Origin of the sequence: Stenotrophomonas sp. PE591 (genome assembly GCF_018320795.1) — a bacterium.
In the GTDB taxonomy this organism is placed as follows: Bacteria; Pseudomonadota; Gammaproteobacteria; order Xanthomonadales; family Xanthomonadaceae; genus Stenotrophomonas; species Stenotrophomonas maltophilia.
Genome location: NZ_JAAOKO010000003.1, coordinates 284,396 through 394,308, shown reverse-complemented (window position 1 = coordinate 394,308; position 109,913 = coordinate 284,396). Strand labels below are relative to the sequence as shown.

Annotated in this window: 108 protein-coding genes and 1 riboswitch (1 of these 109 cut by a window edge); of the genes, 63 read left to right on the top strand and 45 right to left on the bottom strand. The window is 66.7% G+C overall.

What is annotated here, in order from left to right:
• Both dgt and JLDANKMP_RS11555 read left to right on the top strand, forming a co-directional pair.
• Positions 1-1,129, top strand: partial view of a dGTP triphosphohydrolase gene (dgt, locus tag JLDANKMP_RS11560; protein WP_212561150.1) — the 3' portion only. Its footprint begins 416 nt before the window's first position; only the last 1,129 of its 1,545 coding nucleotides appear in the window; the start codon falls outside the window, past its left edge; it ends in the stop codon at positions 1,127-1,129.
• Positions 1,130-1,204: 75 nt separating this feature from the next.
• Positions 1,205-1,846: a hypothetical protein gene (locus tag JLDANKMP_RS11555; RefSeq protein ID WP_212561149.1), complete on the top strand. Its 642-nt coding sequence runs from the start codon at positions 1,205-1,207 to the stop codon at positions 1,844-1,846.
• Positions 1,847-2,134: 288 nt separating this feature from the next.
• Here the strand turns inward: JLDANKMP_RS11555 and JLDANKMP_RS11550 are convergent, their stop codons facing one another.
• The 3 genes from JLDANKMP_RS11550 to JLDANKMP_RS11540 all read right to left on the bottom strand — a co-directional run bounded on the left by JLDANKMP_RS11550 (position 2,135) and on the right by JLDANKMP_RS11540 (position 4,736).
• Entirely contained in the window at positions 2,135-3,043 is a 909-nt protein-coding gene (locus JLDANKMP_RS11550) for an HNH endonuclease signature motif containing protein (RefSeq protein WP_212561148.1), read from the bottom strand.
• Positions 3,044-3,667: 624 nt separating this feature from the next.
• Positions 3,668-4,036 carry a hypothetical protein gene (locus tag JLDANKMP_RS11545; RefSeq protein ID WP_212561147.1) on the bottom strand — a complete coding sequence of 123 codons (369 nt, stop codon included), beginning with the start codon at positions 4,034-4,036 and terminating at the stop codon, positions 3,668-3,670.
• 484 nt (positions 4,037-4,520) lie between these two features.
• Positions 4,521-4,736, bottom strand: a complete 216-nt coding sequence (locus tag JLDANKMP_RS11540) for a hypothetical protein (protein ID WP_212561146.1) — start codon at positions 4,734-4,736, stop codon at positions 4,521-4,523.
• A gap of 171 nt (positions 4,737-4,907) precedes the next feature.
• On the opposite strand from JLDANKMP_RS11540, the gene JLDANKMP_RS11535 reads away from it, so the two are divergent.
• The 4 genes from JLDANKMP_RS11535 to JLDANKMP_RS11520 all read left to right on the top strand — a co-directional run bounded on the left by JLDANKMP_RS11535 (position 4,908) and on the right by JLDANKMP_RS11520 (position 10,753).
• Positions 4,908-5,552 carry a DUF1629 domain-containing protein gene (locus JLDANKMP_RS11535; RefSeq protein WP_099524522.1) on the top strand — a complete coding sequence of 215 codons (645 nt, stop codon included), beginning with the start codon at positions 4,908-4,910 and terminating at the stop codon, positions 5,550-5,552.
• Positions 5,553-6,049: 497 nt separating this feature from the next.
• Positions 6,050-6,691, top strand: coding sequence for a DUF1629 domain-containing protein (locus JLDANKMP_RS11530; protein WP_099479140.1), 642 nt, complete (start codon positions 6,050-6,052; stop codon positions 6,689-6,691).
• 31 nt (positions 6,692-6,722) lie between these two features.
• Positions 6,723-10,070 (top strand): XVIPCD domain-containing protein, encoded by a 3,348-nt coding sequence (locus JLDANKMP_RS11525; RefSeq protein WP_212561145.1) that lies wholly within the window; start codon positions 6,723-6,725, stop codon positions 10,068-10,070.
• Positions 10,071-10,114: 44 nt separating this feature from the next.
• Positions 10,115-10,753, top strand: coding sequence for a hypothetical protein (locus tag JLDANKMP_RS11520; RefSeq protein WP_123958175.1), 639 nt, complete (start codon positions 10,115-10,117; stop codon positions 10,751-10,753).
• 78 nt (positions 10,754-10,831) lie between these two features.
• Here JLDANKMP_RS11520 and JLDANKMP_RS11515 read toward each other — a convergent pair whose 3' ends face one another.
• The 3 genes from JLDANKMP_RS11515 to JLDANKMP_RS22265 all read right to left on the bottom strand — a co-directional run bounded on the left by JLDANKMP_RS11515 (position 10,832) and on the right by JLDANKMP_RS22265 (position 12,285).
• Positions 10,832-11,551, bottom strand: coding sequence for a hypothetical protein (locus JLDANKMP_RS11515; RefSeq protein ID WP_212561144.1), 720 nt, complete (start codon positions 11,549-11,551; stop codon positions 10,832-10,834).
• 67 nt (positions 11,552-11,618) lie between these two features.
• Positions 11,619-11,756, bottom strand: coding sequence for a hypothetical protein (locus JLDANKMP_RS22270; protein ID WP_249336876.1), 138 nt, complete (start codon positions 11,754-11,756; stop codon positions 11,619-11,621).
• A 55-nt stretch (positions 11,757-11,811) separates the two neighbouring features.
• A complete protein-coding gene (locus JLDANKMP_RS22265) occupies positions 11,812-12,285 on the bottom strand; it encodes a hypothetical protein (protein ID WP_249336875.1) in 474 nt (157 codons plus the stop codon).
• A 417-nt stretch (positions 12,286-12,702) separates the two neighbouring features.
• On the opposite strand from JLDANKMP_RS22265, the gene JLDANKMP_RS11505 reads away from it, so the two are divergent.
• The 6 genes from JLDANKMP_RS11505 (at position 12,703) to JLDANKMP_RS11480 (ending at position 18,435) form a co-directional block, all read left to right on the top strand.
• Positions 12,703-13,629 carry an XVIPCD domain-containing protein gene (locus JLDANKMP_RS11505; RefSeq protein WP_212561143.1) on the top strand — a complete coding sequence of 309 codons (927 nt, stop codon included), beginning with the start codon at positions 12,703-12,705 and terminating at the stop codon, positions 13,627-13,629.
• Positions 13,626-14,261 (top strand): hypothetical protein, encoded by a 636-nt coding sequence (locus tag JLDANKMP_RS11500; RefSeq protein ID WP_164147435.1) that lies wholly within the window; start codon positions 13,626-13,628, stop codon positions 14,259-14,261. Before JLDANKMP_RS11505 ends, JLDANKMP_RS11500 begins: the two co-directional genes overlap by 4 nt.
• 2 nt (positions 14,262-14,263) lie before the next feature.
• Positions 14,264-15,277, top strand: a complete 1,014-nt coding sequence (locus JLDANKMP_RS11495; protein WP_212561142.1) for an XVIPCD domain-containing protein — start codon at positions 14,264-14,266, stop codon at positions 15,275-15,277.
• Between the two features lie 185 nt (positions 15,278-15,462).
• The gene (locus JLDANKMP_RS11490; RefSeq protein WP_212561141.1) at positions 15,463-16,608 is read left to right on the top strand and encodes a YncE family protein; all 1,146 of its coding nucleotides are present in this window, start codon (positions 15,463-15,465) and stop codon (positions 16,606-16,608) included.
• Between the two features lie 143 nt (positions 16,609-16,751).
• The gene (locus tag JLDANKMP_RS11485; RefSeq protein WP_099479150.1) at positions 16,752-17,327 is read left to right on the top strand and encodes a hypothetical protein; all 576 of its coding nucleotides are present in this window, start codon (positions 16,752-16,754) and stop codon (positions 17,325-17,327) included.
• Between the two features lie 37 nt (positions 17,328-17,364).
• On the top strand, positions 17,365-18,435 hold the full coding sequence (locus JLDANKMP_RS11480; RefSeq protein WP_197579100.1) for an XVIPCD domain-containing protein: 1,071 nt from the start codon (positions 17,365-17,367) through the stop codon (positions 18,433-18,435).
• Between the two features lie 62 nt (positions 18,436-18,497).
• Here JLDANKMP_RS11480 and JLDANKMP_RS11475 read toward each other — a convergent pair whose 3' ends face one another.
• Complete coding sequence (locus JLDANKMP_RS11475; protein ID WP_212561140.1) at positions 18,498-18,914, bottom strand: XVIPCD domain-containing protein; 417 nt, start codon at positions 18,912-18,914, stop codon at positions 18,498-18,500.
• Positions 18,915-18,990: 76 nt separating this feature from the next.
• Positions 18,991-19,470, bottom strand: coding sequence for a nuclear transport factor 2 family protein (locus tag JLDANKMP_RS11470; protein WP_005407862.1), 480 nt, complete (start codon positions 19,468-19,470; stop codon positions 18,991-18,993).
• Between the two features lie 227 nt (positions 19,471-19,697).
• Between JLDANKMP_RS11470 and JLDANKMP_RS11465 the strand changes: the two genes are divergently transcribed.
• Positions 19,698-20,510, top strand: a complete 813-nt coding sequence (locus JLDANKMP_RS11465; protein WP_212561139.1) for an alpha/beta hydrolase — start codon at positions 19,698-19,700, stop codon at positions 20,508-20,510.
• A 9-nt stretch (positions 20,511-20,519) separates the two neighbouring features.
• Entirely contained in the window at positions 20,520-20,693 is a 174-nt protein-coding gene (locus tag JLDANKMP_RS11460; protein WP_005412082.1) for a hypothetical protein, read from the top strand.
• 92 nt (positions 20,694-20,785) lie between these two features.
• On the opposite strand, the gene JLDANKMP_RS11455 is transcribed toward JLDANKMP_RS11460, so the two are convergent.
• On the bottom strand, positions 20,786-21,466 hold the full coding sequence (locus JLDANKMP_RS11455; protein ID WP_212561138.1) for a hypothetical protein: 681 nt from the start codon (positions 21,464-21,466) through the stop codon (positions 20,786-20,788).
• Positions 21,467-21,599: 133 nt separating this feature from the next.
• Here JLDANKMP_RS11455 and JLDANKMP_RS11450 point away from each other — a divergent pair, with 133 nt between their 5' ends.
• Both JLDANKMP_RS11450 and JLDANKMP_RS11445 read left to right on the top strand, forming a co-directional pair.
• Positions 21,600-22,259, top strand: a complete 660-nt coding sequence (locus tag JLDANKMP_RS11450) for a hypothetical protein (RefSeq protein WP_212561137.1) — start codon at positions 21,600-21,602, stop codon at positions 22,257-22,259.
• 69 nt (positions 22,260-22,328) lie between these two features.
• Complete coding sequence (locus JLDANKMP_RS11445) at positions 22,329-23,297, top strand: polysaccharide deacetylase family protein (RefSeq protein WP_212561136.1); 969 nt, start codon at positions 22,329-22,331, stop codon at positions 23,295-23,297.
• Between the two features lie 2 nt (positions 23,298-23,299).
• Here the strand turns inward: JLDANKMP_RS11445 and JLDANKMP_RS11440 are convergent, their stop codons facing one another.
• The 3 genes from JLDANKMP_RS11440 to JLDANKMP_RS11430 all read right to left on the bottom strand — a co-directional run bounded on the left by JLDANKMP_RS11440 (position 23,300) and on the right by JLDANKMP_RS11430 (position 25,079).
• Positions 23,300-24,142 (bottom strand): MnmC family methyltransferase, encoded by an 843-nt coding sequence (locus JLDANKMP_RS11440; RefSeq protein WP_212561135.1) that lies wholly within the window; start codon positions 24,140-24,142, stop codon positions 23,300-23,302.
• Positions 24,143-24,269: 127 nt separating this feature from the next.
• Positions 24,270-24,593: a hypothetical protein gene (locus tag JLDANKMP_RS11435; RefSeq protein WP_212561134.1), complete on the bottom strand. Its 324-nt coding sequence runs from the start codon at positions 24,591-24,593 to the stop codon at positions 24,270-24,272.
• Between the two features lie 69 nt (positions 24,594-24,662).
• A complete protein-coding gene (locus JLDANKMP_RS11430) occupies positions 24,663-25,079 on the bottom strand; it encodes a hypothetical protein (RefSeq protein ID WP_212561133.1) in 417 nt (138 codons plus the stop codon).
• A gap of 90 nt (positions 25,080-25,169) precedes the next feature.
• Here JLDANKMP_RS11430 and JLDANKMP_RS11425 point away from each other — a divergent pair, with 90 nt between their 5' ends.
• The gene (locus JLDANKMP_RS11425; RefSeq protein ID WP_012478993.1) at positions 25,170-25,454 is read left to right on the top strand and encodes a hypothetical protein; all 285 of its coding nucleotides are present in this window, start codon (positions 25,170-25,172) and stop codon (positions 25,452-25,454) included.
• Between the two features lie 88 nt (positions 25,455-25,542).
• Here JLDANKMP_RS11425 and dmeF read toward each other — a convergent pair whose 3' ends face one another.
• Positions 25,543-26,517 carry a CDF family Co(II)/Ni(II) efflux transporter DmeF gene (gene dmeF, locus JLDANKMP_RS11420; RefSeq protein WP_212561132.1) on the bottom strand — a complete coding sequence of 325 codons (975 nt, stop codon included), beginning with the start codon at positions 26,515-26,517 and terminating at the stop codon, positions 25,543-25,545.
• A gap of 50 nt (positions 26,518-26,567) precedes the next feature.
• Between dmeF and JLDANKMP_RS11415 the strand changes: the two genes are divergently transcribed.
• The gene (locus JLDANKMP_RS11415) at positions 26,568-26,852 is read left to right on the top strand and encodes a metal/formaldehyde-sensitive transcriptional repressor (protein ID WP_044569455.1); all 285 of its coding nucleotides are present in this window, start codon (positions 26,568-26,570) and stop codon (positions 26,850-26,852) included.
• A gap of 95 nt (positions 26,853-26,947) precedes the next feature.
• On the opposite strand, the gene JLDANKMP_RS11410 is transcribed toward JLDANKMP_RS11415, so the two are convergent.
• Complete coding sequence (locus JLDANKMP_RS11410; RefSeq protein ID WP_049448807.1) at positions 26,948-27,322, bottom strand: MerC domain-containing protein; 375 nt, start codon at positions 27,320-27,322, stop codon at positions 26,948-26,950.
• 69 nt (positions 27,323-27,391) lie between these two features.
• Between JLDANKMP_RS11410 and JLDANKMP_RS11405 the strand changes: the two genes are divergently transcribed.
• Complete coding sequence (locus tag JLDANKMP_RS11405) at positions 27,392-28,717, top strand: GTP-binding protein (protein ID WP_212561131.1); 1,326 nt, start codon at positions 27,392-27,394, stop codon at positions 28,715-28,717.
• A 105-nt stretch (positions 28,718-28,822) separates the two neighbouring features.
• On the opposite strand, the gene JLDANKMP_RS11400 is transcribed toward JLDANKMP_RS11405, so the two are convergent.
• Positions 28,823-30,430: an ATP-binding cassette domain-containing protein gene (locus tag JLDANKMP_RS11400; protein WP_212561130.1), complete on the bottom strand. Its 1,608-nt coding sequence runs from the start codon at positions 30,428-30,430 to the stop codon at positions 28,823-28,825.
• A 225-nt stretch (positions 30,431-30,655) separates the two neighbouring features.
• Complete coding sequence (locus JLDANKMP_RS11395) at positions 30,656-31,555, bottom strand: LysR family transcriptional regulator (protein ID WP_212561129.1); 900 nt, start codon at positions 31,553-31,555, stop codon at positions 30,656-30,658.
• Positions 31,556-31,784: 229 nt separating this feature from the next.
• Between JLDANKMP_RS11395 and JLDANKMP_RS11390 the strand changes: the two genes are divergently transcribed.
• Positions 31,785-32,963: a serine hydrolase domain-containing protein gene (locus tag JLDANKMP_RS11390; RefSeq protein ID WP_212561128.1), complete on the top strand. Its 1,179-nt coding sequence runs from the start codon at positions 31,785-31,787 to the stop codon at positions 32,961-32,963.
• Complete coding sequence (locus tag JLDANKMP_RS11385) at positions 32,960-34,144, top strand: MFS transporter (protein ID WP_212561127.1); 1,185 nt, start codon at positions 32,960-32,962, stop codon at positions 34,142-34,144. Before JLDANKMP_RS11390 ends, JLDANKMP_RS11385 begins: the two co-directional genes overlap by 4 nt.
• A gap of 321 nt (positions 34,145-34,465) precedes the next feature.
• Here JLDANKMP_RS11385 and JLDANKMP_RS11380 read toward each other — a convergent pair whose 3' ends face one another.
• The gene (locus JLDANKMP_RS11380; protein ID WP_005412097.1) at positions 34,466-36,082 is read right to left on the bottom strand and encodes an EAL domain-containing protein; all 1,617 of its coding nucleotides are present in this window, start codon (positions 36,080-36,082) and stop codon (positions 34,466-34,468) included.
• Positions 36,083-36,312: 230 nt separating this feature from the next.
• Here JLDANKMP_RS11380 and cycA point away from each other — a divergent pair, with 230 nt between their 5' ends.
• A complete protein-coding gene (gene cycA / locus JLDANKMP_RS11375; protein WP_249336873.1) occupies positions 36,313-37,686 on the top strand; it encodes a D-serine/D-alanine/glycine transporter in 1,374 nt (457 codons plus the stop codon).
• A gap of 231 nt (positions 37,687-37,917) precedes the next feature.
• Positions 37,918-38,694, top strand: a complete 777-nt coding sequence (locus JLDANKMP_RS11370) for a lytic transglycosylase domain-containing protein (protein ID WP_212561126.1) — start codon at positions 37,918-37,920, stop codon at positions 38,692-38,694.
• A 48-nt stretch (positions 38,695-38,742) separates the two neighbouring features.
• On the opposite strand, the gene JLDANKMP_RS11365 is transcribed toward JLDANKMP_RS11370, so the two are convergent.
• Positions 38,743-40,263: a hypothetical protein gene (locus tag JLDANKMP_RS11365; RefSeq protein WP_212561125.1), complete on the bottom strand. Its 1,521-nt coding sequence runs from the start codon at positions 40,261-40,263 to the stop codon at positions 38,743-38,745.
• A 165-nt stretch (positions 40,264-40,428) separates the two neighbouring features.
• On the opposite strand from JLDANKMP_RS11365, the gene JLDANKMP_RS11360 reads away from it, so the two are divergent.
• A complete protein-coding gene (locus JLDANKMP_RS11360; protein ID WP_212561124.1) occupies positions 40,429-42,510 on the top strand; it encodes an NHL repeat-containing protein in 2,082 nt (693 codons plus the stop codon).
• Here the strand turns inward: JLDANKMP_RS11360 and JLDANKMP_RS11355 are convergent.
• Complete coding sequence (locus JLDANKMP_RS11355; protein WP_111189825.1) at positions 42,488-42,895, bottom strand: YciI family protein; 408 nt, start codon at positions 42,893-42,895, stop codon at positions 42,488-42,490. The genes JLDANKMP_RS11360 and JLDANKMP_RS11355 overlap by 23 nt on opposite strands.
• Before the next feature lie 728 nt (positions 42,896-43,623).
• Here JLDANKMP_RS11355 and JLDANKMP_RS11350 point away from each other — a divergent pair.
• The 13 genes from JLDANKMP_RS11350 (at position 43,624) to JLDANKMP_RS11290 (ending at position 56,097) form a co-directional block, all read left to right on the top strand.
• Positions 43,624-44,037, top strand: coding sequence for a YciI family protein (locus JLDANKMP_RS11350; protein WP_065184048.1), 414 nt, complete (start codon positions 43,624-43,626; stop codon positions 44,035-44,037).
• A gap of 67 nt (positions 44,038-44,104) precedes the next feature.
• Positions 44,105-44,527 carry a VOC family protein gene (locus JLDANKMP_RS11345; protein ID WP_005407887.1) on the top strand — a complete coding sequence of 141 codons (423 nt, stop codon included), beginning with the start codon at positions 44,105-44,107 and terminating at the stop codon, positions 44,525-44,527.
• Positions 44,528-44,561: 34 nt separating this feature from the next.
• A complete protein-coding gene (locus JLDANKMP_RS11340; RefSeq protein WP_212561123.1) occupies positions 44,562-44,972 on the top strand; it encodes a VOC family protein in 411 nt (136 codons plus the stop codon).
• Between the two features lie 24 nt (positions 44,973-44,996).
• The gene (locus tag JLDANKMP_RS11335) at positions 44,997-45,353 is read left to right on the top strand and encodes a DUF1428 domain-containing protein (protein WP_049460675.1); all 357 of its coding nucleotides are present in this window, start codon (positions 44,997-44,999) and stop codon (positions 45,351-45,353) included.
• Positions 45,354-45,398: 45 nt separating this feature from the next.
• Complete coding sequence (locus tag JLDANKMP_RS11330) at positions 45,399-46,661, top strand: sigma-70 family RNA polymerase sigma factor (protein WP_212561122.1); 1,263 nt, start codon at positions 45,399-45,401, stop codon at positions 46,659-46,661.
• Between the two features lie 107 nt (positions 46,662-46,768).
• The gene (locus JLDANKMP_RS11325) at positions 46,769-47,965 is read left to right on the top strand and encodes a hypothetical protein (RefSeq protein WP_212561121.1); all 1,197 of its coding nucleotides are present in this window, start codon (positions 46,769-46,771) and stop codon (positions 47,963-47,965) included.
• Positions 47,956-49,056 carry a hypothetical protein gene (locus JLDANKMP_RS11320; protein WP_005407892.1) on the top strand — a complete coding sequence of 367 codons (1,101 nt, stop codon included), beginning with the start codon at positions 47,956-47,958 and terminating at the stop codon, positions 49,054-49,056. Before JLDANKMP_RS11325 ends, JLDANKMP_RS11320 begins: the two co-directional genes overlap by 10 nt.
• Before the next feature lie 97 nt (positions 49,057-49,153).
• Positions 49,154-49,831: a hypothetical protein gene (locus tag JLDANKMP_RS11315; protein WP_099523796.1), complete on the top strand. Its 678-nt coding sequence runs from the start codon at positions 49,154-49,156 to the stop codon at positions 49,829-49,831.
• A gap of 16 nt (positions 49,832-49,847) precedes the next feature.
• Positions 49,848-51,494 (top strand): CsgG/HfaB family protein, encoded by a 1,647-nt coding sequence (locus JLDANKMP_RS11310; protein WP_212561120.1) that lies wholly within the window; start codon positions 49,848-49,850, stop codon positions 51,492-51,494.
• Between the two features lie 342 nt (positions 51,495-51,836).
• Positions 51,837-53,486: a M28 family metallopeptidase gene (locus tag JLDANKMP_RS11305; protein ID WP_212561119.1), complete on the top strand. Its 1,650-nt coding sequence runs from the start codon at positions 51,837-51,839 to the stop codon at positions 53,484-53,486.
• Between the two features lie 212 nt (positions 53,487-53,698).
• On the top strand, positions 53,699-54,958 hold the full coding sequence (locus JLDANKMP_RS11300; protein WP_005407896.1) for a histidine kinase: 1,260 nt from the start codon (positions 53,699-53,701) through the stop codon (positions 54,956-54,958).
• On the top strand, positions 54,948-55,718 hold the full coding sequence (locus JLDANKMP_RS11295; RefSeq protein ID WP_154329218.1) for a LytTR family DNA-binding domain-containing protein: 771 nt from the start codon (positions 54,948-54,950) through the stop codon (positions 55,716-55,718). Before JLDANKMP_RS11300 ends, JLDANKMP_RS11295 begins: the two co-directional genes overlap by 11 nt.
• Before the next feature lie 34 nt (positions 55,719-55,752).
• Complete coding sequence (locus JLDANKMP_RS11290) at positions 55,753-56,097, top strand: hypothetical protein (RefSeq protein WP_212561118.1); 345 nt, start codon at positions 55,753-55,755, stop codon at positions 56,095-56,097.
• 39 nt (positions 56,098-56,136) lie between these two features.
• Here the strand turns inward: JLDANKMP_RS11290 and JLDANKMP_RS11285 are convergent, their stop codons facing one another.
• Entirely contained in the window at positions 56,137-56,751 is a 615-nt protein-coding gene (locus tag JLDANKMP_RS11285) for a hypothetical protein (RefSeq protein ID WP_005407899.1), read from the bottom strand.
• A gap of 309 nt (positions 56,752-57,060) precedes the next feature.
• Here JLDANKMP_RS11285 and JLDANKMP_RS11280 point away from each other — a divergent pair, with 309 nt between their 5' ends.
• The gene (locus JLDANKMP_RS11280) at positions 57,061-57,990 is read left to right on the top strand and encodes an oxygenase MpaB family protein (protein ID WP_212561117.1); all 930 of its coding nucleotides are present in this window, start codon (positions 57,061-57,063) and stop codon (positions 57,988-57,990) included.
• A gap of 176 nt (positions 57,991-58,166) precedes the next feature.
• Here the strand turns inward: JLDANKMP_RS11280 and JLDANKMP_RS11275 are convergent, their stop codons facing one another.
• The gene (locus JLDANKMP_RS11275; protein ID WP_212561116.1) at positions 58,167-58,754 is read right to left on the bottom strand and encodes a TetR family transcriptional regulator; all 588 of its coding nucleotides are present in this window, start codon (positions 58,752-58,754) and stop codon (positions 58,167-58,169) included.
• A gap of 133 nt (positions 58,755-58,887) precedes the next feature.
• Between JLDANKMP_RS11275 and JLDANKMP_RS11270 the strand changes: the two genes are divergently transcribed.
• Together JLDANKMP_RS11270 and JLDANKMP_RS11265 are read left to right on the top strand one after the other, a co-directional pair.
• The gene (locus JLDANKMP_RS11270; RefSeq protein WP_212561115.1) at positions 58,888-60,099 is read left to right on the top strand and encodes an MFS transporter; all 1,212 of its coding nucleotides are present in this window, start codon (positions 58,888-58,890) and stop codon (positions 60,097-60,099) included.
• A complete protein-coding gene (locus tag JLDANKMP_RS11265) occupies positions 60,096-61,268 on the top strand; it encodes an MFS transporter (protein ID WP_212561114.1) in 1,173 nt (390 codons plus the stop codon). Before JLDANKMP_RS11270 ends, JLDANKMP_RS11265 begins: the two co-directional genes overlap by 4 nt.
• 150 nt (positions 61,269-61,418) lie before the next feature.
• Here the strand turns inward: JLDANKMP_RS11265 and JLDANKMP_RS11260 are convergent, their stop codons facing one another.
• Positions 61,419-63,530, bottom strand: coding sequence for a M13 family metallopeptidase (locus JLDANKMP_RS11260; RefSeq protein WP_212561113.1), 2,112 nt, complete (start codon positions 63,528-63,530; stop codon positions 61,419-61,421).
• 176 nt (positions 63,531-63,706) lie between these two features.
• Between JLDANKMP_RS11260 and JLDANKMP_RS11255 the strand changes: the two genes are divergently transcribed.
• Positions 63,707-66,769: an EAL domain-containing protein gene (locus JLDANKMP_RS11255; protein WP_111151251.1), complete on the top strand. Its 3,063-nt coding sequence runs from the start codon at positions 63,707-63,709 to the stop codon at positions 66,767-66,769.
• Between the two features lie 94 nt (positions 66,770-66,863).
• On the opposite strand, the gene JLDANKMP_RS11250 is transcribed toward JLDANKMP_RS11255, so the two are convergent.
• Positions 66,864-67,745 (bottom strand): LysR family transcriptional regulator, encoded by an 882-nt coding sequence (locus JLDANKMP_RS11250; protein WP_058980710.1) that lies wholly within the window; start codon positions 67,743-67,745, stop codon positions 66,864-66,866.
• A gap of 97 nt (positions 67,746-67,842) precedes the next feature.
• On the opposite strand from JLDANKMP_RS11250, the gene JLDANKMP_RS11245 reads away from it, so the two are divergent.
• The 3 genes from JLDANKMP_RS11245 to JLDANKMP_RS11235 all read left to right on the top strand — a co-directional run bounded on the left by JLDANKMP_RS11245 (position 67,843) and on the right by JLDANKMP_RS11235 (position 70,840).
• Entirely contained in the window at positions 67,843-68,253 is a 411-nt protein-coding gene (locus JLDANKMP_RS11245) for a DoxX family protein (RefSeq protein WP_005407907.1), read from the top strand.
• 31 nt (positions 68,254-68,284) lie between these two features.
• Positions 68,285-69,073 (top strand): class III extradiol ring-cleavage dioxygenase, encoded by a 789-nt coding sequence (locus tag JLDANKMP_RS11240; RefSeq protein WP_005407908.1) that lies wholly within the window; start codon positions 68,285-68,287, stop codon positions 69,071-69,073.
• Between the two features lie 117 nt (positions 69,074-69,190).
• Positions 69,191-70,840 (top strand): Na+/H+ antiporter, encoded by a 1,650-nt coding sequence (locus JLDANKMP_RS11235; protein WP_005407909.1) that lies wholly within the window; start codon positions 69,191-69,193, stop codon positions 70,838-70,840.
• Positions 70,841-70,939: 99 nt separating this feature from the next.
• Here JLDANKMP_RS11235 and JLDANKMP_RS11230 read toward each other — a convergent pair whose 3' ends face one another.
• Entirely contained in the window at positions 70,940-71,188 is a 249-nt protein-coding gene (locus JLDANKMP_RS11230) for a DUF3297 family protein (protein ID WP_005415112.1), read from the bottom strand.
• A 90-nt stretch (positions 71,189-71,278) separates the two neighbouring features.
• On the opposite strand from JLDANKMP_RS11230, the gene JLDANKMP_RS11225 reads away from it, so the two are divergent.
• Positions 71,279-71,821: a hypothetical protein gene (locus JLDANKMP_RS11225; protein WP_005407911.1), complete on the top strand. Its 543-nt coding sequence runs from the start codon at positions 71,279-71,281 to the stop codon at positions 71,819-71,821.
• 218 nt (positions 71,822-72,039) lie between these two features.
• Here the strand turns inward: JLDANKMP_RS11225 and JLDANKMP_RS11220 are convergent, their stop codons facing one another.
• The 5 genes from JLDANKMP_RS11220 to msrB (JLDANKMP_RS11200) form a co-directional block, all read right to left on the bottom strand.
• Positions 72,040-72,315, bottom strand: coding sequence for a DUF4031 domain-containing protein (locus JLDANKMP_RS11220; protein WP_033833707.1), 276 nt, complete (start codon positions 72,313-72,315; stop codon positions 72,040-72,042).
• Between the two features lie 13 nt (positions 72,316-72,328).
• Positions 72,329-72,817 carry a hypothetical protein gene (locus JLDANKMP_RS11215; RefSeq protein ID WP_049449770.1) on the bottom strand — a complete coding sequence of 163 codons (489 nt, stop codon included), beginning with the start codon at positions 72,815-72,817 and terminating at the stop codon, positions 72,329-72,331.
• Between the two features lie 127 nt (positions 72,818-72,944).
• Entirely contained in the window at positions 72,945-73,883 is a 939-nt protein-coding gene (gene motB, locus JLDANKMP_RS11210) for a flagellar motor protein MotB (protein ID WP_012479024.1), read from the bottom strand.
• A 3-nt stretch (positions 73,884-73,886) separates the two neighbouring features.
• Positions 73,887-74,741: a flagellar motor stator protein MotA gene (motA, locus tag JLDANKMP_RS11205; RefSeq protein WP_005407915.1), complete on the bottom strand. Its 855-nt coding sequence runs from the start codon at positions 74,739-74,741 to the stop codon at positions 73,887-73,889.
• 90 nt (positions 74,742-74,831) lie between these two features.
• Positions 74,832-75,299, bottom strand: a complete 468-nt coding sequence (gene msrB / locus JLDANKMP_RS11200) for a peptide-methionine (R)-S-oxide reductase MsrB (protein WP_005407916.1) — start codon at positions 75,297-75,299, stop codon at positions 74,832-74,834.
• 140 nt (positions 75,300-75,439) lie between these two features.
• On the opposite strand from msrB (JLDANKMP_RS11200), the gene JLDANKMP_RS11195 reads away from it, so the two are divergent.
• Together JLDANKMP_RS11195 and JLDANKMP_RS11190 are read left to right on the top strand one after the other, a co-directional pair.
• Positions 75,440-75,817, top strand: a complete 378-nt coding sequence (locus tag JLDANKMP_RS11195) for a hypothetical protein (RefSeq protein ID WP_044569474.1) — start codon at positions 75,440-75,442, stop codon at positions 75,815-75,817.
• A 144-nt stretch (positions 75,818-75,961) separates the two neighbouring features.
• On the top strand, positions 75,962-76,138 hold the full coding sequence (locus JLDANKMP_RS11190) for a hypothetical protein (RefSeq protein WP_033833709.1): 177 nt from the start codon (positions 75,962-75,964) through the stop codon (positions 76,136-76,138).
• Between the two features lie 109 nt (positions 76,139-76,247).
• Here JLDANKMP_RS11190 and JLDANKMP_RS11185 read toward each other — a convergent pair whose 3' ends face one another.
• Positions 76,248-76,727 carry a winged helix-turn-helix transcriptional regulator gene (locus tag JLDANKMP_RS11185; RefSeq protein WP_005407919.1) on the bottom strand — a complete coding sequence of 160 codons (480 nt, stop codon included), beginning with the start codon at positions 76,725-76,727 and terminating at the stop codon, positions 76,248-76,250.
• Positions 76,728-76,876: 149 nt separating this feature from the next.
• Here JLDANKMP_RS11185 and JLDANKMP_RS11180 point away from each other — a divergent pair, with 149 nt between their 5' ends.
• Both JLDANKMP_RS11180 and alr read left to right on the top strand, forming a co-directional pair.
• Entirely contained in the window at positions 76,877-78,181 is a 1,305-nt protein-coding gene (locus JLDANKMP_RS11180; protein WP_212561112.1) for a D-amino acid dehydrogenase, read from the top strand.
• Positions 78,160-79,227 carry an alanine racemase gene (gene alr / locus JLDANKMP_RS11175; protein WP_005412128.1) on the top strand — a complete coding sequence of 356 codons (1,068 nt, stop codon included), beginning with the start codon at positions 78,160-78,162 and terminating at the stop codon, positions 79,225-79,227. The genes JLDANKMP_RS11180 and alr overlap by 22 nt, the downstream gene beginning before the upstream one ends.
• Positions 79,228-79,412: 185 nt before the next feature.
• On the opposite strand, the gene JLDANKMP_RS11170 is transcribed toward alr, so the two are convergent.
• Positions 79,413-79,976 carry a DUF3016 domain-containing protein gene (locus tag JLDANKMP_RS11170; RefSeq protein ID WP_043033923.1) on the bottom strand — a complete coding sequence of 188 codons (564 nt, stop codon included), beginning with the start codon at positions 79,974-79,976 and terminating at the stop codon, positions 79,413-79,415.
• A 244-nt stretch (positions 79,977-80,220) separates the two neighbouring features.
• On the opposite strand from JLDANKMP_RS11170, the gene JLDANKMP_RS11165 reads away from it, so the two are divergent.
• Together JLDANKMP_RS11165 and JLDANKMP_RS11160 are read left to right on the top strand one after the other, a co-directional pair.
• Positions 80,221-82,209, top strand: coding sequence for an ATP-binding protein (locus JLDANKMP_RS11165; RefSeq protein WP_005407923.1), 1,989 nt, complete (start codon positions 80,221-80,223; stop codon positions 82,207-82,209).
• Positions 82,210-82,252: 43 nt separating this feature from the next.
• The gene (locus tag JLDANKMP_RS11160; RefSeq protein ID WP_024957100.1) at positions 82,253-82,543 is read left to right on the top strand and encodes a DUF3247 family protein; all 291 of its coding nucleotides are present in this window, start codon (positions 82,253-82,255) and stop codon (positions 82,541-82,543) included.
• An 82-nt stretch (positions 82,544-82,625) separates the two neighbouring features.
• Here the strand turns inward: JLDANKMP_RS11160 and JLDANKMP_RS11155 are convergent, their stop codons facing one another.
• Complete coding sequence (locus JLDANKMP_RS11155) at positions 82,626-82,889, bottom strand: hypothetical protein (RefSeq protein WP_005407925.1); 264 nt, start codon at positions 82,887-82,889, stop codon at positions 82,626-82,628.
• Between the two features lie 156 nt (positions 82,890-83,045).
• Between JLDANKMP_RS11155 and JLDANKMP_RS11150 the strand changes: the two genes are divergently transcribed.
• Genes JLDANKMP_RS11150 through JLDANKMP_RS11140 form a run of 3 tightly spaced genes read left to right on the top strand, consistent with a single transcriptional unit; the run spans position 83,046 to position 85,488 of the window.
• The gene (locus JLDANKMP_RS11150) at positions 83,046-84,110 is read left to right on the top strand and encodes a class I SAM-dependent methyltransferase (protein WP_212561111.1); all 1,065 of its coding nucleotides are present in this window, start codon (positions 83,046-83,048) and stop codon (positions 84,108-84,110) included.
• The gene (locus tag JLDANKMP_RS11145) at positions 84,107-84,808 is read left to right on the top strand and encodes a pseudouridine synthase (protein WP_005407927.1); all 702 of its coding nucleotides are present in this window, start codon (positions 84,107-84,109) and stop codon (positions 84,806-84,808) included. Before JLDANKMP_RS11150 ends, JLDANKMP_RS11145 begins: the two co-directional genes overlap by 4 nt.
• Positions 84,805-85,488, top strand: coding sequence for an HAD family phosphatase (locus tag JLDANKMP_RS11140; RefSeq protein WP_043033919.1), 684 nt, complete (start codon positions 84,805-84,807; stop codon positions 85,486-85,488). Before JLDANKMP_RS11145 ends, JLDANKMP_RS11140 begins: the two co-directional genes overlap by 4 nt.
• A 114-nt stretch (positions 85,489-85,602) precedes the next feature.
• Here JLDANKMP_RS11140 and fabB read toward each other — a convergent pair whose 3' ends face one another.
• Together fabB and fabA are read right to left on the bottom strand one after the other, a co-directional pair.
• Positions 85,603-86,811: a beta-ketoacyl-ACP synthase I gene (gene fabB, locus JLDANKMP_RS11135; RefSeq protein WP_012479031.1), complete on the bottom strand. Its 1,209-nt coding sequence runs from the start codon at positions 86,809-86,811 to the stop codon at positions 85,603-85,605.
• The gene (gene fabA / locus JLDANKMP_RS11130) at positions 86,811-87,326 is read right to left on the bottom strand and encodes a 3-hydroxyacyl-[acyl-carrier-protein] dehydratase FabA (RefSeq protein ID WP_005412134.1); all 516 of its coding nucleotides are present in this window, start codon (positions 87,324-87,326) and stop codon (positions 86,811-86,813) included. Before fabA ends, fabB begins: the two co-directional genes overlap by 1 nt.
• Positions 87,327-87,516: 190 nt before the next feature.
• On the opposite strand from fabA, the gene dinB reads away from it, so the two are divergent.
• The gene (gene dinB / locus JLDANKMP_RS11125; protein WP_212561110.1) at positions 87,517-88,611 is read left to right on the top strand and encodes a DNA polymerase IV; all 1,095 of its coding nucleotides are present in this window, start codon (positions 87,517-87,519) and stop codon (positions 88,609-88,611) included.
• 271 nt (positions 88,612-88,882) lie between these two features.
• Here dinB and JLDANKMP_RS11120 read toward each other — a convergent pair whose 3' ends face one another.
• Together JLDANKMP_RS11120 and JLDANKMP_RS11115 are read right to left on the bottom strand one after the other, a co-directional pair.
• Positions 88,883-89,794 carry an MBL fold metallo-hydrolase gene (locus JLDANKMP_RS11120; protein ID WP_212561109.1) on the bottom strand — a complete coding sequence of 304 codons (912 nt, stop codon included), beginning with the start codon at positions 89,792-89,794 and terminating at the stop codon, positions 88,883-88,885.
• Between the two features lie 160 nt (positions 89,795-89,954).
• On the bottom strand, positions 89,955-90,593 hold the full coding sequence (locus JLDANKMP_RS11115) for an NAD(P)H-binding protein (RefSeq protein ID WP_099527683.1): 639 nt from the start codon (positions 90,591-90,593) through the stop codon (positions 89,955-89,957).
• A gap of 108 nt (positions 90,594-90,701) precedes the next feature.
• On the opposite strand from JLDANKMP_RS11115, the gene JLDANKMP_RS11110 reads away from it, so the two are divergent.
• The 3 genes from JLDANKMP_RS11110 (at position 90,702) to gph (ending at position 93,141) form a co-directional block, all read left to right on the top strand.
• Positions 90,702-91,631 (top strand): LysR family transcriptional regulator, encoded by a 930-nt coding sequence (locus JLDANKMP_RS11110; RefSeq protein WP_212561108.1) that lies wholly within the window; start codon positions 90,702-90,704, stop codon positions 91,629-91,631.
• A complete protein-coding gene (locus JLDANKMP_RS11105) occupies positions 91,628-92,419 on the top strand; it encodes a class I SAM-dependent methyltransferase (RefSeq protein WP_212561107.1) in 792 nt (263 codons plus the stop codon). Before JLDANKMP_RS11110 ends, JLDANKMP_RS11105 begins: the two co-directional genes overlap by 4 nt.
• Before the next feature lie 65 nt (positions 92,420-92,484).
• On the top strand, positions 92,485-93,141 hold the full coding sequence (gene gph / locus JLDANKMP_RS11100; RefSeq protein WP_212561106.1) for a phosphoglycolate phosphatase: 657 nt from the start codon (positions 92,485-92,487) through the stop codon (positions 93,139-93,141).
• 99 nt (positions 93,142-93,240) lie between these two features.
• Here gph and btuB read toward each other — a convergent pair whose 3' ends face one another.
• Positions 93,241-95,082, bottom strand: a complete 1,842-nt coding sequence (gene btuB, locus JLDANKMP_RS11095; RefSeq protein ID WP_138970088.1) for a TonB-dependent vitamin B12 receptor — start codon at positions 95,080-95,082, stop codon at positions 93,241-93,243.
• A gap of 114 nt (positions 95,083-95,196) precedes the next feature.
• A riboswitch (cobalamin riboswitch) is annotated at positions 95,197-95,420 on the bottom strand.
• Between the two features lie 143 nt (positions 95,421-95,563).
• Between btuB and JLDANKMP_RS11090 the strand changes: the two genes are divergently transcribed.
• Positions 95,564-96,142 (top strand): histidine phosphatase family protein, encoded by a 579-nt coding sequence (locus JLDANKMP_RS11090; RefSeq protein ID WP_005407938.1) that lies wholly within the window; start codon positions 95,564-95,566, stop codon positions 96,140-96,142.
• A gap of 91 nt (positions 96,143-96,233) precedes the next feature.
• Here the strand turns inward: JLDANKMP_RS11090 and JLDANKMP_RS11085 are convergent, their stop codons facing one another.
• Together JLDANKMP_RS11085 and JLDANKMP_RS11080 are read right to left on the bottom strand one after the other, a co-directional pair.
• Positions 96,234-96,596 carry a TfoX/Sxy family protein gene (locus JLDANKMP_RS11085; protein WP_005407939.1) on the bottom strand — a complete coding sequence of 121 codons (363 nt, stop codon included), beginning with the start codon at positions 96,594-96,596 and terminating at the stop codon, positions 96,234-96,236.
• On the bottom strand, positions 96,593-97,075 hold the full coding sequence (locus tag JLDANKMP_RS11080; protein WP_005407940.1) for a GAF domain-containing protein: 483 nt from the start codon (positions 97,073-97,075) through the stop codon (positions 96,593-96,595). The genes JLDANKMP_RS11085 and JLDANKMP_RS11080 overlap by 4 nt, the downstream gene beginning before the upstream one ends.
• 68 nt (positions 97,076-97,143) lie before the next feature.
• Here JLDANKMP_RS11080 and bioD point away from each other — a divergent pair, with 68 nt between their 5' ends.
• Entirely contained in the window at positions 97,144-97,827 is a 684-nt protein-coding gene (gene bioD, locus JLDANKMP_RS11075) for a dethiobiotin synthase (RefSeq protein WP_212561105.1), read from the top strand.
• A 74-nt stretch (positions 97,828-97,901) separates the two neighbouring features.
• Here the strand turns inward: bioD and JLDANKMP_RS11070 are convergent, their stop codons facing one another.
• The 4 genes from JLDANKMP_RS11070 to msrB (JLDANKMP_RS11055) all read right to left on the bottom strand — a co-directional run bounded on the left by JLDANKMP_RS11070 (position 97,902) and on the right by msrB (JLDANKMP_RS11055) (position 102,709).
• Positions 97,902-99,350 (bottom strand): PLP-dependent aminotransferase family protein, encoded by a 1,449-nt coding sequence (locus tag JLDANKMP_RS11070; protein WP_059036174.1) that lies wholly within the window; start codon positions 99,348-99,350, stop codon positions 97,902-97,904.
• A 259-nt stretch (positions 99,351-99,609) separates the two neighbouring features.
• Positions 99,610-100,347: a peptide-methionine (S)-S-oxide reductase MsrA gene (gene msrA, locus JLDANKMP_RS11065; protein WP_212561104.1), complete on the bottom strand. Its 738-nt coding sequence runs from the start codon at positions 100,345-100,347 to the stop codon at positions 99,610-99,612.
• Between the two features lie 14 nt (positions 100,348-100,361).
• Positions 100,362-102,131, bottom strand: a complete 1,770-nt coding sequence (locus JLDANKMP_RS11060) for a cytochrome c biogenesis protein CcdA (RefSeq protein ID WP_212561103.1) — start codon at positions 102,129-102,131, stop codon at positions 100,362-100,364.
• 2 nt (positions 102,132-102,133) lie between these two features.
• Positions 102,134-102,709, bottom strand: coding sequence for a peptide-methionine (R)-S-oxide reductase MsrB (gene msrB, locus JLDANKMP_RS11055; RefSeq protein WP_005407946.1), 576 nt, complete (start codon positions 102,707-102,709; stop codon positions 102,134-102,136).
• 144 nt (positions 102,710-102,853) lie between these two features.
• On the opposite strand from msrB (JLDANKMP_RS11055), the gene JLDANKMP_RS11050 reads away from it, so the two are divergent.
• Entirely contained in the window at positions 102,854-103,573 is a 720-nt protein-coding gene (locus tag JLDANKMP_RS11050; protein ID WP_212561102.1) for a response regulator transcription factor, read from the top strand.
• Positions 103,570-105,039: a HAMP domain-containing sensor histidine kinase gene (locus JLDANKMP_RS11045; protein WP_059036178.1), complete on the top strand. Its 1,470-nt coding sequence runs from the start codon at positions 103,570-103,572 to the stop codon at positions 105,037-105,039. Before JLDANKMP_RS11050 ends, JLDANKMP_RS11045 begins: the two co-directional genes overlap by 4 nt.
• Here JLDANKMP_RS11045 and JLDANKMP_RS11040 read toward each other — a convergent pair.
• Positions 105,036-106,382, bottom strand: coding sequence for an ATP-binding protein (locus JLDANKMP_RS11040; RefSeq protein ID WP_044571165.1), 1,347 nt, complete (start codon positions 106,380-106,382; stop codon positions 105,036-105,038). The genes JLDANKMP_RS11045 and JLDANKMP_RS11040 overlap by 4 nt on opposite strands.
• The gene (locus JLDANKMP_RS11035; RefSeq protein WP_005407950.1) at positions 106,379-107,068 is read right to left on the bottom strand and encodes a winged helix-turn-helix domain-containing protein; all 690 of its coding nucleotides are present in this window, start codon (positions 107,066-107,068) and stop codon (positions 106,379-106,381) included. Before JLDANKMP_RS11035 ends, JLDANKMP_RS11040 begins: the two co-directional genes overlap by 4 nt.
• A gap of 350 nt (positions 107,069-107,418) precedes the next feature.
• Here JLDANKMP_RS11035 and asnB point away from each other — a divergent pair, with 350 nt between their 5' ends.
• Complete coding sequence (gene asnB / locus JLDANKMP_RS11030) at positions 107,419-109,320, top strand: asparagine synthase (glutamine-hydrolyzing) (protein ID WP_212561101.1); 1,902 nt, start codon at positions 107,419-107,421, stop codon at positions 109,318-109,320.
• The last annotated feature ends 593 nt before the right edge of the window (positions 109,321-109,913 follow it).

Here is a 109,913-nt window from a genome sequence, read left to right as displayed (position 1 = left end):
TGCAGCCATTGGACTTGTGCACGATCTAGGCAATCCGCCTTTCGGTCACCAGGGTGAGGCCGCTATCCAGCACTGGTTTGCTAGTAATCCCAGATTGATTTCTACGCTGACAGAAGCACAGCGGCGCGACTTCTCATCTTTTGAAGGCAATGCGCAGGGATTTCGACTGGTCACTAAGCTACAGCTCCTTAATGACAACTATGGTTTGGATCTGACGTACGCTTCACTCGCTGCCATGATGAAGTATCCCGTTCAGTCATGCGACGTGAGCGACAAAAAATGCGCATCTAAGAAGCATGGATTCTTCCAGTCCGAAAAGCCAATTGCTGAAGAGGTCATGAAAGCTGTTGGCCTTGATCTCGGAAGACGTCATCCACTCGCATATGCGATGGAGGCCTGTGATGACATCGCTTACTGCGTATTTGATGCTGAAGATTGCATTAAGAAGGGATTGGCATCAATTTCTGATCTTCATGAATGGCTAAAGCATGAGTGCAGAGTTGATGGGAAAGATGACGAGTTGGTTTTTGCGCTCGTTAAGTTCAGTGAGAAAAAGACTGGCGAGTACAGGGCGCGTGGTGAATTTTCACCCAGTGAGCTTAATGATATTTCAATGCAACGCTTTCGCGCTGAGGCAATTGGCCTATTTATGGACTCGGCTGTCAGTGCGTTTGTGAAAGGGCAAGAGAAGTTTGCAGATGGTACGGAGAGCAGATCCTTGCTTGATCTGTCTGCGGCAAAGGCATTGCGAAAGTGTTTAAAGAGCTTCTCGCTGAAACACGGCTATACGCATAGATCTGTCTTGAAGGTTGAGCTTACTGGTTTCAATGTAATTAATCGGTTGATGGATATGTTCTGGGCGGCCATTACCGATCGAGAGTCGTTCGATGATCCGAAATCAAAGCGTAAGCATCCCTTTACAAGGCTTGCTTATGAGCGGATTTCTGAAAATTATCGTCGGGCGTTTGAGAATCCCCAAGGTGCCTCGGCGGATCTTCCAATGCGCTATCGGGAGGCTCAGCTTCTTACAGATATGATAGCTGGCATGACGGATTCATTTGCAATGGACCTTTGCGAAGAGCTAGAGGGTGTCATTGGCGATTTCAGTCTACAGTGCTACAAAGAATAGATGTTGAATAATCGGCTAAGAAAAATTCTAGATAATTTCTTGTTTCCGCCCTCGGATATCGAAAGGAGAAGGGGGGTGGCCGGTTTTATGGCTGAGGTCTCTGTAATTCTGCCTGACACGGTTATTTTTGGTGGAGTTGTTAGAGAGTTTTCTTTGGGGCATGCCAAGGATTTTTGCTCGGATCTTGATTTGGTCACGCGCCACTCGAGGGGTAATATCGAGAGATTCCTTCAGGGTAGAGATTGGGTAAGAAATAAATTTGGAGGTTATCGTGTTCTCCAGGATAAGTGGATGTATGACCTTTGGTCACTGGAGGATACCTGGGCCGCGCGGGCAGGATACATCGCATGTTCGGATTTTGATGACCTGCTTAGAACCACATTTTTTGATATTGACTCGGCAGCGTTCCATATATCTTCGCGCCGTCTAATTATGAGCGCGGCCCACGTAGAGGCTGTGAGGTCGAAGAGATTGGGGATCAATCTTGCTGAAAATCCATCTCCCTCCGCAATGGCTAGGCGCGCGGTCCGGATGGCGATGAGGAATGAACTTTCGCTTTCGAGGGAGCTTGCTGATTACGTGGTTTCTAATTATTGTTCAGCCCAACCCAACTCACTCGAAAGTGGGTATGTGCATTCTTTGAAGCGGTTGCTTGATGCAGGAGAGTGTGAGCTTGTTCACCCGGAAATTCAGCCGGACTTTTTTCGTGTGTATTAACTAAAAAATGGATTGATTCCTAAGTTGCGGGTCCCTGGCGCTGGCCCCCCTCGAGCCTGTTGACCAAGGTGGTACTCCTTCTCGACTCAGTTCTGGAGGGATGGAAAGTGGACAAGGGACGTCCACCGTTTTTGTCTCCGGATTTGAATGATCTCGAGAACCAACGCCAAGTTGCGTCGGGCGATCCAGCGCTTGATCTCTTCTCCCATCATTGAGCTCATCGGTGTCTCCTTCTAGAAAAGTAACACCTGAGTAGGAGTTTAGTGGGTCATGCAGGAAGTTTAAGGGTCAATACTCCGAGAGATTTGCTGCGGGATCGCGCTTATCAAAAATAACGTCTCGGTGAAATTCCAAGAAGCTGAGCTGCTTCTGGGAGAACGTTCCATATCTAAGAGATAAATCCAATTCTAAGCCGAGCCGACCTTGCACGTCGGAGGGTAGATTGTTCGAGACCAGTAATCGACCGCTCGACGAAAAGCTAATCCACCCCCGATCAAACAGAAGATCCGCGTGCGGAGCCAGCAGAAGACCGTTCTCGCCATCAACCCGCTCGCTATGAGTGCTATCCGCCCATGGCTTGATGTGGCTCGCGCGAAGGAATCTCAGGTCCTCAATGCCGGTCAACCGGCAACCCTTCTCAACGCCAATTAGTCGCTCGCGGAACAGACGCTGCTTCGTCCGCACTTCGGTTTCGCGTTTTGTGCTGGTCGCGCCGACGTCATCGATCGCGGCATCGATTTCAGCCTGGTCCGTCTCACTTGCCGCGAGGCCCAGCGAGGCTTCAAGTGATGTCAAGCGGAACACGATCGCAGATCTAGGCTGCCCTTTTCGATCTGGTGTGCCAGGTTGAACGTAAGAAGACCGGCACATGAACCTACCAAGGTACCGGTAGGGCCGCCCCTTGCCCATCATCTGAAACACTACGAGCGTCTTGCCATCCCTGATGTGCTCACCAATCGCTCGGTTCCCCGCCACATACTTCATGTCTCCGACCTGACCCTCGCCGAAGTAATGAAAGACTTCGGCGTCGTCCCAGAAGTCATGGTAGCCATGAGACACGCCGGCCTCGCCAGTAAACGCGATGACTAGCGGATGCTCCTTGGGTGTCGAAATGCCGCCTTGCTGTTGCCCGCCAAATACGGCATGGATCTGCTTTTGACGGTTGTAAAGCGCGCCCACCTCGAATGGGAGTTCCATCCTAGATCCCTGTCCCAGAAGCTAAGTGTCCAGGATTCTAGCCAGAACCAGGTTTCTTGTGTCATTGGTTGACGCGTTTGGCTGACTCGACAGGGTTCAGATGGGGGGCTACTGGGACGCAGACCTAGGGCAGGAGTTCTCAGGTGCGCTCAAGTTCCTCCTGCGTCTCTCTGGTGAGCCCCATCCATTTTTCCAGCGCTGTAGCTCCATTGCATCGCTTGCGACCGGAGACATGGTGACTATTAGAAGACTCGGCCCAGAGTTGTCCACGAACAGAATGGCATCGCCAAGCACGCTCATATCAAAGAAGCGTCTACTGGAATCCTGTTTTCCGATGGTGACGCCTTGGCAAGCCAACGCTTCGGCGAAGCTCTCGGCGTCGGCCCGAAACAGGGCAAACTCCGAGTCGGTGAGTCTTGGGTAGTTCTCAAGACTCATTGCGGTGGCCGGCGCGTACGTCCCGCCAATGATCAATCCCAATAGCGCTGCCGTCGTCAGGGCAAGCAAAGTCCGGCTCGGCATAGTGAGGCCAGTGTTAGAGGCTAAAGGCTCAGACAGCGGCGAATGCTTCGGACCGTGCATACGATCCGTGCATTGCATTCGATGTGCGCAGCGAGGCGCGCTCTACTCCCGCACCTGCAACTGCTCAGTCACCTGCGCAGTCAACGCCAGACACGCCATCTTCAACCCTTCCATCACCCGATCCCCGAGGTACTCCTCGGGCGCACCGTTCTGTCGAGTGCGCTCCGCAGCCAGCATCAGCTCGGCCACCACGCGCAACCCGGCCAACGCGCAATCCGCATCCGCCAGTTGAAGACACCGCCCAGGCAGTTGATGCCGCTCGGGCCAAGGCTGGCCGTCCGCAGCAGCACCGGTTCCGATGCGATGCAGCGTGGCGACGAAGGCGTTGGGATCGACGGACGATTCGCGCTCGGGTTCGGCGTTGTCCGGATCGTACTGCGCGTGCAGGGAACGAAAGTCCGATGTGTTCATGGCAATGCTCCGTACAGGACAGATAGCAGCGCCACCAATAAAGGCGGCGGACGGTGCGGGCTCGAAAACCGGTATGTACCAGACCGGCGGATCCGAAGATCCCCACGCACCGCCCGCCATGGAACGCGAACGGATTGCCAGCCGGCGCCACACAAAAGGTGACGCCGGCCGGCAAGCGCATACATCTGGTACATAGACGGGTTTTCGAGTCCCGCGCCACCCTTTTCCGGTGGCATGCCAAGGTGTACTCGCATGGTTGCGAGATGCCAAGAAACCGTAGGCCGCAGAGGCCGTAAATGCTGACGCTTGCGGCATTGTTGCATGGCGCGCGCGCGGCAGAACCCTTGCGGTGCAGTGGTTTCGGTCGGTGTTAAGTTACCGCCCGAATGCGCATTGAAAAGCACGGTTTGCAGCTGTTCGGGATCCCAAAAGCGACACGTAGCCCACAGGGCCCAGTCGCGCAGCGTGTCGATTGCGACACAACTTAACTTTGCAGCGCCACGCCCGGCCGAGGCCACAGCGCATCGTCGCGCTCCAGGTCGTAGTCGCTGCCGAACGCCAGTGCTGCTTCGCGAGGCAGAAGGTCTGCGTAGCAGCCCAGCAGGTACTCATCCATCCAAGCATCGCGGTGGTCGATGGCAAACAGGTGGAGGAGCTCCTTGTCGAAGGCTTCCAGCCATGCGGGGTCGATCTTGGTCATGTCATCCTCCAGAGGGGAAAGGGAGGATGGCTGGAGCGCGTCTCAAGACGTGGGACGCATGCTTGACCAGGTTCGGAATCTCGCAGTGATCTGATTGCACCAGGCGCAAGGTCGGGGTAGAACGGGGGCAGACTCGCTACGGCGCATCATAGCTAAAGGAGGCGAAAGAGCATGGAAGCATCGAAGTCGAACCAGCCTGTTCCCGGCAATTACTTCCTCCTGATGCCGGATACCACGCGTGGGGGAAAGGGGCACGGCGTTGTGTTCGAGAACGCGAAGCGGCTGCGCATCCCGCCGCGCCTGATCCTGCGACCCGAAGAGGGCGGCTTTCCGTCCATGGCGGAGAAGCCGTTGCTCGTCTACTCGGCAAAGAAGGGGAGCCTCCCGGAGGATCTGGAGGGGGGCCTGAGCGGCTACTGGATGGTCTCCGAACGATTACGCGGTGCTCTTGTGTCTGTGGATCCGGCCGGCTTCGAGTTTGTTGAGTGTGACTACCGCCTTGCCGATGGATCCAAGGGGCCGCGGTACTTCCTGTGTGATGTAACCCGTGAGCTCGATGCGGTGGACGAAGAAGCTTCGAAACTTCGGATCATCACTGACGCAGGCTATCGAGGTGGGAGGTTCTACGACCTTAGGGGCGGAGCCAGTCTGGCGTTCCGCAAGCAGGTCATCGGTCAAGCCAGAATATTCCGGACGCCTTACTCGGGAAACCTCGTCTTCTGCGACAGAGAGCTCCGCGACGCTGTGTGGAACGCTGGAATCGGTGGGCCGCGCGTATCGCGGGGCCTCTCGTTCACCGACGCGGCCAGGATCTGAGTCAGAGCTCTGAGGATCGGACCCTTGGGCGCCTTCTGGATTCGCTTCAACTGCTTACGAGCGACTTCGATTCACATTCACAGCGTGAGATGACAAAGCATGGGATCAACTTCCCCCATCAGCCGCGCAAGGGCGAGTTCTTCAAGCTACGACCGGATGCTACCCGTAGAGGAAAGAGTCACGAGGTGGTCTTTGAAAACGAGGACGCGTTGCTTGCGACTACGTGGCGGAGCAGGCTTGGCATTCAAGAGGGATGTAATCGGGGCAGTCATGTATTCTGGAGCCCGTACTCCGGCGATCTTGTGTACTGCACTCGCATGTTCCGGGATGCCATACGGGATGTGGGAATCGGAAGTGAGTGTGAAACGCGTGGCCTGAGGTTCAAGAACGTATTAAGAGTATGAACGAGTTTCACACAGACTCGCTGTCAGGTCCAAGTGTGATCGATGTAAGCTCTCTCACAGATCGCATTGCAAGAAGCCCAAAGGAAAACGACGATGGAACCTATGGCAATCAATGGACCTGAATCGGGAAGATTCTTCCTGTTTGCGCCGGACTTGGAAAGCAATCGTCCTTTCAGAGGAGCGATCTTCGAGAACGTTCAGGCGCTGCTGTCGCCACCGCGGATAATCCTCAGGCCAGAGAACGGTGGATTTCCCGAGCTCCGGGAGAAGCCCCGAATTGTGTTCGATGCTTCTCAGGGGCCTGCGCCGCGGGATCTGGAGGGTGGCTTCAGCGGGTACTGGCTGGTCTCGGAGCGACTCCAGCGCGTAATGAACGCATTGGATCCAGGCGCCTTCGCATTCGCCGAATGTGATGTTCGCTTTGCAGATGGCGCGCAGGGGCCACGCCACTTTTTGTGCGACGTAGTGAGAGAGCTGGATGCGGTGGACGAGGATCGTTCACGGCTAGACATTGAGATTGACGATGACTTCGTCAATGGCAAGTTCTACTCGATTGCAGGCGGTGCCAGCTTGGCCTTCAAGAACGATGTACTGGCAGGAGCGCATGTCTTCCTCACGCCATTCAGTACGTTCGTAATTGCTGATCGTCAGTTCGTGGATGCTGTGCATGCGGCGGGAGTGCCGGATGATCCGGAGTCGAGTGGAATATCTTTCATTGATGCATCAGATATCTGATTAAGTGCGGCTGCACGGAAGGAGCCTCCAGATGCCTCGAGTCGTTCCCAGCTTTCAGCAACATCACGCCATTGAGCAACAGACGCTTGGCAATAGTCGCTTGCTCAAAGCTCTGGCTGATGCGGGTCGCTTCAACATCGATGCCGATCAGAACCTGATCAATATGCCCCACGACAAGGCGCTCGCGCAGGCCTTGGGAGTGTCACCTCACAGCGGCGGACCGATTCGTGAGTATCGAATCGGATTGGAAGCCAATCTCGCCCGTCTCGAGCAAAGCTGGGATGGCCGAGCAGCGCTGGCCGGCGACCCGGAGGCAATGGATCGTATCGCTGCCAAAGTTCATCGGTTGAGCGACATCTCACAGGTCGGCCTGGTCAACGGAGATCTGCGGACGAACACTGCTTTAGGACAGAGCACCGAACAGGCGCGTGCCCAGACGAGGGAGTTCTACAGGAGGCCCGAGGAATACGCCCTGCAGCACTCTGGACAGCTGGAGCACCACCATCAGTCTTCCGTTCTTTCCAGGCAATGGAGCGTCGTCACACCCAACGAGAGTCGCGTTGTATACACGCTCCAGCACTTCCAAGGATCCGGGCAGCCGCTGATACGTGGCGGCAACATCGAGCTGCAGCGAAATGGATTGTCGAATGCCATCGCTGATGCCCATCAAGCCGGGCGTCTCCAGATGTCTCCGGGTGGCGTTCTTGTAGTTGAGTCTGTTCTTGGTGAAGAGGCCGCGTCACGCCTTCGTGCTCCGGTCGGGCAACGCGGCGGAGTTACCCTGGACCTCCTCCTCGGCGAAGCCTCCACCAGCCAACTGATCCGCTCCGGCGGCCTGCTCGCCTCTGGCGCCGACGCTGTGATCACCGCCCGCCGAACCTCGCAGCTGCTGGAAGAAGGCAACGGCACCGCCGCCCAGTCCGAACTCAACCATGCCTTGGCACGCAACGGCGGTGGCTGGATCGGTGGCATGGCCACGGCATCGGTGATTGGCACCTCCAGTTTCGTCCCAGCCGCCATCGTCGCGGGCGATGCGCTGCTGATGAGCAAGGCGTTCGACAAGGGTGCCGATGTGCTCGACAACCGCGCCGTCTACCGGCAGACCGACAAGGCCGATGTCACATGGCAGTTCGATGGCCGCAACTGGCAGCGCCAGGCGGTTATGGACAGCACAGGCGACGGCCTGGGCAATCCGGCTGAGCGCAGTGTGGGCGCCAGTTACGAGAAGGCCCGCGAGCTGGGCGCATATGCCCATGTAAAAGCGGTAGAGCTGGCGCTGGGCAAGGCACCGCCGTCGCAGGATCCTTTCAGTATTCCGGCGAAGGACGGCGAGGGCCGTCTGGACAATCCCAACTGGCACCGCGATGCGCAGACCGAACAGTGGACGCGGCAGGTCAAGATTGGCGTGTCCGGTGCCAACGACCGGGGTGTGTATGAGACGCAGACCGCCAGCCCCGAACGCGCCAACGAGTTGAATCGTGAGGCGGTGCAGCGCATCGAGAACAACATCGCCAACGGTAAGGCCGCCATTGCCGCCAGCTATCTGGAGACCTACGCCGCTACCCGCGCCAGCGACTTCGTGCCACTGGTGCCGGAAGCGGTGGAGCAGGCGCGTGCCAGGCCCGACGCCATCCAGGGCTCCGACAGCCATCTTTACCAGCGCGACGAAGCAGGGCAGTGGAGCCATGCTGGCCAGATCGCGCAGGGCAACATGGCACTGGAGCTGGAACTGACCCGCACCATCCAACAGCCGTCGCTCGATCAGTTCAACCAGACCATTGCCGCGTTGGAGGCGCGGCCGTTGCCGTCTGCGGCCGAAGTGAACCAGAACGAGCTGCGCCACAGCTACTACGCTGCGGGCGTTGCGCTGTCACCGGCATGGGAGCAAGCGATTGCCCTGGCCACTGCGCGCACGCGCGAGCAGCACGGCATTACGGGTCCCACGCTGCAGGAACTGGGGCCTGTAGCCGAGGGCAACGCGGGCGCCTCCCGGCCCATCACCCATTACCAGGTAGGCCAGGATGGCGTGGCGCGCGCCGTCGCGACCACCAGTACGCAGGAGCTGCAGGCCGCATGGAATGAGGTGCGGGCGCGTGCCAATGAGCAGGCGCCGTTGCCCGACTCGCCCGAGCTACGCATTGCAGCGCTGTCGGCGGGTGAGCAGGAGGTGTACCGGCAGGCACTGCAGGAGGCAAATCGGCTGGGTGCTGCGCAGGTGGATGCAGGACAGGCTGCCCGAGCGGCCGCGCAGGTGGCACATGGCGACAAGCCATCCGAGCAGGATGGGAACGCGGAAGTGCGGCCTGAAGAGCCGGCGACTGCGCAACCCATCGCGCCTGCGGCGGTTGCGGCAGCGCCGCCCGCGATAGCGGTCCCGCCACCACCTACGCCCGCGGCACAGGACAAGCCCGCGCCTCAACGGCACGCCGAGCAGCGCGATCCGCCGCGGCGTGAGGCGGAGCCCCAACCTCAGCCCCATCCAAACAGCGAGGCGCCCACCGAAAACCGTATCGCCTCACAGACGCCAGAGCCCGCTGGGCCGATGCAGGCGCACCCGGCCGCACCTGAGCGCGCGACGCCACATGTCGCCGCGCCCTTGGATGCGGCAACGCAGATGATGCCCGCGCAGCGCACAGAGCAGGCATCGGAGCCGGAGCGGATCGCCCCGGTGCCTGCGGTTGCTCCCACTCCAAAGCAGGACATGGCAGTGCAGGAGGTGGAACCGGTGCCCTTCAAGGAGCCGCTGCCTGCTGAGCCTTCGCGCGATCCATGGCCTTTGGAGCAGGAAACGGCACAACACGTGCCAGAGCCCGAATCGGCTCCGTTGGACGACCTCCAGCCAACCGCTGCGGCTGTCCCTGTTCCTGCCGAGCCTACGACAGCTCCACGCCCTGAGCCGGCCGCACTCGCACCGAATGAGGCATCAGCCCCGAACCGGGCGCTAGAAGACCCCACGCAGCCTGGCCATCCCGATCACGCGCTGTATCAGCAGATCCGCGAGGGCGTGGAAGCGCTGGACGCCAAGCACGGCCGCAGCTTCGATGAAGTCAGCGAACGCATGACCGTCAGCCTTCTGGTGCTGGCCAAGGACAACGACCTGGAACGGGTGGACCATGTGCTGGTGAGCAACGCTACGCGCGAACACCCGGCCGGGCACACGCTGTTCGTGGTGCAGGGCGAGCCCAGCAATCCGGCACACCAGCGCGCTGCGATGCCGACCGAGCTGGCGGCGCAGACATCGGTGGAAGAATCACTGCAACAGTTCGACTCTGTCAGCCGTGAAGCGCATCAGCGTGCACTTGCGAATCAGATGGATCAGCAGCTGGAAGACCAGCGGGTGCAGCACGACATCCAGATTCGTGCGGCCAGCGGGGGATGATCAACGTGTGAGCTGCACTGGGCGAGCTGCGATAAGGACCGAAGATGAAGCCACAAGGAAAGCGCCGGATATGCATGCTCGCGGGACTACTCGTTCTTCTGGCTACCGCCTGCCGGCCCGATGCGGCTCGCGACGAAGGCTCGATAGCAGAGGCCCATCGTCCGGATCTGGTGCCGCTTGTGCGAGCCATGCCCACCTCGTCAATGGGTGCACCATTGACGGTCGAGTTCGATGTGGCTGCTCCCAGCAAAAATTCCTCTCCAACGCTCATGATCGGCATTCGCGTTGACCGCACGGATAACACCGCGGCGTTTGGGGCACTGGCCGATGTTCGGGCGTCCGGGTTCCAGGCGAAGGTTTCCATGCAGCGCCTGGAATCGAGTGGATGGAAGGACGTGCCCTTGCACCGGCTGGAATGGGTCATTGGGGAACCTGCCAGAACAATTCCCATCCCCGCCGATGGTCGAGTGACAAATGCGTGGCTGGACGATGTTGACGTGCTGGCGCTGCAGAATGCTGGGCTGGAACGACCCGATGATAACTATGCACAGCTGGCCTTCGCATGGGCACGCAATCCGTCGCCGGGCCGATACCGGGTTGAAGTGCAACTGCACTCCCCTCTGCCACAGCTTGAGCCGTACCAGCCGGAACTGCTGGTTGCTTACTTGCGCAGGCCTAAATAAGGCAGCCTCGCCACCGCCGGTACGCTGAGTGTCACGGGTAAGTCAGCTCGCCATTCTGCCGATAGCGGGGGATCGTATTCATCTGTCTCCCCCTCCGAACTGGACCGCGTAGACGCAGGTTCTCGCTGTATCACCTTCATCGGAACGATAGGTCAACAGGCTGGTATCCATACCCTGGTTACCACCGGTGATGGGGCGCCGGTACTGCCTGATGCCCCCTCTCTGAAATGGCACTTCTGCTCCGGTCCTGTATCCGAGGGCTTCGAGTGCTCGTCCGGCACTTTCGGCTTCCCAGTAGCACACGCCATTCGGAGCATCTGTCACTGGCTGCTTACCCAGCTGATAGAAGATCACCTCTTGGTTGGGGAACTCATGTGCCGACTCAACCGACAGATAAGACGCCCCATAGTTGTAGCCGTTCGTCGTTGCCAGGTCCTTCGCGATGTGCCTGATGCTGACCTTTTCGTCTGGCACGAGTGACACACCGATCGCCGTGCCAAACTTGTCCGGACTGATGTCCGCTCTTGACCTGAGCGAATCCGCGTAGGCGAGAATGCGTTTTTGCAGCTCGGCCATGGAGATGCGGGCAGGCTGCGTATCTGCGGCAGCGGCACGTTCATTGACGGCAGACGTATCCGTCGATCGGGCACATGCAGATGTTAGCGTGAGCAAGGCCGACAGTCCGGAAATTGCCCCAATGCGAGCTGCGCGCGGCATAGCTCGAGGTAGCTGCGGCCGAAGCAATCTGGTCATGATGGCGTAGAGCAAAGCCGAAGCCTCCTTCGTTGTGATGCCCATCGGTGAGTCCCTGACGGTGTTGAAGGTACTGTTCGACCCTAATGAAGAGCGCCCGGACCTCCATCGTTCACGGCTGAACGCGATATCGTTCCAGAAGATCACGAACGCTGGTTTCCAGTCGCTGCCAGTCGCTCAGCATGACGCGTGCATAGTTCATCTCGATCGCGATGCTGTCGCCCACGTCCACGATGGAATGGCGGCACATTGCGATCTGGCCTTCGCCAGCGCGTTCAAGTGTCTTTCCCTGAACTACAAGTCCGTCAGGAATCCGATCTGCCGGGTCGCAGCTGATGAACGTTGTCAGTTGGCCCTCCGCCGAGCGGGCCACATACCAGTCTGGTTCCATTCCTGGGTTGTGCACGTAAGGCCTGCCCAGCGCAGCCTCCGTCCTTTGCATAGGCTGCCATCAACGATGGGTCGATCGCATACGGCGTCAGACCCCAGCGTTCGGGTTGTGCAACGCGCAGCGCGAGGTTCTCTACCGGGTCCCTTCGCTCCAGTGATCCCGGCGCGCTGGTGGCTTCACTACTGGACCGACGTGCCAGATAGTTCTGGATGGGAACGCGATCGATGTACCTAAGCTCGACCAGCACCTGCCGCCGGCTGTCCTGCGAGCTGCGCACCGGGCGATCACCGAGAGGCGCTGCATCGAAATCCGGCCAGAACACCGTGAGCATGACGCCCCCGTCGGTCAGGGGGGCCGTCTGGTTGTAGTAGAGGTTGGCCGGGAACATGAAGCGGCGCCGGCCCACTCGTGCCTCTACGGGCTCCGTTGTATAGGTATGTCCACCCACCGTACGGGGGCTGGTTGCGGCTTCGGACATGGGGGGTTCCGTTCGGGTCCTCTTCCGTGGATGGGCCCTTCGCGCAGGCGGTGGTGCTCAGCACGGCCACCAGAGCGAAGGAGGCAAGCCGGCAAGCCGGCGCTCTGCTCATGGGCGATTCCCTTGCATGATCGAAACGACTATAGAACGGTGGAATGGCAAGCTCCAGTCGCTGCCGGGACCTTGCTTGCGCCCGGGTCCATTACTGCACGCTGGCTCACATATTCAGCAAGTCGCGATCGGCGTCCTCTCTTCTTCCACCTGCCCCCCATCCCACCTATGCCATCATCCGCCCAGGACCGCAGTACCCATCAAGGCTGAACAGGCATGGAGCAGGCAACACGCTACACCGCAACATTGTACCTGGCCGCCCCCGGCACCCCGCTGAAGAGTGGGGGCACCTCGCCGCGCGGCCATATGTACCTGCAGGTGGCAGCAGGCGACGAGGCTCACAGCTATGGTTTCGCGCCGCCGCGCCAGGCGCCGGGCGAAACCCGCACCGGCGTGCAGTACGCGCAGGTGCGCCACGACGATGCCGACCAGCATCTGGACCCGTACTACAGCCGCACCCTGGAAATCACCGAAGAGCACTACGGCTGCCTGCGTGATTTCGCCGAGGAACCGGCCGAGTTCGAATTCGACGTGGATCGCCCGGCCACCATCAACCGCTGCAGCGATTTCGTATGGGCGGCGCTGCACTACGCGGGCCTGCATCCGCTGCCGGCGCCGCTGGATGGCGGCAGCAACCTGGGCGAGTTCGCGGTGCTGTTCAACCTGCCGGAAATCCAGTGCATTGCCGCGCCGTTCCCGGGCAGCGACCTGAATGCCGAAACCCATCACGCGATGCCCGAGCGCGAGGCTGAACATCATCGCCAGGGCGACCGCGCCAGCGATGAGCCGCCACCGACGCCGATTGAAGTGGCCGGCACGCTGCTGGACCCTTCGCATCCAGACCATCGCCTGTTCTCGCAGTTGATCCAGAAAGTGGCTGAACTGGATGCCGCGCATGGCCGCCCGTTCGATGCGGCCAGCCAGCGCATCAGCGCCAGCCTGCTGGTGCTGGCCAAGCAGAACAATCTCTCGCGGGTGGACCACGTGCTGCTCAGCCGGCCGACCCAAAGCAGCCATGCGGCAGAGAGCATCTTCATCGTGCAGGGCGACCGCAACGACCCCGGGCACCGCCGCGCCAGCATCGCCACCGAAGTGGCGGCCAAGACGGATGTGGCCGATTCGCTGCGGTTGAAGGAGCAATGACGCGGCCACTGCGGCGGGGGGCGGTGGTACTGGCGGTGCTGGGCGCGCTGGCGGCATGCCGTGCGTCACCAGCGCCTGAGGTTGCGCCGCCCCTGCTGACGCGCGCACAGGCCGAGTCCCGCACGGTTGTGCCGTTCACGCGGGCCGTGCAGTTGCAGAAGGCCGGTCGGATTGCCGAGGTCACGTTTGATCTGCCGGCACCCCAGAAGCCGGCCATTCCGATTCTGAACATCGGGTTGCGGCTGCAGGATACCGACGCGCGACGGCTGCTGGATGCTTCGGAGAAGATCACTCTCGGACGTTTGCCAGCGCGGCTACGCCTGGAGCGGATTGATGGCAGCTCGGCTCGTCATGTACAGCTCTGGCAGCGTACCCGCGATGGACGCGACTCGCAGAAGATCGCCGATGATGGCGTGGTCACAGACCTGACGACGGGGAGTGTGGACATCAATAGCTTGGCCGAGGCCGGGTTGTACTCTGAAGACGTGCTCTATCGCACGCTGCAGCTGGCGCAGGTCGGAGGCATTGCACCCGGGCGCTACGTTCTGCTGGTCGACCTTGTGGAGGATCGACCCCAGCTGGATGGCCTGAAAGCAGAATTGATCGTTGGCTACCAATCACTAGGAAAGTAGACATGCACAAGGACGATGCCGAACGCTACAGCGTAACCATCCATCTGGCGGCCCCCGGTACGCCGCGCTACGGCCGTGATGCCGAGGGAAACAGGTTCCTGCTGGAGCCTTCGTTCGCGGGGCACATGTTCCTGTCGCTGCGCCGTTCGGGTGAACCCTTGCCGGAGAGCATTGGTTTCACCCACGCAGGCACCAAGGACGAGCCGAACAGGGGCAAAGTCGATGACATGGACGTGTCGGTCTACGACAAGCCCCGCTTCGAGCGCACGATCGAGATCAGCAAGGAGCAGTACGACCGCATCCTCGAGTTCTCGGCGGACCCGAAGAAGCACGGATTCGACATGAACTACGACTTCTTCTCCAACGCCTGCACTGATTTCGCATGGGGTGCCCTGAACCACGCAGGCCTGCGCCCGGTCGGGCTGGCCGGGGAGATCACCAACTACGAGGGCGCCACCAAGGTCCTGGACAACATCCGCGCCGTCAATGCCATTCCGCAGCAGGTGAAGGGCAGCGAGCTGGACAGGGTGCAGTGGAACCCGATGCCGAAGCAGACGTTCCGCGAGTGGATGTTCACCGAGAACGGCGAGCAGTGGCGCGGCAACAGCACCCTCGCGGCAAGCGGGTCGCCCGCAGACCCGGCGCACGACGATCATGCCCGCCTCAACCAGATCCACCAGCAGGTGGCCGACCTCGGCGCTTTCGGTGCACGCAACGGCAATGTCAGTGCCAGCCTGCTTGCGCTGTCGAAGGAGCAGCAGTTCTCGCGTGTGGACGAAGTGGTGCTGGGCGAGCAGCGCGGCGATACCGCGCCGAAGCTGTTCATCGTGCAGGGGGACCGCAGTGACCCGGCACACCAGCGCGCCAGCATGCCCGCGGAGGTTGCAGCGCAGGCACCGGTGGAGGCCTCGTTCGAACGGGTCGCGCAGTTGCAGCAGAACCCGCCGCAGCGCGATGTGCAGCGCCTGCAGGAAGAGCAGCAACTGCAACAGAGCCACGGCCCACGGATGGCATAGCCGGCGGACGCGGTTCCAAGGTCGAACGTCTGCCACGCTCAGGCCGGCGCACGCCACGCCCCCCACCTGCTACCATTCCCCCGCAACCCCAGCCAGCCCACCCGCGCAGACAGATGCAGGTCGAGCCGTCGCAGTACGGCCCAGCGAGCCAGGACACCTTCCCGTGCCCATTCAAGGACGCTCGCATGTTCCGTAATCCGCTCTTCCGCTCGGCCGCCCTGGCCGTTGCCGTTTCGCTCAGCCTCGGCGCGCCCTCCGCGTTCGCCGAGAACGCTCCCGCCGCCAGTGCTACCACCGCCGTGCAGCGCCAGGCCGTGGCCAAGGGCCTGTACGAGCTGGCCTACAGCCCGAAACAGAACGCCGTGTTCGTGGCCTCCTCCGGCGGCTTCGGCGATGACGCCGGCCCGGCCCAGGTGCTGCGCCTGAACCCGGCCACGCTGGCCGTGGAAACCCGCATCCCGCTGGAGCGCAAAGCGTTCGGCGTGGTGCTGGATGACGCCCACAACCGCCTGTACGTGGGCAACACCGTGGACCTGTCGGTGACCGTGGTCGACACCGCGCAGAACAAGGCCGTCGGCACCATCCAGCTGATGGAGAAGAAGACCGGCAAGGACGGCAAGGCCGCCTACACCCATGACCTGCGCGAGCTGGTGGTCGACAGCGCCGCCAACCGCCTGTACGTGACCGGCCACAGCAGCCAGCCGGAGGTGAGCAGCGTGCTGTTCGTGATCGATACCACCACGCTGAGGGTGATCAACACCATTGATGGCCTGGGCAATGCCAAGGCACCGGGCCTCGCACTGGATACGGCCAACAAGCGCGTGTACACCAGCAACCTGCTGGCCGAGCTGGTGGTAGTGGGTACCGATTCGAACAAGGTGGTGGCGCAGCACAAGATCGCCGCCGAGCAGCCGATGAACATCGCGCTGGATCCGGCCGGCAAGCGCCTGTTCGTGACCGACCAGGGCTCGGAATTCCTGCGTGGCTACCAGGCCAAGAGCAGCGGCCTGGTCAGCAAGCACCCGGGCCAGCGCGTGCTGGTGCTGGACCGCAGCACCGGCAAGGAACTGGCCAGCATCCCGACCGATGCTGGCCCGCTGGGCATCCTGCTGGATGCACCGCGCAAGCGCCTGTACGTGACCAATCGTGAGGCCGGTACGGTGACGGCGTACAACAGTGACAGCTACCAGAAGGTGGCCACCTACACGGTGCCGACCCACCCGAACAGCCTGGCGCTGGATGCTAAGAACAACGTGTTGTTCGTCAGCATCAAGAACGGCGAGAAGGACGACAAGGGCGCTGACGAGAGTGTGGCGCGGATTCAGCTGTAATGGGGTGACGCCGGGGCACGCCCGGCGGCGAGCCGCGTGAAGAAGGCAGGGTGAAGACCCTGCCTTTTTCATTGGCCGGTTGCGGCGCCAGCAGCCGGCGGCTAGGGTTGAACCCCATGGCAGGGAGCCAAAGGATCTGAATCATGCTGGGTATCCACCGCTGGCTGCGTGCCGGCCTGATCTTCACGCTGGCGGGCGCACTCGGCGCCTGCAGCAGCCGCGTACCGGATGCGCTGGAGCCACTGGATCTGGTCAAGCCAATTGTCGTTGCCGAGCCTGGCCAGGTGGTGCGGTTCGAGTTCGAGACGAATGCCCGCAACTTCCAGCTGGGTCGCACGTATGCGCTGGAGCTGGAGTTGCAGCGCCAAGGGACACGAAGGCCGGACGAGCCTGACGTGGGCACATCAAGGGTCCCGTTCGAGGTGACCCTGCAGCAATGGGGCACTGATGCCTGGAAGGATGTTCCCACCTACGACAGCTATCAGGCCGGGGTGCTCAATGCAGGTGAACAGCTTCCGGAATGGCATGCATCCAGCGAATGGCGGTATACGTCGCCGCACATGGGCAGTGACGGCCAATACACGCTGAGTCTGGTTGCTCTGCCACTGGAGCCTGATACCCGCTATCGCGTACAGGTTCGCACTGCGCAGGCCTCGCCGGAACTGCAGCACTACTCGGCTCAGTTGCGGGTACACGCAGCCCGGCCGCCAGGCAAGTAATCAACCTTACCACTGGAAGGAACGAAGGAATCACCTTATGGACAAGCCGCGCTATACCGTAGAGATCGTTATTGCTGCACCTGGCACACCGCTGATCGACCCCAGGACGCACAAGCAGGCCGTCGACGCTGAGGGTGTTCCGCAGACGTCCGCCCCAGGACATATGTTCTACGTCCTGCATGCACCCGGCGTGCCTGCGAAGAGCTATGGATTTGCTCCCAAGGAGCACGGAAGCATGAATGGTCCTGGCGCCATCATGGAGGATGACGCAACGGTCTATAGAGACCCGCGCTACACCCGTACCCTCGAGATCAGCGAAGATCAGTACAGGAAGCTCCAGCAGTTCGGCTCGGACCCGGAGAAATTCGGTTTCAGCAAGCACTATCAGGATGTTCGCCACAACTGCGTGGACTTCACTTGGGAAGCGCTGAATCACGCGGGCATCCAGCGGAAAAGCAGCATCGACGTGAACGCGTTGGGAGGTCCCGCCGGCCAGCTTCTTCCGGATGTTCGCATTCCTCTTGACATCAAGGGGGCAGGCAAGGATGCATTCCGACCGCTGCGCAACATCCACGGTGTGGACAGCATTGATCCGCCGTTTCCGGACAGCGAGCTCAACCAGAGGAAAACCAATCCCCTGCCGGAGCGCAGTCTCAAGCAACACATGCTGAGTGATGCTGAGAGCATGGGCGAACGGAGCGGTGATCGTCTGGCCTGGCACAGCAACGATCCGCTGCTCTCGCAGATCAACCAGGGCGTGGCCCGGCTCGATGCAGAGCGGGGCCGCGACTTCGATGCCACCAGCGAGAACATCAGTGCCAGCCTCTACGCGCTGGCCAAAGCCAATGGCCTGACCCAGGTTGACCATGTGCTGTTGAGCGATCGCACTGCGCAGGCCGATGTGGCGCAGAGCATCTTCATCGTCCAGGGTGAGCGCAACGACCCGGCACAGTTGCGGGCCAGCATGCCAACGGCGGTGGCCGCGCAGACACCGGCAGAAACCTCGTTCGAGCGCGCTGAGCAGCTGTCGCAGTCTGGGCAGGCGCGCACGCAGGATGAACTGCAGCAGCGCCAGGTGCAGGAGCAGTCCGGGCCGCGCATGGCCTAGGGCAGCAAGCGCACGGCGAGTCGACGTTCTCGCGGTGGGCCGCCAATAACGCTGGAGGCGGCTCAGCCCAGGCGGTGTGCCGGGTTCTGCTGTTGTTCCTGCTCACGGACCTGCTGCTCGGGCAGCTGCCCCATGGACGGCTGCTGCGGGGCAATGCCCAACTTCTGCATCGACTGCTCCACCGGCGTCTGCGCCGCCACAGCCGTCGGCATCATCGCGCGCAGGTGCGCCGGATTGGCCGGGTCGCCCTGCACCACGAAGATGTTGTGTCCCGCCGGATGGTTGGCCGTGGCGTTGCTGACCAGCACGTGGTCGACCTGCTGCAGGCCCTGCTCGCGGGCCAGCACGGTCAGGCTGGCGGTCAGACGCTCGCTGGTCTGGTCGAACGGACGACCATGCTGCGCGTCCAGGGCGGCTACGCCCTGGCGGATCTGCTGGTTGAGGCCGTACTCGGGATGGTTGGGGGTGATCTCTGCCATGGGGCGATCTGCAGCGGTAGGTCGTGACGGACCTGGGCAGTATAGAACCGGTCCGTGAACCACCGCATCGCGGCGATCAGTCCGCCGGCCGATGGTCATAGCTGATCACCCGCTCGGCCAACCAGCGCCCGTCCACGCGACGCCAGACCTGGATGAAGCGGGCCTGGCCCACCCAGCGCTCCACGCCGTCCTTGCCGCGTTCGTGGAAGCGGTGGTCGCCGATCTCCAGTGCGCGCTCGTCGTGTAGCGGGAACACCTGCAGCGAAGGCTCCACCCGCTCGCGGCGCAGGCTCCAGCCGCCCTTGCGCGCATTGCTGCACATGTTGGCCACGCTGCGGCGGAAGTCTTCGCGGCTGCTGGCCGACTTGCCATCCTTGTCATGGAAGAACTCCATGTCCTGGGTGGTCATAGCGGCGGCCTTGTCGGCATCGCAGGCCTCGAAGGCGGCGGCGAACAGCTGGGTGTCGGCCTGGCGGATCTGCTCGCGCAGGTCATCGGAGGGCGCGGGTGCGGCGGCGAGGCCGGCGGCCAGCAGGGGCAGGGTGAGCAGCAGCATGGCGAAGCTCCAAGGAGGGTTCACGCAGGCTCGCATGGTGTTCGGGGCGCTGCAGCCGGCGTCTGACGAAACGGCCCTTCCACGGAGTGAATGCCCGCATTGGCGGCTCGGCTCCAGCGTCGGGCCCGTGGTCTGTGCAGGGGATGTCATGGCGGCCGGCGATTCCATCACGGTCGCGATAGGGGCCGGCCCGTAGCCTGAAATCCTCCCCTTCCACAGGAGGTTCCATGCCTGCTTCCCGCGTCCGCCTGCACGTTGAAGACACCGGTGGCGACGGCCGACCGGTCATTCTGATTCACGGTTGGCCGCTTTCCGCCGATGCATGGAAGACGCAGGTGTCGATTCTCCGCGACGCCCAACACCGGGTGATCAGCTACGACCGGCGCGGCTTCGGCCGTTCCGACAAGCCCGCCGAGGGCTACGACTACGACACGCTGGCGGCGGATCTGGCCGGGGTGATCGAGGAACGTGACCTGCGCGACGTGACCCTGGTCGGTTTCTCGATGGGCGGCGGTGAGGTTGCGCGCTATGTGGCCAATCACGGGCAGGAGCGCCTGCACAGCGTGGTGTTTGCAGCAGCGGTGCCGCCGTATCTGCTGCGCGGCGAGGACAATCCGGAAGGTCCGCTCACACAGGACAAGGCCGACGAAATGCGTAGCGGTCTGGAGGAGGATCGCGAGGCGTTCTTCGATGGCTTCAGCCGCGATTTCTTCAGTGCCAATGACAAGCTGATGGTGACCGAGGATGAGCGCCAGGCCGCAATCGCGCTTTGCCATCAATCCGACCAGACGGCGGCGCTGGGTTGCATGAAGGCGTTCGCCACCACCGACTTCCGCGAAGACCTGAAGAAGATCACGGTGCCAACCTTGATCCTGCACGGTGACAGCGATGCCATCGTGCCGTTTGAAGGCTCGGGCCAGCGCACGCACCGGGCCATTCCGGGCAGCGAAGTGGTGATCCTGGAAGGCGCACCACATGGATGCAATACCAGCCATGCGGACCGCTTCAATCTGGCGCTGCTGAACTTCCTGAAGCGGTAAGCTGCGGTCATGCGCCAGACCAAGACACCCCCGTGGAAGAAGCCCAACCCCAAGGGCCAGACCTCGCAGCCGCTGTCGCCTGCGCAGAAAGAGGCGGCGCGGCAGCGGGCGGAAGAGAATGGGCGGCGTTATCCGAATCTGGTGGACAACATGTGGGCCGCGAAGCTGCCGCGCGGATCCTGATCTGTAAAGTCGAGCCGTGCTCGACCCCGCACGGTGCCCCATCCACGCATGGCGTGGATCTACTGCAACAGCAGCCTGGCCTGGTCCGGCATCTATATGCCGTCCAGCGGCGTCCAGCCGGGTTCCAGCCACGGTGAGATCTCGCTCTGGCGGACAGTGATTGCCTCCGTCGGCAGCCCCGCCAAGCGCGCAAGCTCTGCACGCAGCAGCTCGGAATCCACCGGCGCGGCCGTAGCCACCTGCAGCCGATCACTCTGATGCCTCACCTGTACCGGCAGCGTGGCGTGCGCGTCATGCTGGCCGCCGGTGCGCCCGATCGGGTAGCGCATTGTTACCGGCCGTGACAGCTGCGCCAGTGCGGGCTGCCACGCCTGCAGCACGAGAGGCTGCCCGGCAGCGGGAACATGTACTTCAGCAATCGTGGCCGGGTAGCCCGTAAGGCTCTCGACCAGCACCTGGAAGCGCGCGCCATCCGGCATGACCAGCACGGCGGCAATCAACGCAGAGAACGAAAAGAACACCGCCGCGAGGTTCCAGCTGCGCGGCGCGGTGGCCGGGCGCGTTGCGGTGCGCAGGCCCGGTCTGCGCCGCAGCTTGCGCGCGTAGATGCGCCGGTCCTTCCTGCGCGGGCTGCTGCTGTGCTCGGGCAGATTCAAGGGCACCCGTGGAAGGCGCGCCACGCGGGCCTTGATCAGGCGCGACAGCAGCATCCACGCGATCACGAACGCCAGCAGCGGAAGCAGCGTTCGCACCCACAGATACAGCGTGACCATCCACAACACCTCTACATGCGACCATCCATGCTCATCCACATCCTACCGGGACCACGCGGCGGTTGTCGTATCCGCCAGCCGACAAGCACAGGGCGCTTGGTTAGGATGGTCCTTTGTTGTCATGGATGAACCGATGGTCTCTGCTGCTGCCCGCTTCTGTCGTATCTGTGGTCCTGGCCCGATTCTGCTGGCACTGCAGGTGGTGGCGCTGCTGGCGGTAGCCCTTGCAGCCGGCTTCTTCCACTACCGCGTGGGATTGCTGCTGGAGCCGGTGGATGACGCATGCGGTGGGCCTGATCCTGTCGCGCGCATGCGGGTCGCAGAACAGCTGCTGGCGCGGTCCGCTGCGCTTGCACCATGGCAACCGTTGCAGTGGATTCCGATGGCGGGCGTGGTACTGGCGTTGCTGGGCGCGATGTCGATCAGCGTCTACCGTATGGGGCGTCTGTCCGAACGCCTGCGACGCGCCAACTGGGGGGTGATGGCCCTGCACGCCGCGATCCTGGTGCTGGCGCTCAGGGCATTGCACCTGTACGACATGGCGTGGACCAGCGTAGCCAAGCTGTCCCCAGCGGCGTGCCTGGTGGAACTGGGCGAACAGGGCCGGCTGCCGCTGGCACAGGCGCAGCAGGTGGTGTTCGAGATCCTCACCCATGAGCATGCGCCGCTGCTGCGCAATCCCGATGACCTTGCCCTGGTGCTGGTCGCGTTGATGCTGGTGGCAATGGCTGCAGGATTCATGCTGTGGCGGGCGATCGTGCGCGAACGTCAGGTGCAGTCGCCCAGCCCCTGAGGGGGCGTGACCGACCACGCGCCCGCAATCGCGCTACAGTCTGCGCTTCGCTCCTGCAAGGATGTGCTGATGCGTTGGTTGCTGCGTGCTGTACCGCTACTGCTCTGCTCGTTGGCGGTACACGCCGCTGAAGTGGATCGCCGGATCGCGGTGACCATCGACGACCTGCCCTGGGCGCGGGTGGACGAGATCGTTCCGCCGGATCTTCAGTCGCGGCATGAAGCGCTGATGGCGCAGCTGCACCAGGCGGGTGTGCCGGTAGTTGGCTTCGTCAACGAGAACAAGCTTGAGATCGAAGGGCAGGTGCAGCCGGCGCGGGTGCAGATGCTGCGCGACTGGCTGGACGCCGGTTATGTGCTGGGCAACCACACCTACTCGCACATGGACCTGAACGCCAAGGGCGTGCCGGCGTTCCAGCAGGATTTCCTGCGTGGCGAGGCGGTGCTGCGGCCGTTGCTGGCCGAGCGCGGGCTGAAGCCGCAGTGGATGCGTCACCCCTATCTGCGTGCCGGGCGCACGCCGGAAGAACGCGCGGAGATGGACGTGTTCTTCAAGCAGCATGGCTACCGCGTGGCACCGGTGACGGTCGACAACGGCGAGTGGGTGTGGGCGTTCGCCTATGCCAACGTGATGAACGAGCAGCCGGATTCCCCGGCGCGCGAGACGACGCTGGCGCAGCTGCGCAAGGGCTATGTACCGTACATGCTGAACAAGCTGGATTACTACGAGACGCAGTCGCAGGCGCTGCTGGGCTACACGCTGCCGCAGGTCTGGCTGATGCATGCGAACGAACTCAATGCAGCCACGTTCGCCGAACTGGTGGCGGCGACGAAGCGCCGCGGCTATCGCTTCATCTCACTGGATGAGGCGATGCGTGACCCGGCCTATGCACGTGGCGCCGAGGGCTACAGCGGTCGCTACGGCCCGAGCTGGCTGCACCGCTGGGCGATGGCGGAGAAGAAACCGAAGGACTTCTACGCCGGTGAACCGGAAGTGCCGTCGTGGGGGATGAAGCTGGCCAAGGTGGACTCGGAATGAGCTCAGCGCTTGACGGCCAGCACACCGTCAAGCGCCAGTTCGGCCTTGAAGCCGGCCTTTTCCAGGCGCTTGGCCACTTCACGCGGCACGTCGCGGCCGCTGGTCAGCTTGTTCGGCGCGCCGGTGTAGTGGAACAGGCGCCCGCCCTTGCGGATGACGCGGGCGAGGTGGTCGTAGAACACCTGCGAGTACAGTTCGCCGGCGATGCCGAAGCGCGGCGGGTCGTGCAGGATCGCGTCGACGCTGTTGCTGGCCACCTGTTCGATCTGCTGCGAGACATCGCCGTGGCTGAATTTCAGGCGGCCACCGGCCGCAGCCGAGTCCGGATCCGGTGACCACGGGTTGAGCGTGCGCAGCCACATCACATCGGCGTTCTTTTCGAACGAGCGGATCTGGCCGACACCGGCCTCCAGCGCGCAGGCGGCGAAGTAGCCCAGGCCGCCGCAGGTATCGAGGATGACCTTGCCGGCCGGGGCGACCAGCTCGACCTTGCGGCGCGCGTCCTCGAACGGTGACAGCTTGGAGGTCGGCAGCATCTTGATGCCGTCGATCTCGAAGGTCGGTGCGCCCCATACGGTCGGCACCAGCTTGATCAGCGAACCGCTGTAGCGCGAGATCGGCGCGAAGTCCTCGCCGTCCCAGTAGTACAGCGTGCGGTCCTTCAGCTTGCCCGGCCACGGGTAGCGCTGGCCACGGAAGTGGAAGCCCTCGGCATCCAGCGCCACGCTGTCCTCGCTGCGGCCAAGGTCGAGCGAGCCCTGCCAGTCGGCAGCGCCCTTGTCATGGGCACGGCGCAGGGCGTCAGCGCTGTCGCGGGTCAGCAGGGGGCCGGTGTAATGGGGCACGGCGGGTACCGGGGCGGTTCGGGGGAGGGCATGGTACCGCAGCTGTTGCCGGGGCCACGCGTGGCTGCTGCAGTAGATCCAAGCCATGCGTGGATGTAGACGGGAGGAGCCGAGCGTGGGCTCGGCGCTACCGCTGGCTGGTGCAGCTGTAGCCGTGTGTGGTCCCTTCCCCCGAGAGCATGCCGACGCCACGCGACGGCTGCATGCCTACACGGGCGCACGACCGACGATGGACGTCCTGGGTCTCCGGTGGCTGCCGATCAAAGTCGTAGCGCAGGCTGCCGTCTTCCTGCAGCAGCCAGTGCACGGTAACGCGCTCGTGGCGACCATCACCGAGATCCCAGTCCAGGGTGCGCATGATCAGGGTCTGGCCATCGGGCAGCTGTCGGACTTCGTCATAGGCACCCTGGGTCCTCGGTGCGCTTACCGCAAGCAGCAGAAACAGCAGCATTGGCATCGCTCCTCAAAGGAGACAGGATGCGCCCATAGTGCCCTGAGCCGCCATCAGAATCATTGCGTCTTACGGGCACCTCACTGCATACACCGGCCCAGCACCGATCAGCATCAACGCCATGTAGTCACTATCACTGGCCTTGCCTTTCAACGTCGCGCCCTTGTTGAAGTGGAAGATGCCGAAGCCGCCCGCCATGCGGATCAACGCGCTGTCGATCTGTTCGGCGTCATCGCGGAAGTAGCGGCTGATCTCGCTGCGGGTGGCCTTGTGCAGTGCATTCGGCTCGCGCTGCCACTGGTCGCCGCGGCTGAAGGAGACGAAGTACTGGCCGCCTTCCCTGTCGATGCGGAAGTCGGCCGGTTTGCGCGCGCCGGTGGCGAAGCAGCCCTGCAACGGGTCGGCGCTGAAAGGAAGCCCGGCATCGCCACTGCAGGCGGTGAGCAGCAGGACGGCACCGGGCAGCAGCAGGCGAAGCATGCGCATGGGATGTCCCTACAGGGCAGGTGCGGCTAGTGTAGGCGGCACTCGGGCGTCGCCCGTACAGAAATTCGGCAAGAACAAAGGGGTTTTCGGATGGCGCAGGGCAAGGCACCGTGGTGCGGCATGGCCAGTTGGCTGGGGATCGCTGTGGGTTGGGGAGCTGGCACATTGGCGGCGCAGGCGGCGGTGGCCGCAGGCGGCAATGGCATGGCTGCGGGATTGGGCGTGGGCGTGCTGGGCGCGGCACTGGTGGGCTGCGGCCTGGCGGTGGCCTCGCGCGTGCGCGGCGAGCGCTGGCCGTGGATCGGCATCGGTGGTGCGGTGCTGAGTGCGCTGCCGCTGCTGATGTACCTGCTGCGGATGATGTTGAAGCTCTAGCGGTAGTGCCGGCCGCTAGCCGGCAACGCTGGATTGTTTCCGAAGCCCATGAGGTTGCCGGCCAGCGGCCTGCACTACCGGATGCGGGTCAGGTGCTGCGGTGGATCTCCACGGTGACATGCACCAGCTCTTCATGGATCGCCAGTGCGTTGCGCACGGTATCCGCATCCAGACGGGCGTCGCTGGTAACCACGCTGGCGCTGACCGCGTACTTGCCGCGACCGACCTGCCAGACGTGCAGGTCGGCCAGGCGCGCCGGCCAGGGGCCCTGTTCGATCACTTCGCGAACTTCGGCCACCACTGGTGCGTCCATCTGCGCGTCGAGCAGGATGCGGCCGCTGTCGCGTAGCAGGCCTACAGCCCACACCGTGACCAGCACGGCGCCGACCAGGCCCATCACCGGGTCCAGCCAGGTCAGGCCCAGCAGCTTGCCGCCGAGCAGGGCGACGATGGCCAGCACCGAGGTGGCGGCGTCGGCCAGCACGTGCACGTAGGCCGAGCGCAGATTGAGGTCGTGACCGTGCGCATGGCCGTGATCGTGGTGTTGGTGGTCATGCCCGTGATGATCGCCATGGTCATGCCCGTGGTGGTGATGCGCGTGGCCCGGGCTGTCGTGCAGCCACCATGCGCAGAGCAGGTTCACGCCCAGGCCGACCGCAGCGATGGCGATGGCTTCGTTGTAGTGGATCGGCGCCGGTACCCACAGCCGCTGCAGTGACTGCACGGCCATCAGCGCGGCGACGCCGAGCAGGGCGATGGCGCTGGTGTAGCCGGCCAGGATCTCGATCTTCCAGGTGCCGAAGGCGAAGCGCGGGTCGTGCGCGTAGCGGCGCGCGCAGCGGTAGGCGAACACCGCCAGGCCCAGCGCCAGCGCGTGCGAACTCATGTGCCAGCCGTCAGCGAGCACGGCCATGGAGTTGAACCACCAGCCGCCGACAATTTCCACCAGCATCATGCTGACGGTGAGCCACAGGGCGCGGCGGGTATTGCGTTCGGCCAGCGGGTTGCCGTCGTCGAAGCGGTGTTCGTGGCGACGGGCGGCGGCGAGGGCATCCAGGTGCATGGGAAGACCAGAGGGTAGAAGGATACCCCCATAGGGTATATGATCCGGCCATGGCGCATGTACACAAGAATCGAAAGCAGCTGCTGACCCGGGTGCGCCGCATCGCGGGCCAGGTGGCGGCGTTGGAGCAGGCGCTGGACCAGCCCGAGGGTAAAGCCGGCGACTGTGCGGACGTGCTGGTGCAGGTCGCCGCCGTGCGCGGTGCCGCCCACAGCCTGCTGATGGAGCTGCTGCACGAGCACCTGCAGGAACACGTGGTGGGGGCCGATGACCCGCAGCAGCGGGCGGACGAGGCCGAAGTGCTGGTGGAGCTGCTGCGTCGCTACGGCAAATAGGCCGAGGGGCGGTAGAGTCGACTGTTAGTCGACTGCTCTTCGTACAACCAACGAAAAACCCCGCGCTTCGCGCGATAGTCGACTAACAGTCGACTCTACCCCGCGTGCCGGTGCCGCGCGTTCCAGATATGCGTGGCGGCCAGCAGCAGGCTGCCGGTGACCGTCATCGGCGTTTCCCAGTCATGTGAGGGCAGCGCCAGCGCGCCGGCCAGCAACAGGCCCAGACCGACGCCGGCGGCGGCCCAGGCCAGTACGGGCAGCGGGTGACGGCGCTCGGCGCGCCACAGCGCGTAGCCGGTCAGTGGCAGGGCGATGGCCACGAACAGCAGGTGCACCCATTCCGCTTCGGCCCAGGTGCCGAACAGGGGGAGCGCGGCGGCCAGCAGGGGCAGCGCCAGGCAGTGCAGCAGGCACAGGCTGGACAGGGCGACCGCGCCGGCATCAAGCAGGGCGGCAGAAGGCGACTTCATCGGGGGAGGTTCCTTGCGCAACAGTTGTTATACAGTAACATTTCCGTTCCGCAGCCAACCTGCTCCGACATGAACACTGTTTCCCGCGCCGACCGTCGCCTTCCGGTCACCGTGCTGTCCGGCTTCCTGGGGGCCGGCAAGACCACCCTGCTCAACCAGATCCTGCGCAACCGCGAAGGCCTGCGCGTGGCGGTCATCGTCAACGACATGAGCGAGGTCAACATCGACGCGCAATTGGTGCGCGAAGGTGGCGCCGAGCTGCGCCGCACTGAAGAGACGCTGGTGGAATTCAGCAACGGCTGCATCTGCTGCACGCTGCGCGATGATCTGCTGCAGGAAGTGCGGCGCCTGGCCGATGCGGGCCGCTATGACTATCTGCTGATCGAATCGACGGGCATCGGCGAGCCGATGCCGGTGGCGGCCACCTTCGCGGTGCGCGACGAGCATGGCTTCAGCCTGAGTGATATCGCGCGGCTGGACACGATGGTGACGGTGGTCGACGGCAGCGCGTCCCTGGCCGACTTCGGCTCGACGTCGCGACTGGCCGAGCGCGGCCAACAGGCCGGCCCGGAGGATGACCGAGGTGTGGTTGACCTGCTATGCGAGCAGGTCGAGTTCGCCGACGTGATCGTGGTCAGCAAGGTGGACCAGGTGGATGACGAAGTGTTGCAGGACACGCTGGCCGTGCTGCGTGGCCTGAACCGCGACGCGAAGCTGCTGCTGTCCAGCTTCGGCGATGTGCCGCTGGCCGAGCTGCTGGATACCGGTCGCTTCGACATGGAGCGTGCGCAACGTGCGCCGGGCTGGGTGAAGGAACTGCGAGGCGAGCACACACCGGAAACCGAGGAGTACGGCATCGGCAGCTTCGTCTACCGCTCGCGACGTCCGTTCCACCCGGCGCGCTTCGCCCGCGCGCTGCAGTCCGGCATGCCCGGCGTGATCCGCAGCAAAGGCTGGTTCTGGCTGGCCAACCGCATGGACTGGGTGGGTGAGCTGAACAGTGTGGGCGCTGCGACGCGCACGCAGGCGGCGGGCTTCTGGTACGCCGCACGTGACCGCGTGCGGGCCGGGCTGGAAGACACCGCGCCGTTGTTGCCGCCGACACCGCTGCCTTACAGCGACTTGGGATGGGCGCGGCAGCAGGCCGACTGCTGGAGCGCGCCGCTGCCGGGGCCGGAAGAATTCCCGGATTCGGCCGCGCACGCGGCGATGCAACGGCTGTGGCATCCCTTTTGGGGCGACCGTCGCCAGGAACTGGTGGTGATTGGCGTGCACATGGATGAGCGCGCGGTGCGTGCGGAGCTGGACGCGTGTCTGCTCAACGACCAGGAGCTGCGTGCGGGGCCATTGCTGTGGCAGCAGTTGCCGCAGGCGTTCCCGGTGTGGAAGCGTTGACGGTGCATTGAGGATCCATGGGTTGCCGGCCAGCGGCCGGCACTACCCCCTGGTCGATACGTCATGCGTGGATGGATGCATGGCGGAGTCGAGCATGGCTTGACTCTACAGACTGTCGCGCCATTGCCAGTGGTTGGCGGTGACCTGCAACACCTGCGTCGGTCGCAATGCCTGCAGCAGGTGCCGGTCGTGGCTGACCATCACCAGCGCGCCCGGCCACGCCGCAAGCAGTTCCTCCAACGCCTGCAATGCGCTCAGATCCAGCGCATTGCCGGGTTCGTCCAACAGCAACAGCTGGGGCGCGGGATCGGCGTACAGCACGCTGGCCAGCGCACCTTTCACGCGTTCGCCATCGCTGAGGCTGCGGGCTGCCCGCTGGATGCGCTGTGCATCCAGCCCGAGCAGGGCCAGCCGCGTGCGCAGCTCGCCTGGGTCCGCGCCCGGGTTGGCGGCCTGCACGGTGTCGAGGATGCTGCGCTCGCCGGACAACCCCAGCAGCTGCTGGTCGAGCAGGGCCAGTGGCGCATGCCGTTGCACGGCGCCACTGCGTGCAGGCAGCTGGCCGGCCAGCACACGCAGCAGGGTCGATTTGCCGCTGCCGTTGTCACCGACCACGGCGATGCGCTGGCCGCGGCGGATCTCCAGCTGCAACGGTGCACTGCAGCCATGTGGCAGCACCAGCGCCTCGGCCTGTAGCAGGCGCGTGCTGCCACGGTCACCCGCACCGGCGAACAGTGCCAGTTCCGGCGCCGCGTGCACCGCCGATGCCGCTGCGCGCAGATGCTCTGCGCTGGCCTGCAGGCGTTCGGCCTGCACCTGTTGTGCGCGGCCGTGGCTGGCCTCGGCGCGCTGCTTCTGCCGGCCGAGCAGGATCGGGGCCTGGTTGGCCTGCTTCGCATCGCGGTTGCCACGCGCCTGGCGTTGTTGTTGCCGTTCGTGCTGTTCGCGCGCGCTGCGTTGCTGCTGGCGGTGCTGGGCGCGCGCATGGTCGAGCTGGGCGGCGGCAGCTTCGCGCTCGGCGGCGCGCGCATCGGCATAGTGCTGCCACGGTCCGCCGTAACGATGCAGCCCGCGCCCATCGAGTTCGACGATCTGCTGCATGTGCGCCAGCAGCTCGCGATCATGACTGATCACCAGCAGGCCACCGCGCCACTGCTGCAACTGCTCGTACAGCTGTTGGCGATGGCGTGCATCGAGGTGGTTGCTGGGTTCGTCCAGGATCAGCCAATCGGCACCGCTGGCCCAGGCACCGGACAGCGCGACCTGCATGGCCTGGCCACCACTGAGGCGCGCGGCCGGCTGGGCGGGATCGAGATCGTCGGGCAGCCGAAGCGCCTGCCATTGCTGCTGCAGGCGTTCGCGCAGATCCCAGCGGTCGCCGACGCAGGCGAAGTCGGCCTCGTCCACGCTGCCGGCTTCGATGCGTTGCAGTGCGGCCAGTTCCGCGCCGACGCCGGCCAGTTCACCGACCGTGCCGGCGGGTGGATAGCCGGGCGTCGGCAACAGGAACACGCGGCCGGTGCCGCGCACCTGGCCAGTGTCGGGCAGCAACCGGCCGGCCAGCAGGCGTGCGAGCACGCTCTTGCCGGCGCCATTGGCACCGACCAGGCCGGTGGCGACCGGTTCGAAGGAAAACGTCAGATCGGAAAACAGCGGGCGGCCGTCGGCCAATCGATACGACACGCGATCGAGCGTGAGGGAATGCGGGGTCATGCGACCTCCATGGATGCCGGGGTCTCCCCTGCGCGCAGGGGCGGGAAGAGTCAGGCCGTCTGGTGGGAAGACGGCGGCATCAATGGCGCATTGGTCGCGAGCCTCTGGGAGGAATGAGGGGCCAGTATAGCGGGGCTGGCTGAATGGTTTGATGGCGCGACTCTACAAAGGCATCCACGCATGGCGTGAATCTACTGTGGGCCGGGCATGGGGTGGATCGATCGCCTAGGGCACAGTTTCCAGGCGTGCGCTGACGAAGTCGATGAAAACCCGCAGTTTCGGTAGCACGTGGCGGCCGGAGGGCCACAACAGGTGGAAGATGCCGCAGGAATGCACATGCTCGTCCAGCACGGTGACCAGCCGGCCATCGGCCAACGCATCGCGCACCGAGTGCACCGGCACGAAGGCCAGGCCGATGTCACGCAGGGCCAATGCCACGCGCGCTTCGATGGTGTTGGCCACCATGTGCACCGGCAGTTCCTGCGGTGTTTCCTGGTCGGGCCAGTGGATCGGCCACAGTTCCAGCTTGCCGGTACTGGGGAAGCGATAGTGCAGCAGCGTGTGCTGCATCAGATCGGCCGGTGTGCGCGGCGTGCCGCGCCGCTGCAGGTACGCCGGCGAGGCGACGATGCGGCGTGGGAACACGCCCAGGCGTCGTGCGTTCATGCGTGAGTCGCTGGGCTCGCCGACGCGCAGCACGGCATCGAAACCTTCCTCGATGACGTCGACCAGCCGATCGCTGAAATCGAGGTCGAGGCGGATATCGGGATAGGCTGCCATGAACTCGGCCATCAGCGGCAGGGTCAGGTCGCCCACCAGTGGCAGGCCGATGCGCAGCGTGCCGCGAGGCATGGCGTGCGGTTGTGCCAGTTCGGTGCGTGCGGCATCGCGCTCGTCGAGGATGCGCCGGCAACGCGGCAGGAACAGCTGGCCTTCGGCAGTGAGGGTGATGCTGCGCGTGCTGCGGTGGAACAGGCGCACGCCCAATGCCTGTTCCAGGCGGGCAACGCATTTGCCGGCGGCCGAGGCCGAGATGCCCTGCAGGCGTCCGGTCTCGACGAAGCTGCGGGTATCGGCCGCGTGCACGAAGGTCTGCAGGTTGGCGAGGTTGTCCAGGACTGACATGGGCGTGTGGGCAATGAAAGCGGCAGGGTAGGTCGGCGCGGCCGTAGTGGACGGCTCCGCCATCGCAACACTGTGGTGCGGGGTGGTGCGGGGGCCGTTACGGCCTAGCAGTTCCGGCCATCATGCCGATTGCGGACTGCACGGTCCATGATGCCCGGAGCGGCAACCGGCTTTTTGCGCTGCGCCGTGCTGCCTAACGTGGCGGGCCTCTCCCCCACGGATTCCCGCGATGAATGCCGCTCCTTCCCTTGAACCCACGCCGACACTGCCATCGGTGCAGCGGCTGCTGCAGCAGGTGCACCCGCAGCGCCTGGTCGGTGCGGTGGTGCTGGTGCGCGAGCACGGTGTGCTGCGCCACGCCAGCGCGACCGGGCTGGCCGATCGCGAGTCGGCCACACCGATGCAGCGCGACCAGTTGTTCCGGCTGGCATCTGTGAGCAAGCCGCTGCTGACCACGGTGATCCTGCGCCTGGTAGCAGAGGGCGTGCTCGACCTCGATATGCCGGTGCAGCGCTGGCTGCCGGACTTCCGCCCGGCACTGGCCGACGGCAGCACGCCGCCGATCAGCCTGCGCCAACTGCTCAGCCACAGTAGCGGGTTGGGCTATCGCTTCCTCGAAGCCGATGCCGACGGCCCGTATGCGCGCGCTGGGGTCAGCGATGGCCTGGACGCGAACCCGCTCTCCCTGGCCGACAACGTGCGCCGCATCGCGCAGGCGCCACTGCTGTTCGCGCCGGGCAGCCAATGGCTCTACTCGCTGGGCGTGGACGTTGCCGGTGCCGTTGCCGAAGCAGCGACGGGTGAAACGCTGCAGGCACTGTACGAGCGCTTGCTGGCCGCACCGCTGGGCCTGCGCGACACCGCCTTTGCTGCGCGCAACGCGGCACGCTTGGCCACGCCCTATGTAAGCGACGCGCCGCAGCCGCATCGCCTGCAGGAAGGCGAGGTGGTCGCTCCGTTCGAGGGTACGGTCGGCATCGAATACAGCCTCGCGCGCGCCACCGACGCCAGCCGTTTCCCCTCGGCCGGGGCCGGCCTGGTCGGTACCGCCGATGACGTGATGGCGGTGCTGGAAGCCTTGCGTGATGTGCAGCGTTCAGGCCTGCTGCCGTCCGCACTGGCAGCGGAGATGGCCAGCCCGCAGGTCGGCGAGCAGGGACCGCCGGAACCGGCCGGCTGGGGCTTCGGCCTGGGCTTTGCGGTGCTGCGCGATGCGGCCGCAAGCGGCACGCCGCAGAACGCAGGTACATGGCGTTGGGGCGGCGCCTACGGGCACAGCTGGTTTGTCGATCCTGCGCGTGGGCTCAGCGTGGTGGCGCTGACCAACACCCTGTACGAAGGCATGGATGGCGCCTTCGTCGATGAGCTGCGTGATGCGGTCTACGCCGATCTGGAGGCCGCCCGATGAGCGGCCATGCCATCGATGCAGCCAGCCCCGCCGGTGAAGCCACGCGCCTGCCATGGGCCGGCCTGCTGGCGTTGGCCGGTGGCGGCTTCATCACTCTGCTGACCGAGACCCTGCCGGCCGGTGTACTGCGGCCGATGGGCGACAGCCTCGGTGTGAGTGATGCGGCGGTCGGCCAGCTGGTCAGCGTGTACGCACTGGGCTCGGTGATGGCCGCCTTGCCGATGACCGCACTGACCCAGCGCCTGCCGCGACGCCCCTTGCTGCTCGCTGCGATTGCCGGCTTCGTGCTGGTCAACACGCTGACCGCACTGAGCAGCAGTTATCCGCTGATCCTGGCCGCGCGTTTCCTGGCCGGCGTGAGTGGTGGCCTGCTGTGGTCGCTGGTGGCCGGTTACGCCGCGCGCATGGTGGTGCCGTCGCTGCAGGGCAGGGCAATCGCGGTGGCGATGGTCGGATCGCCGTTGGCGCTGTCACTGGGCGTACCGGCGGGCACCTTGCTGGGCCAGCAGATCGGCTGGCGTTGGGCGTTCGCGCTGATGAGCGTGCTGGGCGTGGGGCTGCTGGTGTATGCGCGTTGGGCACTGCCGGCCTTGCCCGCCGCCGGTGCTGGCCGGCGCATACCGCTGGGCACGGTGTGGCGCATGCCGGGCGTGCGCAGTGCACTGCTGGTGATGGTGCTGTACGTGCTGGCGCACAACGTGCTCTACACCTACATCGAACCGCTGGCGGTGGAGGCCGGCGCCGGCCCGTGGCTGGACCGTCTGCTGCTGGCCTTTGGCGTGGCCGCCATCGCCGGCATCGGCATTGCCGGCTGGGGCGTGGACCGTCATCTGCGCACGCTGGTGTGGGCGGCGGTGATCGGCTTCATCGTGCCGGTGCTGGCGCTGCTGCTGTGGCCGGGCGACGCGACCGCGCTGCTGCTGGCGACGATCCTGTGGGGCGTGGCCTTCGGTGCGGTGCCTACGTTGTTCCAGACCGCATTGGCACGGCGTGCGGGTGCCGCCGCGGATCTGGCGCAGTCGATGCTGGTGACCGGCTGGAACCTCGCCATCGCCGCCGGAGGCGTTGCAGGGGGTGTGCTGCTGCAGGCGGGCGGCCCGAACCAGTTGGGATGGCTGCCGTTGCTGCTGCTGGCAGTGAGCGTGGCGTGGCTGCTGGCACGGCCGAAGGCCTGGGCGTAGGCCCAGAGCAAACGTTACGGAGGTGCCGGCCAGCGGCCGGCACTACCGTGGTCCCCGCCATCCACGCATGGCGTGGATCCACCGAGCGCAGCGACCCGCGTTTGCCTTTGCTTTTGCCTTCTTCCGTTGATTCCGTGGCGGGACGCCGCCGGAACCTGTCAGAGGCCGGGACGGTCGGGTTCGCGGGGGTGTCCGCGGCATGGATGCCGCGGCCAAGCCCCCACGGACGGGTTTACGGCGTCCCCCGCGAACCCGACCGTCCCGGCCAGCCCTGGGATAGCAATACGCGACCCGCCACGAGGGGCTCCGCCGTTCGCCGTCCTACTCCACCCCCTCACGCTCGATCGGCACGCTGCGCGGATTCTGCATGTGCTCCCGCGCCGCGCCATAGCGCTGCTGCCGCTTGTGGTGGAACGCCACGAACTCATCCCGTGGCAGCGGCCGCGAGAACAGCCAGCCCTGCGCGAACTCGACCTTCCGGGTATGCAGGTACGCCAGCTGTGCCTCGGTTTCCACGCCCTCGGCCACCACCCACAGGCCCAGCTCCTTGGCCATGTCGATGATGTGCGGCGTCACCGGGCTGGTCGCGCTCTCGGTGCCGATCGCATCGATGAACGACTTGTCGATCTTCAGCGCATCAAGCGGCAGCTGCTCCAGGTACTGCAGGCTGGAGAAGCCGACGCCGAAATCATCGATGGCCACGCTGTGCCCGGCCCGACGTGCCTGTGCCAGCATCGTGCGGGCGCGGTCCAGATCGAGGAAGCCGCGCTCGGTGGCTTCCATCCAGATCTGCTGCGGCAGGATGCCGCTGCCGGCCATGTGCTTGGAGATCATCTTCAGCGCACGGCCGCTGCTGATGTCTTCGGCGGCCAGGTTGATCGCAATGTGCGCGCTGCGGTCGGCCACCAGCAGTTCGCGCATGTCGCGCACCACGTTCTCGATCACCAGATCGGTGACTGCGGCGATCATGCCGGCCTCTTCGGCCAGCGGAATGAACAGGTCCGGCCGCACCTGGGTGCCATCCGGGCGCTGCCAGCGTACCAGCGCCTCGGCGCCGACGCAGATGCCGGTATCCAGTTCGATGATGGGTTGATAGTGCAGGTACAGCTCGCGGCGGCGGATCGCCGTGGCCAGCTCGCCGCGCAGGGACAGGCGGCGACGCGACAGCCAGATCACCAGGCCGGCACCGATGGCGGCCAGCAGAACGCCGATCGGCACGAACAGCCAGGCCTGCTGGCGGAAGGTCGCGGCAAGCGCGGTACGTGGCGTGGTTGCGATCGCCAGCCACTCTTCGTTGCGCGCGGTGGCGTACAGGGTGTTGTGGTCCAGGCCCTCACCGGGCGCGCGCAGCAGGGTTTCCAGCAATGCCGGATCCATGCCGTCCTGCCTGGCCAGGAGGCGGCCGTCCGGGCTGGCCAGGGCAAGGCGCACGTTCGGGTCGGCGATGACATCGACGAAGCGGCGCGGATCGACCAGCACGTCGTAGTTGCCATACAGGATCGACAGGACCTGGCGCCGTCCGCTTGCCTCGGGGCGCACATCCACGGCGATGCCGGCGCCATCACTGGTGACGTGGTCGGACCTGGGCTGGTTGACGTCGGACAGGAACGGGCCCCACGACGTGCAGCGCAGCTTGCCACCCTCGAAGTAGCCCATCTGGTCGACCGACGGCGAGGTCATCACCAGCGTCTGCATGCGCCGGATGTGGTCCGGCCCGCACGGATCGTAGGCGCCGGCCTCGGCGGACTTCAACGCGGCCAGCGCTTCCAGGTAGGACTGGTCGGCGCGGCGCAGGGTGCGGCCGGCGATGTCGCGCAGGCGCTGCTGCTCGACACTGACCGCACGGTCCCAGGTGGCGTAGGCCATCACCGCGATCGGCACGGCTGCGGCCAGCAGCGCCAGTGCGGTGCCGCCGATGATCACGCGCAGCCGGCTCATGGCCGGGGCTCCAGCGGGGCGGGCGGGGCAGGGCGCATGGTCGGGCCGATCCTTGGGCAGGTGCGGCTATCTGAGCATGGCGCCGGGCCGGGCGGAATGGGATGAATCCGGTATTCGGTCACATTGTGATGAAAGCGGCCAAGTTTGACGGGATCGGCCCATCCGACGCTGGCGCTCCGGCCTGCGGAGGACTACCGTCGAACGCTTCGCCCGCCCTTTTGCCCGCGCCCATGACCGAGCCCGCAACGCCCCCCGAGCACCTGCGCCGCAGCCTGTCCAACCGCCACCTGCAACTGATCGCCATCGGCGGTGCCATCGGTACCGGCCTGTTCATGGGGTCGGGCAAGACCATCAGCCTGGCCGGCCCGTCCATCGTCTTCGTCTACCTGATCATCGGCGCGATGCTGTTCTTCGTGATGCGCGCGATGGGCGAGCTGCTGCTTTCCAACCTGCAGTACAAATCCTTCATCGATTTCTCCACCGACCTGCTCGGCCCCTGGGCCGGCTTCTTCTGTGGATGGACGTACTGGTTCTGCTGGATCGTCACCGCCATCGCCGATGTGATCGCCATTGCCGCCTACGCGCAGTTCTGGTTCCCCGGGCTTGACGCCTGGAAGCCGGCGCTGGCGTGCGTGATGCTGCTGCTGTCGCTGAACCTGGTGACGGTGAAGCTGTTCGGCGAAATGGAATTCTGGTTCGCGCTGATCAAGATCGTGGCGATCTGCGCGCTGATCATCACCGGCGCCGGCCTGGTGGCGTGGGGCTTCACCTCGCCCAGCGGCCACACCGCGTCGCTGTCGAACCTGTGGAACGACGGCGGCATGTTCCCGATGGGCCTGGTCGGTTTCTTCGCCGGCTTCCAGATTGCGGTGTTCGCCTTTGTCGGCATCGAGCTGGTCGGCACCACCGCCGCCGAAACCGCCGACCCCGAGCGCAACCTGCCCAAGGCGATCAACTCGATCCCGGTACGCATCATCATCTTCTACGTGCTGGCGCTGATCGCGATCATGGCCGTCACCCCGTGGCGCCAGGTGGTGCCGGACAAGAGCCCGTTCGTGCAGCTGTTCGTGCTCGCCGGCATCCCTGCCGCCGCCAGCCTGATCAATTTCGTGGTGCTGACCTCGGCCACGTCCTCGGCCAACAGCGGCATCTTCTCCACCAGCCGCATGCTGTACGGCCTGGCCGAAGAGGGCCACGCCCCGCGCGGGTTGTCGAAGTTGTCACGCGCCGCCGTGCCCGCCCGTGGTCTGCTGTTCTCGTGCCTGTGCCTGCTCGGTGGCACGCTGCTGATCTACCTGATTCCGAACCTGGTAGCCGCCTTCACCCTGGTGACGACGCTGGCGACGGTGCTGTTCATCTTCGTCTGGTCGCTGATTCTGGTGGCCTACATGGCCTATCGCCGCCGCTATCCGGAGCGCCATGCCGCATCGATCTTCAAGATGCCCGGCGGTGTTGCCATGTGCTGGGCCTGCCTGGTGTTCTTCGCCGCCGTGCTGGTGCTGCTGAGCCTGCAGGCCGACACCCGCCAGGCGTTGATCGCCAGCCCGGTGTGGTTCGTGCTGCTGGGCGTGGGGTATTGGGTGCGCCGCAGGACCGCGAAATGACCGGGGATGCGGGGGCGGCAAGGCCGAAATCGGGAACGTCGGAAGAGTCGACTGTTAGTCGACTGCTCTCCCGTGGGCTTCCGGAAAACCCCGCGCTGCGCGCGATAGTCGGCTGACCGTCGACTCTACCGCCGCGGGCGCCGGCGCCGGCGCCGGCGCGGGTGCAGGGCGCAGCCCTGCCGGCCCCCATTCACCCAACATTAGCGGGCGCGGCCGGATGATCCGGCCGCCATGCCCCGTCACCCTCTCCTGCTTGCGCTGTTGCTGCTGCCCAGCCTGTGGCCCGGGCTGGCCGCCGCGCGCACCGTCTACCGCTGCGTGCAGGGCAACACCGTCAGCCTGGCCACCGCGCCGGAACCCGGTTCACGCTGCACCCCGAAGGAAATCGACGACAACGCCATCCAGGCCCCGAACCTGTGGGGCAACATGGGCGTGTTCAGCGGCGTGCTGTACGAGCGCGAGCAGGATGGCGCGCTGGTCTACTCCACCCGCAACCTGCCCGGCTCGCGGGTGTTCCTGAAGTTCACAGTGGCCACGCCGCCGGGCGAACCTGCCCACGAAGGCCTGGGCAAGGTCGGCAAGCCGCAGTTGGCGCAGCACGCCAAGCAGTTCAAGGCCGCGGCCAAGGCCACGGGTGTCGATGACGCATGGCTGCGCGCGATTGCCCATGCCGAAAGCAACTTCGATGCGCTGGCGGTCTCGACCAAGGGCGCACAGGGCGTGATGCAGTTGATGCCGGAGACCGCACAGGAATATGGCGTGCGCGATCCGTTTTCGCCGCAGCAGTCGATCGAGGGCGGCGCGCGCTACATGCGCGCGCTGCTGCGCCGCTACAACGGCGATCGCCCGTTGGCGGCGGCCGCCTACAACGCGGGCATCGGTGCAGTCACCCGCTACAAGGGCGTGCCGCCCTACGCCGAAACCCTGGCCTATGTGGACAAGGTGATGGCCCTGTACGCGCGCTACCGCGAAGCGATGGGCATCCGTACCGAGGTGCCAGCCCGCTAGGCGGAAGGTGTAGTGCCGAGCCCACGCTCGGCGCCACAGAAAATCGGCTCAGCGCGAAGTGGAAGCGCTGACCAGGTCGTAGCGCTCAACGCGGCCGACGCGTGCCACCTCGGCCTGCACGTCGGCGCGCTGCTTCAGCGCACGCCAGGCCGCATCGATCTTCACGTCACCGGGCAGCGAGGGGTAGGTGCGCATGTCCTGCAGGGAGGCCAGCGTCTCGCCACGGTCGGTGGGGGAGCGCAGCTGTTCGATCAGCACTGCGGCTGCGCCGTCCAGGTTGCCTTCGTCCAGCAGCATCTCGCGATGGAACAGGCGTGCGTCGTCGCGCTGGGCAAGGATCACCGAGCGGGCGGCTTCCACTGCCTGGGCATCGCCGCGTTCGCGGGCGGCAGCGAACTGCAGCAGTGCCTGGGCCGCCTTGCCGTAACCGGCCAGGCCTGGCATGTCATTCACTGCGGCAGCAGCGTCCTGCATGCGGCCCAGCGAACTGAGCACGAAGCCGACGTTGAACTGGTGCTCGGCACCATCCGGGCCCAGCGCACCGATGCGTGCGGCCAGCCTGGCTGTGGCCAGCGCATCGTCGGTACGGCCCAACCGGCGCAGCGCCGTAAGCCGGCTGTTGAGCAGCCATGCCACCCATTCGGCTTCCGCCGCCGAGGGCGACTCACCTTCGGCCGCCGCACCGGCCATGCCATCGGTCAGTGCCAGCACTTCCTCGTTGCGGTCCAGCATCAGCAGCGTACTGCTGAACTCGGCCATGCGTGCGTCCAGCGCCCGGTCGAGCAGGCCGGAGACCCGCAGTTCGTCGAGGTGTTTCTGTGCAGCCTGCACCGGATCGAAGCGGGCATCGGCGCGGTCGACATAGCGATCAAACCGCTTGTCACTGCGCAGGCGGATGATCTCGGCGGGGCCGGTGATGCGCGCCAGCGTGGCGGGAATCCTGTCGCCACGGTCGTTGTCGGCCTGCAGCGTGGCCAGTGCCAGCCACAGCCCGGTGGGTTCCAGGCCGCCGCTCTTCCAGCCGTTGTCGAACAGCGCCTGCAGCAGTTCCATGCGCTGCTGGGGCTGGTCCCGCAGGCGGAACTGCAGGTAGTTGATCGCGTGGTGGTCCACCGGCAACGGCGCGTCGGCATGCTTCAGCGCCTGCACCAGGTGCTTCGTGGCAGGTGCCGGTTGGTTCTCGGACAGTTCCACCGAGACCAGGGTCAGCAGGATCTGCGCGTCGTCCGGCAGTGCTTCCTGCGCGCGCTGCAGGTAGCGTCGGGCCTGCTCCGGCTTCTTCTGCACCATTGCGGTCCAGCCGGCCACCTGCGCGGCGCGGCCGCGGTGTTCGGCATCGAAGTCATCCAGCATCGGATCTTCCATCAGCCGTTCCATTGCGATCAGTGCGCCCAGCGTGTTGCCACTGCGCGACTGCTGGATGGCTTCATCCCATCGCGTGGCATAGGCCTGGTGCATCGCATCGGCGGTGACGGACGGCTTCTGCGGTACCACCGTGATCGAAGCAGTGGCGGATGTGCTGGCCAATGCGGCAATCAGCAGGGCGGCGACGGGGAGGATGCGGGGCATGGAGGATTTCCATCCGTGGGAACCGCATTGAACCCGCTGCAGCCAGCGAGAACAAGCGCGATGGATGGAACTCTGGCGTTTGACCGCACGATTGGCCATGGCGGATCGTGCGTTCAGCGACTATTGTCGGTGCCTCTTCAGACAGCAGGCAGGCAGCGCAGCACGATGGCACGGTGGCAATGGATGGCGGCAGGCGTAGCATTGGCGACGGTAGTGGCATTGGCCGCAACCTGGTGGGAGACACCGCTGCATACGCTGGCTGAACCGGCGGGTCCGGTTCCAACGCCGCTGGCGTGGACCGCGCAGATCGAACCGCTGGCCGGCGATGGCCACCCGGGTGACCGCGATGGCGCGTCCGCGCAGGCACGTTTCGCCGATCCGTACGCGTTGCTGCGCAGTGCCGATGGCAGCGTTTATTTCACCGATGCCGGCGACAACAACCGGATCCGCCGCCGCTTGCCCGATGGTCGCGTTGAAACGGTGGCCGGGCAGGGCGAGGGGCGCGTTGATGGCCCGGCACTGCAGGCCAGTTTCAATACGCCGTCGGGCATTGCCGCCGACGCGCAGGGCAACCTGTATGTGGCCGACACCGGCAACCATGCCATCCGCCGCATCGGCACCGATGGCCAGGTGACCACGCTGGCCGGTGGCGAACAGGGCCACGCCGATGGCCCTGCCGCGCAGGCACGCTTCGATGCGCCGATGGGCATCGCAGTGGATGCGCAGGGCCAGGTCTACGTGGCCGATACCTTCAATGACCGCATCCGGGTGATCGGTACCGATGGCAACGTGCGCACCCTGGCCGGCGGCGATCGGCCGGGCCTGGCCGATGGCACCGGCGCCGCTGCGCGCTTCGACACGCCGGTGGCGTTGGCCTTCGATGCGCAGGGCGCGCTGCTGGTGGCCGACCTGTTCAACAACGCGGTGCGCCGCGTAGGCGCCGACGGCACGGTGAGCACCGTGGTCGCCGCCGGTGGCGTGATCAATGGGCCGCTGTCGCTGGCCACCACGCACGACGGTGTGCTGTACGTGGGCGATCTTGATGGCCGCATCGTGCAGGTGACGCCGCAGGGCCACCAGATCGCGCTGGTCGGCAATGGCCGCCTGCCGCGCCTGGCCCGCCCGAGCGGGTTGGCGCTGGATGCCGATGGCAGCGTGCTGGTGGCCGACGCCGCCAGCTACCGCCTGCATCGCCTGCGCCCGCTGCCGGTGGGCGAACTGCCGGCACCGGCACTGGTCGGCCCGGCTGCCGATGCGGCGTTGCCGGAGACGGGCGGTCGCTGGCCGCTGGCACCGCAGGACGGTTGGCATGAAGTGGTCGGTACGCTGGGTGAGGTGCGCGGCAACTTCACCGGCGAGAGCCGCCACCACCTGCATGGCGGTTTCGACGTGCGCGGTGATGTGGGCCAGACCGTACTGGCGATTGCCGAGGGCAAGATCAGCAGCCCGGTGGCCGCCTGGAGCCTGGGTGAGCAGGCCGAGGGCCTGGCGGTGGACCGCCTCAAGTACATCCACATGCGGGTCGGCCGCACCCCGCGCGATGAGCCCTACGATGCGCGCTGGCAGGCGTTGTATGACGAGCAGGGCAAGCTGGAGCGGATGCGCGTGCGCCGCGGCATGCGCATCCACGTCGGCGACCGCCTGGGCAGCATCAACAACCAGGCGCACGTGCACCTGGCCGTGGGTACCGGTGGTTTCGAGACCAAAGCCGTGGCGCTGGGCTTCCACAACTACGCCGACCACTTCGCACCGCGCATCACCGATGTGGCGCTGCTGGACGACAACGACCAGCCGATGGCCGCCGGCAGCGATGGCGTGGTGATGGTGGCGCGCCAGGGCCGCGGCGTGCAGATCGTGATCGAGGCCTGGGACCAGGTCGACAACAACCTGCCGCGCCGCCGTCTGGGCATGTACCAGGTGGGCTACCAGATCCTCGATGCCGGCGGACAGCCGCTGCAGGGTTACGAGCAGCCGCGCTGGAACATCGTGTTCAACCGCATGCCGCCGCAGAAGGAAGCGGTGCGCGTGGCCTACGCACCGGACAGCGGCATCACCGTGCATGGCAGCGCGGTAACCCGGTTCCGCTACCTGGCCACCAATACCGTGCGTGATGGCCTGATGGAAACCGGACGCTGGCAGCCGGCGGCGTTGCCGCCGGGCGAGTACATCGTGCGCGCCAGCGTGCGCGATTACAGCGGCAACGAAGGCGTCGGCCCGCGCGAGATCAGAGTACGGCTGCTGCCATAGCGGCAGCCGGGGCGCCGCAGCGTTCGCGCTCGGCGTCCATGTCTTCCAGCGGCCGCACCTCGATGCTGCCGAAGCGCGCCCAGGGGAAGTCGCGGGCGATGCGCATGGCTTCGTCGCGGTCGCGGGCGACGATCAGGTTGAAGCCGGCCAGCAGTTCGCGGGTTTCGGCGAACGGGCCATCGAGAACACGGCTGTTGCCATCACGCACGCGCAGGGTCTGCGCGGTGTCGACCGGCTGCAGCTTCTGCGCGGCCAGCAGCGTGCCCTCGGCCTGCAGCTTGTCGGCGTGGGCCAGGCAGTCGCGCATCAGCGCATTGAATTCTTCGATGGGCAGGGCCTGCAGCAGGGCAGGCTCGATGTAGATCAGAAGCAGGTACTGCTGCATGGCACGGTCCTGGCGGGGGCGGAGTGTCCATGATCGCGCAGGATTGCGCGTGGGCATGTTGCAGCGCGGGAGGCGGCGCCTTCGGCGGGGATCGGCGAACGGCGGAGCCCCTCCGTGGTGGGGTTGGGTTGGTCGCTGAAAGCTGGGTTTCTGGCGGTTGGCCGGGTGGGTAGGCGGGTCGGGGGACGCCGTAAACCCGTCCATGGGGGCTTGGCCGCGGCATCCATGCCGCGGACACCCCCGCCCCGCCTACCCACCCGGCCCTGGACAGTTTCCTGCGGCGTCCACCACGGAAAATCACAAACAAGAGCAAAAGCGGGTCGCTTCGCTCGCAAAGCCGAGCCCGCCAGCCAATCGCCGTTGTTTTTGCTTTTGCTTTTGCCTTTTTTCTTGATCTTCCCGTGGTGCGTGCCGGAGGCAGGAAACTGTCCAAGGCCGGGTGGGGAGGCAGGGCAGGGGCGTGAGCCGCATGGATGCGGCGACCGAGCTTACATGGACGTACTTGCAGCGTCCCCTGCCCTGCCTCCCCACCCGGCCAAACCCATGAACCCGAGCTTTCAGCGACCAACCCAACCCCACCACGGAGGGGCTCCGCCGTTCGCCGACCTCCGCCGAAGGCACGCTTTCCGCGCAAGAAAAAAATTTCCAACAGACGTGTCGATTCCCAGCCCCCTGGTTCGTTGTACCCAATGAAGGGCACGCACCACGCGTCCCCACGGGAGACCGCAATGAAAGTGATGGTGATCGTGAAGGCCAACGCCGACTCCGAAGCCGGCCGCATGCCCAGCGAACAGGAACTGTCCGAAATGGGCGCCTTCAACGAACAACTGGTGGCCGCCGGCATCATGCTGGCCGGTGAAGGCCTGCACGCCACCCAGCGCGGTCGCCGCATTCACTTCGGCAGCGGCGCACCCAGGGTCGAGGCCGGTCCGTTCGGCCCCGCCGGCGACCAGATCGCCGGCTTCTGGCTGTGGGACGTGCGCTCGCTGGACGAGGCCGTTGAATGGGCCAGCCGCGCGCCGTTCAACAGTGGCGGCACGCTGGAGCTGCGCCCGCTGATTTCCGCCGAAGACTTCGGTGAAGCCTTCACCCCCGACTTACAGCAGCAGGAACAGCGTCTGCGTGCACAGCTGGAAGGTTGACCCGATTCATCTCCCTGCCGGGCCCGACCCGGCACTACTGCCCTGAACCGCACAACGGAGTATTGCCATGAAACTGATTCCCTTCCTCGGCTTCAGCGGCCAGGCCCATGAGGCGATGGCGTTCTACGCCAAGGCACTGGGTGGCCAGGTCACTTCGGAAATGAAATACCGCGACATGCCGCCCTCCGATGGCTCACCGGGCTGCAACGAGATGCCGCCGGAAACCCTGGACCACGTCGCGCACAGCCAGCTGGAGATCGGCAGCGCCATCGTGATGGCGGCCGACGGTCCCGGCGGCGGCGAGGGTGGCTCGACCACCATCAATGTCGACGTCGACAGCATCGAAGAAGCCGAACGCGTGTTCGCTGCACTGGCCGAGGGTGGCCAGGTGCAGATGCCGATTGCCGAAACGTTCTGGGCCCACCGCTGGGGCATGCTGATCGACCGCTACGGCAAGCCGTGGATGGTCAACTGCATGAAGCAGCCCTGATCCCCCTTTTTGTCATTCGCAAGGAGCTTCACCGATGAGCGCACCACAACCGCAGATGATCTTCGTCAACCTGCCCGTGCAGGACCTGGAGAAGTCGAAGGCGTTCTTCACCGCGTTGGGCTACAGCTTCAATCCCACCTACACCAATGACGATGCGGCTGGCATGGTCATCAGCGAGAGCATCTACGTGATGCTGCTGACCCAACCTTTTTTCCAGCAGTTCACCAACAAGCCGATTGCCGATGCACACACTCACACGGAAGTGATCAATGCGCTCTCGGCCCCCAGTCGCGAGGCAGTTGACGACTTGGTGGACAAGGCACTGGCTGCAGGTGCCAGCGAACCGCAGCCGGCGCGCGACTACGGCTTCATGTACCAGCGCGGGTTCCAGGACCTGGATGGCCATCTCTGGGAAATCGCACACATGGACGGCGAGCCGGGCTGACGGCCGCCGCAAGGGAGAACCCTCATGGCTTACGTGGATGCTTACGTGCTGCCGTGCCCACAGGACAAGGTGGCGGCCTACCGCCGCCTTGCCCGCAAGGCCGGTGCGGTGTGGAAGGACCATGGCGCGCTGCAGTACATGGAATGCGTGGCTGACGATGTGGATCCGGGCAAGAGCACCTCGTTCCCGCGTGCGGTCAAGGCAAAGCCCGGCGAAACGGTGATCGTCTCCTTCGTGGTGTTCCGTTCGCGCGCGGCGCGCGACCGCATCAACGCCAGGGTAATGGCCGACCCGCGGCTGGCGTCGCTGGGCCCGAAGGACATGCCGTTCGATACCAGGCGCATGTTCTGGGGTGGCTTCAAGCCGATTGTTGAAGCGTGAGCTGCGGCGCTTGTGCGGGCCGGGCGTGCGTGCTGTGATCGGCGCATGCCCGATCCCGCACTGACGCAGCGTCTGGAAACCCTCTGGCGGATGGAGTCGCCGGTGTTGATCGCGCGCCTGGCGCGGCTGCTCGGGGGCGATGTCGGCCGTGCCGAGGAGCTGGCCCAGGACACCTGGCTGGCCGCGCTGGAGCGCTGGCCGGAACAGGGCATCCCGGACAACCCCGGAGCCTGGCTGATGACCACTGCGCGCAACCGTGCCATTGATGTGCTGCGCCAACACCAGCGCGTGGCGCAGCAGCATGCGCGGTGGGGCGAGGAACTGCACCCAGCGGCGCTGCCGGCACCGGATGACAGCCAGGCGCTGGAGGATGACCTGGGTGACGATCTGCTGCGGTTGATGTTCGTGGCCTGCCATCCGGTGCTGCCGGCCGATGCGCGGGTGGCACTGACCCTGCGCCTGCTCGGTGGCCTGACCACCGTCGAGATCGCACGTGCGTTCCTGCAGCCCGAGCCGACCATCGCCCAGCGCATCGTGCGCGCCAAGCGCACCTTGGCGCAGAAGCAGGTGCCCTATGAGCTGCCGCGCGCGGACGCGATGCCCGAGCGGCTGGCTTCGGTGCTGGAGGCGATCTACCTGGTCTTCAATGAAGGTTACGCGGCCAGCGCCGGCGATGACTGGATGCGCCCGGCGCTCTGCGAGGAGGCACTGCGGCTCGCACGCATCCTGGCGTACCGGCTGCCGATGCCGCCGGTGCTGGGTCTGCTGGCACTGATGGAACTGCAGGCATCGCGTGCTGCGGCACGGACCGACGCGCAGGGCGCGCCGGTGCTGCTGGACCAGCAGAACCGCGCGCGCTGGGACTGGCTGCAGATCGAACGCGGGCAGCAGGTGCTGGCCCGCGCGCTGGCCGCCGGTGGTGCTGATGATCCCTATGTACTGCAGGCGCGCATCGCCGCCTGCCATGCGGCTGCGCGTCGGGCTGAAGCCACCGACTGGCCACGTATCGCTTCGCTCTATACCCGGTTGCTGCAGGTGATGCCTTCGCCGGTTGTCGCTTTGAATCGGGTCGTGGCGGTGCTGCGCAGCGAGGGCGCGTTCGCTGCGTGGGCACAACTGCAGCCGCTGCTGGTGGATGCACGTCTGCGCGACTATGCCCCTCTGGAGGTCGTCCGCGCGGAGATACTACAGGCGCTGGGGCGCGACCTCGACGCACGTCATGCTTTTGCCGAAGCCGCCAGACTCAGCCAGAACCAGGCGGAGCGGGGCCTGCTGCGCCAACGGGCCGGACTGCCGCCCCAGGAGTGACTGCGACGAACGCAGCACTTGTCGGCAGGCGCCTGAGCGGCTATGTTTCGCGCCCAGCGGACGCATCAGCGTCCGCATTCCGTGCGTATTGACCGAGGAGCGGTTGGATGTATTCAAGGACGAAGAGCGCATCGCGCGCTTTTGCGCGCCTGCTTGCCTGTGCCCTGTGCCTGGCCGTGTGGCCGATGGCCGCGCAGGCGGCTGACAAATCGCAGCAGGCCTACTGGGCCGGTTTTGCCTATACCGCGGATGCCGCTGCCGTGCAGGCGACCACGCCGCATGCGCATGCCGTGCTGGAAAAGCGCGGCCTGATCCCGCTGAACCAGACCCTGGCGCAGGCGCTCAAGCGCCGGCCGCCGGCGAACCTGGAGCTGATCGACCAGCCGGTGGCGATGCTCGACGGCACCACCAGCGCGACGGTGCTGGCCGCCGCACTGGACCGCGAACTGGTCTCGGTCGAGCCGATCGGCAACCAGTACAAAGTGCTGGTGGAAGTGGCCCTGCAGGCACTGTTCTTCGATTTCCGCGAGCGCCAGGTGATCGCGTCCTATCCGCTGACCCTGCAGCGCATCGACGTGCAGGATTACCGGCCGGACAACGACGATATCGATGCGATCGTCGCCGATCTGCTGTACGGCAGCGCCGATACCAGCCTGTCGCAGGTGCTGGCCGCCAGTCTCGCCCAGGCCAAGCTGCCCGATGCCGCCGTGCGTCGCCTGCAGGTCGGTGGCGTAACCCTGTCCGACGCGGTCCGCGCCAAGCTGCCCGACCCGAAGTGGGAAAGCCCGCTGCGCGCCACGCTGGCCCATGAACTGTCCAAGACGCTGTCGTCCAATACCGGCGTCGGCCTGCTGCCGCCGGCCTCGGGCCAGGCGATCGGTGGTGCGATGGCCGCCCGCTTTGCCGACGGCAAGGTCTACCAGCTGAAGATCCCCGAGCCGGACTACGTCATCACTGTGCAGGTCGATGCGCTGAAGAACGGCGTCATCAATGAAACCCCGGCGATGAAGACGATGCTGTTCGGCGCATTCTTCACCGCCAAAGTGACCGAACCGTTCTCCGGCAAGGTCTATTTCGAACAGCCGCTGCGCAAGGGCGCCACCAAGGTGGTGCCGGTCACGCAGTGGCAGGTCGACCAATGGTCGGCCAGCTACGAAACCCTGCTGGCCGGCTTCGATGCCTTCGCCGGCGCCGCCGCCAAGCGTGCCGATTCGCGCGCATGGCTGGACGAACAGAAGCCGGGCGGCCGCCCGTTGCAGCAGCAGACCCAAGCCCTCCAGGAGTTGATCAAGTCATGTCGTTGATGCGTACCATCCTGCTCATCCTCATCGCGCTGGTGGTGGCCTCGCCGGTCGCCGCGCAGACCGCGAGTTCGCGCGGTACCGGTTCGGCCAGCTACGGCCTGCGCCTGAGCGCCGACACCCGCGCCCAGGCCCTGAACAAGGCCAAGGTCAATGCACTGGAGGCGTACATCGCTGAAACCGGTGCGGCCAAGCTGCGCCTGTTCGAAGCCCGCCGCGCCGAGTTCATCGGCGAGATCGACCGTTATGTGCTCAGCGCCGTGCCGCTGTCGGACACCGAAGACAAGAAGGCCAAGACCTACACCGTCACTGTCCGCGCCGAGATCAACACCACGCTGCTGCAGACCAAGCTGGACGCAGGTTCGGCCGTGGCCGGTGCCACCGCCGCGCAGCGTTCGCTGCTGACCTTCCTGTTCATGGCACGCTCGCAGGACACCGTGCAGTCGTTCCAGGACAAGGAATACCGCCGCGTCGACGCCAGCAGCAGCTACAGCGAGAACACCCGTGAAGGCGACAGCTTCCGTGGCAACTCGGTCAGCACCAACGGCAGCATCAACCAGAACGGTTCGGTGTCGGTCACCAGCGGTGGCAGCACCACCCAGCGCAGCGACAACATCAGCTGGAAGGTGGCCAATGCCGCTGAAGTGAACACTGCGATGACCGGTGCCTTCAGCGCCGCCGGCTACGAAGTGGTTGAAGCCGAGTATGTGGAAGGCGAATCGCGCGGCCTGCTGAGCATCGAGCGCATCCGCAAGGACTTCAGCACCGGCAACGACCTGTCTGCCGCCACCCTGCGCGATACCGCCAACGGCATCCGTGCGGCCAACATCCCCTACATCGCCGTCGGTACCCTCGACGTCGGCATGCGCGACCGCGATCCGGCCAGCGGCAACACCCGCGTGTTCGTCACGGTCACCGGCAAGGTGCTGGACGTGACCGGTCGTTTCCCGCGCACCGTGTCGTCGGTGGGCCCGGTGCAGTTCTCCGGCACCGGCCCGAATGAAACCGTGGCCCGTACCAATGCCCTGCAGCTGGCTGCCGAGAAGGCCGCCCAGCAGATGATCAACGAACTGAACGTCAAGGCAGTCCGCTGATCCGCCACCCGGTGGGTGCCGAGCTCGCTCGGCATCGCGCTGGGGTTACCGATTCCCACGTGCCGCTTCGCGGCCGTCTCTCCCAAAGGACACTCATATGATCCGCAATACCGCTCTTGTCGTGGCCATCGCTGCCGCCACCCTGTCGATGCCGGCCCACGCGGGCCTGGGCAAGCTGAAGGACCTGGCCGGTGCCGCCACAGGCACCTCCAGCAGCAGCGCCTCCAGCGCCGCCGCTCCGGATGAAGCCGCGCAGGAAGCGCTGGTGCGTCGTTTCGTCAGCTCGCAGTCGCACTCGCTGCAGGCCCAGACTTCGTTCGCCCGCGCCTTCGGCCTGGCCGAGCAGGTGCAGCTGCTGGAAGCCGAGCGCCAGGCGCTGTCGTCGGGTTCGGTCAGCGTCGATGCGATGAAGAAGTCGGTGTCGGTCAGCGAAGCTGCGCAGGCCGCGATCAACGAGCGCCAGGCCGCTCAGCCGGAACTGAACGCTGAATCCAAGCAGCACTACGCCGAAGGCCTGGTCTCGCTGCTGTCTTCGGCGGCCGAAGCACAGAAGCTGGGCGGCGAAGCCAGCAGCTTCACCGCCGGCATGAAGAACCTGGGCGCGACCCAGCTGGCCACCGTTGGCCGCAAGCTGGCAGCGGGCGCATGGGTGGCCAAGGAATCGCCGGGCTTCATCCAGGGCCTGTACGGTTCGACCAAGTCGGCCGTGACCTTCGCCAGGAAGAGCAAGGTGAAGGTGCCGTCCAACGCCGACTCGATGCTCGACTCGATCTGATCCGAGGCGAATCTCCATGCGTATGACAACCCGTTTGATCGGCCTGGGCCTGGCCGCCGCGCTGCTTGCAGCCTGCGGCAAGCAGGACACCCCGGCCGCCGCGCCCGCCAAGGACAAGGCAACCAGTGCACTGGCCAGCAATGCGCCAGTGGAAGCAGCGCCCCTGCGTGGCACGCCGGATTTCGGCGGCACCACCCAGGTCGCGCGCGAAGCCGACGGCATCGGCAGCACCCCGGAACTGGCGGTGCTGGCGGCGCTGCAGTCGGCCGTGGCGCAGGTCAACGGCGTACGCGTGGCCAGCCAGATGCAGGGCCTGCGCGCAGGCCTGCATGTGGATGTGGATGGCGAACACGTCGGCGATATCCGCGCCGACGCGTTCACCCAGCAGATGATCGCCGGCTCGCAGGGCGCGGTGCTGGGCTATGAAATCCTGTCGCAGGATGAAGTGCGGCAGCTGGACGAGGAAACCATCGCCCGCGTGCGCGCCAGCGATGAAGGCTGGAGCTTCAAGGGCTCGGCGTCGGCCAATGCGTCCGGCGAAGCCTCGGCCAAGAGCGGTTCGGCCTCGGCCAGCGTCAGGGAAAGCTACGACGAGAAGGTCAGCGTCGATGCCAAGCGTGGTGCAAGCTCGTTCGATTCCGACGTGACCCACCGCAGCATGCGCAGCTACTGGAAGGTGCGCGTGCGCGCGCAGATCGCCCAGTACCGCGCGCCGGACGAGCAGGGCAAGCCGAAGATCGTGGTTGCACTGCCGCGCACCAAGGCCGGCAGCTACGCCGTAGGCGATGGCCGCGTGGATGCCGATGAAGTGGCCGACGCGATCCGTGCGCGCCTGTCCGACACGCTGACCCAGACCCAGCGCTTCATCGTGCTGGACCGCGAGTTCGGCGACGAACTGCAGGCCGAGATCGACCACATCAACAGCGGCAACGTGCGCCTGCAGGACACCGCGCGCGTGGGCCAGCAGCTGGCGACCGACCTGATCCTGATACCGACCATCGAACGCTTCGAGTACCCGCGCAGCGTGCGCAACCTGCGCATGTCCGACCGCCAGGTGACCTCGTACTCCGGTGGCGGCCGCATCACCCTGCGCCTGATCAACGCCACTACCGGCCAGGTGGTGATGTCCGACAGCTTCGACCACCAGCTGGCCTCGACCGGCCCCAGCACCCTGCCGCGCGTGGTCAACGGCCGCAACATGGCCGCGGCGATGATGGAATCGCTGTCGGACCAGATCGGCACCAGCATCGTCACCACGCTGTTTCCGGTGTCGGTGGTCTCGGTGGACGGTGACCAGGTGGTGCTGAGCCAGGGCGGTGACACCGTGCAGGCCGGCCAGCGCTGGCAGGCCGTGCGCCTGGGCGAAGAACTGAAGGACCCGCAGACCGGCCGCTCGCTGGGCCGCAGCGAACACCCGTGCTGCACCATCCGCATCGACCGCGTCGCTGCACAGACCTCGTACGGCACCATCGAAGACGGCGTCGACGCGATGCGCGGCGGTTTCCGTCCGGGCCAGATCGAACTGCGCCAGAAGCTGGGCAGCAAGCCGGCCGCCGCCGCCGCAGGTGCGACTGCCTCGGCCGCTCCCGCAGCTGCCGCACGCCCGGCCGCCAAGCCGAAGCCCAAGCCCGCTGCCGCGCCGGCCGAAGACCCGAACTGGTAACAGGCTCAAGCAACACACCGATGGGGTCAGAGCCCTTTCCCGCCGGGAAAGGGATCTGACCCCTTCGTGTTTTCCATGCGTGTCGACCAAGGTCGACACCTACCAACAGCACCGGGAAGCTGTCGAAGGCGGGGTGGGTCCGGTTGCGGGGGTGTCCGCGGCATGGATGCCGCGGCCAAGCCCCCAAGGACGGGTTTACGGCGTCCCCCGCAACCGGACCCACCCCGCCGTCCCACCGAATGCCTGCTTCTGCTGTTGCTGTTGCTCTGGCATCGGCAGGTGCAGGGCGCAGCCCTGCCGAATCCCATTACACTCCAGAAGGATTTCCTGCTGGAGAGAGCAATGAAACGAGTAGTACTGGGCGTGCTGGCCCTGTCGGTGTCGAGCGCACTGATGGCGGCGACCCCGAAATTCGATGGCGCGCGGATCTCCGCCGACATCAAGGAACTGGCCTCCGACGCCTACGAAGGCCGCTCCCCGGCCACCGCCGGCGAAGAAAAGACCATCGCCTTCCTCAGCAAGCAGTTCGCCGACGCCGGCCTGCAGCCGGGCGGCGACCTCAAGGACGGCAAGCGCCTGTGGACCCAGGCCGTGCCGCTGCGCAAGGGCGACATCGTCGGCGCGCCGCAGTTGGCATTGCACCAGGGCGGCAAGACCCTGCCGCTGGAACAGGGCAAGCAGATTGCCGTGCGCGCCGCCATGAACGGGGCCAGCAACGTCGACATCAGCAAGGCCCCGCTGGTGTTCCTCGGTTACGGCGTGAAGGCCCCGGAGCGCAACTGGGACGACTTCAAGGGCGTGGACCTGAAGGGCAAGATCGCCGTCGTGCTGATCAACGACCCGGACTTCGAGACCGGCCAGGGTGACTTCGACGGCAAGGGCATGACCTACTACGGCCGTTGGACCTACAAGTACGAAGAAGGCGCCCGCCAGGGCGCGCTGGGCGTGCTGATCGTGCACGAGACCGCACCGGCGTCGTATGGCTGGGCCACCGTGGCCGGCTCCAACACCAACACCATGTTCGATGTGGTGCGCGACAACCCGGCCGACAGCCACCCGCTGCTGGAAGGCTGGATCCAGCGCGACCTGGCCGTGGAGCTGTTCCGCTCGGCCGGGCAGGATTTCGAGGCGCTGAAGAAGAAGGCGCAGCAGCGCGACTTCACCCCGGTGCCGCTGACCGGCGCCAGCCTGGACGCGAAGTACGCGGTGAAGACCGAAGTGATCACCTCGCACAACGTGGCCGCGCGCCTGGAAGGCAGCCGCCACCCGGACGAGACCATCGTCTACAGCGCGCACTGGGACCACATCGGCGTGGGCGAGCCCGACGCGCGTGGCGACCGCATCTTCAATGGCGCACTGGACAACGCCAGCGGCACCGCCTCGCTGATCGAACTGGCGCGCGGCTTCGCCAAGGCCAAGCGTCCGGAGAGGTCAGTGCTGTTCCTGGCGGTCACCGCCGAGGAAAAGGGCCTGCTGGGTTCGGAGTACTACGCCACCCATCCGCTGTATCCGCTGGAAAAGACCGTGGCGGTGATCAACATGGACGGCATGGCGCCGTTCGGGCCGTCGCGTGACTTCGGCATCTACGGTGCCGCGCGTTTCGAGCTGCTGGACCAGCTGAAGGACGTGGCCAAGGGCTGGGATATCCGCTACACGCCGGACCCGAAGCCGGAAGCCGGCCTGTTCTTCCGCTCCGATCACTTCCCTTTCGCCAAGCGTGGCGTTCCGGCACTGTCGTGGTCGGCCGGCCAGGACTGGGTGGACGGTGGCGTGGCCGCGGGCAAGAAGGCCTCCGAGGACTACACCGCCAAGCGCTACCACCAGCAGGGCGACGAATGGCAGCCGGACTGGGTGTTCGCCGGTGCCGCCCGCGACCTGGAAGTGCTGTACACGCTGGGCAACCAGCTGGCCAACACGCGCAGCTGGCCGAACTGGAGCAAGGACGAATCGTTCCGCGCCGTTCGTGACGCCAGCGCCGACCAGCGCAAGTAAGGGCATGCGCCGGGTTCGCCCGGCGCCTCCCGGGCAGTGCCGGCCGCTGGCCGGCATCCCTGTGATGCATGCGGAGAAAGTGGGGAGCCGGCCAGCGGCCGGCACTACCAGATGGCCTTCCATCCCCACTTTTCCGGCCTTCGTCGCAGCCCGCTTGTTTGCCCGGCGCGCCGCCCTATGCTCGGCTCACCCCCTTCCTCCAAGGCGCCGCCGTGTTCGCCAGCCTCTCTCTCCTGATCCGCCACCTGCTGGCCTGGGCCGCCGCGCTGGTTGTCGCCGGCATGGTCTGGAGCGGCATCTTCAGCGGCATGAACGATGGCCCGGGCTGGGTGTTCGGCCTGCTGGCGATGTTCCTGATGATCTCCGCGCTGGGCAGCGCGATCACCCACGTGCGCCGGGTCTGGCTGGTGGCCGGCCGACTGGATTCGACCACGTTGTCCGGGCGCCAGCGCCGCCAGGTGGAACTGCCGATGGATGCCGGCCAGGCCTATGCCGTGGTGGAAGCGGCAATTGCCGAACTTCCGCGCGTGGAAGATGTGGAAAGCTCGGCCGGCAGCCTGCAGGTGCGCGCCTACGTGCGCCGGGTCGACCTCTGGAATGGCCGCCAGCCGTCGCGCTGGAATCTGCCGGCGCGGCTGGCGATCAAGCGCAACAGCGTGCTGGCGACGGTCACGCCGGGGCAGGGCACCAGTACCGTCACTCTGCTGTTCGAACCGGATGCCGGCTGGTGGGCCGATCTGCTGGCGCTGGATGAGGGCAGCAACTTCGAGAACGCCGAAGCGGTTACCCGCGCGATCAGCCGCCGCGTGGCCGACCAGCGCCGCGATGAGCAGGCCGCCGCCGAACAGACCCAGGTGGAAAAGGAACTGTCGGTCGCGCGCTTGAACCTGCTGCATGCGCAGGTGGAGCCGCACTTCCTGTACAACACGCTGGCCAACGCGCAGGTGCTGACCCGCACCGACCCGGCACGTGCCGAGCAGATGCTCGGCCACCTTATCCAGTACCTGCGCAGCTCGTTGCCGCAGGTGGACGAGTCGGTGTCGACACTGGGCGTGGAGCTGGAACGCACGCGCGCCTACCTGGAGATCCTGCGCATCCGCATGGGCGCACGGTTGGCGGTGGAAGTGCAGGTACCGAATGAGCTGCACGGCGTGCACCTGCCGGCGATGGCACTGCAGACGCTGGTGGAGAACGCGATCAAGCACGGCCTGGAACCCAAGCCCGGCGGTGGCACGATCTGGATCCTGGCGCGTGGCTTCGATGACCATGTGACCGTGACCGTCGCCGACGACGGGCTCGGCTTCGGCCAGGGCACCAGCGGCACCGGCATCGGCCTGAAGAACCTGCGCGAACGCCTGCGCCTGACCTGTGGCGAGCAGGCCGGCGTGGCGATCGTTGCCAACTTCCCCAGCGGTGTGGCCGCGACCATGACCTTGCCGCAGACACACAAGGAGCGCAGCCATGCCGCTTGAAGCCCTCATTGCCGAAGACGAGGAACTGCTGCGGCAGTCACTGGTGGAACAGCTGCGCCGGTTGTGGCCGGAGCTGAAGCTGGTGGCCGAGTGTGAGGACGGCGCCAGTGCGCTGGAGCAGCTGGCCGAGACGCAGCCGGACATCGCGTTCCTCGACATCCGCATGCCCGGCATCAGTGGCATCGAAGTTGCGCGCTCGCTGTCCGAGCTGAGCCCGCGTACCCAGGTGGTGTTCGTCACCGCCTATGACCAGTACGCCATCGATGCGTTCGAGCAGGGCGCGATGGATTACCTTCTGAAGCCGGTCAGTGACGAACGCCTGCTGGCGACGCGTGAGCGCATCCTGTCGCGGCTGCCATCGGCGCGCCAGGATGACGCCGTGCTTGAACGCCTGCTGCAGCGGCTGGGTCCATCGCAGGGTGCTGCCGAGCGCCCGCCGCTGGCCTGGATCACCGCCAGCAACGGCCGCGAGACGCAGCTGATCATGCTGGAAGATGTCGCCTACTTCCGTGCCGACAACAAGTACACCACCGTGGTCACCGCTGCCGGCGAGAGCCTGTTGCGCACACCATTGCGCGAACTGCTGGAAGTACTCGACCCGCAGCACTTCCGCCAGATCCACCGCTCCACCATTGTCAACATGAAGGCTGTGGCGGCGGTCAGCCGCGACGATACCGGGCGCGGTGTGCTGCGGCTGCGGGGCCGGACGGAAACACTGGTGGTCAGCCAACCATTCATGAGCCTGTTCCGCGGCATGTAGCCGCACCGCACCTTTCCGCTATCAGGAGCATTGCATGCGTCCTTTCCTGCTTGCAGGCCTCGCTGCACTGGCGCTTGCCGGTTGCCAGAAGTCCACCGAAACCGCGATCACCCGCACCACTGCCAATGGCGTGGACACGCTGTACAGCAAGCGCACGATAGTGGACGGCGTGGCGCGTTTTGAGTGCATGGCCAGCCGCAGCGGTCAGTGCCATTACCTGTTGCTGGACCCGGCCTGTCGTCCTGACGCGGCGTGTGCGAAAGCGCCGATACGGTCGTTCGCGTTGGCGGCCGGCACCACCCAGGAGTTCAGGGACCTGCCGAAGGGCTTCGCCCAGTGCGTCAGCGAGGATCGGAAAGAACAATGCCACCGTGAGTGATCACGGCGGCATTGTGGGTCCCCCCGCTTCCCTGAAGGGTCAGTAGGCAGGCTGTAGCGTCAGGTCGTGGTGGTGCTCGTTCTCGCCCACGTGGTTGAGGCGGCCGACCAGTTCGGAGTGCTGCTTCATGCGCCCGATCTCGGTCATGATGCGGATGTCCTCGTGGCGCAGCTCGCGCTTGGCGGTGACCGCCTGCTTGTAATCGAGCACTTCCGGGTAATGCTCGGCCAGTTCCAGGGCCTCGGCCACGTGCTCGACGCTGTCGGCCTTGGAGCTGATGCGTGCGCGACTGTTGAACGCCTTCATCCAGCGCTCGAAACCGGCCTGCTGATCGAACATGTTGGCCATGAACCAGATCACGAACAGGATCGAGACCCACGAGCCGAACACGACTACCACGCGGGTGAACGTGATATGGAAGTCGTCACGCCACAGGTAGTTGGCGATCAGGCCAAGAATCAGCAGCGAGGCCGCCTGCCAGCCGACGATCGAGGCGATCAGCCATTGGCACTTGGCCTGCGCCAGCACGGCTACTTCATCGCGGATCTGCTGCTCGCTGAGATTGCGCCAATGCGCAACCTGTTTATCGAACGGGCTGCTGTAGAGCTCGTTGTCGCGAAGCAGAATTCCCAAACCCTTGAACAAAGCAATCATGGCTGGCTCCTTGTGGAACGTGCGTCGATCAGCATTGGACGGTGTGGCGAGTCCAGTTCTAGCACTTCCAGCGAGCCGTGCAATGGGCGCAATGCCAAGCCGCGTAAGGGCCTTCTCTGAATCGGTGAATGTTGCTGCATCGCAGCATCGAGGCCGGAGCCTGCGACAGGATGTCGCAGGGTGAAATGTGCTGCGGCCGCACATGAAACCGTGGCTGAGTGCGAAGACTCGCCGCCGGCGTCGTGATCGCCCAGAATCGGGGCTGACCGCGCAACTCGCGGCCACTCTTTCGCTTTCCCTGGATCTGTGATGCCGGCTCTGCTGCAGCGACTCTCCCGCCCCGTCACCGCGCCGATCCGGCGCTGGGTACTGGAGGCCTTCCCGCGTGGCCAGAGCGGCATCGATTACGACCAGCCGCTGGGTGACCCGGGCTGGTTTGGACCTGACAGCGTGACCTGGCGCCTGCACGCCGAGTTCCCCTCGATGCTGGCCGGGGGCCTGTGTGCGCTGATGCTGCAGACCCTGCATCCGCGCGCGCTGGCCGGGGTCTACGACCACTCCAATTTCCGCCAGGACCTGGTGGGTCGCCTGCGTCGCACCACCGCGTTTGTCGCCGGTACCAGCTATGCACCCAGCGGGGAGGTAGAGGCGCTGGTGGACAAGGTGCGCCGCATCCATGCACGGATCCGCGGCCAGACCGCGCAGGGCGAGCCCTACGCGGCGGACGATCCACAACTGCTGACATGGGTGCACGTGACTGAGGCGTTTGGTTTCCTGCAGGGCTTCCGTCGCTACGGGCGCGAGGTGCCGGCGTACATCGCCGACCGCTACTACGACGAGTACCGCCGCGTGGCCGAGGCACTGGGTGCGGTGGATGTGCCGCGCAGTGAAGCCGAGGTGGCAGCGTACTTCTGCGCGCGGCAACCGGAGCTGCGTGTGGACGAGCGCTCGCGTGAAGTGCTGGAGGTGTTGTCCGGCGTGCGCCTGCCGGTACCGGTGCCGGGGCTGTCGCGCGAGGTGTTCCTTGGCGCCGGTGCGGCACTGCTGCCGGACTGGGCCGAAGGCATGCTTGAACGCAGCGGCCGCCAGCGTGCGCAGGCGGCCGCTTCAGCGAAGCTGATGCAGGGCATGGCGCCGCTGTTCCGCCGTGCGCTGCCCGATGGCCTCGCCAGCCGCGCCTGCGCGCGCATGGACGTGCCGGTGGAAGCCCTGCGCGAGTGGCCCGCGATTACCTGGTAGGTGCCGACCTTGGTCGGCACGCGCTGCGCGATAAAGCTTCATCCACGCATGGCGTGGATCTGCTGATGCCATGGTTTTGGTTGGCACGCGTTGCGCGCGGTGCCGCAGAAGGGCCAACCAAGGTTGGCCTCTACCAGAGCGGATGCCGCAGTAGATCCACGCCATGTGGATGGGCCTCACCCGGCCGACTTCAACCCACGCAACAGCAGTTCCAGCGCCGTCGTCGCCTGCCGCAGGCGCGCGTCGCCATCCTCGCCCTCTGCAATCCAGAACGCGGCCTCGGCCAGGCTGCCGTAGATCAGCGATGCCAGCGCGTGCGCATCCACCGGCGCCACCACGCCCTGCGCGATCAACTGTTCGATCAGGCGCTGCATCGAGTGCACGCAGTGGCGCTGCGATTCCGGTGAGGCGCCACCCAGCACCGCGCGCGCGTCACGCAGCACGATGCGCTGGATCTCCGGCTCCAGCGCCATCTCCAGATAGGCACGGCAGCGCTGTACGAAACCGTCCCAGGCATCATCCGCGCCATCGCTGATCGCCTGCAGGCGCAGGTCGGTCTCGGCATCGAGCTGGGCGACCACCGCGGCCAGCAGGCCCTTCTTGTCGCCGAAGTGGTGGTAGAGCGCACCCCGGGTCAGGCCGGCCTGGGCGGTCAGGTCATCCATCGAGGTGGCGGCATAGCCATGCTCGCTGAACACGCGGCGGGCGGTGGCCAGCAGGCTGGCACGGGTTTCTTCCATCTCGGCGCGGGTGCGACGGACCATCCGGAGCTCCTTACATACGCAGTGCATGATTATTTACATACGACGCGTATGAATGTAGGCTCTTATTCATACGCTCTGTATGTATTGTCGTGGCGCCGGGAGCGCCAGGCAAGCCGCTGCCCTGGAGATCCCGATGGCCACCCCCTACCGCGACCTGTTCGCTGCCCCTGGCACCGCCCGCCTTGCCTTGGCCGGCCTGCTGGCCCGCCTGCCGCTGCCGATGACCGGCATCGGCATCATCACCCTGCTGTCGCAGCTGCGCGGCAGCTATGCCTTGGCCGGTGCGGTGTCTGCCACCTTCGTGCTGACCTACGCGCTGCTGTCACCGCAGGTATCGCGCTGGGTCGACCGGCGCGGGCAGGGCAGGGTGCTGCCATGGGCTACTGCGGCCAGTGCGGCAGGGTTGTTGCTGCTGCTCGCGTGCACGCTGCTGGCTGCGCCAGACTGGGCGCTTTTCGTCGCCGCCATGCTGGCTGGATGCATGCCCAGCGTGTCCGCAATGGTGCGCGCACGCTGGACTGCGATCCATCGCGGTCGCCCGCAGCTGCAGACCGCGTATTCGCTGGAGACCGTGTTCGATGAGGTGACCTTCATCGTCGGTCCACCGTTGTCAGTGGGGCTGTCGGTGGCGGTATGGCCACAGGCCGGCGTACTGGCGGCCGCCCTGTTGCTGGTGGTCGGCGTCGCCGCATTGGTGCTGCAGCGGGGTACCGAGCCGCCGCTGCAGCAGCACGAAGGTGCAACTCCCTCGGGCTCGCTGCTGCGGCACAGGGAGATCCGCCTGCTGGCGTTGCTGATGCTGGCGATGGGCGTGATTGTCGGTACGGTCGACATCACCAGCGTGGCCTTCGCCGAACAGCGGGGGCAGCCGCTTGCCGCCAGCGTGGTGCTGTCGGCCTATGCGCTGGGCAGCTGCGCGGCGGGCCTGCTGTTCGGGGCACTGAAGCTGCAGGCACCGTTGCGGCGCCTGTTGCTGGCCGGCGCAGTGGCCACCGCACTGACCACGTTGCCGCTGCCGTGGGTCGGCAGCCTGCCCGGGCTGGCCGTGGCGGTGCTGCTGGCCGGGGTGTTCTTCGCGCCGACGATGATCGTGGCGATGTCGCTGGTCGAACAACGCGTACCCGAATCGCGCCTGACCGAGGGCATGACCTGGCTGCTGGCCGGATTGAACATCGGCGTGGCGCTGGGCGCGGCGCTGTCCGGGCAGAGCGTCGATGCGGGGGGCGTGCGTAGCGGCTTTGTCGTTGCACTGGTGGCAGGCGGGGGCGTGCTGCTGTTGGCCGTTCTCGCGCGACGTGCGTTGCGCCCGGCTGCCGCATCCACCCCTGAAGGCATCATCCCGTGAGCGCTTCATCGCCTGCGCATGCCGCGCCTGTGCATCGCCATCCGTGGTGGGCGGTTTCTGCGGTTGGCCTCGCCACCTTCTCGGTGGTCACCACCGAAATGCTGCCGGTGGGCCTGCTGACCCCTGTCGCCGAAGATCTCGGCGCGTCCACCGGCACCGCCGGCCTGATGATCTCGCTGCCGGCCCTGCTGGCGGCAGTGTTCGCACCGCTGGTGGTGATCGCAGCCGGTGGCATCGATCGTCGCCGCATCCTGTGCGTGCTGCTGGGGCTGCTGCTGGTCGCCAACGTTGCTTCGGCGCTGGCACCGGGCATCGGCTGGCTGCTGGCCGCGCGCGTACTGGTGGGGTTCTGCATGGGCGGGATCTGGGCCATCGCTGGTGGGCTGGCAGCCCGCCTGGTACCGGCGCATCGCATCGGCCTGGCCACCTCGATCATCTTCGGGGGCGTGGCCGCAGCATCGGTTCTGGGGGTGCCGCTGGGTGCACTGATCGGCGACGCCCTGGGCTGGCGCTTCGCGTTCGCAGCGATGGCGCTGTTCAGTGCGGCGGTGATGCTGCTGCAACTGTGGGTGGTTCCCGCGTTGCCGGTGGTGGCGTCGGTGCGCCCGGCGCAGTTCGTGCAGCTGCTCGGCCACCGTGGCCTGCAGCGCGGCCTATGCCTGACGCTGCTGCTGGTAGCAGGTCACTTCATTGCGTTCACCTATGTACGCCCGTTGCTGACCCTGCGATCGGGCGTGGATGCCGCTTGGATCGGCGCGCTGCTGTTCGCCTATGGCATGGCGGGCATCGCGGGCAACTTCATCGCCGGACCACTGGCCGCTCGTCACCCGCGCGGCATGCTGCTGGCGATCTCTTGCGGCCTGCTGCTGACGCCGTTGTTGTTCCTGTGGCTGGGCGACACACCCACCGGCGGCATTGTGGTGCTGCTGCTGTGGGGCCTGGCCTATGGCGGCGTGTCGGTCGGCCTGATGAGCTGGATGATGAAGGCAGTGCCGCACGCGGTGGAGATCGCCACCGCGCTGTATGTCGGTGTGTTCAATATCGGCATCGCAATGGGCGCGTGGGGCGGTGGACGGCTGCTGGATGGCGTGGGCCTGCATGCGAATCTGTGGGTCGCGGCCGGGCTTGCCATGGTCGCCACGCTGGTGATTGCCACAACGCGCCGGTAGATCCACGCCATGCGTGGATGGCTTGTAGTCCTGTAGACCTGTAGATATGCCGACCAACGTCGGCACCCACCCGAGCGGGGCATTCGCCAACCAAGGTTGGCAGCTACCGGGAAATGAAACGGGCGCCTCGCGGCGCCCGTTCCGGTTACATCACCACACCTTGACCCGCTTGTCCGGGGCCAGGTACAGCTTCTGGCCTTCCTTTACTTCGAACGCCGGATACCAGGCGTCGATGTTGCGCACGGTGAGTGCGCGGAACTGGCCTGGCGCATGCACATCGGTCAGCAGCGAATTGCGCAGCGCCTGCTCGCGGCTCTTGCTGCGCCACGCCTGGGCGAAGCCCAGGAAGAAGCGCTGGTCCGGGGTGAAGCCTTCCAGGGTCTGGCCCGGCTTGCCCTGCAGCGAAAGCTGGTAGGCATCGTAGGCAGTGCCCAGGCCGGCCACGTCGGCGATGTTCTCGCCCAGGGTCAGCTTGCCGTTCACATGCACGCCCGGGAACGGCTCGTAGCTGCTGAACTGCGCGGCCAGCGCATCACCGGCGGCGTTGAACTGCTTCAGGTCCTCGGTGGTCCACCAGTTGTGCAGCTTGCCGGTCTCGTCGAACAGCGCGCCGGCGTTATCGAAGCCGTGGCTGATCTCATGGCCGATCACCGCGCCGATCGCACCATAGTTCACCGCGTCGTCGGCGGCACCGTCGAAGAACGGCGGCTGCAGGATCGCGGCCGGGAACACCAGGCGGTTTTCCAGCGGCACGTTCATCGCATTGATGGTCTGCGGCAGCATCGCCCACTCACTGTGGTCGACCGGCTTGCCCAGCTTGGCGATGTTGCGCTGGTATTCGAACAGCTCGGCGCGCTGTGCGTTGCCGAGCGCGTCATCGCGGCGGATCTCCAGGCCGGTGTAATCACGCCACTTCTCCGGGTAGCCCATCCCCACGGTCAGGCCGGCGACCTTGGCCTTGGCATGCGCCTTGGTCTGCGGCGACATCCACGACAGTGCGTCAATGCGCTTGGCGAAAGCGGCGATGATGTTCTTCGCCATTTCGTCCGCACGCTCCTTGGTCCTGGCGTCGAAGTGCTTCTCGACATAGCGCTTGCCGATGGCCTCGCCGACAGCATGGTTGGCATCATCCACGGCGCGCTTCCAGCGATCGCTCTGCTGCGGCGTGCCGCTCAGCGCGGTGCCATGGAAGGCGAAGCGGGCGTCGGCGAACTTCTTCGGCAGGTAGGCGGCGGCACGGTCCAGTGCGTGGAAGGCCAGGTAGTCCTTCCACACCTCCAGCGGCTCGGTGGCGACCAGCCTGGACAGGCCGGCCACGGCCTTGGGCTGCCACACGATGAAGTCCTGCTGCTCGCCCAGCGCGGCCGCATCAAGGAAGGCGTTCCAGTCCATGCCCGGTGCCTTGGCGTTGAAATCGGCCTGGGTCCACGGATTGGCACCCTTGGTCACGTCGTTGGTTTCTTCCTGGGTGGCATGCGCCTGCGCGATCTTCGTCTCCAGCGCAAGGATGCGCTGTGCCTTGCCGGCCGGGTCGGCCACGCCGGCCAGCTGCAGCATCTGCGCGATGTAGCCCTGGTACTGCTTGCGCAGTTCGGCCATGCGGCCGCCGCCCAGGTAGAAGTCGCGGTCGGGCATGCCCAGGCCGCCCTGCACGAGGTACGGCGCGGTGCGGTCCGGCTGCAGCATGTCGACCGAGACCCACAGGCCGAACAGGCGGTCGGTGTAGAAGTTGGTGGCATTGAGCAGGTCGACGTCGGCGCGCATCTCGCCGCCGAGGGCACGTGCCAGGCCAGCCTTGTCGGCGATGGTCTCGATGGCCTTCAGCTGCGGCTGCACCGGGGCGATGCCGTGCTGCTCGATGCCGGCTTCGTCCATGTAGGCGGCGTAGTAGTCGCCGATCAGTTTGTCGTCACCGCTGGCCTGCGCATTGCCGGCCGCACCCTCGAGGATGGCGCGGGTGTCGGCCAGGGTCTTTTCAGCGATGACGTTGAAGCTGCCGAAGCGCGAACGGTCGGCCGGAATCTCGGTGTTCTTCACCCAGGTGCCGTTGGCGAAGCCGAAGAAGTCATCGCCGGCCGCGATGCTGCGGTCCATGCCGCTGGCATCGAAGCCGAAGCTGCCCAGCATCGGCTTGGCGGCAGCGGGTGCAGCCTCGGCGGGCTTGGCGGTGCCAGCGGCCGGATCGGCCGGACGGTCGCAGGCAGCCAGGGACAGGCTGGCAACGATGGCCAGTGCCAGGGTGGGACGGCGCAGCTTGGACATGGACTTCTCTTGCAGCGGAAAACCCCAAGTCTAATCCGCCGCAGCCCGGCTGGCCGTCCCTGTGGCTGGCCGGTCCTGTGCAGGATCTGGCTGAACGCGCCGAAGCGATCTTCACGCCGTCACCGGGGTGGTGCATGCTGGGCCCTGGAGCCCTGCGCGGACACGGGGAGGTGGCCATGCAGGACGGGGTCAGGCGTCAAGAATGGCGTCCGCCGGCCGTTGAGGTCGGGGATGTGGAGGATTCGTTCGCGCATGAAGCCAGCCGACTGCACAAGGAAGATCGACCGATGCCCGCGTTGAAGCGGGCGTTGGCCCGTCCGTTGCGCGCCATCACCTGGGGCGGCGTGCTGCTGGGCCTGTTGCTGGTGGCCGGATTGGCCACCATGCTGGCCAACGACCATCACCGCCGCCTGGAGGCCGCGCAGCGGCAGAGCCGGGCGCTGGCGGTGGGGAGCGAGCGCCTGCTGGCGCTGGAACTGCGCAATCTGGAGCGGGCGATGACCGGCATCGCCGGCGATGCCGGTGAGTTGTTCCGCAGCGTGCCGTCACAGGCTCCGGCACTGCTGGATGCGGCCATCGGTGGCGTGCTGCGCCGCCACGCTGAACTGCACAGCATCGTGGTGCTGGACCGCCACGGGCGCGCGCTGACCGCCGGGCGCGGCGACCTGCAGCTGCCGCTGTGGACCGACCCGCTGCGCCGGGGGCAGGGCAGTGCCCTGTACATCGGCCCGCCGCAGCGGGCCAGCGATGGCGACTGGGTGGTGCCGCTGGCACTGCCGATGGCCGGTGAACGCTGGCTGTTGGCGCGGCTGCGCTGTGGTGAACTGCAGCGCATCGCCGGCGGCCTGGATGTTGGTCCCAACGGGCTGGTCTCGATCACCGACGCCGAGGGTTACATGCTGGCGCGCGTGCCCGATCCGCATGGCACGGTCGGTCGCCGCTACGACCTGCCGCGGCGTGACCTGCTCGGCAAGCAGGCGGTGGTCGAGCTCGGCAGCCTGCCCGGCGTGGTCGATGGTGTGCCGCGCATCACGACCATCAGTACGCTCGACCGCAGCCCGCTGGCGGTGCAGATCGGCCTGGCCGATGAGGACGTGCTGGCACCCTGGTGGCCGTACCTGCAGGCATCGGTGGCGATCGTGCTGGCCTACATCGTGGTGCTGCTGGTGCTGCTGTATGCGGTGCGCCGCAGTACCCGCAGCCAGCAGGCGATGGCCGAGGAACTGAAGGCGGGCCATGCCGAGCTGCGTCTGGCCCATCAGGTCGGGCGTGTCTGCACGTGGTACGTGGATGAGGACGCCGCGCTGCTGCGCTGGTCCCCCCTGGCGCGCGAGATCTTCGGCGTGCAGACCGATGCGCTGCCGGTGGCCGACTTCTTCGCTCGCGTGCATCGCGATGATGCCGCGCGCCTGCAGCAGGCTTTCGACCAGGCCTTTGCCGGCGGCGCAGTGCTCGACCAGGTGTTCCGCCTGGTGCTGCCCGGTGGTGAAGTGCGCTGGGTGGGCGCGCGCGGACAGCGAGTGGAGGTGGCCGACAGCGAACGACGCATGATCGGCGCGTTGACCGACCTGAGCGAACGCTACCAGGCGCGCGAGCAGATGAGCGAAGTGGAACGCCGCTTCCGCCTGCTGTTCGACCGCAACCCGGCGCCATTCTGGGTGTTCGACCCGGACACGCTGCGCTTCATCGAGGTCAATGACGCGGCGGTGCGCCAGTACGGCTACAGCCGCGAAGAGTTCCTGGCGATGAGCATCCTCGACATCCGCCCGCGCGAAGGCTGGGACGAGGTGCGTGGTGCCATCCAGCGCGCGCAGGTGGGCGATCCCCCTGACGCAACCGTGCGCCTGCACCGGCGCAAGGACGGCAGTGTTTTCGAGGTGCGCGCACACCTGTCCAAGCTCGATTTCGACGGACAGCCCGCGTGCCTGGTGCTGGCCGAGGATGTGAGCGAACGGCTGGCCTACGAGCGCGACCTGGCCTACCAGGCACGGCACAACCCGGCCACCGGCCTGCTCAACGTGCGTGCATTGACCGACCAGCTGGATGAGCAGGGCGAGGGGTATACCATCGCCTTCGTGCAACTGCGCGGACTGCAGCTGGTGGCCGATACGCTGGGCCGTGAAATCGGTGATGCGGTGCTGCAGTCGATGGCGACCCGCTTGGGCGGGTTGGGCGCACGCTGCGGCACGCTGGCGTTCCAGCCGGCGGAGGACTTCGTGTTCGCCATCGGTTCGGAGCACGATACCCAGCGCGTGCTGGACGACCTGCTGCAGATCGTGTCGGCGCCGATGCGCGGCAAGGATTCACTGCACCAGTTCGAGCCGCGCATCGGCGTGGCGGTGCATGTGGCCGGTGACGGCCACAGCGCCGAACAGGTGATCGGCATGGCCGCGCAGGCGGCGCACGCGGCGCGTGCCGAGGGCAACGTGGTGGTCTGGTTCGACGCAGCGGTGACCACGCGGCTGGCCGACCGGTTGCGCCTGGCCGGGCGCATCCATGCGGCCATCGACAACGAGTTCCAGCTGTACTTCCAGCCGATCCGGCATGCCAGCGATGGCAGCCCGGCGGCATTGGAGGCATTGCTGCGCTGGCCGCAGGCTGATGGCAGCTTCATTCCGCCCAATGAGTTCATCCAGCTGTGCGAGGACACCGGGCTGATCCTGGCACTTGGCCGCTGGGTGATCCGAGCGGCAGCGAAGGCGCAGCGGCGGTTGGTCGAGGCGGGGTGGGGCGAGCTGCCGATTGCGGTCAACGTCTCGGCCGTGCAGTTCTTCAACAGCGACCTGGTGGCCGAGTTCACCCGCGCCCAGCAGGAGTTCGGGTTGGCGCGGGGTGCGCTGCATGTGGAACTGACCGAGAGCAGCCTGATGCGCAAGCCGGGGCAGGCGATGCAGACCATGCAGCGCCTGCACGAGCAGGGCATCAGCGTGTCGCTGGATGACTTCGGCACCGGCTATTCCAGCATGTCCTACCTGCAGCACCTGCCGCTGGACATCCTGAAGATCGACCGCAGCTTCGTGGCGGACGTGGAAACCAATCCACGCAACGCCTCGATCTGCCGCGCACTGCTGTCGCTGGGCCACAGCATGGGCCTGACCATCATCGCCGAAGGCGTGGAGACGCCGGGACAGCTGGACTGGCTGGCTGCGCACGGCTGTGACCAGGTGCAGGGCTACCTGCTGGGGCGGCCGGCACCGCTGGAACGGATCATCGACGCGCTGGATGAGGTCGCCGCCTAAGTGGTAGTGCCGGCCGCTGGCCGGCATTCGCCCAGGACCGGGAGGTGTCTGATTGCCGGCCAGCGGCCGGCACTACCGCAAACGCCAGGCTCGGCTACACCCCGGCCTCCACCAGGTGGTCGATGAAGCTGCGCACCTTCGGTGCCAGGTGGCTGCGGCTGGTGTAGACCGCGAAGATGCCGATCGGCGCGGCTTCCCACTCGGGCAGGACGCGCACCAGACGGCCATCGGCCAGTGCGTCTTCCAGCAGGAAGTCCGGTTGCAGGATCACGCCCATGCCGGCGATCGCCGCTTCGCGCAGCACGTCGCCGTTGTTGGCGTGCAGCAGGCTGCTTACCGCCACCTTCACTTCACCGCCGGGCCCCTGCAGCGGCCAGTTGTTGCCTGCGGCCCAGTAGCTGTAGCTCAGGCATGCGTGTGCCTGCAGCTCCTGCGGGGTCTGCGGGGTGCCGTGTGCGGCCAGGTAGGCCGGCGCGGCGCACAGGCTCACCCGCGATTCGCCCAGGCGACGTGCGATCAGCGTGGGACCGGGCTCGCGGGTGATGCGGATGGCCACGTCGTAGCCTTCCTCGACCATGTCCACCAGTCGGTCGGACAGCGCCAGGTCCAGCTCCACCTGCGGGAAGCGCTGGCGATAACTGGCCAGCAGCGGACCGAGGCGGGCAATGCCCCAGCTCACCGGTGCGTTGATGCGCAGCGTGCCCGAAGGCTCCAGCGCCTGCGCGCCGATACTGGCCTCCAGCGCGTCGAATTCGGCCAGCAGGCGCACGCACTGGGCGTAGTAGGCGGCGCCGGCACTGGTTGGGCTGACCCGGCGCGTGGTGCGGTGGAGCAGGCGGGTGGACAGGCGCTTTTCCAGCGCCGCGACCTGGCGCGTGACGCCGGCGGTGGACATGTCCAGGGCCTGGGCGGCGGCACTGAAGCCGTTGCGCTCGACCACCGCCACGAACACGCGCATCGCCTCGAGGGTGTCCATTGTTGCGCCTTGTGAAATAAATACGGTCAAACGATCGTATTTATCGACCCGTGAAGGCGCAATAACCTGTGCCCACTCCCTTCAAGGTGCTTTTGCCATGCACACCACGACCGCTCCTGTTTCGCCGCTGGCGCCGTATGGCGCCACCCTGCTGCGCCTGGCTCTGGGCGTGCTGTTCCTGGTCCACGCGCTGACCAAGCTGCTGGTGTTCACCCCGGCCGGTACGGCGGCGTTCTTCGAGTCTCTGGGCCTGCCCGGTGTGCTCGGCTACCTCACCATCGGCGTCGAGCTGGTGATCACCGTCGCGCTGCTGCTGGGCATCTACGCACGCTGGGTGGGCCTGGTCGGCGTGCCGCTGCTGCTGGGCACCATCGTTACCGTGCACGGCGCCAACGGCTTCGGTTTCGCCAATGCCGGCGGCGGCTGGGAATACCCGGCGTTCTGGGCATTGGCGCTGGTGGTGCTGTTCCTGCTCGGCGATGGCAAGTGGACCCTGCGTTCGCGCTGATCGCCGCCTGATCCTGCAACTGGAGAATTCCATGTCCCGCCTGCCTTCGCTGTACATCTCCCATGGTTCGCCGATGACTGCCCTGCAGCCGGGCCAGGTTGGCGTGCGCCTGGCCGAGCTGGCGCGCGATCTGCCGACGCCACGCGCCATCGTGATGGCCTCGGCGCACTGGCTGGGCCGGCAGCCGCTGGTCGGTGCGCATCCGCAGCCGCCGACCATCCACGACTTCGGTGGCTTCCCGCGCGCGCTGTTCGAACTGCAGTACCCGGCACCGGGTGATCCGGCACTGGCCGAAGAAGTGGCCGGCCGCATCGCCGCCGCAGGCCTGCCAGTGGCCATCGACCCGCAGCGTGGCCTCGACCACGGCGCGTGGGTACCGCTGCGGCTGTTGCGCCCTCAGGCGGACATCCCGGTGGTGCCGGTGTCGATCCAGCCGCTGCTCGGCCCCGAGCATCAGTTCGCGCTGGGCCGTGCGCTGGCGCCGCTGCGCGAACAGGGCGTGCTGCTGGTCGGCTCCGGCAGCATCACCCACAACCTGCACGACTGGGGCGACTACCAGGACGGCAAGGAAGCGCCGTACGTGCGGCCCTTCATCGAATGGGTGGAGCAGCGCTTGGCCGCTGATGACCGCCAGGCCCTGCTGGATTACCGCCGGCAGGCGCCGTTCGCCGAACGCGCGCACCCGACCGACGAGCACCTGCTGCCGCTGTTCTTTGCAATGGGCGCGGCCGGCGAGGGCGGTTTCGGTGCGCGTCGCATCGATGCCGGCATCGATGCCGGCTTCCTCGCCATGGATCTGTACCGCTTCGACGGGGCATGAGCCGGGGCTGACGCGCGGCGGCCCCGGCCGTCGCGGCCATGGCCGCATGTGGTAGTTTTTTCCGGGTTTCCGGCGCTGGCCTCCAAGCCTCCCCACGCGCCGCTTCCTGGAAGAAGCATGCATACCATTGAAGTCGTCCTGGCGATGCTGGTGGCCGTTGTCGCCAGCGGCTACCTGGTTCGCGTCCTGCCGTTCTCGTTGCCGCTGCCGCTGGTGCAGATCGGCCTGGGTGCGGTCATCGCCGGGGTGTTCAACCGTGGCCACGCGCTGGAGCCGGAAGTGTTCTTCCTGCTGTTCCTGCCGCCACTGCTGTTCCTCGATGGCTGGCGCATCCCCAAGCAGGGCCTGTTCCGCGACAAGGGCGCGATCCTCGAACTGGCGTTCGGCCTGGTGGTGTTCACCGTCATCGGCGCCGGCTTCCTGATCCACTGGTTGATTCCGGTGATGCCGCTGGCGGTGTGCTTCGCGCTGGCGGCCATCGTCTCGCCGACCGACCCGGTGGCGGTGGGCGCGATCGCTTCGAAGGCGCCGATTCCCAAGCGCCTGATGCACATCCTGGAAGGCGAGTCGCTGCTGAACGATGCCTCGGGCCTGGTCTGCTTCCGCTTCGCGGTGGCGGCGGTGATGACCGGCACCTTCTCGCTGGCCACGGCCTCGCTGACCTTCGTGTGGGTGGCGGTGGCGGGATTGGCGGTGGGCGTGGCGGTGACGCTGGGTGTGTCCACCTTCCAGCGCTGGCTGTGGCGCCGCTTCGGCGAAGAGCCCGGCGCGGCGATGCTGGTCAACCTGCTCATTCCGTTCGCGGCCTACCTGCTGGCCGAAGAGATCCATGCCTCGGGCATCCTCGCCGCGGTCGCCGCCGGTATCGCGATGAGCTATGTCGAGCTGACCGGTCGCGTCTCCGGCAGCATGCGCGTGCAGCGCGCCGGGGTCTGGAACATGCTGCAGTTCAGCTTCAACGGCATCATGTTCGTGCTGCTGGGCGAGCAGCTGCCGGGCATCGTCGAACGCGCCACCACCACCATGAACGAGACCGGCCACCAGAGTGCGTGGTGGCTGCTGGTGTATGTGGTGGTGATCAATCTGGCACTGGTCGTGCTGCGCCTGTTGTGGGTGTGGTTGTCGCTGCGCTGGAACCTGCTGCGCGCGCGCCGTCGCGGCCTGGAGCGGGGCGAGGCACCGAACTGGCGCATCGTGGTGGCGACCTCGGTGGCCGGCGTGCGCGGTGCGATCACCCTGGCCGGTGTGTTGACCCTGCCGTTGTTCCTGCCCGACGGCAGTGCGTTCCCGGCGCGTGACCTGGTGATCTTCCTGGCCGCATCGGTGATCCTGTTCTCGCTGCTGGGCGCCAGCATCGCGCTGCCACAGCTGCTGAAGGGCCTGCAGCTGCCGGCTGACTCGGGCGAGCGCAAGGAAGAGGACCTGGCACGCCGGCTGTCGTCGAAGGCCGCGCTGGCCGGGGTCGAGCGCATGCGCCAGCAGCTGGTGATGAACCAGAACACCGAGAACGTGCAGCTGTACAACGACGCCGCCTCGCGGGTGAGCCTGCTCTACCAGCGGCACCTGGAGCGCGACAGTGATGGGCCCGACGTGGACCCGGAGAAGGTACGGCGCATGGAAATGGGCTACCGCCAGCTGCGCAGCGCCGGCCTCAATGCCGAGCGCGAGGAGCTGTTCCGGTTGACCCGGCGCGGGGTGATCTCCGATGAGATCTCGCGGCGCCTGATCCGCAACCTGGACCTGCTGGAATCGCGCAAGCGCGAATGACCGTGTACCCCGGGTGGGTGCGGACCTTGGTCTGCGTTGATCGAGGTCAGATCCCTTTCCGCAGGAAAGGGATCTGACCCCAGGATCCGGGAGCCGTGCTTATTCCGGCTTCTGGTCCAGGAAATACACCTCGACCTTGCCCTTGACCTTGATGGTCATCGGGTTGCCGCGGCGGTCGCGGGCCTTGCCGGCCTGCACGCGGATCCAGCCTTCGCTGACCGAGTATTCCTCGACGTTGTCACGCTCGACGTCGTTGAAACGCACGCCGACGCCGCGCTCCAGCGCCTGCGCATCATGGAAGGGGCTGGCCGGGTTGATCGCCAGGTGGTCGGGAGGGGTATCGCTCATCGCTTCATTCACAGTGACGGCCACCAAGGCCGGCTTCAGCGGCACAGGATAAACCGTAGAATGCCGGCCTGCCCCAGAGGAAGTTCCGCCATGCCCGACAACAGCGACTATTTCGACTTCGAGGAAGACATCCACGACTTCGACGAAGATGGCTTCGAGGCACGGGTCTGGAACCTGCTGGTGCTGATCAACCCGGGCGACGAGGAACTGGCCCTGCAGCAGTTCAACCGCTGGCGCGAGCACCTGGCCGAGGACGGGCAGCCGCTGGAAGCGGACAGCGACTGGCTGCCGGCCCTGTTCACGGCCATCGCCTGGCAGTCCGGTTTCGAGGTGGAACGCGACGACCTGGAATCGCTGCAGTCGGCGGTGAACGAGCTGTCGGCGCGCTTCAACCTGCAGCTGGACTGGGGCGGCGACCTGGATGACGAGGACTTCGCCGAAGACCTGGACGGCGTGCAGCTGATGTCCACCGCCTTCGACCGCCTGCGCGAGCACAACTACACGCTGTGGAGCGTGGATGCCGGCAGCGACGGCTTCACCGGCGTGATGGCGCTGACCCGCGACGACGACGCAATGCTGGCGCTGTGCTCGCTGCTGAACGTGGAAATCCGGCTGGGCAGCGACCCGTTCTGAGCGATGGGCCGATCCGCCCGGTACCACCCGGCGGGACGTTCTGCTGGGCGCGGCCTGATGGGTTGATCCGCTGGAGACGACCCGACGGGGTAGCGTCGACTGTTGGTCGACTATCGCGCGCAGCGCGGGGTTCTCGCGGCCGGATGGGAGAGCAGTCGACTGACAGTCGACTCTACCCGGTCGGTGCCGGTTGGTGTCCGGCGAACCCGCGACGTGGCCTACGGCCGGTACTGCGCCCTGGCGTTGGCAATCACCGCTTTGACCAGGTCACGGTCGGTGTGCCGTGAGATCGCCCGCGCACCGAGCGCGATCGCCTGTGCGCGCAGCTCGGAAGTGACATCGTAGTGGGCACCGCTGGCCTTGTTCTGGAAGGCCCGCGGGGGAATGCCGAGCTGCGCCGCCATCGCGTGCAGCTCGGCCAGGGTGTCGGCCATCAGGTGCGCCCAGCGCTGTCCGCGCCAGGGATGCACCGCGTCATCGACGTAGACCGTCACCGCCGCGGCCGGTTCAGGCCTGCGGCTTGCTGTCGCTGTCAGCGGCCGGAGCGGCCTCGGCAGCGGCTTCTTCGGCCACGTTGCCCTCGGCGGCTTCGCCTTCCTCGCCTTCAGCAGCGTCGACGCCTTCGAACTCGGCAACCAGCTTGTCCAGGTACTCGTCGGCGGTCTGCTCGGATTCGGCCGCCAGGGTGTCCAGCAGCTTCTGCAGCAGTTCGGAGTACTCCAGGTTGACCTTGCGGCCTTCCTTCTCCTGCACGTTGGACAGGTGCTTGAGCATGGCCAGCATCGGTACCGGGTTCTCGGCGTTGCCCATGGTCTGGCCGCCGATGGCCAGCAGCCACTCACGGCCCTGCAGGCCGATGGCCGCCACCACCTGGCCGTCTTCGTTGGTCAGCACGGCATGGTTCTGCACCTGCTGCTGTGCGTTCAGGCGCAGGAACGGGCGCTTGGCCTGCTGCTTCTTGCGCTTGTCGCGCTTGGCCTTGGAGTTCTGGGACATGGGGTGGGATCACCTGGAAAAGGAAAGACCGCCATTGTAGCGGGTGCGCCGGGGGATGCCCCTGGTGGGTGCGGACCTTGGTCCGCACGCTTTCCCGGATGTGCGGACCAAGGTCCGCACCCACCGTCTACTTTGCCTCGCCCTGCGCGGCCTGCACGTCCGGGTCGGCGGTGGGCGCCGACAGCCCCACCTGCGGGCCGGCACCGGCCAGGGCGGCCTCCTCGGCGGCCTTGGTCATCACCACGATGCTGATGCGGCGGTTGATCGGGTTCTGCGGGTCGGTCTTGTCGAACAGTACCGACGAGGACAGGCCGACCACGCGGGTGATCTTGCTGTCCTCCAGGCCGCCGTCCACCAGTGCGCGCCGTGCGGCGTTGGCACGATCGGCGCTCAGTTCCCAGTTGCCATAGCCGCGTGCGGCCGAATAGGCGGTGATGTCGGTGTGGCCGGTCAGGCTGATCCGGTTCGGCACATGGTTCAGGTACTCAGCCAGTTCGTGCAGGATCTGCTGCGTGTACGGCTTCAGCGTGGCACTGCCAAGGTCGAACATCGGCCGGTTCTGCTTGTCCACGATCTGGATGCGCAGGCCTTCCGGGGTCAGGTCCAGCAGCAGCTGGTCCTTGAACGGCTCCAGCGCCTGGCTCCTGCTGATCGCCTCCTGCAGCTCCTTCATCAGCGCTTCCAGCTGCTGCTTGTCGCGCTGCTGCTGGTCCACCGGCTGCGGCACGGCTTCCTTCTGGTTCTGGAAGGGATCGTTGCTGTTGCCGCGCGAGATGTCGGTGGCACCGCCCAGCTTGATCATCGAGGTGCTGGCGCCGCCCGGGCCGGCCATGCCGGGCGCCGGCGTGGCGTTCTGCCCGCTCAGCGGGCTGGGGTTGCGGAAGTACTCGGAAATGGCCGCACGGTCGTTCTTGTTGGTGGTGGCCATCAGCCACAGCACCAGGAAGAACGCCATCATCGCGGTCACGAAGTCGGCGTAGGCCACCTTCCACGAGCCGCCGTGGTGGGCGGCGTGGCCGGCCTTCTTGACCCGGCGGACGATGACGGTGGGCTTGTTCTCGGCCATGGCTTACTTGACCGTCTTCAGGTGCTGCTCGAAATCGGAGAAGGCCGGGCGCACGTTCGACGGCAGCGTCTTGCGGGCAAACTCCAGCGCGATCTTCGGGTTGTAGCCGCGCAGGCAGGCCAGCAGGGCGGTCTTGACCGATTCGTAGATGCGGCTGTCCTGTTCGGCGCGGGCTTCCATCGCCGCCGCCATCGGGCCGACGAAGCCGTAGCCCAGCAGGATGCCGAGGAAGGTACCGACCAGCGCACCGGCCACATGGCCGCCCACTTCGACGATATCGCCGCCGATCGAGCCCATGGTGATGACGATGCCCAGCACCGCCGCCACGATGCCGAAACCGGGCAATCCGTCGGCGACCTTGGTCAGCACCTGCGACGGCGCCATGGCTTCGGCGTGATGCTTTTCCAGCTCCAGTTCCAGCAGCGGTTCCAGCTCGTGCGGCTCGATGTTGCTGCCGATCATCAGGCGCAGGCAGTCGGTGATGAAGTCGATCAGGTGATGGTCGGCCTGCACCTTGGGGTAGTTGCCGAACAAGGCGCTCTCGGCTGGGCGCTCGACATGGTCTTCCAGTGCCATGAAGCCTTCGCGGCGCGCCTTGTTGAGCAGTTCATAGAGCAGGCTGAGCACATCGATATAGTCCTGCTGCTTGTAGCGCGGGCCCTTGAACACGCCCACCATGGCCTGCAGGGTCTGCTTGACGGTCTTGGCCGGGGTACCGACCAGGAAGGCGCCGAGCGCCGCGCCGCCGATGATGACCAGCTCGTAGGGCTGCCAGAGGGCACCCAGGCGGCCGTGGGCGCCGAGGTAGCCCCCGATCACGCTGATGATGACGACCAGGAATCCAACGATGATGAGCATGGGGCGACGCAAGGAGAGGGGATATCTCCTTGTCGGCCCGTCGCCCGGTTTTCTGAAGAGGGAATTCTGTGAAATCGGTCAGCGGGGTATTTAGCCCGCCATGCCGGCCTCGGCACCGCCACGCTGCAGTGGATCGGGCCACGGCTCACCATTGCCAGTGAATGAAAGTGAGACGGAATTCAGGCAGTGGCGCTCGTAGGTGGGCGGCGGACCATCCGGGAATACGTGGCCGAGGTGGCTGCCGCAGCGCGCGCAGGTGATCTCGGTGCGCACCATGCCGTGGCTGGTATCGCGGATCTCGCGCACGTGCGCCGGATCGAACGGAGCAAAGAAGCTGGGCCAGCCGGTGCCGGAATCGAACTTGGTGCTGGAGCGGAACAACGGCAGCGCGCACAGCCGGCAGCAGTAGACGCCCTCGCGTTTGTTGTCGAGGAATACCCCGCAGAACGGCGCTTCGGTGCCGTGCTGCAGCAGCACGCGGCGCTCCTCGCTGCTGAGGCCGGCGACCAGCGCCTCGGTCTGGGTGGCAGTGGGGGGCGTCAGATCGAAGGCGGTCATGGCGGCGCTCCGTGGGGTCGATGGCCTGGGGATGCCGGAAAACGTGGGGGTGCTGGCGCCCGCTTGCAAGTGTGATGGCCGTTCATGGGCGGCACACAGGCGCTGGCGCATGGTGAATGCGAACCACGCCGGAGCGTGCCATGAAATCGACCCTTTCCCTGCTGTTGATGGCCCTGCTGCCCTTGGTCGCGCAGGCCCAGGTACCGACATCGTCGAGCCCGACCGCCACCCGTAGTGCGACCACCGTGGCACCGCAGCCGGTGGTGCCGCCACCACAGGCCGCGCGCCCGCAGCCGCAGGTACTGCCCTCGCCACAGCCGACGCAGCCGATCAAGTCCACCGGTCCGGCCCAGGTCGCGCCGGCGCCGGTCCCGAAGCCGGCCGACAAGGTCTATGACCGCAATGGCCGCATCGTTCCCGGGGTGCGCCCGGCCGGCCCGAACCGCGTGTTCGACTCGCGCACCGGCCGCTATTACGACAGCGTGCCGGCCGGCGATGGCCAGCAGATCAAGCGCTGACCTCCAATGCCAATCCAGGTGGGCAGCGGCTGCGGGCTGTGCGGGCTGAACGCACGAAAACAACCTGCTGCAGATCACTGCTTTTTCGCCTGCGATTAACCGTTCCGGGACCAACGTGACCGTGCGCCGGCATTTCGCCGCCGCATGTCCTTTGTCCACTGGATCGCGATCATGAAAAACCAGCAGAACCGTCATCCCGGCAAGGAACCGCAGGGCCGCAACCCGCAGCAGCAACAGCAACAGCAGATGGACCCGCAGCAGCCGCACAAGGGCGGCAAGCAGCAGGAACAGCGCTCGCAGAAACATCCACAGCAGCGTTGACTGTTGCCATGACCGGGGTCAGAGCCCGCTGCGCGGGATCCGACCCCTTGCCGAATCCCGACCGGGGTCGGATCCCGCAACGCGGGCTCTGACCCCGATCGCAACCGCGTCAATCCGGAATCGGCAAGCTCAGCGTTTCCTTCACTTCTTCCATCACGATGTAGCTTTTCGACTCGCGCACGTGCGGCAGTGTCAGCAACGTGCTGCCGAGCAGCTTGCGGTAGGAGGCCATTTCGCTGATCCGCGCTTTCAGCAGGTAATCGAAGTCGCCCGACACCAGATGGCACTCCAGCACGTTGGGCAGCTTCAGCGCCGCGCGCCGGAACTCCTCGAAAATGTCGCCGGACTTGTAGGCCAGGCTGATTTCCACGAACACCAGCAGGCTGGCCTTCACTGCGGCCGGGTCGAGGTGGGCGTGGTAGCCGGTGATCACCCCTTCGCGCTCCAACCGGCGCACGCGCTCCGTGCACGGCGTGGTCGACAGGCCGACCCGCTCGCCAAGCTCGGTGAAGGAAATACGGCCCTCGGCCTGCAGGATGCGCAGGATCTTGCGGTCGATCTTGTCCAGTTCGCGGGTACGGGTGGCCATGGTCGTCAACCTTGGGGAATGAATTGCAGGAGAACATCCTGCCGGTTGATTTCAAAACAGGCAAATCAACTGGGAATGGCTGTCTATACTTCCCCAATTATGGTCCCTGTGCGTTCCAGTGCAGGGAATGATCGGGTTGGAGAAGTCCCATGCGAGTCCTAGTTCTCGGCAGCGGCGTGATTGGTACCACCAGTGCCTGGTACCTGCGACAGGCCGGGTTTGAAGTCACGGTCATCGACCGCCAACCCGGCCCGGCGCTGGAAACCAGCTTCGCCAATGCCGGCCAGCTGTCGTTCGGCTACACGTCGCCGTGGGCGGCCCCGGGCGTGCCGAAGAAGGCCATCGGCTGGCTGTTCGAGAAGCACGCGCCGCTGGCGATCAAACCGGGCATGGACCTGGCCCAGTACCGCTGGCTGTGGCAGATGCTGCGCAACTGCACCCACGAGCGTTATGCGATCAACAAGGCGCGCATGGTGCGCATGTCCGAGTACAGCCGCGACTGCCTGAACGAGCTGCGCGCGCAGATCGGCATCGAATTCGAAGGCCGCGACCTGGGCACCACCCAGCTGTTCCGCACCCAGCAGCAGCTGGATGCCTCGGCGCAGGACATCGAGATCCTGGCCCAGTACGGCGTGCCGTACGAGGTGCTGGACCGCGCCGGCATCATCCAGGCCGAACCGGCCCTGGCGCCTGTCGATGGCCTGGTCGGTGCGCTGCGCCTTCCGCGTGACCAGACCGGCGACTGCCAGCTGTTCACCCGTCGCCTGGCGCAGATGTGCGTGGATGCCGGTGTCGAGTTCCGCTTCGACCAGGACATCACCGGCCTCGAGTTCGATGGCGACCGCATCACCGGCGTGCGCATCGACGGCAAGCTGGAAACCGCCGACCGCTTCGTGGTCGCGCTCGGCAGCTATTCGCCGGCGCTGGTCGCACCGCTGGGCATGCGCCTGCCGGTGTACCCGCTGAAGGGCTATTCGCTGACCCTGCCGATCACCGACCCGGCGATGGCGCCGACCTCGACCATCCTCGACGAGAGCTACAAGGTGGCGGTCACCCGCTTCGACGACCGCATCCGCGTCGGTGGCATGGCCGAAGTGGCCGGCTTCGACCTGTCGCTGTCGCAGCGACGCCGCGAGACCCTGGAGCTGGTGGTCAGCGACCTCTACCCGAAGGGCGGCGACCTGTCGCGCGCGCAGTTCTGGACCGGCCTGCGCCCGGCCACGCCGGACGGTACGCCGGTGATCGGCGCCACGCCGTTCCGCAACCTGTACCTCAACACCGGCCACGGCACCCTGGGCTGGACCATGGCCTGCGGCTCGGGCCGCTACCTGGCTGACCTGATGAGCGCGCGCCAGCCGCAGATCAGCACCGAAGGCCTGGATATTTTCCGCTACGGCCAGTACGGTCACGCGCCGCAACAAGAGAACCGCACATGCGTCCTGCCCGCGCGCTGATCGATCTGGGCGCCCTGCGCAGCAATTACCGGCTCGCCCGTGAACTGGGCGGTGGCAAGGCCCTGGCGATCATCAAGGCCGATGCCTATGGGCATGGCGCGGTGCGCTGTGCGCAGGCGCTGGAAGGCGAGGCCGATGGCTTCGGCGTGGCCACCATCGAAGAGGCGCTGGAACTGCGTCAGGCCGGCATCCGTGCGCCGATCCTGCTGCTGGAAGGCATCTTCGAACCCAGCGACATGGCGCTGGTGGCCGAGCATGATTTCTGGTTCGCCGTGGGTTCGCCGTGGCAGCTGGAGGCCGTCGCCGCCTTCGACAGCCCGCGCCCGTTGACGGTGTGGCTGAAGCTGGACAGCGGCATGCATCGCCTCGGCCTGGACGTGGACAGCTTCCGCGCGGCGCACGCGCGCCTGTCAGCGCTGCCGCAGGTCGAGCGCATCGTGCTGATGACCCACCTGGCGCGCGCCGACGAGCTGGACAGCGAACGCACCCACGAGCAGGCGGCGACCTTCGCGCGCGCCATCGACGGCCTGCACGGCGAGACCAGCGTGTGCAATTCGCCGGCGCTGCTGGGCTGGCCGGACGTGCGCAGCGACTGGGTGCGCCCGGGCCTGATGCTGTATGGCGCAAACCCGCTGCCGGACGACACCACGCTGACCGAGCGCCTGCGCCCGGTGATGACGATGCAGTCGAAGGTGATCGCCGAACGCTGGATCGAAGCGGGTGAGCCGGTGGGTTATGGCGCGCGCTTCGTGGCCAAGGCGCGCACCCGCGTGGGTGTGGTTGCACTGGGCTATGCCGACGGTTATCCGCAGTTCGCCCCGAATGGCACGCCGGTATTGATCGATGGCCAGCCCGGCGCACTGATCGGGCGCGTGTCGATGGACATGCTGACGGTGGACCTGACGGCGCATCCGCAGGCCGCGGTGGGCAGCGTGGTGGAACTGTGGGGCAGTGCGCCGACGTTGGCGGAACTGGCGCCGCGATGCGGCGTGAGCGCGTACCAGCTGCCGTGCGCGGTCAAGCGCGTGGCGAAGGTGTACGTGTAACGCCGAGCCCACGCTCGGCTTCGGTGGCGGCCGACCTTGGTCGGCGCCATGAATGCGTGTCGACCAAGGTCGACACCTACCGGGGGGCCTGGCGCGCAGCGGTCGCCATGCGCAGTTCTGGTAGCGGCCGACCTTGGTCGGCGCCGTGAATACGTGTCGACCAGGGTCGACACCTGCCGAGGGGCCTAGCGCGCAGCGGTGGCCTGGCTGGCCAGCTGGCGCTTCACCCAGTCATCAATCAGGCGCTTCTCGTAGCGCAGCGGATCGCTGTTGGTCAGCAACCCACTGCCCTGCAGGTAGCCGGAGTCGCTCAGGCGCGCGTCGCCTTCGCTCACAATACGGCCGTCGGCGTCCTTCAACGTGTACTGCAGGGTGATGCGGGGCGGGTAGATATCGCGCATCACGCGGATGTCGCGCGCACGCGGGCCGTGCCACGGCTCGTAGTCACCGGCACGCTTGATGTCCACCAGGGTGACATCGAGGGTCTGCCCAGGCTGCAGCGGCTTGGCAGCGGTGGTCTGCAGGTAGCGGGCCAGCTGCTGTACCCAGTCACCGCGTTCGGCCTCGAAGCGGTTGGTGCTCTGGCGGATCTCGGTGAACGTGGCCGGATCCTCCCATTTCACGCTGACCGGGCCATTGGCCTGCAACGCACGCGGCGCGTCCGTACCGGTTACGTTGCGGGCTGCAGCGTTGGCGCCGCTCACCACCAGGGCGCCTGCCAGCAGGGCAATCACGAGTGCGCGTTTCATGACGGTCTCCTGCGTCCCCGCGCTGGGGACGATGTTGATCACGGATCGAGTGTGATCCTGTGGCCGGGTCACTGCAATGGCCGGCTGCGTCGTATGCAAGGGGGGTTACCGCCAATTCATCGTCGTCAACCCTGACTGACGGCGCTTGACGCTGTGAATACGCTCTCTGGAACATGCTGTGTCTCCAATCCGGCCCGTCCAGACGCCCTTGTCCACACTGCCGCCCCTAGTGGAGCGCCCACCGATGATGGTGCCGGCGCCCGAACCCGACCTGCATCATGGCGTGCTTGAGCGCATCAACGCCGGTTTCTGCGTGATCCAGGTGCTGTTCGAAGGCGACCGCGCGGTGGACTATCGTTTCATCGAGGTCAACGACGCCTTCGAGCGCCATACCGGCCTGAAGGACGCACGCGGTCAGCGCATGAGTGCGTTGGAACCGAACCACGAGGAAGACTGGTTCCGCATCTACGGTGAAGTGGCCCGCAGTGGTCGCCCCGCCCAGTTCGAGATGGAAGCGCGCGCCCTGGGCCGCTCGTTCGCGGTTGATGCGGTGCGCGTTGGTCGTCCGGGCGAAGACAAGGTCGGCATCCTGTTCTTCGACATCACCGCGCGCAAGCAGATGGAAGTGGAGCTGGGCGAAAGCGAAGCCCGCTTCAGCGCACTGGCCGATGGCCTGCCGATGCCGGTATGGGTGCTCGACGAGCGCGGCCACGCCCGCTTCGTCAACAGCGCCTTCAGCGAGTTTTTCGGTGGCGACGAAACGCGCGTTCCGGAAGATGTCTGGCGCGGCCTGGTACATCCAGACGATGCGTCCGTATTCGAGTACGAGCTGCAGGAAGCACTGAAGGCGCAGCGTTCGATGCATGCGCTGGTACGTGCGCGGCGCGCCGACGGCCAGTGGCGCTGGCTGGAGATGAACGCGCGGCCGCGCTTCTCGCGCATGGGCCGCTTCATCGGCCTGGCTGGCAGCAGTCCGGACGTGACCGAGCGCCGCGAGATCGAACTGGCACGCGAGGAACTGCTGCAGTCCGAACGCGCCGCGCGCAGCGCCGCCGAGAACATGGCGCGGCTGAAGGACGAGTTCCTGGCCACGCTGTCGCACGAGCTGCGCACGCCGCTGACCACCATCCTCGGTTGGAGCGAGCTGCTGCTGCAGCGCGTGGACAACACCAGCCCGCTGTACAAGGGCCTGAACGTGATCGCCAACAGCGCCGGTGCACAGAAGCGGCTGATCTCGGACATGCTCGACCTCAGCAGCATGCTGCTGGGCAAGGTACAGCTGGAGGTGGAAGTGCTGGACCTGCGCACGCTGCTTGGCGAAGCCATCGGCGCGCAGGAACTGGTGGCCGAAGGCAAGGCGCTGGACGTGCACCTGCAGCTGCCCGAGCAGCCCAGCCTGGTATTGGGCGATGCCACGCGCCTGCAGCAGGTGTTCTGGAACCTGCTCTCGAATGCGATCAAGTTCACCCCGGCCGAGGGCCGCATCGACGTTCAGCTGCAGGCCGACGGTACCCACTGGGTCATTACGGTGCGCGATACCGGCGATGGCATCGCACCGGAGTTCCTCAACCACCTGTTCAGCCGCTTCCGCCAGGCCGATGGCACCACCACGCGCCGCCATGGCGGCCTCGGCCTGGGCCTGGCGATCGTGCAGCAGCTGGTCGAACTGCACGGCGGCACCGTCGCCGCCGCCAGCGAAGGCCATGGTCACGGCGCCACGTTCACCGTGCGCCTGCCCCAGCACCTGCCGGATGCCGAGCGCCGGCCGCTGCGCGAAGTCATCAGCGGGCCGATCCTGGAGCCGGTGATCGTCGAACCGTATCCGCTGCGGGGCATGCATGTGCTGGCGGTGGAAGACCAGCCGGAGGTGCTGGAGTACCTGCGGCGCATGCTGGAAGAGCAGGGCGCCAGCGTGTCGGCGGCCAGCTCGGCCGGCGAGGCACTGGCACTGCTGGCCGACACCGGCCATCTGCAGTACCACGTGATGCTGACCGACATCGGCATGCCGGGCATGGATGGCTATGGGCTGGTGCGCACGCTGCGCGAGGACATGGGCGTGGACGCGGCAACCTTGCCTGCGGTGGCGGTGACTGCACTGGCGCGTGCCGATGACCGCCGCCGCGCGCTGGCGTCGGGCTTCCAGGAGCATGTGGCCAAGCCATACTCGGTGGCGCAGCTGGTGGCTGCCGTACGCAAGGTGCAGGTGCCGCGCGCGGACAGCGCGCTGCACTGAACATTCACGGCCGATCGGCGACCCTGCAATCAGGAGGTCGCCGATGTCCCGTATAGCTCCACGTATCCACACCGATCCGGCGCAGATCGCGCGCCTGGAAGCCCTGCTGCCGCAGCTGGATGGCGAAACGCAGGTGGAACTGATTCTTCACGATGGCCGCCGCCTGCTCGGCACGGTGGCCGTGAGGCCAACCGTGCAGCAATACCGCAACGTCGCTGGTGATGAAGGCAGCAACGGCCAGCTGCGCCTGGATGACTACGACACGCCGGTGCAGCAGCACCATGTGTGGTTGGACGAGATCGCCAGCATCCGCAGGTTGCCGCCGAGGGTTTGACGGCAACCTGCCGGGCACATCCCCGCTTGGCGTGGATCTACCAGAGGTTGCAGTAGAGCCACGCCATGCGTGGCTGCTGCGCTCAGTGCTCGAACAGGGTCGGCGTCGCCTCGAACCGGCGTGCATACGCCCGCTCCTCCGCAACCCTCGCCACCTCGTCATCGGCCAGGTCCGGCGCGCCATACACCGCATAGGCCACGCTGCCGTCGGCACCATGACCGACCTGGTGCAGCCGGTAGCGCGAGTGGCCGCCGCCGGTGTCCTCGGGGTAATGCACGGGCGGATGGCTGCCTTCCAGGTCCATTTCACTGTTGTCGACCACGCCACCGACGAACAAGGCTCGCATGCAGGTTCTCCTGGGTTTCCGGGGGAGCCTCTACCCTGAACGTTCCAATGTTGCTGGCAGATCAAGGCCCCGTTCGGGTTTCGCAAAGCGGCTGCCGGGGCCGGCCCGGTCAAGCCGGTACAATGGACGGCCCTCACGCTTGAAGTACCCGCGCCGATGGCCTCCAGCGACGACGCCCCCCTGCAGACCCTGTTCCTGCCGTACTCCCAAGGCGCCCTGCGCTGGCCGGAAGGCCCCGTGGCTTTCCTGCGGGCCCGCGACGGCTGGCCGCTGCGCGAAGTGGCCGGCAACCGCGAGGTGCATTGCGAGCAGAGCTTCGCCCCGTTCGCGCAGCCGCTGCAGCAGGCCGCCGGCTGGACCGTCAGCGGCCAGCTGGATGATGTGGCCGGCGAGGGCCGCTACCCGCTGGTGCTGGTGCTGCCGCCGCGCCAGCGTGAAGAAGCCCGCGCGCTGTTCGCCCGCGCGCTGGCGCTGGTCGCCGACGGCGGCCGCATCGTTGCCTGCCAGTCCAACAACGAAGGCGCACGCTCGGGCGAGGGTGACCTCAAGCAGCTGACCGGCCTCGGCGGCAGCCTGACCAAGAATCACTGCCGCGTGTACTGGACCGCGCCGATGCAGGGCCAGCACGACGCCGACCTGGCCAAGCGCTGGTCGGCGCTGGATGCAGTGCGCCCGATTGTCGGGGGCCGTTTCCTCAGCCGCCCGGGCGTGTTCGCCTGGGATCGCATCGACCCGGCGTCGGCGCTGTTGGCCGAACACCTGCCGGCCGACCTGGCCGGGCGTGCCGCCGACCTCGGCGCGGGCTACGGCTACCTGTCGCGCGAGCTGCTGGAACGCTGCCCGAAGATCACCGCGCTGGACCTGTACGAAGCCGAGCAGCGCGCGCTGGCACTGGCCGAACTCAATCTGGCGCCGCCGCCGCGCCCGCTGCCGCTGCGCTTCCTGTGGCAGGACGTCACCGCGGGTATCGAACCGGGCTACGACGTCATCATCAGCAACCCGCCGTTCCACACGCCGTCGCGCGCCGATCGCCCGGACATCGGCCAGCGCTTCATCGCCGTGGCCGCGCAGGCGTTGCGCCCGGGCGGACGCCTGTACGTAGTGGCCAACCGCCACCTGCCGTACGAGTACACGCTCAACGAGAGCTTTGGCGCGGTGCGCGTGATCGCCGAGCGTGATGGCTTCAAGCTGGTGGAAGCGGTGAAGGGGAAGGGCAAGTGAAGCTGGTCAAGCTCATCGCCAACCTGGGCTATGGCAGCCGCAAGCAGGTGCAGTGGATGTTCCGCGAAGGCCGCGTCACCGACGCCGACGGCGAGGTGCTGTATGCCGACGACCAGGTGCCGCACGAGGCGATCCGTGTCGACGGCGAGCCGCTGGACCCGCCGGTGGGCCTGTCGATCGCGCTGCACAAGCCGGCCGGCTACACCTGCTCGACCAAGGACACCGGCCGCCTGATCTACGATCTGCTGCCGCCGCGCTTCCGCGATCGCGATCCGGTGCTGTCCACGGTGGGCCGCCTCGACCGCGAGACCAGTGGCCTGCTGCTGCTGACCGACGATGGCGGCCTGCTGCACCGGATCATCTCGCCGAAGTCGAAGCTGCCGAAAGTCTATGAGGTCGAGTTGAGCGACGACCTGCGCGGCGACGAGGTAGCGTTGTTCGCCAGCGGTACACTGATGCTGGAGTCCGAGAAGACGCCCCTGCTGCCGGCTGAACTGGAAGTGCTGGATGCGCGCCGCGCGCGCCTGGTGCTGCACGAAGGCCGCTACCATCAGGTACGCCGCATGTTCGCCGCCACCGGCAACCACGTGCAGGCCCTGCACCGCAGCCGCGTCGGCGGGCTGGATCTGCAGGGGCTGGACGAAGGGCAATGGCGGCAGCTCACCTCCACCGACCTGGATACGCTGTTCGCTCCATGACCACCATCGCTGCGCTGCCGTTCCTCCCCGACGCCGTCATCTTCGACATGGACGGCCTGATGATCGACAGCGAGCGGGTTTCGCTGGCCTGCTGGAGCCAGGCCGCCGACGAGTTCGGACTGGGCCTGGACGAGGCGGTGTTCCTGCGCATGGTCGGCCTCGGTGACCGTGACACGCACGCGCTGCTGCGTGCGCAGGGCATCGAGGACAGCGTGATCGAGGCGGTGGCCGCGCGCTGCCACGACCTGTATGAAGCACGCACGCAGACCGGCCTGCCGTTGCGGCCGGGCATCCTGGAGCTGCTGCAACTGCTGAAGGCGCATGCGGTACCGCGTGCGGTGGCAACCACCACGCGGCAGCCGCGCGCCAACCGCAAACTGGCTGCGGCCGGCCTGCTGCCATACTTCGATGCGGTGATCACCAGTGGCGACGTCGCGCGGCCGAAGCCGGCGCCGGATATCTACCTGCTGGCCGCGCAGCGGCTGGGCCAGGCGCCGGAACGCTGCCTGGCGCTGGAAGACTCACCGGCCGGTACGCGTGCGGCGCTGGCGGCCGGCATGACCGTGATCCAGGTGCCTGACCTGGTGCATCCTGACGAAGAACTGCGCGCACTGGGCCACCGCATCGTCGGCTCGCTGGTGGACGCGCACGCGCTCCTGCTGCCGTTGTTGCCGAGGTAACTGGTAGGTGCCGACCGTTGGTCGGCACTCTTTACTGCGTTGGTGGGTGCCAACCTTGGTTGGCACTCTTTACTGCCCTGGTGGGTGCCGACCGTTGGTCGGCACACCTGCCCCTCACACCCGCCCGAACACCAGCGCGGCGTTGGTGCCACCGAAGCCGAAGCTGTTGGACATCACCGTATCCAGCTTCTGCTCGCGGCTTTCGCGCAGGATCGGGAAGCTCTCCACCTTCGGGTCCAGCTCGCCGATGTTGGCCGAACCGGCAACGAAGCCATCGCGCATCATCAGCAGGCAGTAGATCGCCTCGTGCACGCTCGCCGCACCGAGCGAATGGCCGGACAGCGCCTTGGTCGAGGACAGCGGCGGCACCGCATCGCCGAACACTTCGCGGATCGCATTGAGCTCGGTGACGTCGCCCAGCGGCGTGGAGGTGCCGTGGGTGTTGAGGTAGTCCAGCGGGCGATCGACGCCCTGCAGCGCCATCTTCATGCAGCGCACCGCGCCTTCGCCGGACGGAGCGACCATGTCGGCGCCGTCGGAGGTCACGCCATAGCCGATCAGTTCGGCATGGATGTGCGCGCCGCGCGCAACGGCGTGGTCGTAGTCCTCCAGCACCAGCATGCCGCCACCACCGGCGATGACGAAGCCGTCGCGGTCCTTGTCGTACGGACGCGAGGCGCTGGCCGGGGTTTCGTTGAAGCTGGTCGACAGCGCGCCCATCGCATCGAACATCACGCTCATCGACCAGTGCAGGTCTTCACCGCCACCGGCGAACATGATGTCCTGCGCGCCATGGCGGATCATGTCCGCGGCCGCGCCGATGCAGTGCGCCGAGGTCGCGCAGGCGGCCGACAGCGAATAGCTGACGCCCTTGATCTGGTAGGCCGTGGCCAGGCAGGCCGAGACCGTCGAGCACATCGTGCGCGGCACCATGTACGGGCCGACCTTGCGCACGCCACGTTCGCGCAGCAGGTCGACCGCGCCGATCTGCCATTCGCTGGAGCCGCCACCGGAACCGGCGATCAGGCCGGTGCGCAGGCTGCTGACCTGCTCGGCGCTGAGCCCGGCATCGGCGATGGCATCGCGCATGGCCAGATAGGCGAAGGCCGCTGCATCGCTCATGAAGCGCTTCTGCTTGCGGTCGATCAGCGCCTCCAGATCGAGGTCGACACGACCGCCGACCTGGCTGCGCAGGCCCGCTTCGGCGTGGTCGGCCAGGGCGGTGATGCCCGAGCGCCCTTCGCGCAGCGCGGCCGAAACGGTATCCAGATCATTGCCGAGGCAGGACGTGATGCCCATGCCGGTGATGACGACGCGACGCATCAGAAGCTCCCGGTTTCGGTGAACAGGCCGACGCGCAGGTCGCGCGCGCTGTAGATTTCGCGGTCATCCACATACATGCGGGCGTCCGACTGGGCCATCACCAGCTTGCGGTTGATGACGCGGCTGATGTCGATCTCGTAACGCACGAGCCTGGCTTCCGGCAGCACCTGGCCGGTGAACTTCACTTCGCCACAGCCCAGCGCGCGGCCCTTGCCGGGGGCGCCCAGCCAGGTCAGGAAGAAGCCGGTCAGCTGCCACATGGCGTCCAGGCCCAGGCAGCCGGGCATCACCGGGTCGCCGATGAAATGGCAGCCGAAGAACCACAGGTCCGGGCGGATATCCAGTTCGGCGCGTACCATGCCTTTGCCATGCGGTCCGCCGTCCTCGCGGATGTCGGTGATGCGGTCGAACATCAGCATCGGGTCGTTGGGCAGACGGCCGGCAGCGGTGCCGAACAGTTCACCGCGTGCGCTGGCCAGCAGCTGTTCGCGGTTGAACGCGTGGAGACGGGTCATGAAGCACAATCCTGGAAGCGAAGAACAGGGAAACAAGCGCCCGAGAATGCCCGTGGAAACTGCGCCGATCAAACATTTCAACCGTACGCAACCGTAGTGTTTTCAAGGGAATACGCGCATCCTGTTGATGTGCAACGACCATACTTCGGCGTGTGGCCCACCCGGCCCGGCCCTGCCTTTCCCACCTGACATGACCCGACTGCGCAAGATCATCCACGTTGACATGGACGCGTTCTACGCGTCGGTGGAGCAGCGCGACGATCCGTCACTGCGTGGCAAGCCGGTCGTCGTGGCATGGCGTGGCGCCCGCTCGGTGGTGTGTGCGGCGTCCTACGAGGCGCGCGTGTTCGGCGTGCGTTCGGCGATGCCCGCCGTGCGTGCCGAGCGCCTGTGCCCGGACGCGATCTTCGTGCCGCCGGACTTCGCGCGTTACAAGGCGGTGTCACAGCAGGTACGCGCGATCTTCCTGCGCCATACCGACCTGGTCGAGCCGCTGTCGCTGGACGAGGCCTATCTGGACGTGACCGAGCCGAAGAGTGGCATTGAACTGGCCACCGACATCGCCCGCACCATCCGCGCGCAGATCCGCGAGGAAACGAACCTGACTGCTTCAGCCGGGATCGCGCCGAACAAGTTCCTGGCCAAGATCGCCTCGGACTGGCGCAAGCCCGACGGCCAGTTCGTGATTCCGCCGCAGCGCGTGGATGCGTTCCTGGCGCCGCTGCCGGTGAACCGCGTGCCCGGTGTAGGCAAGGTCATGGAAGGCAAGCTGGCCGCGCGCGGCATCGCCACCTGCGGCGACCTGCGGCAGTGGGCCTTGATCGATCTGGAAGAGGCATTCGGCAGCTTCGGCCGCAGCCTGTACAACCGCGCACGTGGCATCGACGAGCGGCCGGTGGAACCGGATCAGCAGGTGCAGTCGATCTCCTCGGAGGACACCTTCGCCGAAGACCTGCTGCTGGAAGACCTGACCGAGGCGATCGTGCAGCTGGCAGGGAAGACCTGGAACGCCACGCGCAAGACCGAGCGCATCGGCCACACCGTGGTGCTGAAACTGAAGACCGCGCAGTTCCGCATCCTCACCCGCAGCTTCACCCCGGAGCGCCCGCCGGAATCGATGGAAGAGCTGCGCGACATCGCTCTGGCCCTGCGCGCCCGCGTCGACCTGCCGGCGGAGACCCGTTACCGCCTGGTCGGCGTCGGGCTGGGTGGCTTCCGCGAAAAGGAGCCGGTGGTGCAGGGGGAACTGTTCGAGCACGAACCCAACGATTCCCCGCGAAGCTGATCTATGTGTCGACCAAGGTCGACACCCACCCAAAGAAGGCCATGCCATCCAGACAGATTGCGGAGATCTGTCGAAGGCGGGGTGGGTCCGGTTGCGGGGGCGTGAGCGCCATGGATGGCGCGACCGAGCCTCCATGGACGGATTGACGGCGTCCCCCGCAACCGGACCCACCTCGCCATCCCACGGATAGCCAGCTGTTGCTGTTGCTTCGGCTGTTGCCGTTGCATTGAGCGGGTGCAGGGCGCAGCCCTGCAAAAGAAAACTCCCTACCTCACGGCCACTGCATCTCGCCCTTGGCCACCTTCGCACTCAGCTCCAGCGACGCCACGCCCGCCAGCTTCGGATAGCGCGCCTGCATCGCCTTCACCAGTGCCACACTGTCCTTGGCCTTTGCCGTCTCGGCATCGAACGCGCGGATGTAGTCCGCCGTGAACACCAGCGCGCTGGCATCCAGTGCGGCACCCGGCGCGTAATGCCCCGGCACCACCACCTTCGGCTTCAGCGCCTGCAACCGCTGCAGGGTCTGCAGCCAGTCGGCATGCGACTTCGGCGTCTGCGTGTCGGCCATCCACACGTGTTCACCGGCCACCACCGGAATGCCGCCGACGATCGCGCGCAGCGACGGCACCCACAGCACCGTGCGGTCCGGGGCCGGGCCATCCAGGCCGATCAGCGGCAGGCGCTGGCCTTCCAGCTGCAGGGCGTCGCCGTCCAGCACCTGCGGCACCACGATGCGCGACGGCACGTCGGCACCCATCTTCGGCCCCCAGTAGGCCAGCTTGCCGGCCTGGGTCTGCTGGATGTGGGCAACGGTCTGCGCAGTGGCGACGATGCGTGCCTGCGGGAACGCGTCCTGCAGGGTAGCCAGGCCGAAGTAGTAGTCCGGATCACCGTGGCTGATGTAGATCGTTGTCAGCTGCTTGCCGCTGGCGCGGATCAGCTCGACCAGCTTGCGCGCATCGCTGGCGCCGAACTGCGCATCGACCAGGATCGCGTCATGGCGGCCTTCGATCAGCACCGAAGACACCGAGAACATCGCCTGCGGTCCCGGATGGAAGGTCTGCAGGTGCAGCTGGGATCTGGTCGCCGTGGCCGGCGTCGGCGTGGCCGAAGCCGCCATCAGCGGAGCACTGGCGAAGGCGGCGGCCAGCGCGAGGGGAAGCAGCAGGGTAGCGGTGCGCATTGGGAATTCCTCGTGTCGGATGGGAGCGGAGCGCGGGCTATGCCGGGCGTCCTTGCCTGGCCCGCTGCGGGCCGTCGCAAGCGACGCTGGCAACGGCTCCTGCCGTTGCCTTCGGCTCTACAGCTGGGTAGCGCCGGGCTATGCCCGGCGGACGCCATGATCAGTACGCGGCCGTGATGATCTGCTTCGGGTACTGGTGCGCTTCCAGCTCGGCGACGAACGCGGCGCCGTAGTCGGCGTAGCTGATGCGGCTGTGGCCGCTGGCATCAGCGAGGAAGGCCTTGGGCTGCACGCGGTACTGGCCGCGCTCTTCGCCCGGGCCGATTTCGGCGGCCGGCGAGAAGAAGGTCCAGTCCAGGTCGTCCACCGCCTGCAGGCGATTGAAGGCTTCACGATGGGCCAGCGCGTACGGCTTGTAGGCCTCCGGGAAGTTGGGGGTATCGACCAGCTGCACGCCCGGCGCGACTTCCAGGCTGCCGGCGCCACCGACCACCACCAGGCGCGGTACACCGGCCTTGCGCGCGGCGGCGGCCAGCTGCGCGGCCACTTCGCCGACGCGGCCGATGTCATCGCCCGGACGCGGGCCATAGGCGCTGGCCAGCACGTCGTGGCCGGCGATGGCGGCGACCAGGGCATCCTGGTCATCCAGCGAGGCGATCACCGGATGGGCACCGGCCAGTTCGGCCGGAAGATCCTGCGCGCTGCGCACGATGACGGTGAGTTCGTGGCCGTTGGCCAGCGCGTGGCGGGCGATCTGGCGGCCGATGTTGCCGGTGGAACCAACGAGGGCGATCTTCATGGCAGGACTCCGTGGGGCGGTGTGGGGTGGGAATGGGGCCACTCTAGGCCGCTGCAGTCGCTCGAAAAACAGCGTATAACGCGCTTGTTTGTTGCATGGATCGAGCATATGGACCGACTGACCGCCATGACCGTATTCGTCGAGGTGGCCGAGCGCGGCAGCCTCACCGCCGCCGCCGAGGTGCTGGACATGTCGCGGGCGATGGTCAGCCGCTACCTGGCCGAGGTCGAGGCTTGGCTGGGCGCGCGCCTGCTGCACCGGACCACGCGCCGGGTCAGCCTGACCGGCCCCGGCGAGGCGGCGCTGGCGCGCTTCCGTCAGATGCTGGCCATCGGCGAGGAACTGCAGGGTGAGCTGGCCAGCGATGATCCGGAGCCGCATGGCACGCTGCGGGTGACTGCCAGCGTGTCGTTCGGGCAGAGCCACCTGGCGCGGGCGGTGGCCGGCTTTGTTGCGCGCCATCCGGCGGCACGCATCGAGCTGCTGCTGGTCGACCGCATGGTGAACCTGGTGGAAGAGCGGGTGGACCTTGCCGTGCGCATCGCCCGCCAGATCGATCCCAGCCTGATCGCACGACGGCTGGCCACCTGCCGCTCGGTGCTGTGCGCGACGCCGTCGTACCTGCAGGCGCGCGGTACGCCTACCGCCCCGGAACACCTGGCCGGGCACAACTGCCTGACCCATCACTACGTAGGCAAGAGCCTGTGGCAGCTGCACCGCGATGGCCGTTCGCTGTCGGTGGCGGTGGGCGGCAACATCAGCGCCAACGAAGCCTCGCTGTTGCTGGAAGCGGTGCGTGCGGGCGCCGGCATCGCGATGCTGCCGACCTACCAGGTGGCGCCACTGCTGCGCAGTGGCGAGCTGATCGAGTTGTTGCCCGAATTCAGTCTGGACGAACTCGGCATTCATGCCGTGTACGCATCACGGCGCCAGCAGCCCGCTATCATGCGGCGATTCCTGGATTTCCTGGGCGAGTGTTTCGCCAGCCCGGCCTTCCAGGATCTGGATTGGCGCCCACCGGGCAAGGAGAACACATGAACCATGGACAGGCCTTGATCGACCACAACCGTGCTGCCTGGGACCGCCAGGCCAGCGAAGTGCGCGAATGGTCGCGCCCGGTGGAAAGCTCAACGATTGCCGCCGCGCGCGATGGCCGCTGGCAGGTGCACCTGACCCCGCGCGCGCTGCCGCTGGACTGGCTGGGGGATGTGCGCGGCCGCCGCATCCTCTGCCTGGCCTCGGGCGGTGGCCAGCAGGCCCCGGTGCTGGCGGCGGCCGGGGCGGAGGTGACCGTGTTCGATCTGTCCGATGGCCAGCTCGAGCAGGATCGTCAGGTGGCGGCGCGTGATGGCCTGCAACTGCGCACGGTGCAGGGCGACATGCGCGATCTGCACGCCTTCGCCAACGACAGCTTCGATGTGGTGTTCCACCCGATCTCCAACCTGTACGTGCCCGACGTCCGGCCGGTGTGGACCGAATGCCGCCGCGTGCTGGCGCGTGATGGCATGCTGATGGCCAGCTTCTACAACCCGGTGCTGTTCGTCGGCGCGCGCGATCCGCAGCTGGATGCACAGGGCCTGATCCGGCCGCAGTACGTCATTCCTTATTCGGATCTGGAAGACCTGCCACCGGCCGAGCGCGAGGCGAAACTGGCGCGGGGCGATGCGCTGACCTTCGGCCACAGCCTGACCGAACTGATCGGTGGCCAGCTGGATGCCGGCTTCGTCATCGATCGCTTCATGGAAGACTGGCAGCCGCAGCCGCGCTTCCTGATCGACCGCTATCTGCCCACCTTCCTGGCTACCCGCGCGCGCCGGATCGGCTGAGGCAGGCCTGCCCAAAATACTGCGGCGTACAATGGACGGCCCCACGTCGCACAGGTGCCGTTCCCTTGTCGTATCCCTATCCGCTGGTCGTGTTCGACCTCGATGGCACGCTGGTCGACAGCGCTGCCGATATTGCCGAAGCGCTGAACCGCACGCTGGAAGACATCGGCCTGGCGCGCGTGCCGGAAGCCACCGTGCTGGGCTGGATCGGTGACGGTGTGCGTCGTCTGGTCGAGCAGGCGGTGCAGGCCGCCGGCCGCGAGGTGGACCTGGCCGAGGTGATGCCGGTGTTCATGGTGCACTACCGTGAGTGCCTGCTGCGCAGCCCGCGACTGTTCGACGGCGTGGGCGAAGCGCTGGCGCAACTGCGTGCGCGCAACGTGCCGCTGGCGATCTGCACCAACAAGCCCGAAGCACTGGTGCCGCCGCTGCTGCAGCACCTGGGTATCGGTGATGCATTCGCGCTGGTACTGGGGGGGGATTCGCTGCCGCAGCGCAAGCCCAGTGGCGAGCCACTGCGGCACATCGCCGCGCACTTCGGGCTGCCGGTGGAGTCCTGCCTGATGGTGGGTGATTCGTTGACCGACTACCGCGCCGCCGAAGAGGCCGGCATGCCGATCGCGCTGGTGCGCTACGGCTATCCGCGCGGCCTGGACCTGGCCACCGCGCATGCGGTGGCGGTGATCGACGACCTGCGTGAACTGCCGGGGTTGTGGGGCTGAAGCAGGGGGTAGTGCCGGCCGCTGGCCGGCAACCCGGGATGCGTTGCCGAAGGTCATGATGTTGCCGGCCAGCGGCCGGCACTACCATGAACGTTGCGCTCACTTCGGCTGGTAACGCACGCTCAACTGGTACTCGCGGCCGGGCTGGTTGAACCATGCCACCGTTTCGTAGCGACGGTCGAAGACGTTGGCGGCGCGTGCCAGCAGCGACCACGATGGCGTCAGTGCGTACTCAGCGCGCAGGTCCAGCGTGCCGTAACCTCCCACCTTCACCGTGTTGGCGGCATCGTCGTAGCGCTTGCCGGCACCCTGCACGGTCAGGCCTGCGCGGAAATCGCCGAAGCGACGGTCGATGTCCAGGCGCGCGGTCTGCTGCGCGCGGCGTGGCAGCCAGTTGTCGAACTGGGTGCTGCCGCCGGTGCGGTTGCGCGGGTCGGTGTAGCTCAGCTGCGCGTTGATGTCGAAGCCGGCGAGCAGCACGCCACCGGTCAGCTCGGCACCGCGGATGCGGGCCTTCTCCACCTGCTGCATCTTGAAGGTTGCCGCATCGTAGGTGATCAGGTCATCGATGCGGGTTTCATACACGTCCAGGCCCCAGTGCCAGCCCTGGCCCTGCTGCGAAACGCCGAGGTTGGCGCTCTTGGACTTCTCCGGCTTCAACGTCGGCACGCCGCTCCACGGGTCGTACAGATCGCTGAAGGTCGGTGCCTTGAACGCCGTGCCATAGCTGGCGTTGAGGCGCAGGCCGTGGCCCAGCTCCATCGCCCAGCCAACGCTGCCGGTGGCGTGGTTGCCGAACTGCTGGTTGTCGTCGTTGCGTGCGCTGGCCTGCAGCTGGTGGCGGCCGAAGCGGCCCTGGTACTGCACGAATACGCCGGTGTTGCGGCGGCTGTCGACCAGGTAACCCGCGCTGCTGCCATCCAGGTTGTCTTCGCTCCAGTCCACGCCTGCGCTCAGCAGCTGGCCCTCGGCCACGCCGAAATCGCCCTGCAGGGAGGCGCTGTCGCGGTGGGTCTGTGCGCTGCCACGTGCACCGAAGTCGCCGAAGTTGTCCGACTCGTTGTCACTGCGGCCGACGTTTGCGGTGAATGCCAGGCGCTCGGACGGGGTGTAGCGCACCTTGCCGGCCAGCACCTGCTGGCGGGTTTCCGAATAGTTGTAGTAACCGTCGTAATGGTTCCTGCCGTCGGCGCGCAGGGCGCTGCCTTCCACGTTCCACTGCTCGTTGAAGGTGTAGCCACCGCGCAGGCTCTTGGACAGGTTGCGGTAGCCGTCGCGGTCGGGCTCGTCGGCGAAGCAGCCGGTGAACAGTGTGGCCGAGCCGCGGCAGGCATCGATGCCATCGGAATGCTGGTAGGCGATATCCGCACCGAACCAGCCGCGTTCGGTACCGCCGCCAATGCCACCGCTGGCTTCACGCAGGCCGTTGCTGCCACCGCCAAGCTGGAAGTGCGGGGCGAAATCGCCCTGGTTGCGGCGGGTGAAGATCTGGATCACGCCACCGATGGCGTCGGCGCCGTACAGGCTCGACTGCGGGCCGCGCACGATTTCCACGCGCTCGATCTGCGCCAGCGGCAGGTCCTGGTACATGGCCAGGCCGAGGTCGGCGCTGTTGATGCGCACGCCGTCCACCAGCACTACGGTGTGGCCGGAATTGGTACCGCGCAGGAACAGCGAGCTCTGCTTGCCGAGGCCGCCGGCATTGGCCAGGTTGATGCCGGCGCGACCGCGCAGCAGTTCCTGCAGCGAAGTGGCCTGGCTGGATTCGATCTGGGCGCGGTCGATCACCTGCGCCGGCGCGATGCTGTCCTGCAGGGCGATCGGGGTGCGGGTGGCAGTGACCAGGATCTGGTCGAGCGCGGTGGTGTCATTGGCGGCCTGGGCCAGCGCGGGCAGGGCGGCCAGCACGGCCAGGGACAGCATTCGGGACTGCAGCTTCATGGGGGACTCCGGGTGCCACGCACGCCCGCGTGGCGAAGGGGAGGAGCCGCGAAGGCAGGCGTGCGCCGATGCCGCAGCGCACGCCACGGTCATCCAGCGCCATGCCCACCGCATCGCGACCTGAGGCTTCCGGGCCGGTCTCCGGGCTTGCCGCCGGGTGGCGCGAGGCCACCGTCCAGGCGCCTTCCCATGCCTGCGGCACAGTGGCGGTGTTGCCTGGAACTGACGTGCTTACCGTTGCGGGGGCAGCGCCGGCCTGGCGTGGAATCACGCGTCACCGGCTTCCCGTTTCAACCTGCCGGCCATGGCCGCAGGTCACCTGGAAGTGCGCGCAGTCTACGGCATCGCAGGCCGTCCCGTTGCGTCGCGCCTGCGCGACTGCCTTTGCTGTGCCTTTAGAATGGTTGCTCGATCCCGTGGTGCCGTTGCCGATGTCCGCCCGTTTTCCGCTGTACCTGCGTCGCCCGTCCGGGACGCGCGCATGATCCTCGACCTGGTCCGCCATGCCGGCAATGGCCGTGATGAGTTCCTTGATGGCCGCAGCGACCCACCGCAGCTGGCCGGCCTGCCACAGGAGCTGGTCGAGGCCTACGCCGGGCAACGCTGGGAGCGGGTGATCAGTTCACCGCGGTTGCGCGCGCTGCATACGGCGATGGCCCTGGCCACGCCGCGTGGGCTGGACGTGGAAGCGGACGAGGAATGGGAAGAACTGGACTTCGGCGATTGGGACGGGCGGTCGCTGTTCGACCTGCCGGAGGATGCACTGGCGGCCTTCCATGCCGATCCGCACGCGTTCCCACCGCCCAATGGCGAGAGCTGGGGCCACTTCGAGCGGCGCATCGCGCGCGCGCTGGATCGCCTGCTCGATGATGACGATCCGGTACCGACGCTGGTGGTCAGCCATGGCGGCCCGTTGCGCATGGTGCTGTCGCAGGTCTGCGGCCTGCCGATGTCGCTGTGCTGGGCGCTGCGTATCGATCACGGCACGCGCCTGCGGGTGTGGCTGGAGCGCGGCGAGATCGGGCTGGTGGGTGAGCTGCTGGAGCTGCAGCAGCCCTGAGCGCACTCGCCGGGCATGGCCCGGCGCTACCGATCCCGCATCACACTGGTAGTGCCGGCCGCTGGCCGGCATCCCCAGGAACGCGGAGGCCTCAATCCTCGTCCGCGCCCTCGGCCACGCTGTCCTCAGCGTCATCGTCGGCATCGAAGCGCTGCTCATGCACCGGGCCCGATGCCGGGCCGGCTGCCTTCAGCGGATGCGCAGCGATGCGTGCTTCGTAATCCTGCACCAGTGCTTCACGCTGTGGCTCGCTCAGCTCCTGCCAATGGCAGTCCAGCAACGCGCCTTCCAGCGAGTACAGCAGGTTCAGGCTGGGCTTGAAGCCGGCGCGCTTGACCTTGACGAAGGCGCCGACGGCTCCGATCGCGACCAGGTCGTCGCGGCTGCGCAGGCCGACCTGGCGCAGCCACGCCGCACTTTTCGGGCCGATGTTGCGCAGCTTCGGTGCGCTCATCCCAGCGCCTCGACGAACACGCGGGCGATGGCTTCCAGGCCAGCCTGGTCGTCGGCATCGAAGCGGCCGACCTTCGGGCTGTCGATGTCGAACACGCCGATCAGTTCATCGCCGCGCAGCAGCGGCACCACCAGTTCCGAGCGCGAGGCCGAATCGCAGGCGATGTGGCCGGGGAAGGCGTCGACGTCCTCTACGCGCTGGGTCACGCGCTGGCTGGCGGCGGCACCGCACACGCCCTTGTCCAGCGGGATGCGCACGCAGGCCGGCAGGCCCTGGAACGGGCCGACCACCAGCTCCTTGCCGTCGTACAGGTAGAAGCCCACCCAGTTCAGGTCGGGCAGGGCGTGGTAGACCAGGGCCGAGAGGTTGGCCGCGTTGGCGATGCGGTCGGACTCGGCATAGACCAGGCCACGGGCCTGTTCCAGCAGCTGGGCGTATTGTTCCGGCTTGCTGCCGGTGAGCGAGGCATTGGCGAACATGCCAGCAGTCTAGCAAGCGTGCCGGGCCAGCGATAATGCACACACTGTTGCCCTGTTGGAGCCCGTCGATGCCGTTGCCCGCCACGCTGCCGCCCGCCCTGTTCGTCACCGGCACCGATACCGAGATCGGCAAGACCGCGGCCAGCACCGCGCTGCTGCACGCACTGCGCCGGCGCGGCCTGCGTGCGGTGGGCATGAAGCCGGTGGCCAGCGGCAGCGAAGACCTGGGCCAGGGCCTGCGCAACGAAGACGCATTGGCCCTGCAGGCGGCCAGCTGGCCGGTACCGGACTATGCCGATCTGAACCCATATGCGTTGCGCCAGCCGCTGGCACCGGAGCTGGCCGCTGCCGAGGACGGCGTGCAGGTGGAGCTGGCGCCGATCGTGGCAGCGTTCGAGCGGCTGCGCGCGCAGACCGATGTCGTGGTGGTGGAGGGGGTTGGCGGTTGGCTGGCGCCGGTCTCGGCCACGCTCGACCAGCTCGACCTGGTGCGCGCATTGCGGTTGCCGGTGTTGCTGGTGGTGGGCATGCGGCTGGGCTGCGTCAACCACGCGCGTCTGACCGCGCAGTCGCTGCAGGCCAGCGGCGTGGAGTGCCTGGGCTGGATCGGCAACCACATCGACCCGGCGATGCAGCGCCAGGATGAGAACATCGCAACGCTGCAGCAGCGCCTGCCGATGCCGTGCTGGGGGCGGCTGCCGCATCTGCCGGGAGCGGATGGCGAAGCGCTGAGCGCGCGTCTGCTCGAGTGATCCTGGGTAGTGCCGGCCGCTGGCCGGCAACTGCACCACCCGGTGATCCCGATGTTGCCGGCCAGCGGCCGGCACTACCGTGCTGCGGCCGCCAGCTCCCGCGCGATCGCACCCAACCGCTCCACCGCGCCGATGAAGCGTGCATCCAGCGTCTGGCAGCACGACAGCCGCAGGCAATGGCGATACCGCGCGCCGCGTGAATACACCTGGCCGGGCATGAACACGATGTCCTCCTGCAGTGCACGCTCGAACAGCTCGCGCGTGTCCACGCCCGGCAGTTCCAGCCACAGCAGGAAGCCACCCTGCGGTTCGGTGGCGCGGGTGCCGGCCGGGAAGTGTTCGGCCACCAGCTGGCGCAGCCGTCCGACCTGCTCGCGGTACAGCCGGCGCATGCGATGCAGGTGGTGCTCGTAGCTGCCCGCTTCCAGATAGGCCGCCACCGCGTCGCCCAGCAGCTGCGGCTCGCCGCCGGTGGACTGGAATTTCAGCAGCGCGATGCGCTCGGCGAAGCGGCCGCCATCGAGCCAGCCGATGCGGTAATCCGGCGCCAGCGTCTTGGAAAAGCCGCCGACCACCATCACCCAGCCATCGCGATCGAAGGCCTTCAGGAGCGGTGCCGGCGGTTCGCAGAACTGCAGCTCGGCATACACCGCATCTTCGATCAGCGGCAGCTGGCGTGCGTTGACCAGTTCGGCCAGGCGTTGCTTGGCGGCGGTCGGCATGGTGCAGCCGAGCGGGTTATGCACGGTCGGCATCACCACCAGTGCGGCCAGCGGCGTGTGCTCCAGCAGCGCATCCAGCGCATCCACATCCAGGCCGAGCTGCGGATGGGTGGGCAGTTCGATGGCCTGCAGGCCGAGGTTGGCCAGCAACGGGTAGAGGTTGAAGTAGGACGGCGCCTCGATGCCGACCGCATCACCGGGCTGGGTGACTGCACGCAGCGCCAGCTGCAGCCCTTCCATCGCACCGTGGGTCAGCAGCAGGCGTTCGCTGTGGGTATGCAGGCCCATGCGCGGGCCGCGGCGCACGATCTGCGCCAGCAGCCGTGGCGAGCCGTTGGGGCGTGCATAGGTCTCCACGGTCTGCTGGCCATGGCGCAGTACCTGCGCCGTGTGCTTGGCCAGCTGCGCTCCGGGGTAGAACTGGCGACCGCGCGGGCCGGCAAAGGCCAGGTCGATCACGCCGGGGCGGCGCTGTGCTTCCAGCACGCGGGCCATCAGTACCTGCTGCAGCGGCGCGGTGGGCGCAGAAGGTGTGTCGCGCAGCGAACGTTCCGGCACCGACAGCCGCGGCGCGACCTCGAAGCCGGCCTTGGGCCGCGGAATGACCAGACCAGCGTCTTCCAGCTGGCGGTAGGCGGCGATCACCGTGTTCAGGCTGAGCCGGCGCTGCAGGGCCATCTGCCGCAGCGAAGGCAGGCGGCTGCCGACCGGAAGGCGTCCGCCGTGGATGGCCTCGGCCAGTTCGTCGGACAGCCGTTGGTAGCGGGGGGGGATCATTGCGCTCTGATCATCTGTATCCATCGAGTTTCCCGCCATCTGGTGCTGTACCCATGATGACGGCGAGCCTAGCATGTCGTTGTCGGCCGGGCCTGATCGGGGCACGGCCGGTACTTTCCAAGCGCACGGCTGGATGGCCGTGCGTCTTTTTTTGGAGGTGGTGCCGGCCGCTGGCCGGCAATCCCCTTGGACCGCAGGAGCCGGCCAGCGGCCGGCACTACCCGGGTCGTTACCGAATTGGCAGGTGCGTCACCGAGCGCCAGCCGGCCCCACGGAAATGCCGTCAGCGCATCGGCACCAGCACCGCATCGCGCCGGTACAGCACCGGGAACTGCTTGCCCAAGGCGGCCAGCTTCGGCGCGTCGTAGTAGCGGATGTAGGCGGCCTGCGGGTAGTTGGTCATGTAGTTCTGGTGGTAGCTCTCGGCCGGGTAGAAGCGCTGGCCGCTGACCAGCTGGGTGACGATCGGTGCGCGGTAGCTGCCGGCCTGGCCGAGCTGGGCGATGTAGGCGCGGCTGGCTGCCTGCTGGCGGGCGTCATCAGTGAAGATCGCCGACCGGTACTGGCTGCCGTGGTCGGGCCCCTGACGGTTGAGCTGGGTCGGGTCGTGCACCACCGAGAAGAACACCTGCATCAACTGCCCATAGCTGACCTGGCGTGGGTCGTAGTCGACCTTCACCGCTTCGGCATGACCGGTCTGACCGCTGCTGACCCGCTCATAGCGGGCATTGGCAGCGCTGCCACCGATGTAGCCGGACACCGCATTACTCACGCCTTTGACATGCTGGAACACACCCTGCACGCCCCAGAAGCAACCGCCGGCGAACACCACGCTGGCGTGGGTGGCGTCATCGCGGAACGCAGCGTCGCCCGTGGGTACAGGGAGTGCCTGGGTCTGCGCGCGGGCTTCGACCGGTGCCGCGATGGCGCCATGGTCAACGAGCAGCACGCCGGCGATGAGTGCCGTGGCCACCAGTCCGGCAACGCCAGCGGCAATGCCCTGTTCAAAGGAGAATTTCATCGTGTCCTCCCGGTTCAACCGAAGGTGAAGGCATAGGCCTGCACGCCCGCATCGAGGAATTCGATCTCGAAGCGGTGCGGGCTGACCGTGCCGCGTTGGCGCACCAGCTGGTAGAGGCGGTGCTCGTCGACCACGCCGCTGCCATCGGCGCCGACATCAGTGCCGGCATCGGTGGCGGGCAATGGCTTGCCATCCAGCAGGACGCGGAAGCGCACCGGCTTTCCTTCCTGGCCCGGTGCCAGCACCAGGTGCAGGTCGCGCGCATGGAACTGGAAGGCGATGCGGCCACCGGCCTGCTGCAGCTGCGCAGCCTCGTCGGTAACGGTCCAGCGTCCGGACAGGCCCCACTGGTTCAACGCCAGGCTGGCCGGCAACGTGTAGTCGAACGCGGTGTCGCTGCGCTGCCCACCGGGCGAGGCGAACTGCTCGGCACGGGCGTGGCCCAGATAGGTTTCCGGCGAGCGCAGATTGCCCATGTCGGCCTGCGCAGCCACGCCCTTCAGATCGGCGGCGGCCGGATCGGCCGGCGGTGGCAGGTTCGTCTGGCCGGCCTCGGTCAGCAAGCGGCGGATCACCTGTTCCGAACGCGCATAGTTGCCCTCGCCGAACTGGTGGCCGCGGATGTTGCCCTGCGCATCAACGAAGTACTGCGCCGGCCAGTAGCGGTTGTTGAACGCGCGCCAGATCGTGTACTGGTTGTCCAGCGCCACCGGGTACTCGACCTTCAGCTGCTGCACCGCCTTCATCACATTGCGCGGGTCACGCTCGAAGGCGAATTCCGGGGTGTGCACGCCGATCACCACCAGGCCGTGGTCGCGATAACGGCGCTCCCATTCGTGCACGAATGGCATCGCGCGCAGGCAGTTGATGCACGAGTACGTCCAGAAATCGACCAGCACCACCTTGCCGCGCAGCTGCTGGGCCGTCAGCGGCGGGCTGTTGAGCCAGCCGGTGGCACCATCCAGCGCGGGCAGGGTGCCTTCCACTGGCAGCGGTGCACTGGCACCCGCATCGGGGCCCGCCATCATCATCATCGACGGTGCTGCCGGCTGCGTGCCGGGTACCGCATCCAGCAGGCCCTGCTCGATACGCGCGGTGCTGACCGTGGAAAGACGGGTCAGCAGGCCGGTATCCCAGCCCAGGCCGATCGCCACCACCGCCAGCAAGGCGGCCACGCCCAGCACCTTGCGCAGCACATCGCCAAGGCCAAGCCGCGCGTGCAGCGCACGGAACACGCGGCCGCCCACCCACACGGCCAGGGCCAGCGCCGTGATCGCGCCCAGCGCATATGCCAGCAGCAGGGCAGTGGTACCCACGCTGGCGCCATGCAGCGCGGCACCGGTCAGCACCAGGCCGAGGATCGGCCCGGCGCAGGGCGCCCACAGCAGGCCGGTGGCGATGCCGATCAGCAGCGAGGTCCACGCACCGCCACGCCCCGCTGCGTCGGTCGCATCGGCACGCGCGCTCAAGCGGGCACCCACGCGCTGGAACGGCGCCAGCAGATGGTCGGCCAGTCGTGGCCAGAGCAATGCCAGTGCGAACAGCGCCATCAGCAGCAGGGCGATCCAGCGTCCGACCTGGTTGGCCTGTGCCACCCATTGGCTGCCCACCGCAGCCAGGCTGGCGACCACGGTGAAGGTGAGTGCCATGCCCAGCAGCAGCGGCAGCGTGCTGCGCAGGAAGGGGCGGTCGGCACGGGCGAACACGAACGGCAGCACCGGCAGTATGCAGGGACTGAGCAGGGTCAGCGCGCCCCCCAGGTAGGCAAGCAGCAACAGCAGCATCGTCAGGCTCCGGAAGCAGGGGAAGAACCGACCGGCACCCGCCAGCCATCGGCGGTACCGCCCTCAGCGGCACCGGGAACGAACACCATCGCTGCGCCGTTCATGCAGTAGCGAAGTCCGGTTGGGCGAGGCCCGTCGTTGAACACATGGCCGAGGTGGCCACCGCAGCGGCGGCAGTGCACCTCCACCCGCAGCATGCCGAAGGTGACGTCGCGGTCTTCGCCGATGGCGTTGTGCAGCGGCGCCCAGAAGCTGGGCCAGCCGGTGCCGCTCTCGAACTTGGTGGAGGAGGAGAACAGCGGCAGCGCACAGCCGGCGCAGGCAAACGTGCCCTGCCGGTGTTCCTTGTTGAGCGGGCTGCTGTACGGGCGCTCGGTCGCCTGCTGGCGCAGCACTGCGTACTGCGCCGGGGTCAGGCGCTGGCGCCAGTCGGCATCGCTGCGCATGACCTCGAACTGTCGCGACGGGCGCGCTTCAGCGGCGGCCGGGGCGGCGCGGCTGCAGGCCCCCAGGCCGAGCAGACCGGCGGCGGTGGCAACACCGCCCAGGCCCAGCAGATGGCGTCGGGTAAGGGACATGGCGGACTCCGGGAAGGGGCGACGGGGCCATGCTGCGCCCGCCCGGGTCAACGAATCCTCACGCAGGATTCAATTTTTCGTGAGGTATCGGCGTCCATCCCGCGCCACAATGCAGCCAGCCTCCCCACTGGCCCCGAGCTGCCGATGTCCATCAAACGCGTGCTGATCGTTGAAGACGATGCCCACATCGCCGACCTGCTGCGCATGCATCTGGGCGATGAGGGCTACGACGTCGCCCATGCCGCCAGCGGCGATGCCGGCCTGCGCCTGCTCGAGCAGGAAGGGCCATGGGATGCGCTGGTGCTGGACGTGATGCTGCCCGGCGTGGACGGCCTGCAGGTGTGCCAGCGTGCACGCGCGATGGCGCGCTATGTGCCGATCATCATCATCAGTGCGCGTGGTAGCGAAACGCAGCGCATCGTCGGCCTGGAACTGGGTGCGGATGATTACCTGGCCAAGCCCTTCTCGATGCCGGAACTGGTGGCCCGCGTGCGTGCGCTGCTGCGCCGGGCCGAGGCGATGGCGCAGAGCGCGCGCATCGATGCCGGCGCGATCGAGCTGGGTGGTCTGCAGCTGGACCCGGTTGCGCGTACCGCCTCGGTGGATGGCAACGCACTGGAGCTGACCCCGCGCGAGTTCGACCTGCTGCTGTTCTTCGCCCGTCATCCGGACCAGGTGTTCGCGCGCATGGAACTGCTCAACCAGGTCTGGGGCTACCAGCACGATGGCTACGAGCACACGGTCAACACCCACATCAACCGACTGCGCAGCAAGATCGAGCCGGACCCGGCCAACCCGCGGCGGCTGCTGACGGTGTGGGGCCGCGGCTACAAGCTGGTGGACCCGGCCGGGGCGGCGGCATGATCAAGCCGAACCTGTGGCAGAAGCTGGCGGCGGTGATCGCTGCGCTGATGCTGATGTGCTGCATGGCGTTGCTGGCGCTGCAGATGCGCGCCAACACCCGCCACGAGCAGGAAGTGGTGCAGCGGTTGTCGCTGGGCCTGGCCGAGCACATTGCCCAGCGCAGCGAACTGATGGACACCAGCGGCATGCGTGATGCCGCCGTGCGCGCGCTGTTCGGCCAGCTGATGGCGGTCAACCCCAGCGTCGAGGTCTACTTGCTGGACGACCAGGGCCGCATCCTCGGCCACGATGCGCCGACAGGCCATCTGGTGCGCAACCGGGTGGACGTGGCACCGCTGCGCCGGCTGCTGGCCGGTGCACCGTTGCCGATCCTGGGCGATGACCCGCGCAGCGCGGATGGCCGCAAGGTGTTCAGTGCCGCGCCGCTGATCGTGCAGGGTCGCCAGGCCGGTTATGTGTACGTGGTGCTGGTCGGCGAACACCGTCAGATGCTGTCCGACGACCTTGCCGCCGGCAGCCAGTGGAACACCACGCTGTGGTCGGTGATGCTGGTCGGCAGCCTGGGCCTGCTGGCCGGGTTGGTGGCCTTCTACTGGGTGACACGCCCGCTGCGGCGGCTGACCCGGCGCATCCAGGCCTTCGACATCGACGCACCCACGCCGTTGCCGCCGCCGGAGCCGCTGCGTCCCGGTGAGCGCGACGAGCTGGTGATCCTCGAGCACGCACACGCGCAGATGGCGCAGCGGCTGGGCGAGCAGTGGCAGCAGCTGCGCCAGCAGGACCTGCAGCGCCGCGAGCTGGTCGCCAACATCTCGCATGACCTGCGCACGCCGTTGTCGTCGCTGCACGGCTATCTGGAAACGCTGGCGCTGAAGGACGCCACGCTGTCGCCGGACGAGCGCCGCCGCTACCTCGGTATCGCGCTGGCGCAGAGCGCCAAGGTTGGCCGGCTTGCGCGTGCGCTGTTCGAGCTGGCGCGGCTGGAACATGGCGAAGTGCGCCTGGAGTGGGAGGTGTTCGCATTGCCGGAGCTGCTGCAGGACGTGCTGCAGAAATTCGAGCTGGCGGCGCAGGCTCGCAACCAGTACCTGCACGCGGACTTCCCGCCCGGCCTGCCGCTGGTGCGCGCCGATCTGGGCCTGGTCGAGCGGGTGCTGACCAACCTGCTCGACAACGCGCTGCGGCATGCGCCCGACGGTGGGCGGATCGAGGTGTGCCTGCGCGCGACGCCGGACAGCGTGGAAGTGAGCGTGGCCGATGATGGACCTGGTGTTGCCCCTGCACTGCGCACGCAGCTGTTCCAGGCACCGGCCGCGCTGGGCGCGCGACGTGGAGAGAACGGCGGGTTGGGCCTGCTGATCGTGCAGCGCATCGTGCAGTTGCACGGCCGTCGCATCGAACTGCGTGACAGCGAGCGCGGTGCGTTGTTCGCGTTTGCGTTGCCGCGTGCGGAACCAGCGGCCTAGCAGGCCGCATCGCACTCCACGGCAGCGCCGCTTTCCAGCGGCAGGTGCAGTCGGATGCAGGCACCACCCAGCTCCGAATCGGTTACTTCGACCAGGCCGCCATGCTTGTCGGCCACCACCTGCACCAGCGCCAGTCCGAGGCCGAAACCGGGGCTACCCGGATCCAGCCGCACATAGGGTTGCAGCACCTGCCCGCGCAGTTCGGGTGCGATGCCGGGGCCATCGTCCTCCACCTGCAGGCACAGCCAGCCGTCGTTGACCGTGCTGGCGATACGGATCTGCCGCCGCGCATAGCGCAGGGCATTGCCGAGCAGGTTGCGCAATGCCAGTTCCAGCATGTGCCGGTTGACGTTGACCAGGCCCGCCGGCGACAGCACCTGCTGTACCGGCATCGGCAGCGGCGCGAACTGGGCCACCACCCCACGTACCAGTGCCGCCAGCTGCAGGCGCTGGCGGGTCAGCTGATGGCAGCGGCCGAGCGCGGCGTACTCGACGCCGGCATCGGTGAGGTGCTGCAGCCGATCGACATCAGTGCGCAGGCCGCCCAAGGCATCACGCTGGATCTCGTCCAGCGCGGTGTCCTCCAGGTCGGCCAGGCCGAAACGCATCCGCGCCAGCGGCGTGCGGACTTCGTGCGCCACCGCCTGCGCCAGCACGCGCTGGCTTTCCAGCAGCTGCTGCAGCTGCTCGGCCATGTGATTGAAGGCATTGGCCAGCGGCCGCACCAGCGCGGTTCCGGCGCGCGGCGCGCGGGTATCCAGCTGGCCGTCGCGCATCTGCCGGGCGGCCTGGGCCAGCTGCGAGACGTCGCGCCACAGGCGGTAGACCATCACGTACATCGGCAGCGCCACGGCCACCATCAGGATCAGCAGCAGGATCGCCACGCCTGACACTTCGCTGTCCTGCCAGCCCTCGTCAGGCAGCGCTTCGTCCAACGGCCCCAGCATCACCGCGTAGTCGCTGTCGCCGATCCGCTGCAGGCTGCGCATGTGCTCCAGGTCGATCTGCACCCGGCCGTTGCTGAAGGGGGGGCGCTGGCTGGCCGGCAGCGCCTTCATCGCCTCTGCCAACGGCACCATGCGCAGGGCATAGGCGAAGTCGGCGTCCAGTTCGCGCGCCAGCGTCGGCCACTGCTCGCGCGGGGTTTCGGCGAAGCGGTGCTGCAGCAGGGCATGGGTACCGCGCATCTCGGCCAGCAGTCCGGCTTCGGTGCGGTCTTCCAGCAGCGCATCCCAGGCCCACAGGCCAAGCACGATCAGCAGCAGGTGGGCGACCAGGAAGCCGATGCCGTAGCGCAGGAAGTGGAAGGCGTGGCCGCGCATCGCCGAGGGCGTGCGCTTCATCCCCATGCCGAGCGGCTGAACAGGTAGCCGCGTCCACGCACGGTCTTGATCCGTTCCGGCTGCTCTGGGTTGTCGCCCAGCTTGCGGCGCAGGCGCGAGATGCGGGCATCGATCGAACGGTCCAGGCCGTCGAAGGCGATCCCGCGCAGGCCGCGCAGCAGCGCATCGCGGTCCAGGATCTGGCCGGCATTGCTGGCCAGCAGGAACAGCAGGTCGAACTCGGCAGTGGTGAGCTCCAGCAGCGCGCCCTGCAGGTGCACGTTGCGGGTGGACGGGTCGATGCTCAGCTCGCCGAAGCGGAGGCTGCCGTCGCGTGGTTCGACCCGGCGGTGGCGGCGCAGGTGGGCGCGCAGGCGGGCCAGCAGCACCCGCGGTTCGATCGGCTTGCCGATGTAATCATCGGCGCCCAGTTCCAGTCCCAGCACCTGGTCGATGTTGTCGGTGCGGGCGGTCAGCACGCAGATGATGCCGTCATAGTGGGGGCGGATCTGCCGACACACTTCGAAACCATCCTGGTCGGGCAGGCCGACATCGAGCAGGACCAGGGCGGGCTTGTCGGCCAGGATCCGGGCCACCGCACGCTCACCGCTGCGCTCGTGGGCCACCTGGTAGCCATGCCGCTGCAGATAGTCGCTGACCATCGTACCCAGGCGGGCATCGTCTTCGACCAGTACGATATCCAGCATTTTCAAGGCCTCCGTGGACGCACACGTACCGCCACGGCACGAGCGCGGCGATGCTATCCCAGCCTTCGGGCCGCCCGGGTCCCGGGGGCGGGCGCCATTCAGCCGGGGTTGCTGGCGCACGGGCCGGGCCTCAGGCCTGGCAACAACTTGGCGTCCAGCATAGCCTGATGCTGTTACAAAACGTTACCTTCGTGATACGCACGGTGACCATCGCTGACAGCAAAGCGACTGACGCAGGGCCGGGGGCGGGCCGAGCATGGAGTCTCCTCCGCTCCGCGTGTCGCTCCCATGTCGCCCGCCGCCGCCTGCCTGCTGAACCCGTCCCGCCGCTGCCGCTGCGGAGGTGCCCGATGAGTGGCGTGGTCGGGGCCTGGCTGCCGCCCGCCGAGGACGAACACCTGCTGCAGCAGCTGGCGCCAATGCTGCGCGCCCTGCAGCAGCGCGGCCGGGGGCGCATCGGCTACTGGACCGACGCCGAGGCCGGCCTGGCGCTGGGCCACTGCCGGGCGCCAACCGATACGCCGTTGCAGCCCCTGAGTTCGGACTGTGGCCGTTACGTGCTGTGCCTGGATGGCCGGTTGTACAACCGGGCCGACCTGCAGTCGCAGCTGCGCGATCTGCCACGCAGCTGCAGCGATGCGCGGCTGCTGCTGCAGGCGATCATCGAATGGGGCGTGGAACGGGCGCTTTCCCGCATCGAGGGCGCGTTCGGTTTCAGCGTATGGGACCGCGAGTCGCGCGAACTGTGGCTGGCCCGCGACCCGGTTGGCGAGCGGCCGCTGTACTACGGCTGGTACCAGGGCCGGTTCCTGTTCGCCTCGGAAATGAAGGCACTCCAGGCCTTTGCCGGTTTCGCCCCGAGCATCGACCAGGATGCGCTGAGCCTGCTGCTGCGCCATGACTACGTGCCGGCACCGCACACCATCTACCGCGGCATCCACAAGCTGGTGGCAGGCGCGATGCTGCGCATCGATCTGAATGACCATGCGGCTGGCGGCTCCAGCCAGGCCGCACAGGGTGGTTCACGCTACTGGTGCGCACGCGATGCGATGCAGAGCGCACTGCAGGAACCGCTGCTGCCGGCGCCGAGCCTGGAGCAGGCGACCGACCAGCTGGAAGCTGTGCTGCAGAGGGCCATCGCCGCACGCATGCATTCGCCGCTGGCCTGCGGTGCGTTCCTGTCCGGCGGCACCGATTCCTCGCTGGTGACGGCGATGATGCAGGCACAGTCGACGCTTCCGATCGAAGCGTGGACGGTTGGCTTCGACGATCCCGGCCATGACGAGAGCGATTGGGCCTCGCAGGTCGCGCGGCATCTGGGCGTGCAACACCACCTGCACCGCATGGATGCGCGACAAGGCCTGGATCTGCTGCAGCGGCTGCCGCAGGTCTGGTGCGAACCGTTCGCCGATGCCTCGCAGCTGCCGACCCTGCTGGCCAGTGAACTGCTGGGCGCGCGCAAGCCGGTGGCCCTCACCGGCGACGGTGGCGATGAACTGTTCTTCGGCCACCCCAGCTATGGCCGCGCGCTGCGCAATGCGCGCCTGTGCGGTGGCCTGCCGGACTGGGTGCGTGATCTGGCGCGGCGCAGTGGCAACCGCATGAATGTCGAGCGCGCCCGCCTGGGCGGCTGGCGCGCACTGGTGGCGGAAGTCGCCGCCAACGACGTGGAAGGTCACTACCTGCAGCGCGTGACGCGCTGGCGGCAGCCGGCGCAGGTGGTGCTGGGTGCACGCGAGCCGATGACGATCTTCCAGCAGCAGGACACGGCGCTGCCGGCCGAGGCCCGCATCCAGCTGCTGGATTTCCGCATGGACCTGGCCGAGGGCATTCTCGCCAAGGTCGATCGTGCGGGCATGGCGGCGGGCGTGGAGACGCGGGCGCCGCTGCTGGACATGGAGGTGGTGCGGTTGGCCTGGCGCCTGCCGCAGCACCTGAAGTACCACGACGGTGAGCACAAGCGGATCCTCAAGCACCTGCTGGCGCGCTACCTGCCCGAGCCGCTGGTGTATCGCCCCAAGCGCGGCTTCGGACCGCCGATGGCACGCTGGTTGGCGGGCCCGCTGCGCGACTGGGCGGAGGCACTGCTGGACCCGCAGCTGCTGCGCAACCAGGGCTGCTTCGATGCGGCACGCGTGCGCGGCATCTGGGAAGCGTTCCTGCGTGGCGAACGCAAGTGGCACACGCACCTGTGGAACGTGCTGATGTTCCAGGCGTGGCACCAGCACTGGCACGTCAATCGCGGGCGTTGAGATTCCTTCGCGGTTTGTTCTGCGTGGCGCAGGGCGTAGGCCCTTGCGTACGAATGTCCTCCGGCGCCGGCCGTTGGCCGTCACCTCCCCCTTTACTTCGTGCGCAAGGGCATCCGCCCTGCGTTCGGAGTTCGTCGACGCCTCGTTGAAAGGCGCCGCGAGCGCTGCGCTTTTCCTTTCCTGCCGCAAGCCGAGCCTCGTCGGGGCGGGCAGGGGTTTGGGCAAAGTAAAGGAGGAGGTGACGGCCAACGGCCGGCGCCGGGGGACATTTGCCCAGGCCCATGCCTGTCTCGGCGGGGCCCGTCAGTTCGCGGGGAATCGGGACGAAGACACGCGTGTGGCGGATTCATTCTGCGTGGCGCCGGGCGGATGCCCTTGCGTACGAATGTCCTCCGGCGATGGCCGTTGGCCGTCACCTCCTCCTTTACTTCGTACGCAAGGGCCTCCGCCCTGCGTTCGGAGTTCGTCGGCGCGTCATTGAAAGGTTGCCGCGAGCACTGCGCTCTACCCACCGCAAGCCGAGCCTCGTCGGGGCGGGCAGGGGTCTGGGCAAAGTAAAGGAGGAGGTGACGGCCAACGGCCGGCGCCGGGGG

Bases quoted from the DNA above. Each gene is read 5' to 3' on its own strand.
- JLDANKMP_RS11260 (WP_212561113.1), bottom strand. From the start codon at position 63,530: ATGTCCAAGCTGCGCCGTCCCACCCTGGCACTGGCCATCGTTGCCAGC.
- JLDANKMP_RS11325 (WP_212561121.1), top strand. From the start codon at position 46,769: ATGTATTCAAGGACGAAGAGCGCATCGCGCGCTTTTGCGCGCCTGCTT.
- cycA (WP_249336873.1), top strand. From the start codon at position 36,313: ATGACCGAGCCCGCAACGCCCCCCGAGCACCTGCGCCGCAGCCTGTCC.
- fabA (WP_005412134.1), bottom strand. From the start codon at position 87,326: ATGACCCGTCTCCACGCGTTCAACCGCGAACAGCTGCTGGCCAGCGCA.
- JLDANKMP_RS11195 (WP_044569474.1), top strand. From the start codon at position 75,440: ATGAAATCGACCCTTTCCCTGCTGTTGATGGCCCTGCTGCCCTTGGTC.
- bioD (WP_212561105.1), top strand. From the start codon at position 97,144: ATGCCGTTGCCCGCCACGCTGCCGCCCGCCCTGTTCGTCACCGGCACC.
- JLDANKMP_RS11410 (WP_049448807.1), bottom strand. From the start codon at position 27,322: ATGAAGTCGCCTTCTGCCGCCCTGCTTGATGCCGGCGCGGTCGCCCTG.
- JLDANKMP_RS11050 (WP_212561102.1), top strand. From the start codon at position 102,854: ATGTCCATCAAACGCGTGCTGATCGTTGAAGACGATGCCCACATCGCC.
- JLDANKMP_RS11170 (WP_043033923.1), bottom strand. From the start codon at position 79,976: ATGAAACGCGCACTCGTGATTGCCCTGCTGGCAGGCGCCCTGGTGGTG.
- JLDANKMP_RS11060 (WP_212561103.1), bottom strand. From the start codon at position 102,131: ATGCTGCTGTTGCTGCTTGCCTACCTGGGGGGCGCGCTGACCCTGCTC.
- JLDANKMP_RS11150 (WP_212561111.1), top strand. From the start codon at position 83,046: ATGGCCTCCAGCGACGACGCCCCCCTGCAGACCCTGTTCCTGCCGTAC.
- JLDANKMP_RS11270 (WP_212561115.1), top strand. From the start codon at position 58,888: ATGGCCACCCCCTACCGCGACCTGTTCGCTGCCCCTGGCACCGCCCGC.
- dinB (WP_212561110.1), top strand. From the start codon at position 87,517: ATGACCCGACTGCGCAAGATCATCCACGTTGACATGGACGCGTTCTAC.
- JLDANKMP_RS11040 (WP_044571165.1), bottom strand. From the start codon at position 106,382: ATGAAGCGCACGCCCTCGGCGATGCGCGGCCACGCCTTCCACTTCCTG.
- JLDANKMP_RS11110 (WP_212561108.1), top strand. From the start codon at position 90,702: ATGGACCGACTGACCGCCATGACCGTATTCGTCGAGGTGGCCGAGCGC.
- JLDANKMP_RS11485 (WP_099479150.1), top strand. From the start codon at position 16,752: ATGCTGGGTATCCACCGCTGGCTGCGTGCCGGCCTGATCTTCACGCTG.
- JLDANKMP_RS11305 (WP_212561119.1), top strand. From the start codon at position 51,837: ATGAAACGAGTAGTACTGGGCGTGCTGGCCCTGTCGGTGTCGAGCGCA.
- JLDANKMP_RS11255 (WP_111151251.1), top strand. From the start codon at position 63,707: ATGCAGGACGGGGTCAGGCGTCAAGAATGGCGTCCGCCGGCCGTTGAG.
- JLDANKMP_RS11280 (WP_212561117.1), top strand. From the start codon at position 57,061: ATGCCGGCTCTGCTGCAGCGACTCTCCCGCCCCGTCACCGCGCCGATC.
- JLDANKMP_RS11310 (WP_212561120.1), top strand. From the start codon at position 49,848: ATGCGTATGACAACCCGTTTGATCGGCCTGGGCCTGGCCGCCGCGCTG.
- JLDANKMP_RS22270 (WP_249336876.1), bottom strand. From the start codon at position 11,756: ATGTGCCGCCATTCCATCGTGGACGTGGGCGACAGCATCGCGATCGAG.
- JLDANKMP_RS11480 (WP_197579100.1), top strand. From the start codon at position 17,365: ATGGACAAGCCGCGCTATACCGTAGAGATCGTTATTGCTGCACCTGGC.
- fabB (WP_012479031.1), bottom strand. From the start codon at position 86,811: ATGCGTCGCGTCGTCATCACCGGCATGGGCATCACGTCCTGCCTCGGC.
- JLDANKMP_RS11165 (WP_005407923.1), top strand. From the start codon at position 80,221: ATGATGGTGCCGGCGCCCGAACCCGACCTGCATCATGGCGTGCTTGAG.
- dmeF (WP_212561132.1), bottom strand. From the start codon at position 26,517: ATGCACCTGGATGCCCTCGCCGCCGCCCGTCGCCACGAACACCGCTTC.
- JLDANKMP_RS11275 (WP_212561116.1), bottom strand. From the start codon at position 58,754: ATGGTCCGTCGCACCCGCGCCGAGATGGAAGAAACCCGTGCCAGCCTG.
- JLDANKMP_RS11390 (WP_212561128.1), top strand. From the start codon at position 31,785: ATGAATGCCGCTCCTTCCCTTGAACCCACGCCGACACTGCCATCGGTG.
- JLDANKMP_RS11545 (WP_212561147.1), bottom strand. From the start codon at position 4,036: ATGAACACATCGGACTTTCGTTCCCTGCACGCGCAGTACGATCCGGAC.
- JLDANKMP_RS11240 (WP_005407908.1), top strand. From the start codon at position 68,285: ATGTCCCGCCTGCCTTCGCTGTACATCTCCCATGGTTCGCCGATGACT.
- msrA (WP_212561104.1), bottom strand. From the start codon at position 100,347: ATGAAATTCTCCTTTGAACAGGGCATTGCCGCTGGCGTTGCCGGACTG.
- JLDANKMP_RS11430 (WP_212561133.1), bottom strand. From the start codon at position 25,079: ATGCGCATGCTTCGCCTGCTGCTGCCCGGTGCCGTCCTGCTGCTCACC.
- JLDANKMP_RS22265 (WP_249336875.1), bottom strand. From the start codon at position 12,285: ATGTTCCCGGCCAACCTCTACTACAACCAGACGGCCCCCCTGACCGAC.
- JLDANKMP_RS11180 (WP_212561112.1), top strand. From the start codon at position 76,877: ATGCGAGTCCTAGTTCTCGGCAGCGGCGTGATTGGTACCACCAGTGCC.
- JLDANKMP_RS11415 (WP_044569455.1), top strand. From the start codon at position 26,568: ATGGCGCATGTACACAAGAATCGAAAGCAGCTGCTGACCCGGGTGCGC.
- JLDANKMP_RS11215 (WP_049449770.1), bottom strand. From the start codon at position 72,817: ATGTCCCAGAACTCCAAGGCCAAGCGCGACAAGCGCAAGAAGCAGCAG.
- JLDANKMP_RS11355 (WP_111189825.1), bottom strand. From the start codon at position 42,895: ATGCAGCAGTACCTGCTTCTGATCTACATCGAGCCTGCCCTGCTGCAG.
- JLDANKMP_RS11400 (WP_212561130.1), bottom strand. From the start codon at position 30,430: ATGACCCCGCATTCCCTCACGCTCGATCGCGTGTCGTATCGATTGGCC.
- JLDANKMP_RS11285 (WP_005407899.1), bottom strand. From the start codon at position 56,751: ATGATTGCTTTGTTCAAGGGTTTGGGAATTCTGCTTCGCGACAACGAG.
- JLDANKMP_RS11035 (WP_005407950.1), bottom strand. From the start codon at position 107,068: ATGCTGGATATCGTACTGGTCGAAGACGATGCCCGCCTGGGTACGATG.
- JLDANKMP_RS11090 (WP_005407938.1), top strand. From the start codon at position 95,564: ATGATCCTCGACCTGGTCCGCCATGCCGGCAATGGCCGTGATGAGTTC.
- JLDANKMP_RS11520 (WP_123958175.1), top strand. From the start codon at position 10,115: ATGAAGCCACAAGGAAAGCGCCGGATATGCATGCTCGCGGGACTACTC.
- JLDANKMP_RS11525 (WP_212561145.1), top strand. From the start codon at position 6,723: ATGCCTCGAGTCGTTCCCAGCTTTCAGCAACATCACGCCATTGAGCAA.
- JLDANKMP_RS11385 (WP_212561127.1), top strand. From the start codon at position 32,960: ATGAGCGGCCATGCCATCGATGCAGCCAGCCCCGCCGGTGAAGCCACG.
- JLDANKMP_RS11235 (WP_005407909.1), top strand. From the start codon at position 69,191: ATGCATACCATTGAAGTCGTCCTGGCGATGCTGGTGGCCGTTGTCGCC.
- JLDANKMP_RS11105 (WP_212561107.1), top strand. From the start codon at position 91,628: ATGAACCATGGACAGGCCTTGATCGACCACAACCGTGCTGCCTGGGAC.
- JLDANKMP_RS11535 (WP_099524522.1), top strand. From the start codon at position 4,908: ATGGAAGCATCGAAGTCGAACCAGCCTGTTCCCGGCAATTACTTCCTC.
- msrB (WP_005407916.1), bottom strand. From the start codon at position 75,299: ATGACCGCCTTCGATCTGACGCCCCCCACTGCCACCCAGACCGAGGCG.
- msrB (WP_005407946.1), bottom strand. From the start codon at position 102,709: ATGTCCCTTACCCGACGCCATCTGCTGGGCCTGGGCGGTGTTGCCACC.
- JLDANKMP_RS11495 (WP_212561142.1), top strand. From the start codon at position 14,264: ATGCACAAGGACGATGCCGAACGCTACAGCGTAACCATCCATCTGGCG.
- JLDANKMP_RS11550 (WP_212561148.1), bottom strand. From the start codon at position 3,043: ATGGAACTCCCATTCGAGGTGGGCGCGCTTTACAACCGTCAAAAGCAG.
- JLDANKMP_RS11445 (WP_212561136.1), top strand. From the start codon at position 22,329: ATGCGTTGGTTGCTGCGTGCTGTACCGCTACTGCTCTGCTCGTTGGCG.
- JLDANKMP_RS11250 (WP_058980710.1), bottom strand. From the start codon at position 67,745: ATGGACACCCTCGAGGCGATGCGCGTGTTCGTGGCGGTGGTCGAGCGC.
- JLDANKMP_RS11475 (WP_212561140.1), bottom strand. From the start codon at position 18,914: ATGGCAGAGATCACCCCCAACCATCCCGAGTACGGCCTCAACCAGCAG.
- JLDANKMP_RS11045 (WP_059036178.1), top strand. From the start codon at position 103,570: ATGATCAAGCCGAACCTGTGGCAGAAGCTGGCGGCGGTGATCGCTGCG.
- JLDANKMP_RS11470 (WP_005407862.1), bottom strand. From the start codon at position 19,470: ATGCTGCTGCTCACCCTGCCCCTGCTGGCCGCCGGCCTCGCCGCCGCA.
- JLDANKMP_RS11465 (WP_212561139.1), top strand. From the start codon at position 19,698: ATGCCTGCTTCCCGCGTCCGCCTGCACGTTGAAGACACCGGTGGCGAC.
- JLDANKMP_RS11350 (WP_065184048.1), top strand. From the start codon at position 43,624: ATGAAAGTGATGGTGATCGTGAAGGCCAACGCCGACTCCGAAGCCGGC.
- JLDANKMP_RS11345 (WP_005407887.1), top strand. From the start codon at position 44,105: ATGAAACTGATTCCCTTCCTCGGCTTCAGCGGCCAGGCCCATGAGGCG.
- JLDANKMP_RS11120 (WP_212561109.1), bottom strand. From the start codon at position 89,794: ATGCGCACCGCTACCCTGCTGCTTCCCCTCGCGCTGGCCGCCGCCTTC.
- motB (WP_012479024.1), bottom strand. From the start codon at position 73,883: ATGGCCGAGAACAAGCCCACCGTCATCGTCCGCCGGGTCAAGAAGGCC.
- motA (WP_005407915.1), bottom strand. From the start codon at position 74,741: ATGCTCATCATCGTTGGATTCCTGGTCGTCATCATCAGCGTGATCGGG.
- JLDANKMP_RS11370 (WP_212561126.1), top strand. From the start codon at position 37,918: ATGCCCCGTCACCCTCTCCTGCTTGCGCTGTTGCTGCTGCCCAGCCTG.
- JLDANKMP_RS11365 (WP_212561125.1), bottom strand. From the start codon at position 40,263: ATGCCCCGCATCCTCCCCGTCGCCGCCCTGCTGATTGCCGCATTGGCC.
- JLDANKMP_RS11450 (WP_212561137.1), top strand. From the start codon at position 21,600: ATGGTCTCTGCTGCTGCCCGCTTCTGTCGTATCTGTGGTCCTGGCCCG.
- JLDANKMP_RS11455 (WP_212561138.1), bottom strand. From the start codon at position 21,466: ATGGTCACGCTGTATCTGTGGGTGCGAACGCTGCTTCCGCTGCTGGCG.
- JLDANKMP_RS11245 (WP_005407907.1), top strand. From the start codon at position 67,843: ATGCACACCACGACCGCTCCTGTTTCGCCGCTGGCGCCGTATGGCGCC.
- JLDANKMP_RS11395 (WP_212561129.1), bottom strand. From the start codon at position 31,555: ATGTCAGTCCTGGACAACCTCGCCAACCTGCAGACCTTCGTGCACGCG.
- btuB (WP_138970088.1), bottom strand. From the start codon at position 95,082: ATGAAGCTGCAGTCCCGAATGCTGTCCCTGGCCGTGCTGGCCGCCCTG.
- JLDANKMP_RS11405 (WP_212561131.1), top strand. From the start codon at position 27,392: ATGAACACTGTTTCCCGCGCCGACCGTCGCCTTCCGGTCACCGTGCTG.
- JLDANKMP_RS11320 (WP_005407892.1), top strand. From the start codon at position 47,956: ATGTCGTTGATGCGTACCATCCTGCTCATCCTCATCGCGCTGGTGGTG.
- JLDANKMP_RS11425 (WP_012478993.1), top strand. From the start codon at position 25,170: ATGGCGCAGGGCAAGGCACCGTGGTGCGGCATGGCCAGTTGGCTGGGG.
- JLDANKMP_RS11160 (WP_024957100.1), top strand. From the start codon at position 82,253: ATGTCCCGTATAGCTCCACGTATCCACACCGATCCGGCGCAGATCGCG.
- JLDANKMP_RS11515 (WP_212561144.1), bottom strand. From the start codon at position 11,551: ATGGGCATCACAACGAAGGAGGCTTCGGCTTTGCTCTACGCCATCATG.
- JLDANKMP_RS11540 (WP_212561146.1), bottom strand. From the start codon at position 4,736: ATGACCAAGATCGACCCCGCATGGCTGGAAGCCTTCGACAAGGAGCTC.
- JLDANKMP_RS11295 (WP_154329218.1), top strand. From the start codon at position 54,948: ATGCCGCTTGAAGCCCTCATTGCCGAAGACGAGGAACTGCTGCGGCAG.
- JLDANKMP_RS11115 (WP_099527683.1), bottom strand. From the start codon at position 90,593: ATGAAGATCGCCCTCGTTGGTTCCACCGGCAACATCGGCCGCCAGATC.
- JLDANKMP_RS11435 (WP_212561134.1), bottom strand. From the start codon at position 24,593: ATGCTGCTGTTTCTGCTGCTTGCGGTAAGCGCACCGAGGACCCAGGGT.
- JLDANKMP_RS11190 (WP_033833709.1), top strand. From the start codon at position 75,962: ATGTCCTTTGTCCACTGGATCGCGATCATGAAAAACCAGCAGAACCGT.
- JLDANKMP_RS11185 (WP_005407919.1), bottom strand. From the start codon at position 76,727: ATGGCCACCCGTACCCGCGAACTGGACAAGATCGACCGCAAGATCCTG.
- JLDANKMP_RS11360 (WP_212561124.1), top strand. From the start codon at position 40,429: ATGGCACGGTGGCAATGGATGGCGGCAGGCGTAGCATTGGCGACGGTA.
- JLDANKMP_RS11335 (WP_049460675.1), top strand. From the start codon at position 44,997: ATGGCTTACGTGGATGCTTACGTGCTGCCGTGCCCACAGGACAAGGTG.
- JLDANKMP_RS11085 (WP_005407939.1), bottom strand. From the start codon at position 96,596: ATGAGCGCACCGAAGCTGCGCAACATCGGCCCGAAAAGTGCGGCGTGG.
- alr (WP_005412128.1), top strand. From the start codon at position 78,160: ATGCGTCCTGCCCGCGCGCTGATCGATCTGGGCGCCCTGCGCAGCAAT.
- JLDANKMP_RS11070 (WP_059036174.1), bottom strand. From the start codon at position 99,350: ATGGATACAGATGATCAGAGCGCAATGATCCCCCCCCGCTACCAACGG.
- JLDANKMP_RS11380 (WP_005412097.1), bottom strand. From the start codon at position 36,082: ATGAGCCGGCTGCGCGTGATCATCGGCGGCACCGCACTGGCGCTGCTG.
- JLDANKMP_RS11505 (WP_212561143.1), top strand. From the start codon at position 12,703: ATGGAGCAGGCAACACGCTACACCGCAACATTGTACCTGGCCGCCCCC.
- JLDANKMP_RS11530 (WP_099479140.1), top strand. From the start codon at position 6,050: ATGGAACCTATGGCAATCAATGGACCTGAATCGGGAAGATTCTTCCTG.
- JLDANKMP_RS11315 (WP_099523796.1), top strand. From the start codon at position 49,154: ATGATCCGCAATACCGCTCTTGTCGTGGCCATCGCTGCCGCCACCCTG.
- asnB (WP_212561101.1), top strand. From the start codon at position 107,419: ATGAGTGGCGTGGTCGGGGCCTGGCTGCCGCCCGCCGAGGACGAACAC.
- JLDANKMP_RS11500 (WP_164147435.1), top strand. From the start codon at position 13,626: ATGACGCGGCCACTGCGGCGGGGGGCGGTGGTACTGGCGGTGCTGGGC.
- JLDANKMP_RS11080 (WP_005407940.1), bottom strand. From the start codon at position 97,075: ATGTTCGCCAATGCCTCGCTCACCGGCAGCAAGCCGGAACAATACGCC.
- JLDANKMP_RS11490 (WP_212561141.1), top strand. From the start codon at position 15,463: ATGTTCCGTAATCCGCTCTTCCGCTCGGCCGCCCTGGCCGTTGCCGTT.
- JLDANKMP_RS11225 (WP_005407911.1), top strand. From the start codon at position 71,279: ATGCCCGACAACAGCGACTATTTCGACTTCGAGGAAGACATCCACGAC.
- JLDANKMP_RS11460 (WP_005412082.1), top strand. From the start codon at position 20,520: ATGCGCCAGACCAAGACACCCCCGTGGAAGAAGCCCAACCCCAAGGGC.
- JLDANKMP_RS11155 (WP_005407925.1), bottom strand. From the start codon at position 82,889: ATGCGAGCCTTGTTCGTCGGTGGCGTGGTCGACAACAGTGAAATGGAC.
- JLDANKMP_RS11140 (WP_043033919.1), top strand. From the start codon at position 84,805: ATGACCACCATCGCTGCGCTGCCGTTCCTCCCCGACGCCGTCATCTTC.
- JLDANKMP_RS11230 (WP_005415112.1), bottom strand. From the start codon at position 71,188: ATGAGCGATACCCCTCCCGACCACCTGGCGATCAACCCGGCCAGCCCC.
- JLDANKMP_RS11290 (WP_212561118.1), top strand. From the start codon at position 55,753: ATGCGTCCTTTCCTGCTTGCAGGCCTCGCTGCACTGGCGCTTGCCGGT.
- JLDANKMP_RS11330 (WP_212561122.1), top strand. From the start codon at position 45,399: ATGCCCGATCCCGCACTGACGCAGCGTCTGGAAACCCTCTGGCGGATG.
- JLDANKMP_RS11340 (WP_212561123.1), top strand. From the start codon at position 44,562: ATGAGCGCACCACAACCGCAGATGATCTTCGTCAACCTGCCCGTGCAG.